The organism is Amycolatopsis halotolerans (genome assembly GCF_042647905.1).
In the GTDB taxonomy this organism is placed as follows: domain Bacteria; phylum Actinomycetota; class Actinomycetes; order Mycobacteriales; family Pseudonocardiaceae; genus Amycolatopsis; species Amycolatopsis halotolerans.
Map to the genome: position 1 here is coordinate 225,124 of NZ_JBHRWI010000020.1, position 113,942 is coordinate 339,065.

General features: G+C 68.5%; 105 protein-coding genes, 1 tRNA gene and 3 pseudogenes (2 of these 109 only partly in view). 65 read left to right on the top strand and 44 right to left on the bottom strand.

Annotated elements, in window-relative coordinates; all coding sequences use genetic code 11:
- From ACFORO_RS16085 to ACFORO_RS16115, 7 genes are all read left to right on the top strand, one after another.
- A protein-coding gene (locus ACFORO_RS16085) for a DUF2304 domain-containing protein (protein ID WP_377867942.1) crosses the window boundary here: on the top strand, positions 1-294 show its 3' portion. Its footprint begins 144 nt before the window's first position; only the last 294 of its 438 coding nucleotides appear in the window; its start codon lies beyond the left edge, outside the window; the stop codon is at positions 292-294.
- 44 nt (positions 295-338) lie between these two features.
- Positions 339-815, top strand: a complete 477-nt coding sequence (locus ACFORO_RS16090; RefSeq protein ID WP_377867941.1) for a uridine kinase family protein — start codon at positions 339-341, stop codon at positions 813-815.
- Positions 816-1,245: 430 nt separating this feature from the next.
- Complete coding sequence (locus tag ACFORO_RS16095) at positions 1,246-2,937, top strand: ABC transporter substrate-binding protein (RefSeq protein WP_377867940.1); 1,692 nt, start codon at positions 1,246-1,248, stop codon at positions 2,935-2,937.
- An 87-nt stretch (positions 2,938-3,024) separates the two neighbouring features.
- Positions 3,025-4,026, top strand: coding sequence for an ABC transporter permease (locus ACFORO_RS16100; RefSeq protein WP_354747550.1), 1,002 nt, complete (start codon positions 3,025-3,027; stop codon positions 4,024-4,026).
- A complete protein-coding gene (locus ACFORO_RS16105; RefSeq protein WP_354747548.1) occupies positions 4,023-4,958 on the top strand; it encodes an ABC transporter permease in 936 nt (311 codons plus the stop codon). The genes ACFORO_RS16100 and ACFORO_RS16105 overlap by 4 nt, the downstream gene beginning before the upstream one ends.
- A 4-nt stretch (positions 4,959-4,962) precedes the next feature.
- On the top strand, positions 4,963-5,958 hold the full coding sequence (locus ACFORO_RS16110; RefSeq protein ID WP_344265929.1) for an ABC transporter ATP-binding protein: 996 nt from the start codon (positions 4,963-4,965) through the stop codon (positions 5,956-5,958).
- Positions 5,955-7,067, top strand: coding sequence for an ABC transporter ATP-binding protein (locus tag ACFORO_RS16115; RefSeq protein ID WP_377867939.1), 1,113 nt, complete (start codon positions 5,955-5,957; stop codon positions 7,065-7,067). Before ACFORO_RS16110 ends, ACFORO_RS16115 begins: the two co-directional genes overlap by 4 nt.
- 60 nt (positions 7,068-7,127) lie before the next feature.
- Here ACFORO_RS16115 and ACFORO_RS16120 read toward each other — a convergent pair whose 3' ends face one another.
- The gene (locus ACFORO_RS16120; protein WP_377867938.1) at positions 7,128-7,550 is read right to left on the bottom strand and encodes a YybH family protein; all 423 of its coding nucleotides are present in this window, start codon (positions 7,548-7,550) and stop codon (positions 7,128-7,130) included.
- A gap of 102 nt (positions 7,551-7,652) precedes the next feature.
- Here ACFORO_RS16120 and ACFORO_RS16125 point away from each other — a divergent pair, with 102 nt between their 5' ends.
- From ACFORO_RS16125 to ACFORO_RS16140, 4 genes are all read left to right on the top strand, one after another.
- Entirely contained in the window at positions 7,653-8,027 is a 375-nt protein-coding gene (locus tag ACFORO_RS16125) for a YciI family protein (RefSeq protein ID WP_377867937.1), read from the top strand.
- Positions 8,024-9,217, top strand: coding sequence for an RNA polymerase sigma factor (locus ACFORO_RS16130; protein ID WP_377867936.1), 1,194 nt, complete (start codon positions 8,024-8,026; stop codon positions 9,215-9,217). The genes ACFORO_RS16125 and ACFORO_RS16130 overlap by 4 nt, the downstream gene beginning before the upstream one ends.
- A gap of 109 nt (positions 9,218-9,326) precedes the next feature.
- On the top strand, positions 9,327-9,983 hold the full coding sequence (locus ACFORO_RS16135; RefSeq protein ID WP_377867935.1) for a DedA family protein: 657 nt from the start codon (positions 9,327-9,329) through the stop codon (positions 9,981-9,983).
- A gap of 175 nt (positions 9,984-10,158) precedes the next feature.
- The gene (locus tag ACFORO_RS16140) at positions 10,159-10,788 is read left to right on the top strand and encodes a hypothetical protein (RefSeq protein ID WP_354747530.1); all 630 of its coding nucleotides are present in this window, start codon (positions 10,159-10,161) and stop codon (positions 10,786-10,788) included.
- A gap of 3 nt (positions 10,789-10,791) precedes the next feature.
- Here ACFORO_RS16140 and ACFORO_RS16145 read toward each other — a convergent pair whose 3' ends face one another.
- Entirely contained in the window at positions 10,792-11,691 is a 900-nt protein-coding gene (locus tag ACFORO_RS16145) for an EamA family transporter (protein ID WP_377867934.1), read from the bottom strand.
- Positions 11,692-11,778: 87 nt separating this feature from the next.
- On the opposite strand from ACFORO_RS16145, the gene ACFORO_RS16150 reads away from it, so the two are divergent.
- Positions 11,779-12,684 carry a LysR family transcriptional regulator gene (locus tag ACFORO_RS16150; RefSeq protein WP_377867933.1) on the top strand — a complete coding sequence of 302 codons (906 nt, stop codon included), beginning with the start codon at positions 11,779-11,781 and terminating at the stop codon, positions 12,682-12,684.
- Here ACFORO_RS16150 and ACFORO_RS16155 read toward each other — a convergent pair.
- Positions 12,681-13,235 (bottom strand): TetR/AcrR family transcriptional regulator, encoded by a 555-nt coding sequence (locus tag ACFORO_RS16155; protein ID WP_377867932.1) that lies wholly within the window; start codon positions 13,233-13,235, stop codon positions 12,681-12,683. The genes ACFORO_RS16150 and ACFORO_RS16155 overlap by 4 nt on opposite strands.
- Before the next feature lie 64 nt (positions 13,236-13,299).
- Between ACFORO_RS16155 and ACFORO_RS16160 the strand changes: the two genes are divergently transcribed.
- Positions 13,300-14,430, top strand: coding sequence for a serine hydrolase domain-containing protein (locus tag ACFORO_RS16160; RefSeq protein ID WP_377867931.1), 1,131 nt, complete (start codon positions 13,300-13,302; stop codon positions 14,428-14,430).
- On the opposite strand, the gene ACFORO_RS16165 is transcribed toward ACFORO_RS16160, so the two are convergent.
- A complete protein-coding gene (locus ACFORO_RS16165; protein WP_377867930.1) occupies positions 14,384-14,944 on the bottom strand; it encodes a DedA family protein in 561 nt (186 codons plus the stop codon). The genes ACFORO_RS16160 and ACFORO_RS16165 overlap by 47 nt on opposite strands.
- Before the next feature lie 155 nt (positions 14,945-15,099).
- Here ACFORO_RS16165 and ACFORO_RS16170 point away from each other — a divergent pair, with 155 nt between their 5' ends.
- Positions 15,100-16,017, top strand: a complete 918-nt coding sequence (locus ACFORO_RS16170) for an SDR family oxidoreductase (RefSeq protein WP_377868085.1) — start codon at positions 15,100-15,102, stop codon at positions 16,015-16,017.
- A 48-nt stretch (positions 16,018-16,065) separates the two neighbouring features.
- Here ACFORO_RS16170 and ACFORO_RS16175 read toward each other — a convergent pair whose 3' ends face one another.
- Together ACFORO_RS16175 and leuA are read right to left on the bottom strand one after the other, a co-directional pair.
- Positions 16,066-17,034 (bottom strand): helix-turn-helix transcriptional regulator, encoded by a 969-nt coding sequence (locus ACFORO_RS16175; protein ID WP_377867929.1) that lies wholly within the window; start codon positions 17,032-17,034, stop codon positions 16,066-16,068.
- Positions 17,035-17,162: 128 nt separating this feature from the next.
- Positions 17,163-18,947 (bottom strand): 2-isopropylmalate synthase, encoded by a 1,785-nt coding sequence (gene leuA / locus ACFORO_RS16180; protein ID WP_377867928.1) that lies wholly within the window; start codon positions 18,945-18,947, stop codon positions 17,163-17,165.
- 244 nt (positions 18,948-19,191) lie between these two features.
- Here leuA and ACFORO_RS16185 point away from each other — a divergent pair, with 244 nt between their 5' ends.
- On the top strand, positions 19,192-19,569 hold the full coding sequence (locus ACFORO_RS16185; protein WP_377867927.1) for a hypothetical protein: 378 nt from the start codon (positions 19,192-19,194) through the stop codon (positions 19,567-19,569).
- A gap of 350 nt (positions 19,570-19,919) precedes the next feature.
- Here the strand turns inward: ACFORO_RS16185 and ACFORO_RS16190 are convergent, their stop codons facing one another.
- Positions 19,920-20,585, bottom strand: a complete 666-nt coding sequence (locus ACFORO_RS16190; protein ID WP_377867926.1) for a hypothetical protein — start codon at positions 20,583-20,585, stop codon at positions 19,920-19,922.
- A gap of 107 nt (positions 20,586-20,692) precedes the next feature.
- Positions 20,693-21,283 carry a nitroreductase family protein gene (locus ACFORO_RS16195; protein WP_377867925.1) on the bottom strand — a complete coding sequence of 197 codons (591 nt, stop codon included), beginning with the start codon at positions 21,281-21,283 and terminating at the stop codon, positions 20,693-20,695.
- 236 nt (positions 21,284-21,519) lie between these two features.
- Between ACFORO_RS16195 and ACFORO_RS16200 the strand changes: the two genes are divergently transcribed.
- A complete protein-coding gene (locus ACFORO_RS16200; protein ID WP_344265876.1) occupies positions 21,520-22,785 on the top strand; it encodes an aspartate kinase in 1,266 nt (421 codons plus the stop codon).
- Positions 22,785-23,825 carry an aspartate-semialdehyde dehydrogenase gene (locus ACFORO_RS16205; protein WP_354747506.1) on the top strand — a complete coding sequence of 347 codons (1,041 nt, stop codon included), beginning with the start codon at positions 22,785-22,787 and terminating at the stop codon, positions 23,823-23,825. The genes ACFORO_RS16200 and ACFORO_RS16205 overlap by 1 nt, the downstream gene beginning before the upstream one ends.
- A 71-nt stretch (positions 23,826-23,896) precedes the next feature.
- Here the strand turns inward: ACFORO_RS16205 and ACFORO_RS16210 are convergent, their stop codons facing one another.
- Together ACFORO_RS16210 and ACFORO_RS16215 are read right to left on the bottom strand one after the other, a co-directional pair.
- Positions 23,897-24,997, bottom strand: a complete 1,101-nt coding sequence (locus ACFORO_RS16210; protein ID WP_377867924.1) for a DUF4034 domain-containing protein — start codon at positions 24,995-24,997, stop codon at positions 23,897-23,899.
- 11 nt (positions 24,998-25,008) lie between these two features.
- Positions 25,009-26,457, bottom strand: coding sequence for a M48 family metalloprotease (locus ACFORO_RS16215; protein WP_377867923.1), 1,449 nt, complete (start codon positions 26,455-26,457; stop codon positions 25,009-25,011).
- Positions 26,458-26,633: 176 nt separating this feature from the next.
- Between ACFORO_RS16215 and ACFORO_RS16220 the strand changes: the two are divergent.
- The 3 genes and pseudogenes from ACFORO_RS16220 to ACFORO_RS16230 all read left to right on the top strand — a co-directional run.
- Positions 26,634-27,434, top strand: a pseudogene (locus ACFORO_RS16220) (RtcB family protein); the annotation flags it as partial.
- An 816-nt stretch (positions 27,435-28,250) separates the two neighbouring features.
- Positions 28,251-28,850 carry an RtcB family protein gene (locus ACFORO_RS16225; RefSeq protein WP_377896589.1) on the top strand — a complete coding sequence of 200 codons (600 nt, stop codon included), beginning with the start codon at positions 28,251-28,253 and terminating at the stop codon, positions 28,848-28,850.
- A 58-nt stretch (positions 28,851-28,908) separates the two neighbouring features.
- Positions 28,909-29,286 (top strand): hypothetical protein, encoded by a 378-nt coding sequence (locus tag ACFORO_RS16230; protein ID WP_354747498.1) that lies wholly within the window; start codon positions 28,909-28,911, stop codon positions 29,284-29,286.
- Positions 29,287-29,547: 261 nt separating this feature from the next.
- Here ACFORO_RS16230 and ACFORO_RS16235 read toward each other — a convergent pair whose 3' ends face one another.
- Positions 29,548-30,696, bottom strand: a complete 1,149-nt coding sequence (locus ACFORO_RS16235) for an MFS transporter (RefSeq protein ID WP_377868083.1) — start codon at positions 30,694-30,696, stop codon at positions 29,548-29,550.
- 94 nt (positions 30,697-30,790) lie between these two features.
- On the opposite strand from ACFORO_RS16235, the gene ACFORO_RS16240 reads away from it, so the two are divergent.
- Both ACFORO_RS16240 and ACFORO_RS16245 read left to right on the top strand, forming a co-directional pair.
- A complete protein-coding gene (locus ACFORO_RS16240) occupies positions 30,791-31,135 on the top strand; it encodes a hypothetical protein (protein WP_377867922.1) in 345 nt (114 codons plus the stop codon).
- A gap of 232 nt (positions 31,136-31,367) precedes the next feature.
- Positions 31,368-31,913 carry a hypothetical protein gene (locus tag ACFORO_RS16245; protein ID WP_354747496.1) on the top strand — a complete coding sequence of 182 codons (546 nt, stop codon included), beginning with the start codon at positions 31,368-31,370 and terminating at the stop codon, positions 31,911-31,913.
- 112 nt (positions 31,914-32,025) lie between these two features.
- Here ACFORO_RS16245 and ACFORO_RS16250 read toward each other — a convergent pair whose 3' ends face one another.
- Positions 32,026-33,078 carry an alpha/beta hydrolase gene (locus ACFORO_RS16250; RefSeq protein ID WP_377867921.1) on the bottom strand — a complete coding sequence of 351 codons (1,053 nt, stop codon included), beginning with the start codon at positions 33,076-33,078 and terminating at the stop codon, positions 32,026-32,028.
- 185 nt (positions 33,079-33,263) lie between these two features.
- Between ACFORO_RS16250 and ACFORO_RS16255 the strand changes: the two genes are divergently transcribed.
- The 5 genes from ACFORO_RS16255 to ACFORO_RS16275 all read left to right on the top strand — a co-directional run bounded on the left by ACFORO_RS16255 (position 33,264) and on the right by ACFORO_RS16275 (position 37,035).
- Positions 33,264-33,836, top strand: coding sequence for an NADPH-dependent FMN reductase (locus tag ACFORO_RS16255; RefSeq protein WP_377867920.1), 573 nt, complete (start codon positions 33,264-33,266; stop codon positions 33,834-33,836).
- A gap of 133 nt (positions 33,837-33,969) precedes the next feature.
- Entirely contained in the window at positions 33,970-34,392 is a 423-nt protein-coding gene (locus ACFORO_RS16260; protein ID WP_354747490.1) for an organic hydroperoxide resistance protein, read from the top strand.
- 26 nt (positions 34,393-34,418) lie between these two features.
- Positions 34,419-34,895, top strand: coding sequence for a Dps family protein (locus ACFORO_RS16265; protein WP_354747488.1), 477 nt, complete (start codon positions 34,419-34,421; stop codon positions 34,893-34,895).
- A gap of 94 nt (positions 34,896-34,989) precedes the next feature.
- Positions 34,990-36,381 (top strand): glutamate decarboxylase, encoded by a 1,392-nt coding sequence (locus ACFORO_RS16270; RefSeq protein WP_377867919.1) that lies wholly within the window; start codon positions 34,990-34,992, stop codon positions 36,379-36,381.
- A 27-nt stretch (positions 36,382-36,408) separates the two neighbouring features.
- On the top strand, positions 36,409-37,035 hold the full coding sequence (locus ACFORO_RS16275; RefSeq protein WP_377867918.1) for a TIGR03085 family metal-binding protein: 627 nt from the start codon (positions 36,409-36,411) through the stop codon (positions 37,033-37,035).
- A gap of 20 nt (positions 37,036-37,055) precedes the next feature.
- Here ACFORO_RS16275 and ACFORO_RS16280 read toward each other — a convergent pair whose 3' ends face one another.
- Together ACFORO_RS16280 and ACFORO_RS16285 are read right to left on the bottom strand one after the other, a co-directional pair.
- Positions 37,056-38,186: a hypothetical protein gene (locus ACFORO_RS16280; RefSeq protein ID WP_377867917.1), complete on the bottom strand. Its 1,131-nt coding sequence runs from the start codon at positions 38,184-38,186 to the stop codon at positions 37,056-37,058.
- Positions 38,187-38,271: 85 nt separating this feature from the next.
- Complete coding sequence (locus tag ACFORO_RS16285) at positions 38,272-40,119, bottom strand: S9 family peptidase (protein WP_377867916.1); 1,848 nt, start codon at positions 40,117-40,119, stop codon at positions 38,272-38,274.
- A 39-nt stretch (positions 40,120-40,158) separates the two neighbouring features.
- On the opposite strand from ACFORO_RS16285, the gene ACFORO_RS16290 reads away from it, so the two are divergent.
- On the top strand, positions 40,159-40,902 hold the full coding sequence (locus tag ACFORO_RS16290; protein ID WP_377867915.1) for a methyltransferase domain-containing protein: 744 nt from the start codon (positions 40,159-40,161) through the stop codon (positions 40,900-40,902).
- Positions 40,903-41,442: 540 nt separating this feature from the next.
- On the opposite strand, the gene ACFORO_RS16295 is transcribed toward ACFORO_RS16290, so the two are convergent.
- The 3 genes from ACFORO_RS16295 to ACFORO_RS16305 form a co-directional block, all read right to left on the bottom strand.
- Positions 41,443-41,516 (bottom strand) — tRNA-Pro (locus ACFORO_RS16295).
- Positions 41,517-41,545: 29 nt separating this feature from the next.
- Positions 41,546-42,478: a metallophosphoesterase gene (locus ACFORO_RS16300; RefSeq protein ID WP_446681576.1), complete on the bottom strand. Its 933-nt coding sequence runs from the start codon at positions 42,476-42,478 to the stop codon at positions 41,546-41,548.
- Between the two features lie 309 nt (positions 42,479-42,787).
- The gene (locus tag ACFORO_RS16305; RefSeq protein WP_354747472.1) at positions 42,788-44,941 is read right to left on the bottom strand and encodes a transglycosylase domain-containing protein; all 2,154 of its coding nucleotides are present in this window, start codon (positions 44,939-44,941) and stop codon (positions 42,788-42,790) included.
- Positions 44,942-45,278: 337 nt separating this feature from the next.
- Here ACFORO_RS16305 and ACFORO_RS16310 point away from each other — a divergent pair, with 337 nt between their 5' ends.
- Entirely contained in the window at positions 45,279-45,572 is a 294-nt protein-coding gene (locus ACFORO_RS16310; protein WP_116205781.1) for a WhiB family transcriptional regulator, read from the top strand.
- A gap of 37 nt (positions 45,573-45,609) precedes the next feature.
- Here the strand turns inward: ACFORO_RS16310 and ACFORO_RS16315 are convergent, their stop codons facing one another.
- From ACFORO_RS16315 to ACFORO_RS16325, 3 genes are read right to left on the bottom strand one after another with little or no spacing between them, the layout of a single operon-like run.
- The gene (locus ACFORO_RS16315; protein WP_354747469.1) at positions 45,610-46,728 is read right to left on the bottom strand and encodes an ArsA family ATPase; all 1,119 of its coding nucleotides are present in this window, start codon (positions 46,726-46,728) and stop codon (positions 45,610-45,612) included.
- Entirely contained in the window at positions 46,728-47,732 is a 1,005-nt protein-coding gene (locus tag ACFORO_RS16320) for an ArsA-related P-loop ATPase (protein WP_116205783.1), read from the bottom strand. The genes ACFORO_RS16315 and ACFORO_RS16320 overlap by 1 nt, the downstream gene beginning before the upstream one ends.
- Before the next feature lie 22 nt (positions 47,733-47,754).
- Complete coding sequence (locus tag ACFORO_RS16325; protein ID WP_354747467.1) at positions 47,755-48,003, bottom strand: hypothetical protein; 249 nt, start codon at positions 48,001-48,003, stop codon at positions 47,755-47,757.
- A 141-nt stretch (positions 48,004-48,144) separates the two neighbouring features.
- Between ACFORO_RS16325 and ACFORO_RS16330 the strand changes: the two genes are divergently transcribed.
- The 7 genes from ACFORO_RS16330 (at position 48,145) to ACFORO_RS16360 (ending at position 52,773) form a co-directional block, all read left to right on the top strand.
- Positions 48,145-48,306 carry a DUF4177 domain-containing protein gene (locus ACFORO_RS16330; protein ID WP_020664158.1) on the top strand — a complete coding sequence of 54 codons (162 nt, stop codon included), beginning with the start codon at positions 48,145-48,147 and terminating at the stop codon, positions 48,304-48,306.
- A 10-nt stretch (positions 48,307-48,316) separates the two neighbouring features.
- A complete protein-coding gene (locus tag ACFORO_RS16335) occupies positions 48,317-48,772 on the top strand; it encodes a RidA family protein (RefSeq protein WP_116205785.1) in 456 nt (151 codons plus the stop codon).
- On the top strand, positions 48,772-49,401 hold the full coding sequence (locus tag ACFORO_RS16340) for a hypothetical protein (protein ID WP_037808399.1): 630 nt from the start codon (positions 48,772-48,774) through the stop codon (positions 49,399-49,401). Before ACFORO_RS16335 ends, ACFORO_RS16340 begins: the two co-directional genes overlap by 1 nt.
- A 38-nt stretch (positions 49,402-49,439) precedes the next feature.
- Positions 49,440-50,624 carry a hypothetical protein gene (locus ACFORO_RS16345; RefSeq protein ID WP_354747464.1) on the top strand — a complete coding sequence of 395 codons (1,185 nt, stop codon included), beginning with the start codon at positions 49,440-49,442 and terminating at the stop codon, positions 50,622-50,624.
- Positions 50,625-50,920: 296 nt separating this feature from the next.
- Positions 50,921-51,745 (top strand): NUDIX hydrolase, encoded by an 825-nt coding sequence (locus tag ACFORO_RS16350; protein WP_354747462.1) that lies wholly within the window; start codon positions 50,921-50,923, stop codon positions 51,743-51,745.
- Positions 51,746-52,522, top strand: coding sequence for an MBL fold metallo-hydrolase (locus ACFORO_RS16355; protein ID WP_377867914.1), 777 nt, complete (start codon positions 51,746-51,748; stop codon positions 52,520-52,522).
- Positions 52,519-52,773 (top strand): glutaredoxin domain-containing protein, encoded by a 255-nt coding sequence (locus tag ACFORO_RS16360; RefSeq protein WP_344265796.1) that lies wholly within the window; start codon positions 52,519-52,521, stop codon positions 52,771-52,773. Before ACFORO_RS16355 ends, ACFORO_RS16360 begins: the two co-directional genes overlap by 4 nt.
- 650 nt (positions 52,774-53,423) lie before the next feature.
- Here ACFORO_RS16360 and ACFORO_RS16365 read toward each other — a convergent pair.
- Both ACFORO_RS16365 and ACFORO_RS16370 read right to left on the bottom strand, forming a co-directional pair.
- Positions 53,424-54,401: a DNA polymerase III subunit beta gene (locus tag ACFORO_RS16365; protein ID WP_377867913.1), complete on the bottom strand. Its 978-nt coding sequence runs from the start codon at positions 54,399-54,401 to the stop codon at positions 53,424-53,426.
- Between the two features lie 212 nt (positions 54,402-54,613).
- Positions 54,614-55,873, bottom strand: coding sequence for an MFS transporter (locus ACFORO_RS16370; protein ID WP_377867912.1), 1,260 nt, complete (start codon positions 55,871-55,873; stop codon positions 54,614-54,616).
- 92 nt (positions 55,874-55,965) lie between these two features.
- Between ACFORO_RS16370 and ACFORO_RS16375 the strand changes: the two genes are divergently transcribed.
- Positions 55,966-57,123 carry a glycosyltransferase gene (locus ACFORO_RS16375; protein ID WP_377867911.1) on the top strand — a complete coding sequence of 386 codons (1,158 nt, stop codon included), beginning with the start codon at positions 55,966-55,968 and terminating at the stop codon, positions 57,121-57,123.
- Between the two features lie 411 nt (positions 57,124-57,534).
- On the opposite strand, the gene ACFORO_RS16380 is transcribed toward ACFORO_RS16375, so the two are convergent.
- A complete protein-coding gene (locus ACFORO_RS16380) occupies positions 57,535-58,209 on the bottom strand; it encodes a Crp/Fnr family transcriptional regulator (protein WP_009084463.1) in 675 nt (224 codons plus the stop codon).
- Between the two features lie 159 nt (positions 58,210-58,368).
- Positions 58,369-58,620: a hypothetical protein gene (locus ACFORO_RS16385; protein WP_037369289.1), complete on the bottom strand. Its 252-nt coding sequence runs from the start codon at positions 58,618-58,620 to the stop codon at positions 58,369-58,371.
- 237 nt (positions 58,621-58,857) lie between these two features.
- On the opposite strand from ACFORO_RS16385, the gene nth reads away from it, so the two are divergent.
- From nth to ACFORO_RS16405, 4 genes are read left to right on the top strand one after another with little or no spacing between them, the layout of a single operon-like run.
- Positions 58,858-59,541: an endonuclease III gene (gene nth / locus ACFORO_RS16390; RefSeq protein ID WP_354747572.1), complete on the top strand. Its 684-nt coding sequence runs from the start codon at positions 58,858-58,860 to the stop codon at positions 59,539-59,541.
- Positions 59,538-60,140, top strand: a complete 603-nt coding sequence (locus ACFORO_RS16395; protein WP_377867910.1) for a TlpA family protein disulfide reductase — start codon at positions 59,538-59,540, stop codon at positions 60,138-60,140. Before nth ends, ACFORO_RS16395 begins: the two co-directional genes overlap by 4 nt.
- Positions 60,137-60,850, top strand: coding sequence for an NUDIX hydrolase (locus tag ACFORO_RS16400; protein ID WP_354747450.1), 714 nt, complete (start codon positions 60,137-60,139; stop codon positions 60,848-60,850). The genes ACFORO_RS16395 and ACFORO_RS16400 overlap by 4 nt, the downstream gene beginning before the upstream one ends.
- A 7-nt stretch (positions 60,851-60,857) precedes the next feature.
- Entirely contained in the window at positions 60,858-62,042 is a 1,185-nt protein-coding gene (locus ACFORO_RS16405; protein ID WP_377867909.1) for a MarP family serine protease, read from the top strand.
- Between the two features lie 277 nt (positions 62,043-62,319).
- Here ACFORO_RS16405 and ACFORO_RS16410 read toward each other — a convergent pair whose 3' ends face one another.
- From ACFORO_RS16410 to nhaA, 3 genes are read right to left on the bottom strand one after another with little or no spacing between them, the layout of a single operon-like run.
- Positions 62,320-63,237, bottom strand: a complete 918-nt coding sequence (locus ACFORO_RS16410) for an alpha/beta fold hydrolase (RefSeq protein WP_377868082.1) — start codon at positions 63,235-63,237, stop codon at positions 62,320-62,322.
- 19 nt (positions 63,238-63,256) lie between these two features.
- Positions 63,257-63,754: a phage holin family protein gene (locus ACFORO_RS16415; protein WP_377867908.1), complete on the bottom strand. Its 498-nt coding sequence runs from the start codon at positions 63,752-63,754 to the stop codon at positions 63,257-63,259.
- A gap of 59 nt (positions 63,755-63,813) precedes the next feature.
- Positions 63,814-64,998 carry a Na+/H+ antiporter NhaA gene (gene nhaA / locus ACFORO_RS16420; RefSeq protein WP_377867907.1) on the bottom strand — a complete coding sequence of 395 codons (1,185 nt, stop codon included), beginning with the start codon at positions 64,996-64,998 and terminating at the stop codon, positions 63,814-63,816.
- Positions 64,999-65,286: 288 nt separating this feature from the next.
- On the opposite strand from nhaA, the gene ACFORO_RS16425 reads away from it, so the two are divergent.
- Positions 65,287-66,744 (top strand): peptide MFS transporter, encoded by a 1,458-nt coding sequence (locus ACFORO_RS16425; RefSeq protein ID WP_377867906.1) that lies wholly within the window; start codon positions 65,287-65,289, stop codon positions 66,742-66,744.
- Here ACFORO_RS16425 and ACFORO_RS16430 read toward each other — a convergent pair.
- From ACFORO_RS16430 to ACFORO_RS16445, 4 genes are all read right to left on the bottom strand, one after another.
- Entirely contained in the window at positions 66,741-67,463 is a 723-nt protein-coding gene (locus tag ACFORO_RS16430; RefSeq protein ID WP_354751246.1) for a VIT1/CCC1 transporter family protein, read from the bottom strand. The two genes, ACFORO_RS16425 and ACFORO_RS16430, sit on opposite strands and share 4 nt — an antisense overlap.
- A 245-nt stretch (positions 67,464-67,708) precedes the next feature.
- Positions 67,709-68,200 (bottom strand): DUF6319 family protein, encoded by a 492-nt coding sequence (locus tag ACFORO_RS16435; protein ID WP_354748249.1) that lies wholly within the window; start codon positions 68,198-68,200, stop codon positions 67,709-67,711.
- A gap of 137 nt (positions 68,201-68,337) precedes the next feature.
- A complete protein-coding gene (gene acs, locus ACFORO_RS16440; RefSeq protein WP_377867905.1) occupies positions 68,338-70,317 on the bottom strand; it encodes an acetate--CoA ligase in 1,980 nt (659 codons plus the stop codon).
- A 119-nt stretch (positions 70,318-70,436) separates the two neighbouring features.
- Entirely contained in the window at positions 70,437-71,015 is a 579-nt protein-coding gene (locus tag ACFORO_RS16445; protein ID WP_377867904.1) for a GNAT family N-acetyltransferase, read from the bottom strand.
- 114 nt (positions 71,016-71,129) lie between these two features.
- Between ACFORO_RS16445 and ACFORO_RS16450 the strand changes: the two genes are divergently transcribed.
- From ACFORO_RS16450 to ACFORO_RS16470, 5 genes are all read left to right on the top strand, one after another.
- Entirely contained in the window at positions 71,130-71,627 is a 498-nt protein-coding gene (locus ACFORO_RS16450) for a phosphoribosyltransferase (protein ID WP_009084412.1), read from the top strand.
- A complete protein-coding gene (locus tag ACFORO_RS16455) occupies positions 71,624-72,346 on the top strand; it encodes an oxidoreductase (RefSeq protein ID WP_377867903.1) in 723 nt (240 codons plus the stop codon). Before ACFORO_RS16450 ends, ACFORO_RS16455 begins: the two co-directional genes overlap by 4 nt.
- A gap of 89 nt (positions 72,347-72,435) precedes the next feature.
- Positions 72,436-73,185: a 3-hydroxybutyrate dehydrogenase gene (locus ACFORO_RS16460; RefSeq protein WP_377867902.1), complete on the top strand. Its 750-nt coding sequence runs from the start codon at positions 72,436-72,438 to the stop codon at positions 73,183-73,185.
- Positions 73,186-73,219: 34 nt separating this feature from the next.
- A complete protein-coding gene (locus tag ACFORO_RS16465; RefSeq protein WP_377867901.1) occupies positions 73,220-74,527 on the top strand; it encodes an MFS transporter in 1,308 nt (435 codons plus the stop codon).
- Complete coding sequence (locus ACFORO_RS16470) at positions 74,524-76,344, top strand: helix-turn-helix domain-containing protein (RefSeq protein ID WP_377867900.1); 1,821 nt, start codon at positions 74,524-74,526, stop codon at positions 76,342-76,344. Before ACFORO_RS16465 ends, ACFORO_RS16470 begins: the two co-directional genes overlap by 4 nt.
- Here ACFORO_RS16470 and ACFORO_RS16475 read toward each other — a convergent pair.
- Entirely contained in the window at positions 76,329-76,898 is a 570-nt protein-coding gene (locus ACFORO_RS16475; protein WP_377867899.1) for a TetR/AcrR family transcriptional regulator, read from the bottom strand. The genes ACFORO_RS16470 and ACFORO_RS16475 overlap by 16 nt on opposite strands.
- A gap of 88 nt (positions 76,899-76,986) precedes the next feature.
- On the opposite strand from ACFORO_RS16475, the gene ACFORO_RS16480 reads away from it, so the two are divergent.
- A complete protein-coding gene (locus ACFORO_RS16480; RefSeq protein WP_377867898.1) occupies positions 76,987-77,862 on the top strand; it encodes an aldo/keto reductase in 876 nt (291 codons plus the stop codon).
- 2 nt (positions 77,863-77,864) lie between these two features.
- On the opposite strand, the gene ACFORO_RS16485 is transcribed toward ACFORO_RS16480, so the two are convergent.
- Positions 77,865-78,743 (bottom strand): sigma-70 family RNA polymerase sigma factor, encoded by an 879-nt coding sequence (locus ACFORO_RS16485; protein ID WP_354748267.1) that lies wholly within the window; start codon positions 78,741-78,743, stop codon positions 77,865-77,867.
- Positions 78,744-78,814: 71 nt separating this feature from the next.
- On the opposite strand from ACFORO_RS16485, the gene ACFORO_RS16490 reads away from it, so the two are divergent.
- Positions 78,815-79,267 carry a carboxymuconolactone decarboxylase family protein gene (locus ACFORO_RS16490; protein WP_344265677.1) on the top strand — a complete coding sequence of 151 codons (453 nt, stop codon included), beginning with the start codon at positions 78,815-78,817 and terminating at the stop codon, positions 79,265-79,267.
- A 61-nt stretch (positions 79,268-79,328) separates the two neighbouring features.
- On the opposite strand, the gene ACFORO_RS16495 is transcribed toward ACFORO_RS16490, so the two are convergent.
- From ACFORO_RS16495 to ACFORO_RS16530, 8 genes are all read right to left on the bottom strand, one after another.
- On the bottom strand, positions 79,329-79,907 hold the full coding sequence (locus ACFORO_RS16495; RefSeq protein WP_377896577.1) for a hypothetical protein: 579 nt from the start codon (positions 79,905-79,907) through the stop codon (positions 79,329-79,331).
- A gap of 16 nt (positions 79,908-79,923) precedes the next feature.
- Entirely contained in the window at positions 79,924-81,000 is a 1,077-nt protein-coding gene (locus tag ACFORO_RS16500; RefSeq protein WP_377868081.1) for a HoxN/HupN/NixA family nickel/cobalt transporter, read from the bottom strand.
- A 91-nt stretch (positions 81,001-81,091) separates the two neighbouring features.
- Positions 81,092-82,021 carry an N-acetylmuramic acid 6-phosphate etherase gene (locus ACFORO_RS16505; protein WP_377868080.1) on the bottom strand — a complete coding sequence of 310 codons (930 nt, stop codon included), beginning with the start codon at positions 82,019-82,021 and terminating at the stop codon, positions 81,092-81,094.
- A gap of 16 nt (positions 82,022-82,037) precedes the next feature.
- The gene (locus tag ACFORO_RS16510; protein ID WP_101437116.1) at positions 82,038-82,949 is read right to left on the bottom strand and encodes a MurR/RpiR family transcriptional regulator; all 912 of its coding nucleotides are present in this window, start codon (positions 82,947-82,949) and stop codon (positions 82,038-82,040) included.
- A gap of 301 nt (positions 82,950-83,250) precedes the next feature.
- A complete protein-coding gene (locus ACFORO_RS16515; protein ID WP_377867896.1) occupies positions 83,251-85,005 on the bottom strand; it encodes a serine hydrolase in 1,755 nt (584 codons plus the stop codon).
- Between the two features lie 11 nt (positions 85,006-85,016).
- On the bottom strand, positions 85,017-86,288 hold the full coding sequence (locus tag ACFORO_RS16520) for an exo-beta-N-acetylmuramidase NamZ family protein (protein ID WP_377867895.1): 1,272 nt from the start codon (positions 86,286-86,288) through the stop codon (positions 85,017-85,019).
- Positions 86,285-88,084 carry a glycoside hydrolase family 3 protein gene (locus ACFORO_RS16525; RefSeq protein WP_377868079.1) on the bottom strand — a complete coding sequence of 600 codons (1,800 nt, stop codon included), beginning with the start codon at positions 88,082-88,084 and terminating at the stop codon, positions 86,285-86,287. Before ACFORO_RS16525 ends, ACFORO_RS16520 begins: the two co-directional genes overlap by 4 nt.
- Positions 88,085-88,748: 664 nt before the next feature.
- Positions 88,749-89,570, bottom strand: a complete 822-nt coding sequence (locus ACFORO_RS16530) for an HAD family hydrolase (protein WP_354748279.1) — start codon at positions 89,568-89,570, stop codon at positions 88,749-88,751.
- A gap of 690 nt (positions 89,571-90,260) precedes the next feature.
- Here ACFORO_RS16530 and ssd point away from each other — a divergent pair.
- The 11 genes and pseudogenes from ssd (at position 90,261) to ACFORO_RS16585 (ending at position 100,701) form a co-directional block, all read left to right on the top strand.
- Positions 90,261-91,319 carry a septum site-determining protein Ssd gene (ssd, locus tag ACFORO_RS16535; RefSeq protein ID WP_377867894.1) on the top strand — a complete coding sequence of 353 codons (1,059 nt, stop codon included), beginning with the start codon at positions 90,261-90,263 and terminating at the stop codon, positions 91,317-91,319.
- Entirely contained in the window at positions 91,320-92,270 is a 951-nt protein-coding gene (locus ACFORO_RS16540; protein WP_377867893.1) for a TadA family conjugal transfer-associated ATPase, read from the top strand.
- Positions 92,254-93,378: pseudogene (locus ACFORO_RS16545) on the top strand (tyrosine-type recombinase/integrase); the annotation flags it as partial. The gene ACFORO_RS16540 and the pseudogene ACFORO_RS16545, both read left to right, overlap by 17 nt.
- A gap of 149 nt (positions 93,379-93,527) precedes the next feature.
- Positions 93,528-96,050, top strand: coding sequence for a tyrosine-type recombinase/integrase (locus ACFORO_RS16550; RefSeq protein WP_377867892.1), 2,523 nt, complete (start codon positions 93,528-93,530; stop codon positions 96,048-96,050).
- Between the two features lie 9 nt (positions 96,051-96,059).
- Positions 96,060-96,344: pseudogene (locus ACFORO_RS16555) on the top strand (TadA family conjugal transfer-associated ATPase); the annotation flags it as partial.
- Positions 96,345-96,616: 272 nt separating this feature from the next.
- Positions 96,617-97,378 carry a type II secretion system F family protein gene (locus tag ACFORO_RS16560; protein WP_377896590.1) on the top strand — a complete coding sequence of 254 codons (762 nt, stop codon included), beginning with the start codon at positions 96,617-96,619 and terminating at the stop codon, positions 97,376-97,378.
- A gap of 281 nt (positions 97,379-97,659) precedes the next feature.
- Positions 97,660-98,070 carry a type II secretion system F family protein gene (locus ACFORO_RS16565; protein ID WP_377867890.1) on the top strand — a complete coding sequence of 137 codons (411 nt, stop codon included), beginning with the start codon at positions 97,660-97,662 and terminating at the stop codon, positions 98,068-98,070.
- A gap of 30 nt (positions 98,071-98,100) precedes the next feature.
- Entirely contained in the window at positions 98,101-98,265 is a 165-nt protein-coding gene (locus tag ACFORO_RS16570) for a DUF4244 domain-containing protein (RefSeq protein WP_344265646.1), read from the top strand.
- Entirely contained in the window at positions 98,265-98,603 is a 339-nt protein-coding gene (locus tag ACFORO_RS16575; protein ID WP_377867889.1) for a TadE family type IV pilus minor pilin, read from the top strand. Before ACFORO_RS16570 ends, ACFORO_RS16575 begins: the two co-directional genes overlap by 1 nt.
- The gene (locus ACFORO_RS16580; RefSeq protein ID WP_377867888.1) at positions 98,600-98,962 is read left to right on the top strand and encodes an Rv3654c family TadE-like protein; all 363 of its coding nucleotides are present in this window, start codon (positions 98,600-98,602) and stop codon (positions 98,960-98,962) included. Before ACFORO_RS16575 ends, ACFORO_RS16580 begins: the two co-directional genes overlap by 4 nt.
- Before the next feature lie 1,118 nt (positions 98,963-100,080).
- Entirely contained in the window at positions 100,081-100,701 is a 621-nt protein-coding gene (locus ACFORO_RS16585) for a bifunctional DNA primase/polymerase (RefSeq protein ID WP_354748293.1), read from the top strand.
- Positions 100,702-100,747: 46 nt separating this feature from the next.
- On the opposite strand, the gene ACFORO_RS16590 is transcribed toward ACFORO_RS16585, so the two are convergent.
- The gene (locus ACFORO_RS16590; RefSeq protein WP_377867887.1) at positions 100,748-103,762 is read right to left on the bottom strand and encodes a DEAD/DEAH box helicase; all 3,015 of its coding nucleotides are present in this window, start codon (positions 103,760-103,762) and stop codon (positions 100,748-100,750) included.
- A 276-nt stretch (positions 103,763-104,038) separates the two neighbouring features.
- Between ACFORO_RS16590 and ACFORO_RS16595 the strand changes: the two genes are divergently transcribed.
- A complete protein-coding gene (locus ACFORO_RS16595) occupies positions 104,039-106,300 on the top strand; it encodes a sodium-translocating pyrophosphatase (RefSeq protein ID WP_377896579.1) in 2,262 nt (753 codons plus the stop codon).
- A gap of 131 nt (positions 106,301-106,431) precedes the next feature.
- Positions 106,432-107,025, top strand: a complete 594-nt coding sequence (locus ACFORO_RS16600; RefSeq protein WP_377867885.1) for a hypothetical protein — start codon at positions 106,432-106,434, stop codon at positions 107,023-107,025.
- Here the strand turns inward: ACFORO_RS16600 and ACFORO_RS16605 are convergent.
- A complete protein-coding gene (locus ACFORO_RS16605) occupies positions 106,992-107,759 on the bottom strand; it encodes a nucleotidyltransferase domain-containing protein (protein ID WP_377867884.1) in 768 nt (255 codons plus the stop codon). The two genes, ACFORO_RS16600 and ACFORO_RS16605, sit on opposite strands and share 34 nt — an antisense overlap.
- A 123-nt stretch (positions 107,760-107,882) precedes the next feature.
- Between ACFORO_RS16605 and ACFORO_RS16610 the strand changes: the two genes are divergently transcribed.
- On the top strand, positions 107,883-109,160 hold the full coding sequence (locus tag ACFORO_RS16610) for a lipase family protein (protein ID WP_377867883.1): 1,278 nt from the start codon (positions 107,883-107,885) through the stop codon (positions 109,158-109,160).
- A 65-nt stretch (positions 109,161-109,225) separates the two neighbouring features.
- Positions 109,226-109,927 (top strand): hypothetical protein, encoded by a 702-nt coding sequence (locus tag ACFORO_RS16615; RefSeq protein WP_354748304.1) that lies wholly within the window; start codon positions 109,226-109,228, stop codon positions 109,925-109,927.
- 65 nt (positions 109,928-109,992) lie between these two features.
- Here ACFORO_RS16615 and ACFORO_RS16620 read toward each other — a convergent pair whose 3' ends face one another.
- Positions 109,993-110,808, bottom strand: a complete 816-nt coding sequence (locus ACFORO_RS16620; RefSeq protein WP_377867882.1) for a S1 family peptidase — start codon at positions 110,806-110,808, stop codon at positions 109,993-109,995.
- A gap of 306 nt (positions 110,809-111,114) precedes the next feature.
- Between ACFORO_RS16620 and topA the strand changes: the two genes are divergently transcribed.
- Positions 111,115-113,942: the 5' portion of a type I DNA topoisomerase gene (gene topA, locus ACFORO_RS16625; RefSeq protein WP_377867881.1), read on the top strand. Its footprint extends 52 nt past the window's final position; only the first 2,828 of its 2,880 coding nucleotides appear in the window; the start codon lies at positions 111,115-111,117; its stop codon lies beyond the right edge, outside the window.

Here is a 113,942-nt window from a genome sequence, read left to right on the forward strand (position 1 = left end):
GTCCCGCCGGTCGCGGAGTTCCTGGCGCATCTGACCGGGGTCGCCACCCCGTCGAACTTCGTGTTTTTCCTGGCCGGCGTGGTGCTTGCGCTGGTCGCGCTGCAGCTGTCGACCGAGGTCGGGCACCTGGAGGAAGAAGTGCGGACCGCGGTCGAGGAGACCGCGTTGCTGCGCTGCGAACTCGAAGACACCCAGCGCGACCTCGAAGCGCGCATCGCCGAGCTGGAGAAGCGCACGTCTGCACCCGACAATGTGGACGGCCTGCCCGAAGCGAGCCCGGCACGCGTTCGCTGATCTCCGCGCTGCTCGCCGCTCCGCCCCGGCTTGGCGGCGTCCGGGTGCTCGCCATCGACGGTCCGTCCGGGGCCGGGAAGTCCACTCTCGCCGCTGAGACGGTCGACGCTCTCGGGTCGCGGGCCGCGCTGGTCAGCACGGACGCCTTCGCCACTTGGGACGATCCCGTCGCGTGGTGGCTGCAGCTGGAAGACGGCGTGCTGACGCCGCTGGCAGCGGGTCGGCCCGGTGAGTATCGCCGGGTGGACTGGACCTCAGGTACTCCGCGGCCCGGTGAGCTGGTGCGCGTCGAGGTGCCCGAGGTGCTGGTGTTGGAAGGCGTCTCGAGTGGACGCCGGGCGCTACGGTCCCGGTTGTCGCGGCTGTGCTGGATCGAGGGCGGCACCGAGGCTGAACGGTTGTCCAGGGCAGTCGCCCGGGACGGCGAGGCAGCCCGCGGCGAACTGCGGCGCTGGCAGTTGTTCGAACGCGGCTGGTTCGCTGTGGACGGCACTCGGGAAGCGGCGGACCAGCTGGTCTGAACAACCGGAATGCCTGCTCGACATCGGTTTACGGCCAGCGGAAACGGCTATTGCGCGGAATGCGCGAGCGCTGGAAACTCGAGTGCATTCGGGCTGTTTCAGTGTCCTTCGCGGGCAACTCCGCTGGCCTGTCCGAAGGGTTCCGGAACATCCACGGCACCCGGAACGGACAACCCGCCCCGCTAGGCCATCCGGGTGAGCAAACCGCCACTCAACGTACCAAACCGGCGGTTTTCGCTACGCAGAGCGCACAATTGCCGACACGTTGCGGTCAATTTGGGGCTTACGTAGCGCGATCGTAACCTCACGTGCTTAAGCGGGGGCCGAGTTCCCGCTAGTGTCACCGAACACACCGATCGCACTGGTTCTTCCCGAACTGACCGCCGACGGTGAATTTCGAGACACCGAACATTCCCAAGGGGTGTGCCAGATGCAGCAATTGCGGCTGACCCGAACACGCCGGGCAGCTCTGATCGGACTCGCGGGCGCGCTCGCGGTCTCGCTGTCCGCGTGCGCGGAATCGAAGCGCGACGAGTCCGGAGGCGGTGGTTCCGGGGGCACCATGGTCTTCGGCAACACCGGCAACCCGAAGATGTTCGACCCGATCTTCAACGACGAGGGCGAGACGTTCCGGATCACCCGGCAGATGCTGGACACGCTGATCCAGAACAAGCCGGGCACCGCTGACCTGGCCCCGTCGCTCGCCACGAAGTGGACGCCGAGCAACGACGGCAAGACCTGGACGTTCGACCTCAAGCAGGGCGTGAAGTTCAGCGACGGCACCGCGTTCGACGCGAAGGCCGTCTGCTTCAACTTCGATCGCTGGTACAACATGAAGGGCGCCACCGCCCAGAGCCAGATGATCTACTACGGCGACGTCTTCGAGGGCTTCGCGAACAACGAGGGCACCACCAAGGGCCAGCCGGTCTACAAGAACTGCGAGGCGAAGGACGACCACACCGCGGTTCTGAACCTGACCCGCGCGAAGGGCGCCTTCCCGGCCGCGTTCACGCTGCCGTCGTTCGCGATCCAGAGCCCCACCGCGCTGCAGAAGTACAACGCGGACAAGGTCACCGGCTCCGGCACGTCGATCACGTATCCGGAGTACGGCTACAAGCACCCGACCGGCACCGGCCCGTTCAAGTTCGAGGGCTGGGACCAGGGCAACGGCCAGATCACCTTGGTGCGCAACGACACCAGCACGATGCCGCAGCCGGCGAAGCTGGACAAGCTCGTGTTCAAGGTGATCCCGGACGAGAACGCCCGCAAGCAGGCGCTCAAGGCCGGCGACATCAACGGGTACGACTTCCCGGCCCCCGCGGACTACGGGCTGCTGCGCAACGACGGCGAGCAGGTGCTGATCCGCCCGTCGTTCAACGTGCTCTACCTGGGCATCAACCAGTCCGGCCCCAACGGCGCGAAGCTGGCGAACCCCAAGGTCCGCCAGGCGCTGGCCTACGGCATCAACCGCGAGCAGTTCGTGCGCTCCAAGCTGGCCGAGGGTTCCGAGGTCGCGACCGAGTTCGTGCCGAAGGCGATCTCCGGCTACACCGACGACGTGACCAAGTACCCGTACGACAAGGAACGCGCCAAGCAGCTCCTGAAGGAAGCCGGCGCCGAGGGCCTGACCCTCAAGTTCTACTACCCGACCGAGGTCACCCGGCCCTACATGCCGAACCCGGCCGACACCTACACCGCGATCTCCGAGGACCTGAAGGCCATCGGCGTCAACGTGCAGCCGGTCGCCGAGTCGTGGAACGGCGGGTACAAGGACGACGTGCAGCAGAACCGCAAGCAGGACATCCACCTGCTCGGCTGGACCGGTGACTACAACGACGCGGGCAACTTCGTCGGCACCTTCTTCGGTCGCCCGAAGCCGGAGTTCGGTCTGTCCGACGAGAACAACCAGGGCATCTTCAAGGCGCTCGCCGACGCGGACGCCGCGCCCGCCGGCGACGCGCACACCAAGGCGTACCAGGACGCCAACAAGAAGATCATGGAATACCTGCCCGCCATCCCGATCGCCTACCCGACGCCGGCGATCGTGGTCGGCCCGAAGATCAAGGGCGTGGTGGCCAGCCCGCTCACCGACGAACGCTTCGACACCGTCACGATCGGCTGACGTGCTCCACTGAGCAGCCAGGCCAAGGGCAGGTGCTACCGCGCCTGCCCTTGGCCTCGTTCCCGGGCTGTACACAAAGGACTACTCGTGCTCCGTTTTCTCGTGCGTCGGCTGCTACAAGCGATCCCGACGCTCCTCATCCTGTCCATCCTGGTGTTCGCCTGGTTGCGCTCACTCCCCGGCGGGCCCGCGTCCGCTCTGCTCGGGGACAAGGCGACTCCGGAAAAACTGGCGAACCTGAACCACGTGCTCGGCCTCGATCAGCCGATTTTCGTGCAGTACTTCAAATTCCTCGGCCGTGCGCTTACCGGGGATTTCGGCAATTCGCTCGTGTCGACCCGGCCGGTGATGTCGGAGATCGGCACGTTCCTTCCCGCCACCATTGAACTGGGCATCACGGCGATGATCATCGCCGTGGTGGCCGGCGTTTCGTTCGGCTATCTCGCCGCCCGGTTCCGCGGCCAGGTCGTCGACAACGTCATCATCGTGCTGACCCTGGTCGGCGTCGCGGTGCCGATCTTCTTCCTCGGCTACATGATGCAGGACCTGCTTTCCACGCCGCTCGGGTTGCCGTCGCAAGGCAGGCAGGCTCCTGGCATCGACGCCACCGTCGTCACGCATTTCGCCATTCTCGACGGAATGATGACCGGCGAATGGGACGCGGTCTGGGACGCGATCAAGCACCTCATTCTTCCCGCTTTCGCGCTCGCCACGATTCCGCTCGCGGTGATCACCCGGATCACCCGCGCGTCGGTGCTCGACGTGTTCAACGAGGACTTCATCCGCACCGCGAACTCCAAGGGCCTCACGCAGCCCGTGGTCCGCCAGCGGCACGTGCTGCGCAACGCCCTGCTGCCGGTGATCACCACGATCGGCCTGCAGACCGGCGCCCTGCTCGGCGGCGCCGTGCTGACCGAGCGGGTGTTCAACTTCCGCGGCCTCGGATTCCTTCTGGCAGAAGGGATCGACAAGCGGGACTACCCGCGGCTGCAGGCGCTGCTGCTTCTCGGGGCACTGGTCTACGTGCTCGTGAACATGCTCGTGGATATTTCCTACGGGCTCATCGACCCGAGGGTGCGTGTGCGGTGAACACTCTGCTGAACAAGAAGAAAGAGCCGATCGACAAGCTCGCCGCCGCGTCGGCGGGCGGGCGCAGCCTCGGCGCCGAGGCGCTGCGCCGGATGCTGCGCAGCCCGGTGGCGATCGTCGGCGGCGTGATCACCCTGCTGTTCCTGCTGCTGGCGATCTTCGCGCCGCTGCTCGCGCCGAAGGACCCGCAGGTCCGGTATCTGCAGGACCAGGTCATCCTCGGCCGGGGCATCATCCCGGGCGCACAGCCCGGATTCCCGCTCGGCGTCGACGACTTCGGCCGCGACTTCCTGTCCCGGCTGCTGATCGGCGCACAGCAGACGCTGCTGGTCGGCGTGCTCGCCACGGTGATCGGCGTGCTGCTCGGCGCGCTCATCGGCGGGCTCGCGGGCGCGTTCGGCGGCTGGGTGGACACCGTCCTGATGCGGATCGTCGACGTGCTGCTGGCGTTTCCCTCGCTGCTGCTGGCGATTTCGATCGCGGCGCTGTTCGCGAAGCCGAGCCAGTGGACGGTGATCATCGCGGTGTCGATCATCGGCGTGCCGATTTTCGCCCGGCTGCTGCGCGGTTCGATGCTCGCCCAGCGCGAGGCGGACCACGTGCTGGCGGCGACGTCGCTCGGCGTGAAGCGGACGACGATCGTGTTCCGGCACATGCTGCCGAACTCGCTCGGCCCGGTGATCGTGCAGGCGACGCTGACCCTGGCGACCGCGATCCTGGAGGCCGCGGCGCTGTCGTTCCTCGGTCTCGGCGACCCGGACCCGACCCGCGCGGAGTGGGGATTGATGCTGGGCAACGCTTCCCAGCACTTCCTCGACATCCGGCCCGAGCTGGCCTATTACCCGGCGATCGCGATCATCATCGTGGCGCTCGGGTTCACGCTGCTCGGCGAGTCCCTCCGCGAAGCCCTCGACCCGAAGAACCGGCGGTGACCCCGTGGCACTTCTCGAAGTCCGCGACCTGAAGGTCGTGTTCCAGCGCCGCGGCGAAAGCCCGTTCACCGCGGTCGACGGCGTGAGTTTCGACGTCGAACCCGGCCAGACGGTCGGTCTGGTCGGCGAGTCCGGCTGCGGCAAGTCGGTGACCTCGCTCGCGATCATGCGGCTGCTCGCCAAGCGCGGCAACACCGTCAGCGGTTCGGTGCGGTTCGAGGGCACCGATCTGCTGACCCTGTCCGACCGCGAAATGCGCGACCGCCGCGGCCGCGATCTCGGCATGGTGTTCCAGGACCCGCTGTCCTCGCTGAACCCGGTCATCCCGATCGGGCTGCAGATCACCGAGGTGCTGGAGCGCCACCGCGACATGCCGCGCAAGAAGGCGCGGATCGAAGCGGCGGAACTGCTCGACAAGGTCGGCATTCCCGACCCGACGCGGCGGCTTTCCGAGTACCCGCACCAGCTTTCCGGCGGGATGCGCCAGCGCGCGCTGATCGCGATCGCGCTGGCGTGCCGTCCCCGGCTGCTCATCGCGGACGAGCCGACCACCGCGCTCGACGTGACGATCCAGGCGCAGATCCTCGCCCTGCTGCGGGAACTGGTGCAGGACACTGGAACCGCGCTGGTGATGATCACGCACGACCTCGGCGTCGTCGCCGGGCTCTGCGACGAGGTCAACGTGCTCTACGGCGGCCGGATCGTGGAGCGCCAGGAACGGCATTCGCTGTTCGCGCAGCCGAGGCATCCGTACACGCACGGCCTGCTGGCCTCGATCCCGCGGCTCGACGAGGGCCGCGGCGAGAAGCTGGTGCCGATCCGCGGTTCGGTCGCCGACAACATCCCGTGGGACGGCGGGTGCGCGTTCGCGCCGCGCTGCCCGAACGCGGTCGCGGCCTGCCTGGAAGATTCGCCGGAGCTGGTTCCCGACCGGAACGGCTTGCTGCGCTGCCACAACCCGGTGCAACCCGCCGTGGCGGCAGGAGGAGGAACCCGATGACGGTGGCGAACACCGACGAGGTGCTGCTCGAGGTCACCGGCCTCAAGGTGCACTTCCCGATCAAGCGCGGCGTCGTCGTGGACCGCACGGTGGGCCACGTGTTCGCGGTCGACGGGGTCGACCTGTCGATCCGCCGCGGCGAAACCTACGGCCTGGTCGGCGAATCCGGCTGCGGCAAGTCGACGCTGGGCCGCGCGATCCTGAGGCTCAGCGAGCCGACCGACGGCAAGGTCGTGTTCGACGGCACCGACGTCGCCCAGCTGAAGGGCGAGCAGTTGCGCAAGGCGCGGCGGCGGATGCAGATGGTGTTCCAGGACCCGATGTCGAGCCTGGACCCGCGCCAGTCGGTCGAGTCGATCCTCGTCGAGGGCATGCGCGCGCACGGGCTCGACAAGGACAAGGAGTCCACCGCGAAACGGCTGCGCGAGCTGCTGAGCGCGGTCGGCCTGCCGGAGACCGCGCTGCGGAAGTACCCGCACGAGTTCTCCGGCGGTCAGCGCCAGCGCATCGGCATCGCGCGGGCGCTGTCGGTGGAGCCGGACCTGATCGTCGCCGACGAACCGGTGTCCGCGCTGGACGTTTCGGTGCAGGCGCAGGTGGTGAACCTGCTGGAGGATCTGCAGGAAGAGCTCGGTCTCACCTACGTGGTGATCGCGCACGACCTCGCGGTGGTCCGGCACATCTCCGACCGGATCGGCGTGATGTACCTCGGCGCGCTGGTCGAGGAGACGACGTCGGAGGAGCTGTACCAGAACCCGCTGCATCCCTACACGCGCGCGCTGCTGTCGGCGATCCCGGTGCCGGACCCGGTGGTGGAGGACAGCCGCGAGCAGATCCTGCTCGCCGGCGACCTTCCCTCCCCGGCCAATCCGCCGTCGGGCTGCCGGTTCCACACGCGCTGCCCGTGGAAGCAGGAAAGCCTCTGCGACACCGATCGCCCGCAGTTGCGCGAGATCGGCGCCGGGCACCGGGTGGCGTGCCACTACGCGGAGGACATCCGCGACGGGCGGATCCAGCCGCACAAGGTCGAGGTGGAACTGGTCGACGCCGGGGCGCTGAACCCCGACCTCGGCCCGCCGGACGTCGGTTCGGCCGCCGAGATTCTCTGAACCGTCCGTGAAGGGCTCCTTGCGGGAATCTGATTCCCGCAAGGAGCCCTTCACGGCTTTTCAGGGCTGGAGATCGACGGCGGCGCGGAACGAACCGTCCATGTGGAACGGCGTCGAGCTGTGCTCGTGCGAGATCAGCCAGCTGTTTTCGCGACACTGCAAGGCAAACGTGCTGCGGAACCAGAGAGTGAACGATTCGCTTTGGCCTTGCGGGGTCGCGGTCAGCTTGGTCAGCGCCGTCACCACCGCCAGATCGCCGGACACGGTGATCTCCTCGTCGTGGTAGGTGCGGGAAATCGGACCGTCGAAGGTGCTGAACCACTGCGTGACGTACTCCGTGGAAGCGCCGGTCGTGCGCAGCGGCGGGGCGAGGTCGAACCGGACCGCCTTGTCCGCGTAGCAGGCGACGAGCCGCTGCGGGTCCTTCGCGTGCGTCGCGGCGGTGTGCTCGGCCAGCAGGTCGCGGATCTCGTTCTCGGACATTTTGTGTTCTCCTTTTCCCGGATGGTGCGTTCGTCCGGGACGTCGAAGCTGTCCGCGCGGCTTCGACATCAGGGGTAGAAAACTTTTTCGAGGAGGCTTCGGATGAAGTATCTGGTCCTGATCTACGGCAACCCGGCGTCGCGCGCGGCCTGGGCGGGGATGACCGACGAGCAGAAGGCCGAGGGCCTGCGCGCCTACCAGCGGTTCCACGAGGAACTGGAAGGCGAACGGATCGTCTCCGAGCGGCTGGCTGCGCCGGACCTGACGAAACAGGTCCACGTGCGCGCCGAAGGCGTGAGCACCACCGACGGCCCGTTCGCCGAGATCAAGGAACAGCTCGCCGGGTTCTATCTGCTGGAATGCGATTCGGAGGACCGCGCGCTGGAGATCGCCGCGCGGATCCCGGAGGCCCCGTTCGCGACGATCGAGGTGCGGCCGGTGATGGGGCTGACCGGCGACGTGGACTTCGAGCTGTGATCGACCGCCTCCTGCGGGACCTCATCCCGCAGGTGCTGACCGCTCTCGTGCGCCGCTACGGCGATTTCGGCAAATGCGAGGACGCCGTGCAGGAGGCGCTGCTCGCCGCCGCCGTGCAATGGCCGAAGGACGGTGTTCCGGACAATCCGAAGGCCTGGCTCATCACGACGGCCTCGCGACGGCGGATCGAGATGTGGCGCAACGAAGCCGCGCGGATCCGTCGTGAGGAGACGGTGGCCGCGCTGGAACCGCCGTCCTTCGAACTCGTGCCGCAGCAGGACGACACCCTCACCCTGCTGTTGCTGTGCTGCCATCCGGCGTTGACGCGACCGTCGCAGGTGGCTCTCACCTTGCGCGCCGTCGGCGGCCTGACCACCGCCGAGATCGCGCGGGCCTACCTCGTCCCGGAGCCGACGATCGGCCAGCGGATCAGCCGGGCGAAACACAAACTGCGCGGGGCGGAGTTCGCTCTGCCGCCGCAGGACGAGCTGCCGGAACGCGTGGGCGCGGTATTGCAGGTGCTGTACCTGGTGTTCACCGAAGGCCACACCGCCAGCTCCGGCAGCTCGGTGAACCGCGTCGAGCTGACCGCCGAAGCCATCCGGCTCACCCGGCAACTGCACGCACTGCTGCCTGCCGACGGCGAGGTCGCCGGACTGCTCGCCCTCATGCTGCTCACCGACGCCCGCCGCCCCGCCCGCACCGGCCGGGACGGAATTCCCGTGCCGCTGGCCGAACAAGACCGCTCGCGCTGGGACGCGTCCGCGATCGCCGAAGGCAGCGCACTCATCGAACACGCGCTGGCGACCACCCCGGTCGGCCCGTACCAACTGCAGGCCGCCATCGCCGCCGTGCACGACGAAGCCCCGACCGCCGACGCCACCGACTGGCCGCAGATCCTGGTGCTGTACGACCTTCTCCAGCAGATCGCCCCCGGCCCGATGGTCACCCTCAACCGCCTGGTCGCGCTCGCCCGCGTCGAAGGCCCGGCACTCGCGCTGAGTGAACTCGACGCCACCGACGCGGACCACTACCGAGCCGACGTCGTCCGCGCGCATCTCCTGGAGCTGTCCGGCGACCCGCAAGGCGCGCACGATTGCTACGTCCGCGCCGCCCAGCGCACCCTGAGCCTGCCGGAACGGGAGTACTTCGAATCGCGCGCTTTGCGTGTTATGTCGGAAAAACCCTGAAAAACCCCTGCCGGAAGACGGACCCCACCCCCGACTCCAGGTGGACGCGAGGATCCCCGCGAGCTGGGTACCCTGCGGAGACCAGGCACGAATCACAAGGGGGTTGGCAGTGAACATCGACCACGTGCTGGAGGCGATCCCTCCGCTCTCGGTCTACCTGTTGGTGGGCTTGGTGGTGATGGTCGAAAGCCTGGGCATCCCGCTGCCGGGGGAGATCGTGCTGGTGAGCGCGGCGCTGCTGGCGTCGTCGCACAGCGGGCTGAACCCGGTGTGGATCGGCGCGCTGGCCACCGCGGGCGCGATCATCGGCGACAGCATCGGATACCTGATCGGCCGCAAGGGCGGCAAACGGCTGTTCGCGTGGGCGGGCCGGAAGTTCCCCAAGCATTTCGGCCCCGATCACATCGCGAGCGCCGAACGGATGTTCCACAAACGCGGCATGTGGGCGGTGTTCTTCGGCCGGTTCGTCGCGGTGCTGCGCATCCTGGCCGGCCCGCTCGCGGGGTCGCTCAACATGCACTACCCGCGCTTCCTGATCGCGAACGCCCTCGGCGGCATCGTGTGGGCGGGCGGAACGACGGCGCTCATCTACTACCTGGGCGTGGTCGCCGACAAGTGGCTGAAGGGCTTCCAGTGGGCAGGCCTGGCAGCGGCCCTGGTAATCGGCGTGGTGGTGACGCTGGTGCTGAAGAAGCGCATGGCCCGCCACGCGGCGGAGTCGGCGTCGTCCTCGTCGTCGGAAGAGAAGAACGACGCGGTGGCCTGAGTTTTCGCCTCTGGATTCCCCGGTGAGTCTTCGGACTCGCCGGGGTTTTCCGTTTCCGGGCCCGGAAATAAGCGATGCCCCGGGCGGCATGCGAAAGCAGAGGCGACCCGGGGCGTACTAGGCCATACTAGCACATCCCCTCTCGCCCGAGAGGGAAGAAGAGGAGGGGCGGCTGATGCCGGAGGAGCCGGGGTGGATCCGGGACGGCTTGTCGACCCCGAGGTTCGCGCCGTATCTCGCGAAGACAGACGGCGATCTCGCCCGGGCTTGCGCGCTGTATTGGTGGAACATCGAGGTTTCCGCCGCCTTCTACCCCGCGCTGCACTGCTTGGAGTTGGCGCTTCGCAACGGCTTGCACCGCACATTGGCGACGGCGTTCGACCGGGAAGACTGGTGGCGGGTGGCCCCGCTGCGGTCCGACGGCGTGCGCAAACTGGCTGAGGCCCGGCGCAAGCTGACCGTCCGCGAACGGCGGCAGACGCCCGACGATCTCGTGGCCAACCTGTCCCTCGGATTCTGGGTGTCGACCCTCAGCAGCGCTTACGACCGGACGCTGTGGGTCCCGCACCTGCATCGCGCGTTCGCCTTCTACCGCGGCAAACGGCGCGATCTGCACACCGATTTGCGCACCGTTCTGCTGTTCCGCAACCGGATCATGCACCACGAGCCGATTCACCACCGGCATCTGTGGAAAGACCACGAGACGATTCTGCGTGTGCTCGGCTATCTGGTGCCGGAGCTGGCCGGTGAGCTCAAGGCGTACGACCGGGTGCCCGAGGTGCTGCGGCAACACCCCGCCCGATGACCGTTACACCGGCAGCAATTCCTCCGGCGTAACCGCGGGCTTCCGCCGCAGCGACCCGAGCAAAACCCCGCCGATCACCACCGCTGCGGCCACCAGCGTCAGCACTGTCGGCACCTCGCCGAGGATGAAGAACGACGCCGTCAGCCCCACCACCGGCACCAGCAGCGAGAACGGCGCGACCACGCCCGCCGGGTTGCGGCGCATCAGTGTGGTCCAGATGCCGGAGCCGATGACCGTCCCGAAGATGACCACGTACGCCAGCCCCGCGACGCCGATCAGGCCGGTCTTGGTGCCGAGCGTCGTCAGCGAGTGCCAAGCGGCTCCGGGGCCCTCGAAGATGCTCGACAGTGCCAGCATCGGCAGCGGCGGCACCACGGACATCCACAACGTCAGGTGCAGCGGGTTGTCCGGCTCCGCGCGGCGCATGCTCAGGTTGCCGATCGCCCAGCTCAGCGCGGCCAGCAAGGTCAGCACCACCGGAACCAGCGCGGCGTGGGCGGACTGCTGCCACGCGATCGCGGTCATCCCCGCCACCGCGAGCAGGATCCCGGCCAGCTGCCGCCCGGAGACGCGTTCCCGCAGCAGCACCGCGCCCAGCAGCACGGTGAACGGCGCCGACGCCTGCAGCACCAGCGACGCCAGCCCGGTCGGCATGCCCAGGTGCATCGCGACGAACAGGAACGCGAACTGACCGGTGCCGAACCCGAGCCCGTAGCCGAGGAGGTAGCGCAGCTTCACCCGCGGCCACGGCACGAGGAAAACCGTCGGGATCGCGATCAGCAGGAACCGCAGCGCGCCCGCGAACATCGGCGGGAACTGGCCGAGTGTGGCGTGGATCGCAATGAAGTTGAGGCCCCACAGGACGGCGACGAACACGGCGAGCAGACGGTCCCGGATGGCCATGCTTCTTACTCTGCCTAGGCAAACTTTGAAGCACTAGCGAGAATAACTGCACTGACTGTGTAGTGTTGCTTCACATACACTGCCCGGATGGACTTGGGCAGGCTCCGGACGCTGCGCGAATTCGCCGATCGGGGCAGCGTCACCGCCGCCGCTCAGGCGTTGCACTGCACGCCGTCGGCGATCTCGCAGCAGCTTCGCGCGTTGCAGACGGAGGTCGGCATCGCGCTCACCGAACCGGCTGGCCGCGGCCTTCGGCTCACCGACGCGGGCCGCGCGCTCGTCGCCCGCGCCGACGACGTCCTGGCCGCGATGGACCGCGCCGAGGCGGAGCTGGACACCTACCGCAAGGCCCCGCGCGGACGCGTGCGGATCGCGATCTTCCAGTCCGCGGGTCTCATGCTCCTGCCGGGATTGCTGCGCCGCGTCGATCAGCACGAAAACCTCGAGGTCGACGTCCGCGACGTCGACATGGTCCCACCGCAGGTGCCCGGCCTGGTCGCGGACTACGACGTCGTCGTCGCCCACCGAGACGAGCACGCGGCCGAGTTCGACACCGAACGCCTCGACGTGGTCCCGCTGCTGCGCGAACCTCTGGACGTCGCCCTCCCGGTCGGCCACCGCCTCGCCCGCAACCGCCGCGTCGGCCTCGCCGATCTCGCGGACGAACGCTGGATCTCGGTGGACCACGGCTTCCCGGTCGACGACGTCCTCCGCTCGCTGACCGTGCGCACCGGAGTGCGGCCGCAGATCGTCCAGCGCATCAACGATTTCCGCATCACCGAACGGCTGGTCGCGGCCGGGCACGGGATCGCGCTGATGCCTCGGTACACAATGGACACTCGGCGCGGCAGCGGACTGGTCGGCCGCCCGCTGGCGGGAATCCGCGTGGCGCGGCTGGTGGAAGTGGTGTGCCGCACCGGTGCCGCGAACCGGCCAGCGGTCGCGACCGTGATCGACGAGATGCGTGCCGAAGTGGCCGCACTCACGACCTAGCTGGGTTCCCGGGCGGGCAGACCGCGCAGCAACGTGTCGAGGAAAAGCTCGAACCGGGGAGCGTCGGGCCCGAGGTCGAGCGGGTTTTCCCGGACCGCGAGCCAGCTGACCGTGCAGGTGATGAAGATGTACCAGCTCTGCTCGGCCAGTTCCGGCGGTACACCGGCGTTCGTGAACGCGGCGACCACCTCGGTGCGCAGCCGGCCGAACGAATCCGCGTTGTGCCGATGCGGCCGGGACAGCCGGGTCGCGTAACCGGGTACCGCGAGAAACTGGTCGTGCATCGCCCACGCGACCTTCGCGAGCCACGGCCGCCAAGACCGGCGCGGCGGCCCCTCCTCGGGAAGCACCCGATCCAGCACCACCTCGCTGACCAGGTCGAACAGTGCGTCCCGATGGGCGACCCAGCGATAGAGCGCGCCATGCGTCACGCCGAGCCGCGCGGCCAGTTCGCGCATGGTCAACGTGTCGAGGTTCCCGGCGGACAACGCCGCGTCGACGATCCGCTCGCGATCGAGCTGTGCGGGACGGCCGGGCCGCGGTCGAGTCATAGCCGGGGACTCTACCGAGAAGAATTAGTGACCATTGGTTACAAACGGGTGTAGCGTGGCGGGCATGGCAAACATCAAGGGCACCGTGCGGCCCGGCTTCGAGCAGGTGCGGGACGAGTTCGCGGCAGTGGCCGACGGATCCGCGCAACTGGCGGCGTACCACCGCGGCGAGCAAGTGGTCGATCTCTGGACCGGCGAGGACATCGACGGAGATTCCCTGATCGGCGCGTACTCCGCGTCGAAAGGGGCAGCGCACCTGACCGTCGCGCTGCTGGTCCAGGACGGCGTGCTGGATCTGGACCAGCGAGTGAGCCATTACTGGCCGGAGTTCGCCGTCGAAGGCAAGCAAGACGTCACCCTGCGGGACCTGCTGGCGCACCGAGCCGGGCTGGTCGGCTCGGACGAAGGTTTCAGCCGCGCAGAACTCGCAGACGACCGCATCGTGGCCGAACGCTTGGCCCGCCAGCGCCCGTTCTGGCGGCCCGGCACCGCATTCGGTTACCACGCGCTGGTAATCGGTGCACTCAGCGGCGAAGTCGTCCTCCGCGCGACCGGCCGCACCCTCCAGGAGAACTTCGCCGACCGGATCAGCAAGCCGTACACAGTGGACTTTCACCTCGGCTTGCCCGCCGAACTGGAGCCGCGATTCGTTGCCACGCAACCGATGGTGCTGACTCCCGAACGACAGCTCCCGTTGCCCGCCGCGAACAGCCTCCAGGGCATCGCGTTCAACCGGCAGCACCCAGCCGGCCCGGAGGTGTGGGAACTGCCGAACCTGCCGGAAGTCCGACGGCTCGGCTCGGCGTCGTTCGGCGGGGTCGCCTCGGCCCGCGGCCTGGCCCGGATGTACGCGGCGGCGATCAGCCCGCTCGACGGCGAATCGCCAATGTTGAAGCCGGAAATCGCCGCCGAGTTCGCGCAGATCCATTCCATCGGCCGCGACGTGGTGCTGGGCGAGCAGAAGGCGTTCGGCATCGGATTCCACGCCACCGGCGAGCGCTACCCGGAGCTGGGCCAGGGCAGTTTCGGCCACAGCGGCGCGGGCGGCCAGCAGGCGTTCGCCGACCCTCGAAACGGCATCGCGTACGGCTACACCCGCCGCCGCATCCCGTTCCCCGCCGCGGCCGCTCCGGAGAACGAATCGCTGATCAGGGCGCTGTACTCGGCGCTGCGTGCCGTCGAATCCCGACCGTGATCGCCGAGCCCAGCAGCACCGCGATGGTCAGCGACAACGCCAGGCTCACTCCCGGCTCGGCAACCAGTTGGCCACCGGCGTAGCCGAGGAACGCGACATACGACGTCCACAGCAGCACTCCCACGGCGGACGCGGTCAGAAACTCGGCGAACCGCCACCGCAACGAGCCGGCCAGCAGCGCGCCGACCGTCCCGCCGGAAGGCAGCCACCGCGCGACCACCAGGACCGGCCGCGGATGCCGCTGCAGGCGTCCGTCGAGCCAGGTCAGCCCGGCGGCCAGCTTGCGCCGACGGCCCAGCCGGGTCAGCACCCGCGCCCCGCCGAACCGTCCGAGCGCGTATAACGCCTGGTCAGACAGCAGGCAGCCGACGCTCGCGACCGCGATCACGACAGCCAGCGAGGTCCCGTGCTGCGCGGCGGCCACGCCCATGCCGAGCAGCGTCACCTCGGTGGGCAACAGCGGCACCAGCGAGACGACGAACAGCACCACCAGTCCAGCCGTCGTAGCGTCCATGTGTCTATTAACCGCCTTGCCAGTCCAGATGAGTCCCAATCACCGGCACTTCACAGCAAGGCACAGCCGGGACACAGATTCCCCGGAAACCCGGACAGAGGATGTCAGGGTTCGCGCGCACGCTGGTGGTCAGCCGAGAGAAGGGGACGAACGGAATGAGCGGGGAACTGGCGGGCAAGGTCGCGCTCGTGGCGGGCGGTACGCGCGGGGCGAGCCGGGCGATCGCGGTCGAGCTGGGCCGGGCCGGGGCGTACGTGTACGTCACCGGTCGCACGACGCGTGCCGGACGGTCCGAAGTGGACCGTCCGGAGACCATTGAGGACACTCTGGACCAGATCGAAGCCGTCGGCGGCAAGGGAAGCGCGCTGCGGGTCGATCATCTGGTGAGCGACGAGGTCGCCGCGCTCGCCCAGCGGATCGACGCCGAGCACGGCGGTCTCGACATCCTGGTCGACGGCATCTGGGGCGGCGACCGCTACCTGGAGTGGGGCAAACCGGTCTGGGAGCATTCGCTGGACGCCAGCCTGCGGATGATGCGGCTGTCCCTCGACGCCCACCTGATCACCAGCCACCATCTGTTTCCGCTGGTCATCCGGCGTCCGGGCGGGCTGGTGATCGAGCTGACCGACGGCACCGCCGAGTACAACCGGAAGTACCGCGAGGGCACGTCGCTGCCGTACTACCTGGCGAAGGCGGCGATCAACGTCCTGGCCGTCGGCGAGGCGGCCGAACTGAAGGCGCACGACTGCACGGCGATCGCGTTCACGCCGGGTTGGCTGCGTTCGGAGGCGATGCTGGAGATCTTCGAGGTCACCGAGGAAAACTGGCGCGACGCGACAGCCCGGGAGCCGCACTTCGTGATCTCGGAGTCGCCGACCTTCTCCGGCCGCACGGTCGTCGCGCTCGCCGCCGACGCGGACCGGCACCGCTGGACCGGCCAGACCGTTTCCAGCGGACAGCTGGCGAAGGTCTACGAGATCGACGACGTGGACGGCAGCCGTCCGGACGCGTGGCGGTACATCGACGAGGTCCAGGAACCCGGAAAGCCCGCCGACGCCACCGGCTACCGCTGATGTCCGTGAGGGGAACCCTGAGGGACTCTGATTCCCTCAGGGTTCCCTTCACAGACGGTTGCGGTTGGCGAGCGCTTGACCGAACTCCGCGACCGCGGCGCGGATCTCCGGCGGGCTCAGCACCTCGACGCCGGGGCCGAGGGAAACCAGCTGTCCGACGGCGACTTCCTTGCCCTCCATGGCGAACTCGGCCTCGGCCCACCCGTCGTCGTCCTTCGGGCCGAGCGACACCAGCACCTCGTTCACGTGCTCCGGCCCGAAAACCCGGCGCAACGCACCCGCCGCGGACCGGTCGAGCCGAGCCGTCACCTTCAACGGCAGCGGCATCTTTTCAAACTCTGCCGACGACGCACGCCACCAATCAGCGAGCGAGAATTCTTCTGGCCGCGCAAAGGTTTCTCCAGTCTCGGCGACCGCTTCCAACCGGGAGACGCGATACGTCCGCAGATCTTCTTCGATCCGCGCCACCAGATACCAAACCCCGGCTTTCAACACGAGCCCCAGCGGATCGAGCGTCCGCCGGGTGACCTTGTCGCGCCGCCGGTACCGCACGTCGAGCCGCCGTTGCGTCCACACCGCCTTGGCGACCGCAGGAAGTGCGGCGGCGTCGTCCGGCGAGCTGAACCAGGCAGAGGCGTCGAGATGAAATCGCCCGGCGACCGTCCGGGCCTGTTCTTGCAGCTGAGCGGGCATGCTCGCGGACACCTTGGCGTGCGCGGCGGCCACCGCGGTGCCGAGCCCGAGCCCGGCCAGCGCGTCCGGCACGTCGAGGGCCAGCAGCGCGACGGCCTCCCGCGAGGTGAGGCCGTCGAGCCTCGAACGCCAGCCGTCCACGAGCCGGATGCCGCCACGGCGCCCTGGTTCACTCCAGAGCGGCACGCCGGCTTCGCGCAACGCGGCGAGATCGCGCCGCATCGTCCGTTCGGTCACGCCGAGTTCGTCGGCCAGCTCCCCGACGGTGCCCGCGCGTTTGCGGTGCAGCGTGAACAGCAACGCGACCAGCCGCTCAGCCCGCACACCTACCTCCCGCCCGGCCCCGACCGCCTAACCGCCCCAATGTGGCATTGGGTGCATGCGATGCACCGAACGCCACATTGGGTGCGTGTGACGCACCCAATGCCACATTGGGGCGCATCAGGCTCGGGTCAGCGGTTGGCCCGGTTGACCGCGCTCACCACGGCCCGCAGCGAAGCGGTGACGATCGACGGGTCGACGCCGATGCCCCAGAACACGCGGTCGGAGATCGCGCATTCGATGTAGGACGCGGCGCGCGAGTCGTCGCCAGGGCTCAGCGTGTGCTCGCTGTAGTCCAGGAGCCGCAAGTCGTAGCCCACAGTGGACAGTGCGTCGAAGAACGCGGCGATCGGCCCGTTGCCGCGGCCGGTGATCTCGTGCTCGTCGCCCTCGACCTTCACCGTGGCCTCGAGGTCGTACTCGCCGCCGCCGTTGTCGGTGACCCGCTGCTTGATCAGCTCCAGCGGGGTCTTCGCCTCCAGGTACTCGGCCGAGAACGCGCGCCACATGGTGGCCGGGTCGACCTCGCCGCCCTCGGTGTCGGTGTAGGCCTGGATGACCTTCGAGAACTCCATCTGCAGCCGGCGCGGCAGGTCGAGCTGGTGCTCGGCCTTCATGATGTAGGCGACGCCGCCCTTGCCGGACTGCGAGTTCACCCGGATCACGGCCTCGTAGGTGCGGCCGACGTCCTTCGGGTCGATCGGCAGGTACGGGACCTCCCACGGGTGCTCGTCGACCGGGACGCCGTTGGAGTCCGCGGCGTCCTTCATCGCGTCGAGACCCTTGTTGATCGCGTCCTGGTGGCTGCCGGAGAAGGCGGTGAACACCAGGTCCCCGCCCCACGGCGAACGTTCCGGGACGGGCAGCTGGTTGCAGTACTCGACGGTCCGCTTGATCTCGTCCATGTCGGAGAAGTCGATCTGCGGGTCGATGCCCTGGCTGTAGAGGTTCATGCCCAGCGCGACCAGGTCGACGTTGCCGGTGCGCTCGCCGTTGCCGAACAGGCAGCCCTCGATCCGGTCCGCGCCCGCCTGGTAGCCCAGTTCGGCGGCGGCGATGCCGGTGCCGCGGTCGTTGTGCGGGTGCAGCGACAGGACCACCGAATCGCGGTGCTCCAGGTTGCGGCTCATCCACTCGATCGAGTCGGCGTAGACGTTCGGCGTCGCCATCTCGACGGTCGCGGGCAGGTTCAGGATCACCGGCTTCTGCGGCGTGGGCTGCCAGATTTCGGTGACCGCGTTGCACACCTCGAGCGCGTACGACAGCTCGGTGCCGGTGTAGGACTCGGGCGAGTACTGGAAGCGGAAGTCGGTGTCCGGCTGCTTCGCCGCCAGCTCGACGACCATTTCCGCGGCCTGCGTCGCGATCTTCTTGATGCCCTCGCGCTCCTCGCGGAACACCACGCGGCGCTGCAGGATCGAGGTGGAGTTGTAAATGTGGACGATCGCCCGCGGCGCGCCTTCAAGCGACTTGAAGGTGCGCTCGATCAGCTCGGGGCGGCACTGGGTCAGCACCTGGATGTGCACGTCGTCCGGGATCGCGCCCTCTTCGATGATCTCGCGCACGAAGTCGAAGTCGGTCTGCGACGCGGCCGGGAAGCCGACCTCGATCTCCTTGTAGCCCATGCGGACCAGCAGGTCGAAGAACTTGCGCTTGCGCGCGGGCGACATCGGGTCGATCAGCGCCTGGTTGCCGTCGCGCAGGTCGACCGCACACCACAGCGGCGCGCGCTCGATGCGCTTGTCCGGCCAGGTGCGGTCGGGTACGTCGATGTTCTCGACTACGTCGTACCAGGGGCGGTAACGGTGCACCGGCATGGACGTGCCGCGCTGCGGGTTCCACGAGGGCTGTCCGGCGGGCGCGGGACGAGAGGGCGTGCGCAGACGGGAGTTAGTGGTGCGGGGGTCGGTGCTCATCGCGGGAAAATCTCCTGACGGGTTCGGTGCGGACGACCGGCACCACAAAGCCCCGCGACGAGGAGCCGGTCAGATCAGGCCCCGTCGCGGCAGCGAAGCAGGAGTTCACGCGCCACGGGGTCACTGTAACCACCGGACGCGCCGAAAGGAAAGCCGCCCGCCGCGATCGAACTGTTACGTCGGGTGGCTGATACCTGTTACTAGCGGGTAGCGGCTCGCGAGGCGACGTGCCAGACTGCCCGGCATGGGCGAGCACGCGGAACAAGCGCAGGAAACCGAGGCGAAGGCGCGACCCCAGCGCACCCCGGTGGACTGGCGGCGCACTCGTGAGCGCGCGGTGTCGTTCATCGCGTCGCTCGTGCGCTGGGTCGGGCTGCTGTTCGCTGCGGTCTTGGTGCTGCACGTGATTTTCGTCATCGGCGAGGCCAACCAGGGCAACGGCATCGTCTCGTTCGTCCGCGGCTGGGCCGACGGGTTGTCGCTCGGCTTCAAGGACCTGTTCACGCCTGGCGACGCGAAGCTGCGGGTGCTGGTGAACTACGGCATCGCGGCGGTGTTCTGGCTGGTCGTGTCGGGGATTCTGGCGAAGATCATCCGCCGTGTCGGGGGCGCTGGCGCCTGACCGGCCGCCGCCCGCGACATTTCAAGGTTCTTGAACTGCGGGTGAGCGAATTCAAGGAAACAGCTGCTTCCTTGAATTCGCCCGTTGACCAGCCGCTTGGCTGCCGAGCCGCCCCCGCCTCGGCATCAGGTCCCATGCCCGGGGCTTAAGCCGCGTGACCTCGGCCCGCCGACCGTCCACAAAGGGTGCCAACAGCACCGGAATTCCCGATTTGTCGCCATGCGACTGTGTCTTGAAGTACGTGAGGGGAACCCTGAGGGAATCAGATTCCCTCAGGGTTCCCCTCACGTACCAGTGCCCGGTTTCCGCTCCCGGGTCCGGGGGCCTACGGCGACGTACGCTCAGCGGCTTCAGGACTGCCAGGTCACCGCGTCCTTGCCGTAGTCAGTGTTCGGAGCCAAGTCCCGATACGTGCTAGCCCCGTAGCTAGCCCCCTTGACCTCCGCACCGGCCGGGGCCAGCGCCAGCACGCAGCTGGTGTACGAAGCGCCCTTCGTCGTGAACGCCTTGCCGGAGTTCCCGCTGTCGCACTTCTCGAACTTGCCGATCACCGTCACGTGCGGGCCGCTGGTGCCGTCCGCGAGGAGGCCGTTCATCAGGCCCAGCGAGCTGTACGCGAAGTCCGAGCCGGTCTCGTTCGTGACCTTGACCTGGATGTAGTACGGCGTCATGCCCTTCGCCCGGTCGCCGAGCTTCAGCGGGGCGAGGTCAGCCTCGACGCCCTTGTCGATGCCGGTCACTGTCACGCCGATCGCGCCGGTGTTCTTCTGCGACTTGAACGGCACCACGGCCTTCTCGCCGATCTTCAGCTTCGTGCCCTGCTTCGTGTACTCAGCCGAGGCGGAGTCGCTAGCGGGCGCGGCGGCGGAGGAAGACGGGGCCGCAGCCGAGGACGAAGCGGGCGGCGTGGCGATCGGCGGGGTGGGAGCCTTGTCATCCGAGCTGGAACATCCGGACAGCGCGAACGCCATCGCCGTTGCGGAAATCGCCATTACAACCGGCAGCCCAGTACGCATCTCGTCACTCCTTGAGGGATGTCCCACCGATTCAGTGGCCTGACCGGTTTGGTGCCTATCTGACCTCGAAGCGGTGACGCCGGTTCCCCCGATTGCTCACGAAACGGTCACAGTGCCGGAGACCCCCATCGGTCCCCGAAGGCGAACTCCTCGAGCGGCAGCCGTCGCCGCGGCGCGAGTTCCCGTTCGATGCGGCGGGGGTCCTCCAGTACCGAAGGGTCGGCGGCGGACCCGACGGCGATCGCCACCCGGGCCACCGCGTCGGAAGGCAGGCCGAACTCCTCGCGGACCGCGTCCGGAGAGAACCCGGCCATCTGGTGTGCGATCAGCCCGAGTTCGACCGCCTGCAGGACGAGGTTCTCGGTCGCCAAGCCCAGTCCGTAGTCGGTGTAGGGCACCTCGCCCTTCTCGTTCGTGGTGACCATCACGCCGATCAACAGCGCGCTCGCCCGGAACGCCCACGCCTGGTTCCCGGAGTTCAGCGTCGCGAGGAGGCGCGGGAAGACCGGATCGCCCCGGCGGCCGACGAGGTAGCGCGCCGGCTGGGTGTTGCCGAAAGACGGCGCCCACCTGGCGGCTTCGAGCAATGCGGTCAGCTGGGCGTCGGTGATTTCGGCGGTCTCGTCGTAGGCCCGCGGGCTCCAGCGCTCGGCGATGGCCGGCGCGACGGGGACGCTCGTCTCGGCTTGTTTGCGCATGCGCCGAACCGTAGTACGACCGGGAGTGCTCTCCGTCACTCCGGAGGAAGGGCTTCGAGCTTTCCCCTGGCGTCAAGGAAAATTTACTTCCAAATGCTCCGAAGAGGCGGTGGCGGACCACTCGATGGGGTGGCGGGCGCCGTTCTCGCCGGTAGGCTCTTCTCCAAATGAAGGGCCGTGGGCGCTCCTCGGTGCCCTCCAAGGAGTACGCCCCGGCCCGTCAAGGAGGTTCGGGCGTGGCCCTCGTGGTCCAGAAGTACGGCGGATCGTCGCTGGAAAGTGCCGACCGGATCAAGCGCGTGGCAGAACGGATCGTCGCGACCAAGAAGGCGGGCAACGACGTGGTCGTCGTGTGCTCGGCGATGGGCGACACCACTGATGAGCTGCTCGATCTGGCGCAGCAAGTGAACCCGGCGCCGCCGGAGCGGGAAATGGACATGCTGCTCACCGCCGGTGAGCGCATTTCGAATTCGCTGGTCGCGATGGCGATTTCCGCCCAAGGCGCGCAGGCCTGGTCGTTCACCGGTTCCCAAGCGGGCGTGGTCACCACGTCGGTGCACGGCAACGCGCGCATCATCGATGTCACTCCGAGCCGCGTCACCGAGGCGCTCGAGCAGGGTTACGTCGCGCTGGTGGCCGGTTTCCAAGGCGTGGCACAGGACACCAAGGACATCACGACGCTCGGCCGCGGCGGTTCCGACACCACCGCGGTGGCGCTCGCCGCCGCGCTGAACGCGGACGTCTGCGAGATCTATTCCGATGTGGACGGTGTGTATTCGGCCGACCCGCGCATCGTGCCGGACGCCAAAAAGCTCGACACCATCCCGTACGAGGAGATGCTGGAGCTCGCGGCGAGCGGATCGAAGATCCTGCACCTGCGTTCGGTCGAGTACGCGCGCCGCTACGGCGTGCCGATCCGAGTCCGTTCTTCTTACAGCGACAAGCCGGGCACCACGGTGGCCGGATCGATCGAGGAGATCCCCGTGGAACAAGCGCTGATCACCGGTGTGGCACACGACCGCTCGGAAGCGAAGATCACCGTGACCGGCGTGCCGGACCACGCCGGGGCCGCGGGCAAGATCTTCCGCGTCGTCGCCGACGCCGAGATCGACATCGACATGGTGCTGCAGAACGTGTCCAGCACGTCGTCCGGTCGCACCGACATCACCTTCACGCTGTCGAAGGCCAACGGGGCCAAGGCGGTCAAGGAACTCGAGAAGATCAAGGCGGGGATCGGCTTCGAGTCGGTCCTGTACGACGACCACGTCGGCAAGGTGTCGCTCGTCGGCGCCGGGATGCGCTCGCACCCGGGCGTCACGGCGACGTTCTGCGAGGCGCTGGCCAACGCGGGCGTGAACATCGAAATCATCAACACCTCGGAGATCCGCATTTCGGTGCTGATCCGCGACGCGCAGCTGGACGAGGCCGTGCGCGCGATCCACGAGGCGTTCGAACTGGGCGGCGACGAGGAAGCCGTCGTCTACGCGGGGAGTGGTCGCTGATGGCACCGGGTCTTCGCGTCGGCGTGGTCGGGGCGACCGGCCAGGTCGGCGCCGTGATGCGCAAGCTGCTCGACGAGCGGAACTTCCCGGTCGAGCAGATCCGGTACTTCGCCTCGGCCCGCTCAGCGGGACGCACCTTGCCGTGGCGCGGCGAGGAAATCACCGTCGAGGACACCGCGACCGCTGATCTGTCCGGTTTGGACATCGCGCTGTTCTCCGCGGGCGGCGCGACCTCGCGCGAGCAGGCGCCGCGGTTCGCCGAGGCGGGCGCGATCGTGGTCGACAACTCGTCGGCCTACCGCCGCGACCCGGACGTGCCGCTGGTCGTCAGCGAGGTCAACCCGGAAGCCATCAAGGACGCGCGCAAGGGGATCATCGCGAACCCCAACTGCACCACGATGGCCGCGATGCCGGTCCTCAAGCCGCTGCACGACGAAGCCGGCCTGGTCCGGATCATCGCGAGCACCTACCAGGCAGTCTCCGGAAGCGGCCTGGCCGGCGTCGACGAGCTGGCCGCGCAGGTGAACGCCGTCGCCTCGCGCGCGGCCTCGCTCACCCACGACGGTTCGGCGGTCGAATTCCCGGCCCCGGCCAAGTACGTCGCGCCGATCGCGTTCAACGTCCTGCCGATGGCTGGGTCCATTGTGGACGACGGCACGTTCGAGACGGACGAGGAACAGAAGCTGCGCAACGAAAGCCGGAAGATCCTGGGCATCCCGGAGCTGCTGGTTTCGGGAACGTGCGTGCGGGTCCCGGTGTTCACCGGACACTCGCTGTCGGTGAACGTCGAATTCGAACGGCCGCTGTCGGTCGAGCGAGCGACGGAACTGCTGTCGACCGCGCCCGGCGTGCAGCTGGCGGACGTGCCGACGCCGCTGCAGGCCGCCGGTATTGACCCGAGCTTGGTCGGCCGCATTCGTACGGACCCGGGTGTGCCGGACGGCCGCGGGCTGGCGCTGTTCGTTTCCGCCGACAACCTCCGCAAGGGGGCGGCGCTGAATACTGTGCAGATCGCTGAGCTGGTGGCGCAGAACCGCTGAGCTTCCCAGTAAAACTGCCCGGTCCCTGGTTCAGGGGCCGGGCAGTTTCATTCTCCGTGGTGCCGGTCTCGCTACTTGGCCAGCCGGCAGGCCCGGCTCCGGTAGGTCCGGAATTCGTGGCTCGCTCCGTAACCGCTGTAGGACCACACTCGTCCGGACGCGCTCCGGCCGAGGTGGCGGAATTGCTCCACCGCTTCGGGACCGCGCCGGAGTTCGACGAGCGCGCGGGCGGCGTAGGCGCGGCTGTTCGGGGTGTCCGGCGCGTCCCGGCCCTCGCCGTCGAGCCACGGCAGCAACCGGTCGAGCGCGGCTTCGACGCGCTTGTCCCGCCACGCGTCCTTGGCCCCGGAGAACGACGCTTCGAACGCCGCGGCAAGCGGCAGCCATGCCAGCTTCGGATGCTTCGCCGCGCCCTCCTCGGCGAATGTCCACATCAGATCGTTGGTGCCGAACCACTTGGCGCACCAGTACTGCAGGGCGCGCGCGTGCGCGTGGACGTGCAATGGATCGCGTGCCAGCACACCGTCCCACACCGTGCGGAATTCCTCGTGACCGTACTGCCGGCCCATCGCGATCATGCACCGTATCGCCCACGGCGTCGGATCGTCGGGAGCGAGTTCGGCGGCGGCCTGGCTCGCTTCGTCGGCCTCCTCGAGCACGCGCCGGAATCCCGCGAATTGCTCCCCGCTGACGTACTTCGCCTGCCGTGCGCTGCGGATCTGCCACGCCACGTTCGTGAGCGCGTCGGCGTGCACCGCGGCGGCGCCCGCGTCGTCGGGACGGGCCGCTCGCCAAGCCTTGAGCGCGGTGTCGTCATCGGCCGCGACCTCGCCAAGGAGACTCACGATCGAACTGCGCCGGTCCCAGTCCTGCCCGATTCCGGCGAGCAGGTCAGCGCCCTGCTGCCAGTTCCCCGCGGCGTGTGCGACTTTGGCGTCCCGGACCGGCTTCGCCAGCAGCGGCTTTGTGGTGATCTTGGCATCAGGGGGCAGGCCGAACCGTTCGACGTCCACCGGCTTGATCGGCGGCACGAGATAGCGGGCCAGGTCGCTGCTGCCGAGCGTGCGCATGTAGTCGGAAGTGGTCAGACCGCGCTTCTTGGCGTCCTTCGCGATCCCCTTCATCATCCGGCGATACTTCGGAACGGTGTACAGCTTGATAAAGCCGAGCAAGGGTGTTCCTCTCAGGAATGAACCGGGGCCAGCAACGCGCGGAGCGGAGCGGTGTCCCCGTCGATCGCCGCGCTGACGGCGGGATCCAGTTCGGTGGCATACGGTTCGGCCAGTACCAGCTTCGCCGGTCCGGACCAGGACAGTTCCCAGTGCGCCGCATCGGCTTTGGCGAGCTGTGCGTGCACCACAATGGACAGTCGGCTGTGGACTTGCGGCCGGTAGAGATCGCGCTTCGCCCGTGCTCCGGCCGTCGCCGGGGCGTGGGGATCGGCGATGTCCTCAAGGCGTCCGGCGTCGAGCAGGTCGAGCAGTTCGTCGAGGCTGCGGCTGCGGCGAATCCGCAGCGCTTCGACCTGATTCGAGTTGCGCATCCCAACGTCGACCAGGCTGGCCCAGTCGAGCTTCTTCTTCGAGGACGCTCCCGCCGTGAAGCCGGTCGCCAGCACCGCTTCGAGCAGCGCCGTTCCGTTGCGGAGAAGATCCGTCGCCGGCAATTCGCCGCCGGGCGGCACGGGGACGTCCGGCGCGGCTTCCAGCAGCGCGATCCGTTCGGAAGTCGGCGGGTGGCTGTCGTACTGCGACGTCGGCTCGGAGGGCGGATTCTCCCGCACGGAAGCCAATTTCTTCGCGCGTTTCTCGTCTGCGAGCAGCAATTGGTAGCCCTCGGCCATCCGTTGCGGCAGGTAGCCGGCGGACCAGGCGATGGTCGCGTACTTGCTCAGGAAGAGCCGCCAAGCCGTGTCGAGCACCTCGACCTCGCGCAACGCGGTCGCCGCGGCCGTGGAGCCCGCTACCCGCGCGGACGCGGCGTCGGCGGCGAGTTCCTGCTGCCGGTTCACGCTCATCGAGACCCGGAAGTACAGGGCGGCGTACGCGCTGAAGACCGGCCGCAGCATCCGGGCCGACCAGGTCGAGTCGAGTCCATTCAGGACTCGCCCGATCGTCTGCCGTCCGCGGTAAGTCGCGCCGGCGAACCGGGTGTGGCGATTGCTGTAGTGGCCGAGCTCGTGCCCGAGAATCGCGCGGAGCTGACTGACCCGCATCCCGGCGAAAAGCTGCGCGCCGATGAACATCCGGCGCCGCCGCACGCGCAGCCCCAACCAGTGCGTCTGCTCGTACACCGACGCGTTGACCTGGGGAATCAGATAAATCTCGTCCGGCGGCCGGGTACCGATTTCCTGGGCGAGTTCGCGGACGGCCGCCCACAGTTCTGGCTGCTCCCCGGGCGTGACGGGCAGGCCGGGCACGTCGTCGTCGCGGGTCCGCTCGAACGTCAGGAGGGCGGTGAACAGCACGTACAGCACCGGAGCGACAAGGAAGCCGAGCCGTCCCGCGGTGAGCGGACTGTGCTGGTACGCGGCGATCTCCAGCCAGATCATCGCCCCGGCGACGGCGAGCACCAGCACCGGAAAACCGGCCAGCAGCAAGACGGCGAGCAACGCCCGCGACGAGTTCTTCATCGAAAAACGGAATCCTCCCCAAGACCGGCACCCTGGGCGAACCGGTCGTCCGAGCCCGTTATCGAAGCGGGGGCTGATTTCGTTTCACCCGTGCTCCGATGACAGAAAACCCGTTGTCGCGAGCGGCGCGGTGCCGGATGCTGAGCGGGCAAACTTCGTTCTGGGAAAGGAAAGTCATGTACACGGCAGTGGACGGCGAGCGGGTTCCGATCCGGATGTGGGCAGACCCCGCGTCGGTCGAAGACCAGGCGATGCGTCAGCTGCGCAACGTCGCCAACCTTCCGTGGGTGCACGGCGTCGCGGTGATGCCCGACGTCCACTACGGCAAGGGCGCGACGGTGGGCAGTGTCATCGCCATGCGCGACGCCGTCTCTCCTGCCGCGGTCGGCGTCGACATCGGCTGCGGGATGAGCGCGGTGCGGACGTCGCTCACCGCGAGCGACCTGCCCGACGACCTCGGCAAGCTGCGCAAGCGGATCGAGTCGGCGGTGCCGGTCGGGTTCGGGCTGCACAAGACGCCGGTCAACACCGCGAAGGTGCACGGCGTCGGCGGCTGGGACACGTTCTGGAAGTCGTTCGGCGATCTGCACGAGGGCGTCCAGGACCTGCACGACCGAGCGGCGCGGCAGATCGGCAGCCTCGGCGGAGGCAACCACTTCATCGAGGTCTGCCTCGAACAGGGCGGAGCCGACGAGGGCCGCGTGTGGCTGATGCTGCATTCGGGCTCGCGCAACATCGGCAAGGAACTCGCTGAGCGGCACATGGCGATCGCGCGGAAGCTGCCGCACAACCGGGATCTGCCGGATCCCGACCTCTCGGTGTTCGTCGCGGACACGCCGGAAATGCGGGCGTACCGGCGCGATCTGTTCTGGGCGCAGGACTACGCGGCGCGGAACCGGGCGACGATGATCGCGTTGGTGAAGCTCGCGGTCGCGGAGGTCATCCCGGGAACCAGTTTCGACGACGCGATTTCGTGCTTCGCCGCCGAAACCTTGGTGATGACAGAGGCGGGCAGCCGCCCGATCTCGGAACTGTCGGGCGGTGTGCACAAGGTGCTTACTGAAGGTGGCAAGTGGGTCAAGGCACCAGTGAAGTCTTTCGGCCCGCAGCCGATCTGGGAGGTGGTGATCGGTCGCTTCGGAGAGGAGCGGACGATTCGCACGACCAGAGAGCACCGTTGGTTGCTGCGGCCAAAGGCGGCGCACAACCGGACTGAAGCGACAACGGCAGGGCTTCGAATCGGAGACCGTCTCGCTTACGTGTTCCCGGCACGCACCCCAGGTCTGCGGCCGTCTCGCGAAGGTGTGGCACGCGGATTCGTCTTCGGCGACGGGTCAATTTCCGGCCGCGGGATGGCACATGCCGACTTTTACGGGAAGAAGGACGAAGCTCTGCTGCCATTCTTCGACCAAGCGGATCGCGCGCGGACGTACTACTACGCGTACAACAAGGCTGAGGCGAAGAAGACGCATGTGGCCGCGGGCGAGGTCGGAACACTTCGGTCTGCGGGAGTCGTGGTTGGGGAAATGAAGCGACTAGGTGGTCTACCTTGTGAGTGGAAGCGCGAATATCCGCGCATCGAGGGTTCGGTGGCGGACCTCTACGGGTGGCTCGCCGGTTACTTCGCGGCCGACGGGGAGGTAGGCAAGACAGGTCGGCCCGCAATGTGGTCTGCGAACAGGCAACACCTCGAGTTCTTCAAGGAGGCGTGTGACTCGCTGGGTATCTGGACGCTTCCGATTCGGCGAAAAGTTCGCACTGGGTTCGGCACGGTCGACACCCCGGTGTTTGTGATGGGTCTGTCGAGAGCTGACCTCACGCCCGAGTTCTTCATCCACGACGAGCACCGGGCCCGTTGGGAAGCCAACCGCGATGCTGTCGAGCGGCGTGGCTGGACCGTCCGCGCAGTGCACGCCACTGATGAGATCGAGGAGGTGTTCTGCGCCGTCGTCGAGGACACTCATTCATTCGCTCTCGATGGGAACATTCTCACCGGCAACTGTCACCACAACTATGTCGCCGAGGAAACCTACGACGGTGTCGACCTGCTCGTCACCCGCAAGGGCGCGATCCGGGCCGGCTCCGGCGATCTCGGGATAATCCCGGGCAGCATGGGAACCGGTTCGTACATCGTGCGCGGACTCGGCAACACCGCGTCGTTCGAGTCCGCGTCCCACGGCGCCGGGCGGCGGATGTCGCGGACGAAGGCCCGCAAGACGTTCACCGCCGCCGACCTCGCCGAGCAGACCGCGGGCGTGGAATGCCGGAAGGACACCGGGGTCGTCGACGAGATCCCGTCCGCGTACAAGGACATCGAGACGGTGATCAAGGCACAGACCGACCTGGTCGAGGTGGTCGCGCACCTCAAGCAGGTCGTGTGCGTGAAGGGATGAGGGATTCCCGCGGGCGAACCGCACTGGTCCGCTCGCGGGAACCGCTACCCTGAAGTGCATGAAGTACTGGGGGGTGGCTGTCGCTGCGGTGGCGGCCGGAACGTTGCTGGCCGGATGCGACCAGGTCGATTCGGCGGTCAATCAGACGAATTCCGCGGTGGACAAGGTCTCCACGTGCACCGAAGCGCTGGGGCTGGCGGACCTGAACCCGTTGGTGGACGGCGAAAAGCTCAAGGCCCGCGCGCAGGACAAGGAACGGCGGCTGCGCGAGCTGGCGGCCAACGTCAAGGAGGAGGACGTCAAGAACGCCCTCCTCGGCATGGCCGACTCGTACGTCCAGGTGCAGAAGGAACACCTCGAGGACGCCGGGGTGATCGCCCGCTGGACCAAGCGGAACCTGGAGAAGCTCGACGGGCTGCGCAAAGCCTGCACCTGACCGGGCCCCGCGGCCTTGGCCCGCCCCGACCCGGCCACCTGCTTCGACCTGCCACGCTCCGATCTGACGGCCCGCGAGCGTGACCCCAATGCCACATTGGGTGCGTGGGATGCACCGAATGCCGCATTGGGTGCGTGGGATGCACCGAATGCCGCATTGGGTGCGTGGGATGCACCGAATGCCGCATTGGGTGCGTGGGATGCACCGAATGCCGCATTGGGTGCGTGGGACGCAACCAATGTGGCATTGGGGCAGCTCAAGTCAGCGGCGAGCCCGAACCGCGGCCGCCAGCGAAGGCGTCCGCACCGAGCTCCGGCGCAGCGACCACACCAACCCCAGCGCCGCCAGCGCCAGCCCGCCGAGCCCGGCCGCCGCGAAACCCCACGCCGGGCTCGAGTGGTCGATCGCGAACCCAACCACCGGGCTCCCTGCGGCCAGCCCGAGCCGCGTCGACGCGTCCTGCAGGCCCATCGCCTCGCCGCGAACGGCGGGCGGCGCGAGTTCGCTGACCGCCTCCGTGGTGGCCGCGAGCGTCGGGGCGCAGACCAGGTTCGTCGGGATCAGCACGAGCATCAGCAGCCACCACGGCTGCGTCGCGAGCCCGACCGGGATCACCAGCAGCGCGAGCAGCAGCATCAGCAGTCCCTGCGGCAGCGACTTCCGCACCGCGCCGTGCACGATGCCGCCGATCATCGACGCCGCGCACATCACCGCGATGACCAGGCCGGTCCAGCCGACGTCGCCGTGCGAGCGCAGCGCGGCCAGCGTCGCGACCTCTGTGCCGACCAGGCAGAACAGTGTTCCGGCGGCGATCAGCAGCGTCGCCAGCAGCCGTCCGGTCAGCCAGGACCGCAGCGGCGGCCGCACGGTGCCGGTCGGGGCGAGTTCGTCCTCGTTCCGGATCGGCGGGTTGAGCAGGAAGATCAGCAGCGCGGTGACGCCGAAGATGGTGCCGATACCACTCAGCGTCAGCGTCGCCGACAGCCCCGAGATCGCCGCGATCCCGGCCGCCGGGCCGATCATGAACGACGCCTCGACCAGGATCGTGTCCAGCGAGTACGCCGCGCGCCGCTGTTCGGCGGGCACGAGCGCGGCCAGGATCTGCCGTGCCAGCGAACCCGCGGGCACCGACAGCACGCCGGCCGGCAGCGCGCACACCACCAGCGCCCCGTAAGAAAGATGCGGTGCCGCGAACCAGAACGCGGTGGACGACAGCCCGCACACCGCGACCACCGGGCGCAGGCCGTACCGGTCGATGGTGCGTCCGATCAACGGCGCGCCGAGCGCCATGCCCAGCGTGACGGCCGCGCCGACGATGCCCGCCGCGCCGTAGCCGCGGCCGAGACCGCTGACGACGTACAGCGTCAGCGTCACGCCGGTCATCGTCATGGGCACGCGTGCGAAGAACATCAGCGCCATCGACGGGCGGAGTCCGGGGACGCTCAGGACGCGGCGGTACTGCTGAAAAGGCACGTACCCCATGAGAGCAAGAGTTGGTACGAGCGTGCAACTTCTTTTCGTCACACCCTCCGCGCTGCCGTCGCGCACCCGGTCGGGTGTCGCGCAGGCGTTCGGCGGGGCCGGAAAATGCGGTGGCGACCTGGGTGATAACTTCATCGGCGACGCGAAAAAGCATTCTCGCCGCCCATTTGCGAATAATTTTTCATATTTCCGCGCCGACCTTGGATTTCTCCGGTCGAAGCGGCAGCGGCTCCCGGAAAAAGGGGAGCGGACCCGAATGCGGGCGGCGGTGCGTGCGTGGGGGACCCACCACGGTCGGACGAGCGAAATCGCGCCTCCCGACGGGGTGATGAAGGTAATCGATCACGAACTACGCCTGTGTGAGTGAGCAGTGCCGCCATTCGGGCAATCCGGCTACTATGAGTCAGATTCAGGTCCGCGGTCCGTGATCGTCGGGGGACGCGCAAGCCGTCCACGTTAATCAATTGCGGGCCGGTTCCCCGTTCTTGGATTCGGCACGTAAGGGTTAGAAAAACTCCCTATCCGGTGATCGGCTGGTGTTGGGCCGACACGGCGGGTATCGATTTACCCGGCAGGTCCAAAGGCCAGGGAGGTAAAGAATGAAAGGCAAGATCGGGCGGATCATCGCCGTGGTCGCCGCGGGCAGTCTGCTGGCCGTCGGCACTTCGGGGATGGCCTCCGCGAGCCCGGCGGGCGGCAAGGGCTCCTCGGCCACTCAGGCCGTCGCCGCGCAGGTACTGCAGATGCGCGACGACCTGACCAAGGTGGCGTACGCGGGCGACGTCGCGAAGACGAGGGCGGACCTGGGCAAGCTCAGCCCGGTGCTCGCCGACATCGCGGCGGGCAAGCGCTACCAGGTCCAATCCGAAACCCAGCAGCTCTCGTCGGCGGCGAAGGTCCGCGCGGACGAGTCCAACCGGCTCCTCGCCGACCCGACGGCCACGCCGCGGCAGATCCCGCCGTTGCCGATCCCGCCGCTGCCGGACCTTCCCGGACCGCTGAAGGCGGTGAGCGACCTGGTCAAGGGCCTGCTCGCCGCGGTCACCAGCCTGCTGGGCGGTCTGCTCGGCGGGGTGCCGGTGCCGCCGCTGCCGGTACCGACGCCGCCGCTGCCCGCACCGCCGGTGCCAGTACCGGGCACCTGAGCAGCCTGAACAGGAGGGGAAAGGCCCGGAGCCTGGTGCGGTTCGCCGCGCCAGGCTCCGTTCCATGTCCGGGCTCGTCAGTGGCGATGCCGGTGCTAACCGGCATCGCCACTCACGAGCGCTTCGCGAGTCCCACCCGCAGCGCACCGGCCATCTCGGCGATCGCCTCCCGGAACCGCGTCCCGACTCCGGCGAAGTTGAGAAATCCGTGGATCAGGTCAGCCTGCCGGCTGAGCGCCACCGGAACCCCTGCGGCGCGCAGTTTTTCCGCGTAGGCCTCGCCTTCGTCGCGCAGCGGGTCGAAGCCCGCGGTCACGATGTAGGCGGGCGGGAGTCCACTGTGGTCAGACGCGAGCAGCGGCGACATTCGCGGGTCGGCCTTGTCGACGCCCTCGGGCGTGTAATGCCCTTCGAACCACACCATCGCCTCGTCGGTGAGGAAGAGGTCTTCGCCGAACAGTTCGCGAGAGCGGCGTCGCGTGGTGAAGTCGACGGCCGGGTAGATCAACAGCTGGAACGCGGGCGCCGGGCCGCCGCGCCGGGTCGCCTCGAGCGCGACGACGGCGGACAGATTGCCGCCCGCGCTGTCGCCGCCCACAGCGATCCGATCTGGGTCCGCGCCGAGGTCGGCCGCCTTGGCGTGCGCGTAGTCGAACGCGGCGAGCGCGTCCTCGACCGGTCCGGGGAACGGGCTCTCGGGCGCGAGCCGGTATTCCACCGACAGCACTCGAACCCCGGCGTGCTTCGCGAGGTAGCGCGCGGCGTTGTCGTGGGTGGCCCGGCTGCCGATGACCCAGCCGCCGCCGTGGAAGAACACCAGCAGCGGCGACGGTTCGGGCAGTCCGGCCGGGGTGTAGAGGGTGGCGTCCAGCGACGCGTCGCCGGACGGGATGGCGACGTCGCGGGTCGCGACGGGATTGACCCGCTTGCCGTTCACCAGGTGCTGGCTCGCTTCCAGCAGTGCGCGCGACCGCTCGACCGACCCGTTGACCAGCGAAGCACCGGAAAGCTTCTGCAGCCGCAGCAGCAACTGGGCGTCGAGGGCGAGTTCCTGGCCGTCCAGCCGCAGCGGCGCTCCGGCGATCAGCCTGCGCACCGGACGGGGCAGCCAGAACAACAACTGCGCGGCGGCAGTCTGCGCGCGGATCTGCAGCGGAATGGCCATCGTTCCTCCTCGAACGCCGGATGAACCGAGGTTACTTGCCAGTAGGTACGTTGGTCCAGTCGGTGTGTGACCCAAGCCTCCGTCTCAGATCCTGGTCCTCTACTTAGGTGGAGGGGTTAGCCTCGAAACGAGCCAGCGTGGCGCAGCCACTCCGTTGAGGGTGGTGGTGGGGAGGAAGGTCGGAAGTGACTTCAGCGAATACGGTCCGGGTCCTCGGCATTGGCGGCTCCCTGCGGGAGGGCTCGCAATCCGAGCGCGCGTTGCGCATCGCGCTCGCCGCCGCCGAGGAACGCGGCGTCGTGACCGAGCTGATCCCGGGGCCCGAGCTGGTCCTGCCGTTCTACGACACCGCCACGCTGGAGCGGGACGAACGCGCGAGGAAGCTCATCGAGGGCATCCGCCGGGCCGACGGGCTCATCGTCGTCTCGCCCGGCTATCACGGCGGGCTGTCCGGGCTGGTCAAAAACGCCCTGGACTACGTCGAAGACCTCCGTGAAGACGCTCGCCCCTACCTCGACGGCCGCGCGGTGGGTCTCGCCGCCGTCGCGTACGGCTGGCAGGCCGCGGTCACCACGCTCGAACAGCTCCGCACGATCACGCACGCGCTGCGCGGCTGGTCCACTCCGTTGGGTGGTTCGATCAACTCCGCCGAGACGAAGTTCGACGAGGGCGGCGGGGCTTCCGACGAGAAGAGCGTCCGCACGTTGCGGCTCATCGGAGAGCAGGTCGCGGAGCACGCGCTGCTTCGCGCACGCTGACGTTTCGCCTCCTGCGATCCCGGTTATTCCTGGGGTGATGACTGCCATGCCGGGGCACTGTTCCGCGGATGCGGAGTGTTGGACTCATTGAGACGCTGACTCCGGAGGCGTCCCCGATGAGGAGGTAACACGCATGGCCGAGCCGATCTACACCGCCGTCGCGACCGCGCGAGGAGAAGGCCGCAACGGCGACGTGACGTCCTCGGACGGCGTGATTGACGAGTCGCTGGCGATCCCCAAGGAGATGGGCGGTCCCGGCGGCGACAAAACCAACCCGGAGCAGCTGTTCGCCGCGGGGTACTCCGCGTGTTTCCTGAGCGCGCTGCAGGCCGTGGCCCGGCAGGCGAAGGTCGCGCTGCCGGCGGCGACGGTGACCGGTTCGGTCAGCGTGTTCAAGAAGGACGTCGGGTTCCAGCTCGGCGTGCGGCTCGACGTCTCGCTGCCCGGCCTGGCCAAGGCCGACGCCGACCAGCTGGTCGAGCAGGCACACCAGGTCTGCCCGTACTCCAACGCGACCCGCGGCAACATCGAGGTGGAGTTGACCACCACCGTCTGAACCAAGACCGAGGAGGGACACCCGAGATGACCACTTCCCCCATCAAGAGCCCGCTTTCCGACGCGGACAAGGAGATCACCGGCAACGCGCTGCAGGCGACGCTGACCGATCTGATCGACCTCTCGCTCATCGCGAAGCAGGCGCACTGGAACGTGGTGGGCCAGAACTTCCGCAGCGCGCACCTGCAGCTCGACGAGCTGGTGTCGACCGCGCGGCAGTACGTTGACGAGGTGGCCGAGCGCGCCGCCGCGATCGGGGTTTCGCCCAACGGCAAGGCGAAAACCGTCGTGGCGACGTCCGGGGCTCCGGAGTACCCGGACAACTGGCAGTCCGTCGACTCGACCATCTCCGCGATTGTCGACACGCTCGCGACGCTGATCGAACGGCTCCGCAAGCGCATCGACGAGACCGACAAGAGCGACCTCGTGACGCAGGATCTGCTCATCGAGATCACCCGCGCGCTGGAAGAGGCGCACTGGATGTGGCAGGCGCAGCAAGCCTGACCCGCTCCGCCGGAGAAAAGCCGTCCGCCTCGTCGCGGACGGCTTTTCCCGCATCCGGTGGTCGTTGCCGGCGCCCCGCAGTAGGTTCGCTGGCATGGTGCTGCATCAGGGGAAACAAGATCGGGCAGACCGGAAGACGGGCACGAATCCGTTGTACGCCGGGAGCAATCCGGCGCTCGCCGCGGACTTCACGATGCCGCGCGACCGGCTGCGGGACGATTCGCTGCCGCCGGACACCGCGCTGCAGCTGGTGCGCGACGAGCTGATGCTCGACGGCAACGCGCGGCTCAACCTCGCCACGTTCGTTACGACGTGGATGGAGCCGCAGGCGCGCGAGCTGATGGCCGAATGCGTCGACAAGAACATGATCGACAAGGACGAGTACCCGCAGACCGCCGAACTCGAGCGGCGCTGCGTCAACATCCTCGCCGATCTGTGGCACGCGCCCGATCCCACCGACATCATGGGCTGTTCGACCACCGGGTCGTCCGAGGCCTGCATGCTCGCCGGGATGGCGCTGAAGCGGCGCTGGTCGAAGCTGGGCCGGACCGGGAAGCCGAACCTGGTGATGGGCGTCAACGTCCAGGTGTGCTGGGAAAAGTTCTGTGAATACTGGGAAGTCGAGCCGCGCCTGGTGCCGATGGAGGGCGACCGGTACCACCTGTCCGCCGAAGAAGCGGTGAAACTCTGCGACGAGAACACCATCGGCATCGTCGCGATCCTCGGCTCGACTTTCGACGGCAGCTACGAGCCGGTCGCCGAGGTCGCGGCCGCACTCGACGCGCTGCAGGAACGGACCGGCTGGGACATCCCGGTGCACGTCGACGGCGCGTCCGGCGCGATGATCGCCCCGTTCCTGGACGAAGACCTGGAGTGGGATTTCCGGCTGCCGCGCGTCGCGTCGATCAACACCTCCGGGCACAAATACGGCCTCGTTTACCCCGGCGTCGGCTGGGTGGTGTGGCGCGACAAGGCCGCGCTGCCCGAGGAATTGGTGTTCAACGTCAACTACCTGGGCGGCGACATGCCGACCTTCGCGCTCAACTTCTCCCGCCCTGGCTCGGAAGTCGCCGCGCAGTACTACACCTTCGTCCGGCTGGGCCGCGAAGGTTTCCGTGCGGTACAACAAGCTTCGCGCGACGTGGCGATGTATCTGGCCGACGAGATCTCCAAGCTGGAACCCTTCGAACTCCTCACCCGAGGCGACCAACTGCCGGTGTTCGCCTTCACCACTCGCTCGGACATCACCGCGTTCGACGTCTTCGACGTTTCCCGCCGCCTCCGCGAACGCGGCTGGCTCGTGCCCGCGTACACGTTCCCGGACAACCGCACCGATCTGGCGGTGCTGCGCGTCGTCGTCCGCAACGGCTTCACCCACGACCTGGCCGACCTGCTGCTCGCCGACCTGAAGCGCGTGCTGCCGGAACTGAACAGCCAGCCGTCGCCGCAGCACGACCCAGCCACGTCGACGGGATTCCACCACTAGCGACTACCAGCGAGTAACCTGGCTGGCATGGGCCTTGCCAAGGATGAACGCCAAGCGCTGAGCGACCTCTTCGAGCAGCTCGGCCCGGACGCCCCGACGCTGTGCGAGGGCTGGCAGACGCGGGACCTGGCCGCGCATCTGGTCGTGCGAGAGCATCGGCCGGACGCGATGCCCGGAATCGTCGTGCCCGCGCTCGCCGGCCACACGCAGAAGGTGCAGGACGGCGTCGCGGCGCGCCCGTGGGACGACCTGGTCGGCCAGGTGCGCCGAGGCCCGTCCCGCTTCTGGCCGACGTCCATCGGTCCGGTGGACGAGGCGACGAACAGTGCGGAATTCCTGGTGCACCACGAGGATGTCCGCCGGGCACAACCGGATTGGGCCCCGCGCCCGGCCGATCCCTCGCGGGACAGCGCGGCCTGGCGGCTGGCGACGCGGACGGCGAAGCTGAACCTGCGCAAGTCGCCGGTCGGGGTGGTGCTGCGGACTCCGGATGGTCAGTCGGCGTCGGTGAAGTCGGGGACTCCGGTGGTGACCGTGGTGGGCGAGCCGGTGGAACTCCTGCTGTTCGTCTTCGGACGGGACGCGGTGCAGGTGTCTTACGAGGGTGACGATGCTGCGGTAGCGCAGTTGAAGGGCGCTAAGCGCGGGCTGTGAGACGGGCTGGTTGCGGCTGATTACTGGCCAAGTCGTTCGCTGATGTCGCGCCATTGAGGAGACTGTGCTCTGTCCTGAGAAGTTGCAAGGAGCACACGCCCGAACAAGCCGATGCGAACGGAGTCGTCATGATCTTGCAGGCTGCTTGCAGCCTCTCGAAGGCCAGGAGTGGGTTCGTTGCGAAGCACGCCAACAAACATCTGATTAGTCGATGGGGCGATCAGATTGGCAGGCACCCAGTCTCCGCGGACTTCTATGTCATCAAGGCGTTGGCGGTCGGAATTTGGCGCAGTTTCGTAGAGTGAGTCAGCTCCGGGACGATCATCGGAATCGTAACTAGTAACGTCGACGCCGCTGTCCAGGCTGTCGGAGCCCGGTGCCGGTGATGCTGCTACTCGGCCTCCTTCCTCGGGAGAAGGCGGTTTTGGTCCCCGGTTCGGACCGCCCGGTGGTGGCGGCTTTGGTTCCTGGTCCGGTCGGGGCGACGGTGTATTCGTATCCAAAATGAACAGGTCAACTGCGATGTGCGGACCCCTGGTGAACGTCCAAGCCATCGTTACCTGGTGGTTCTTGTTGCGGCTTGACCAGTTGAATAGTTGGTTGAGCCGCTTCCGCTGATCATCATGCGTTCTGCCTCGTCCCGGTTGTACTTTCGCCCTTCCTCGAGCTTCGCCTGCGATGTCATCGCGTGGTGGGTGCTTGAACGCGAATAAAAGATCTGGACGTACTCCCTTGCGGGAAAAGTGTTGGGTCAACTTCGTCGCTGGGAGCACGTCGAAGTGGGCAAGGTCTTGGTATCCGCCGTTCCAGCCGCAGCGAGCGTGCATCGCCGCGGTAAGCATCCCGACGCCCATCGTCTCGGTGAAGAAACTCCCGATCTGCCGGGCGGACGCTTGAAGATCCGAGGTGCGGGCGACGAGCATCCCGTTTGTCGAGTCGAGGTAGCTGAGTACCAGGCGCAACTCGTGCTGCAGCACGTGGTAAGCCATACTGGGGCGCAGTTGGGCGGCGAGCGTGTTGACTCGCAGCAGTTGTGGCAGTTGTACCGGCATCCGGCACGCATTGGTCTGGACGGCGTTGTCGAGCACGAGAGAACCGTCGGTGCTGTACTTGCTGGTGCACCGGAATTCGCGAAGCATGACCTTGGGCACCTGCGGACCCTATCGGCTCAGCTGGGCAGCCGTAGCGGTTTCCGAAAGACCGGGCCGTCCAGGAACCCCTGGACGGCCCGCTCCATCAGCGCATTCCCAACGCCCGCAAGGCGAAGTACACCTCAATCGACGTCTGCTTGATCGTCTCGGCGATCACCAGCGACCCGTGTCCGGCGTCGTAGCGGTAGAACTCGTGAGGCGCGTCGCGCTTGGCGAGGCGGTCCAGGTAGTTCTCGATCTGCCGAATCGGGCAGCGCGGGTCGTTGTCCCCGGCCAAGATCAGCACCGGGGCGGCGACCGCGTCCACATACGTCAGCGGCGAGCATTCGCGGTACACCGCAGGCACGTCGTCCGGGGTGCCGCCGAACAGGGCGCGGTCGAACGAGCGCAGCTGTTCCATCTCGTCCTCGTAAGCGGCCACGTAGTCGGCCACCGGCACGCCCGCGACTCCGGCTGCCCACCGCGTCGGCTGGGTGCCCATTGCCAGCAGGGTCAAGTATCCGCCCCACGAAGCGCCGTTCACGACGCACTTGTCCTTATCGGACAGTCCACTTTCGACAGCCCAGTCGTGCACCGCCGCGACGTCTTCCAGTTCCGTCAGGCCCGGGCGGCCTTCGATGGCGTCGCGCCACGCCGAGCCGTAACCGGTGGAGCCGCGGTAGTTGACCTCGACCACGGCGAATCCGGCGTCCAGCCAGGTCGCGCGGTAGGCGGAGAAGCGATCCTCGTCGGCCGCGTGCGGGCCGCCGTGCAGGGAGAACACCGTCGGCAGCGGGCCGTCGGGAGCATCCGCCGGACGGGACACCAGTGCGTGGATCCGGCCGCCGACGCCCTCGACGAACGCGTCGGTGACCGGCGACGAACCCGGTGCGCGGTCGCCGGGAGGCGTCAGCAGGACGGAGTCGGTGCCGTCGGCCGCGCGGGCACGGACCGCGGCGGGCTCCGCGGCGCTGGACCACGAGTACTCGATCGTTCCGTCCGGGCGCACGCCCGCGCCGCCGATCCGTCCGGCCGGAGTGTCCACAGCGGACAGTTCACCGCTGTCGAGGTCGTAGCGGTACAACGAACTGCGCGCCTCGTGGAAGTGCACGACCAGCAACGCGCGCGCGTCCGGATACCAATCCGCGACGACCTCGCCGGGCAAATCGATCAGCAGCTCGGTTTCGGTATCCGCCTGCACATCCCACACCAGCAGTTCTTCACGGCCGCGGCGTTCGTGCAGGACCAGCACCCGCTGGTCGCCCGGAAGCGGCGAGAACTCCAGCGCCTGCAAGCCTTTTCCTTCGCCGTCCCACTTCTCCGCGACGGTGGTGAATCCGTCGGTGGACAGCACCCGCAACGCCGGATGCCGCGAATCCCCGTGCTCGGAATGGGAAATCGCGAGCAGGCTTTCGTCGCGCGACATCGACGCGATCCCGGCGTCATCCGAGTGCTGGTAGAACCGCTCGGTCACGCCGTCGATTTTCGCGAACAATTCGCTGCCGTCGTCGGTCGAAACGCCGGCCGCGATCACTCGCCGGCCGATCTCCAGACCGGCCGGATATCCGTCGTGAATATCGGGCAATGCTTTGACGGCCGCGGAACTGTCGCCGTCGAACGGCTGGCTGCGCCACGATCCGAACTCGTCGCCGTCGGTGTCGTCGAACCACCAGATGGCCGTGCCGTCGGGCGCGGGCGTCGCGTGCAGGGTGCCGTTGGGTCGATTGGTGACGCGCCGGTGACTGTCGGTGGCCCGGTCCCACGCGTAAACCTCCCATACGCCACTGGCGTTGGAGACGTACACGTTGGCATCGGGTGCGTCGCGGGCCCATTCGGGCACCGAGATGCGCGGCGCGTGGAACCGCGCCAGCCAGCGCTTTTCGGCTTCGGCGTCGTCGAACAGGCGGTCCGGGACCACCGCGGGCGGATTTTGGTTGCCTGACTGCGTGCTCACCCCTCGATCCTGCCACCTTCCACCCGTACTCTGTGCGGGGTGCTGGAGGGTTACGCGCCGGGCTATGCCCAAGACGCGCTGTCGATGATGAACACGCGCACAGCGAGTGACCGCGCCGCGTTCGCCCGGCCGCTCTGCACGCCAGGCTCAAGAGTCCTGGACCTGGGCTGCGGCCAAGGCTCGATCCTCAGTTCCGTGGCCCCGGACGTGCGGGTGATCTGCGTCGACGTCCGTCCCTCGGCACCCGCTTCGCCGTCCACAACGGACTACGTGGCCGGAGCGGTCTACGCACTTCCCTTTGCCGCTTCATCGATCGACGTGGTGTTCGCTCATTCGCTCTTCGAGCATCTGTCCGACCCGCACGCGGCTCTGGCCGAGATCCGCCGAATCCTGCGCCCTGGCGGGAGGCTGGCGTTGGCCGCGCCGGACTGGAGCCGGGCGAAAATCCGGCCCAGAACGGCAAACGTGGACGCCGCACTGCGCGGCTATTACCTCGTACGCCGCCGCGCGGGCGGCGACCCCTTCGCGGGTCGCGCTATCGCCGCCCACGTCGCCAACGCCGGATTCACCGACATCGTCGAGCGCGCTCGCTTCCGTGAAGAGCTGTCTTACCGATCCCTGGCCGCCTACATGGAATCCCGGCTGGCCGTCGCCCTGTCGGAATCCGGCGCGAACGATCGTGACCAGGTGACCTCCGCGGCTCGTTCCGCCTGGTCCTGGGCAAGAACCGCCGCCGTCGGCGACTTCCAGCAGTGCTGGCAAGAGCTGACCGCTACCTGCTAGCGCGCGGGCGGGATTACCGGGAATGGCCGGAAAAAACACCCGCTGCCGCGAGGATGGCGGGTATCGCGCCGAGCGCGACGCAGACCATCCCGGCGGGCCAGAGCGTCCGGCTGTACGACCGCCGCGGCTTAACGCGAGAACGAAGAGAAGCCCGCAAACAACGGCGATTCCCAGCGCGATCAAGACCAGTCCGAGAACCAGGATTACCGTTCTCGCCGTCCGGATGTCCCGGCCGCAGGAAATCACGGCGGCAGAATAGCCGCCGCGGTCCCGGAAAGGTAATTGCTTTCCGATTTCGTGGCGAGTGCAGAACCGCCTGGATCAACATCGCGGCTGCCTGTCCCCTGCACATCGCGAACTCGATCGGCGTTCCAGGAAATTCTGCGGCAGATGGGCACGCCTGCCGCAGTGCCTCTTCGGCCGATCTGTGGCGGGAGGGCGAACCGGATCCCGATGTAGCGATCGGCACGGGGAGCAGTCGAACCGGGGAAACGTGAAGGCCGGGTAGTCGCGATCTCGTGACTACCCGGCCTTCATACGTCGGGGTGGCGGGATTTGAACCCACGACCTCCTCGACCCGAACGAGGCACGCTACCAAGCTGCGCCACACCCCGAGGTACTGCTTAGCGGGTCGGGAGTAAGTCTAGCGGACGGGTTTCGCGGCTTTACGCGGGGCCGGTTTGCGGGGGTCGGAAGCTCCGGACCCACGCGGGACCAGCGTCAACAGGCTCGCTTCCGGCGGGCAGGCGAAGCGGGCGGGGGCGTAGGGGGAGGTGCCGAGTCCGGCGGAGACGTGGAGCCACATGCGGGCTCCCCAGCGGGAGGCACCCCGGGCGCGGCTGCGGTCGAGTTCGCAGTTGGTGATGATCGCGCCGTAGCCGGGGATGCGGAGTTGTCCGCCGTGGGTGTGGCCGGCGAGGACGAGGTCGTAGCCGTCGGTGGCGAACGTGTCGAGGACGCGCGGTTCCGGGCTGTGGGTGACGCCGAGGCGGACGGCGGCGGTGGTGTCGGCGGGTCCGGCGATGTCGGAGTAGCGGTCGCGGTGGAGGTGCGGGTCGTCGACTCCGGCGGCGAAGACGGCACGGCCGCCGACGTCGACTGTGCGGCGGACGTGCGTGAGGTCGACCCAGCCATGTTCGACGAAGGCGGCGCGGAGGTCGCGCCAGGGCAGCTGGGTGCCGTGGATGCGCTTCTTTTTGCCGCGCGGCATGAGGTAGCGCGCGGGGTTTTTGGGCTTGGGCGCGTAGTAGTCGTTGCTGCCGAAGACGAACACCCCGGGCCGGTCCAGCAGCGGGCCGAGCGCGCGGAGCACGGACGGGACCGCGGTGCGGTGGGAGAGGTTGTCGCCGGTGTTGACGACGAGGTCGGGTTCGAGCTCGCCGAGGGCGGCGACCCAGCGCTGCTTGGCTTGCTGACCGGGAAGCATGTGCAGGTCGGAGACGTGCAGGATGGTGAACGGCGGCGTGCCGGGCGCGAGTACGGGCAGTTCCGCGGTCCGCAGGGTGAAGCGGCGGCGTTCGATGCCGACGGCGTAACCGAGGGTGGCGGCCCCGAGGGCGATGGTCCCTGCGGCCAACCGCTTCGCGGTGCCCCCGGGCGGACTGGCGTTACCGAGCGTGCTCACAAGGTCGAGGATACGTGTTCGATCAGGTCGTCCGCTGTGGCCGGTGCCGGTTGGCGTAGGGCGAGAGTCTCAGCGGCGTTCTCTCGACATCGGACGCTGGGCGTCGTGGGATCGAAGTGGATTGGACCAGCCCGGCAGGGATGCGGAGTCGGGCGGTGGCGATCGCGGTTCTCTTTGCTGGCGGCGCTCAACGGATGACGCTGAGCCCGGACAAGCGAAACGGGGCGGGAGATCGCGTCTCCCGCCCCGTTTTCACCGGATTCAGTTGGTGTACGCCGGATCCTCCGGCGGCAACGGAACGACCGGCTGGTCCTTCATGATGTTCGTCATCGCGCCGAACCACGTCTGCGCGGGCGTCTTGCCGCCGAACATGTTGCCGGTGCCGCAGGTGGACACGTCGCCAGGTCCGCCGTAACAAAGACCGCCGCTGCCGCCTTCCGGACGGAACACCATGGCCGCACCGGCCATCTGCGGGGTCCCGGCCACGAAGGTCGCCGAGCCGTTGTTCTGGGTCGTGCCCGTCTTGCCGACCAGCGGACGGTTCCAGCCCACTGCTTGAGCGGCCTTGGCGGACGTGCCGCCGGGCTCCTGGTCGTCCCTGCTCATGCCGACCGCCATGGTGTTCGCGAGGCCTTCCGGCACGACCTGCTCGCAGGCCGCTTCCTTGATCGGCACCGGTTTGCCGTCGCGGTCGGTCACCGACGCCAGCGGGGTCGGCGGGCACCATTTGCCGCCGCTCAGGATGGTCGCCGCGACGTTCGCCATTTCCAGGCCGCTCGTCGGGCTGAAGCCCAGCGTGAACGCACCCGTGCCCGGGTAATTGCCCTTGGGGCCGTAGGCCTGCGCCTGGGACTGGTTCTTGCCCGCGTCGGTCGACTTCGGGTCGACCTTTCCGCCGCCGGGGTTGCTCGCCATCGTCTCGCGCATGCCCAGCTTCGTCGCCATGTCGATGGCGGGCCCGGTGCTGCCGAGCTTGTCCTCCAACGCCACGAACGCGGTGTTCGGCGAGGTCGCCAGTGCCTGCTGCAACGAACCCGACTCGGGGTAGCCATTACCGGCGTTGCCCACGCAGTACCAGCGGGTGTTCGGCGCGCCGGTCGCCGGACAGTGCGGCTGGCTGCCGGTGAAGACGTGCGAGACGTAGCTGCTGCCGATCGGGATGTTGCTGTAGATCCCGGCGATGTGCTGGTTCAGCACCGCCGCGGTGGTGAAGATCTTGTAGCTCGACCCCGCGCCGCCGGTGTTGAACACGCCGGACGGGAGCGCATACGTCGTCTGCCCTTGATCCGCGTCGATGCCGTAGTCCCGGTTCGCCGCGAGCGCCACCACTTCGTGCCGGTCCTTGCCCGGCCGGATCAGCGAAAGCGTGTTCGCGACGTTCTTCTGGGTTTTGCTCACCTGTTGCTCGGCCGAGACCTTCGCCTCGTGGTTGGCCTTCTCGTCCAGCGTGGTCTTGATCGTGTACCCGCCGGTGTACAGCTGGTCCTCCGACATCCCGGCCTTGAGCAGGTAGTCCTGGACGTACTGGCAGAAGAAGCCGTTCTCGGTCCCGGCCCCGGTGCAGTTCGACGCGGGCTTCTGCGGGGTGTCCGGCACCACGCCGAGCGGTTCCGTCTTGAACTTGTCCGCGTCCGCCTTCGCCAGCTTCTGGTTGCTGACCATCCGGTCGAGGACCAGGTTGCGCCGTTTGGTCGCCTTGTCCGGGTGGTTCCACGGGTCGAAGACGATCGGGTTGTTCACGATGCCCGCGAGCAGCGCGGCCTGCGGCACGGTCAGGTTCTCCGGCGTGGTGTTGAAGTAGGCGTGCGCGGCCGCTCCGACCCCGTAGATCTGCCGGGAGAACTCGACGATGTTGAGGTAGCCGGCGAGGATCTGGTCCTTCGAGAGCTTCGTCTCGAGGTTGATCGCGATCCGGGCTTCCTTGAGCTTGCGCGAGAGCGACTGCTCCTGCGCCTTGGCCTGGCCGTTCTTGTCGCCCCGGTAGACGACGTTGATCAGGTAGTTCTTCACGTACTGCTGCGTGATCGTCGAGGCGCCCTGCGTGTCCCCGCCCGCGGTGTTGGAGACGGCGGCGCGCAGCGTCCGGCCCCAGTTCACCCCGTGGTGCTCGTAGAACGCCTTGTCCTCGGCTGAGAGCAGCGCCCACTTCAGCGCCGGGTTGATCTGGTCCGGCCGGACCGGGATCCGGTACTGCTTGTACAGCGTCGCGATCGGCTTGCCGCCGGAGTCGGTGATGGTCGTCACCAGCGGCGGCGGGATGTCGGCGAGGTCGGAAGACGTCTTGTCGACCGTCTCGCTCGCCTGGTTGGACACGACCCCCGCGGCGCCAACCACCGGGAACATGATCCCGGCGACCAGCACCCCTGCCAGCAGGCACAGGCCGATGAGCTTGAAAAGACCATCCGTTTTGCGCACGAAAGCCAGGGTACTGAAGGTCCGTGTCGCCTCCGTGACCTCACACCCGCGCGCCCCCGCGAGCGATCAATAACGGGACCCCGTGTCGTGACCTCAGGTAACGGAATGCATGCTAGGTCTCGACGGAGGGAACCGAGGGACCCTACAGTCCGTCAACGTCTCACGTAGATGCCGACAGACGGAGCAGCCCGGGTGGGAGCCTGGCTGGTCCGGACAGCGGCAGCGGCACCGGGGAGGTGCCGTCACCGACGTGCGGCGCAGTGGGAAACGCTCGCGGGGGTGGGAGCGGGAGCTTCGCCTTCGCTGGTGCCATACACCAGATGAGGGAGCTGGGGGTATGCAAACCAATCAGGTTGGCTGGCGGGTCGATGCCTCGTGCCGGGACGCTGATCCCGACGGGTTGTTCGTGCGGGGCGCCGAACAGAACAGGGCGAAAGCCGTGTGCATGGGGTGCCCGGTCCGCACCGAATGCCTCTCCGAGGCACTCGACGGCCGGATCAATTTCGGGGTCTGGGGCGGGATGACGGAACGGGAGCGGCGCGCCCTGCTGCGCCGTCGCCCGGACGTGACCAGCTGGACTGACCTGCTCGAAGCGGCCAAGCGGGACGCGCTGGCCGCCGCGGCGGGCTGAAACCTGCTCGTGAGCGGCTGTGCTGAGGCGCAGCCGCTCACGACGTCAGTTTTGCTCCGATGTCGCGCAGACCCTCGAGGTCGTGCACGTCACCGGCGAGCGCGGGCACCCGGGTCAGCGGCACTTCCGGATGCGCGCGGGTGAAGCGCGCCAGCAGGCGGTTTTCGCGTTCGGCCAGCGCGACGCGGTCCGCGTGCAGCCGCAGCACGGCCTCGGCGAGCGGCGCGTTCTGCACCGACTCCGCCGCGGTCAGCGCTTCGGTCGCGGACAGCGGCGCGAGCACCGGGTGTGTGCGGTTGGCGACCAGACCGGCCAGCGGCATCGACTCTCCGGCCAGCCGCTCCACGAAGTAGGACGCCTCGCGCAGTGCGTCCGGCTCCGGCGCGGCCACCACGAGGAACGACGTGCCCGACGAGCGCAGCAGCTCGGCGGTCTTGCGCGCGCGTTCGCGGAATCCGCCGAACATGCTGTCGAAGGCCTGCATGAACGCCGACGCGTCGGCGAGCAGTTGGCCGCCGATGATCGTCGACACGGCCTTGGCGAACATCGAGAACCCGGCGCTGACCACCTTGCGCAGACCCCAGCCGCCCGCTTTCGCCGGGCCGGTGAGCAGCCGGATCATCCGGCCGTCGAGCGCGGTGGACAGCCGGGTCGGCGCGTCGAGGAAGTCGAGCGCGGACCGGCTCGGCGGCGTGTCGACGATGATCAGATCCCATTCGTCGGTCGCCGCGAGCTGGCCCAGTTTCTCCATCGCCATGTACTCCTGCGTGCCGGAGAACGACGTGGAAATGGTCTGGTAGAAGGGGTTCTGCAGCAGCTGCTCGGCCCGCTCCGGTCCGGCGTGCACGCGCACCATGTCGTCGAACGTGCGACGCATGTCGAGCATCATCGCCCACAGTTCGCCCTTGGGCTCGAAGCCCTCGACCTGCACCTGCTTCGGGTGATTGCCCAGTTCGCGCAGCCCGAGCGCCTGCGCGAGCCTGCGCGCCGGGTCGATCGTCAGCACCACGGTCTGCCTGCCGCGTTCGGCGGCCCGCAGCGCGAGGGCCGCGGCGGTGGTGGTCTTGCCGACTCCGCCGGAACCGCAGCACACGATCACGCGGCTGGCCGGGTCGTCGAGGAGGGCGTCCACGTCGAGCATCGTGTCGGCGGGCATCAGCGCACCCCCTGTTCCTGCAGTGTTTCGGCGAGTTCGTAGAGCGCGGCGACGTCGACGCCGTCGGTGAGATCCGGCAGCTCCAGCGTCGGCAGATCGGCCTCGGCGAGCTGTTCGCGGGCCCGTTGCTCGGCGGCGACGCGGACGGCGTGCTCCACGGTTTCCTCCACGAGCGCGTCGAGCGTCGCCTCCGGCAGGTTCAGCCCGGCCGAGGCGAGGCCGGAGCGGACCCGGTCGGCGTCCACCCGGCCGTCGGCGGCCGCGGTCACCGAGCGCGCGGGCAGCCGCGGCGGGCGGACCCGGTTCACCAGCACCGCGCCCGGCCGCAGGTCGGCACCGTCGAGCTCAGCGACCGCCTCGACGGTCTCGCGCACCGGCATCTCCTCCAGCAGCGTGGTGAGGTGCACGGCGGTCTCGCCGGAATGCAGCAGCCGGACGACGCCGTCGGCCTGGCCGCGGATCGGGCCGGTCTTGGCGAGGTCGGTGAGCGCCTTGGTGACGTCGAGGAACTTCACCACGCGCCCGGTCGGCGGCGCGTCGACGACGACCGCGTCGTAGGTGTGGCGGCCGTCGGATTCCGTGCGCCCGACGCATTCCTTGATCTTCCCGGTGAGCAGGACGTCGCGAAGGCCCGGCGCGAGCGTGGTGGCGAACTCGATCGCCCCCATCCGGCGCAGCGTCCGCCCGGCGAACCCGAGGTTGTAGAACATCTCGAAGTATTCGAGCAGCGCCGCTTCGACGTCGATGTGCAGCGCGCGCAGTTCGCCGCCGCCGGGGACCGACGCGATCCGCTGTTCCGCGTACGGCAGCGGTTCGGTGTCGAAAAGCTGGGCGATGCCCTGGCGGCCCTCGACCTCGATCAAGAGCACCCGGCGCCCGCGCGAGGCGAGTGCGAGACCCAGCGCCGCGGCGAGCGTGGTCTTGCCGGTTCCGCCCTTGCCGGTGACGAAATGCAGCCGGGCCCTGGCGAGCTCGTCGGTCCAGCCGGCGGAGGGTGTGGTCACATCCTCAACACTAAACCGGTGCTCAGCTGGCCAGCATCATGACGCTGACCGCAGCCGCGACCGCCGCGACGACGATCCAGGTCACCAGGGCGGGCAGCACGGTCAGCGTGAGCACTGCCACCACGATCAGCCCGGTGAGGGTGACCGCGCCCGCGATCGCGACCTGGCCCGAATCGTTGACCCGGTCCCGGGTCTTGGCCATCACGGCCAGCACGAGCGGCAGTCCGGCAACGGCGAGCAGCACGGTCGCGACGATCCGCCAGGTCTCCACATGCCCACGCTAGCGAGCGACGATCGGATGTGAAGTGACCCACACTCACCCGGCCTAGCCAGGCGTTGCCCTGGACGGGTGACGGGCTTTCGGCGGCGGCGGTCCGGAGGGGCCTTGCCCGCTTGGTTACGCTCCCGAGTCATGAGTGCGACCAAATGGGAGTACGCCACCGTCCCGCTGCTGATCCACGCTACGAAGCAGATTCTCGACCAGTGGGGCGAGGACGGCTGGGAGCTGGTGACCGTGCTGCCCAACCCGAGCGGCGAACAGCACGTCGCGTACCTGAAGCGGCCGAAGAGCTGAGGGGGCGGCGTTGACCTGGAGCGACCGGCTCGCCGAACTCGGAATCGAACTGCCCGGAGTCGCCGCACCGCTGGCCGCGTACGTGCCGGCCGTGCGCACCGGCTCGCACGTCTACACCTCCGGCCAGCTGCCTTTCGTCGACGGCGCGCTCGCCGCGACCGGGAAGGTCGGCGGCGAGGTCAGCCCGGAGGAAGCCAAGGGCCACGCCCGCACGGCGACGCTGAACGCGCTCGCCGCGGTGCACGCCCTCGTCGGCATTGACTCTGTTGTCCGGATTGTCAAGGTGGTCGGTTTCGTCGCCTCCGCGGAGGGCTTCACCGGCCAGCCCGCGGTCGTGAACGGGGCGTCCGAGCTGCTCGGCGAGATCTTCGGCGACGCCGGGGTACACGCGCGGTCGGCCGTCGGCGTCGCGGAGCTTCCGATCGCTTCGCCGGTGGAAGTCGAACTGATCGTGGAGGTGGAGTGATGGACCCCGACATCGAACAGTCCCTGCACGAACTGCTGCTGCGGCTCGCGGGCCGCACGCCGGACCAGCTGTTGTGGCGATTCCGCGACTGGCTCGGCGAAGGCGCGATGGGGACGCTCGCGCGGACCCTGCCGAGGTCTTTGCTCAAGCACAGGATCGATTTGGACCAGGCGGAGTACCGCCTGCTCGTGGCCGGTCTGATCCCGCACGGCGCCGACTGGCACCAGGTGAGTTCCACCCTGGGGGTAGACGACGTCACCGAGACCAGGTACACATTCACGCAGAGTGCGCCCGAATGGGTGAACTCCGTCGACTCTGTGTCCGTCTTGCTCCACGCGACGTTGCGTGGACGCGCGGATGTGGGGGAAGTACGGCAGAGCTGGCGGCGCCTCGGCGCTTCCGGCGAGGGCGGGGCGAAGCGTGTCCTGCTGGTGACGGCGACCGCGGGACAGCCCCGGCTCACCGGTGAACTGCAGCGGGTGCTGCGGGTCATGGGGGACGAGGAACCCAGCGTCGAGGTCATCCCGCCGCGCTTCGACCTTCCCGGGTACCACCGGGCCGCGCTCGCCGAGTCCGAGCTGGTCTGCGTAGGCGCCGCGGGCGCCGGTCATCGACTTGTCGCCGCTTAACGCTCGTTGCCGCCAGGCGAGCTGGGAGGAGCAGAGCCATGGTGGAGGTTCACGACGGCCCGATGGACGGGTTCTCGGTGCCCCTGCGCCTGCATAACTTGTTGCTGGCCCTGGCGGGCCGCATCGACGACAGCGCCCTTACCGAAGCGCGGGAACTGATCGCCCGTGCCCACATCGACGAGGCGGTGGAACTCACCACCGGCACGTTGATCGCGGGCCGGATCGGGGTGAGCGAGGCCGAACAGCGCGAGCTGGCGCTGGTCCTCGAGATGAGCCGATCGGACGCGACGCTCGCGAACGACCTGCTGGTCACCGACCACGAGCCGATGCACACGCACCGGTTCACGGGCGACAACCAGCCCGAGTTCGGTCTCGCCGAGGCGCTCGACCGCACCCTGCAGGTGCTGCCCGACGTGCGTTCCGTGCACGCGGTGTGGCGCAACACCCCGGCGGGCAGCGTGCCGGGCGCGCTGCCGCAGCGGGTCGTGCTGGTCGAGCTGGGTCCGGAGGGCAATCCGCCTGCGGTCGCTTTCCGCGTCGACACCGCGTTGCGCCGGGCGGGCATCCGCTCGGTCGTCGAGGTGAGCGGCCCGGGGATCCCGCAGTCGGATTACCACCAGGCCGCGGGAGCTGTCGCGAGCCCGGTGTGGGTCACCGGCAGCACTCATTCGGCCCCGGACTACCGGCCGGAACCGACGCCGCAGCGCAGCGCCCCGGCGCCCGCTCCGGCCCCGGTGCCCGAACCGGTCGCCGAAGCCCCGAGCCGCCACGGTCACCGTCAGCCCGAGCCGGAACCGGTAGCCGCCGCCGAACCGGTGGTTCCGGTCGCGCCAGTGGTGCCGATCGTGCAGGCCGTGCCCGCCCAACCGGTCGCCATGCCGGAGCCGGCGGCTGAGCCCGCAGCTTCGGAGCGTCCGCGGACGGCCGGGTCGGAGACGCGCGCCGAGCGCACGTCGGACCTGACGCCGTCCGAGGTGGCGCAGCTGCGGCGCGCGCTGGCCGAGGATCCGGAGAAGGGCCGCGAGATCGCCGCGGGCAAGCCGAGCATGCACGAGGTGGTCGAGCTGCCCGCGCTGGATCTGGACGATCCGAGCCTGTCCGAACGCGACCGTGCCCTGTTGCGCGAGCTGCACGAGGAACTGGCCGAACGCGAACGTGCCGAGGCCGCCCGGTTGCGGCTCAACGGCGCGTCCCGTTCCGGTGGGGACCAGCACTGGTCCTGACTGTTTGTTTCGGTGAAGGGCCCCTCGCGATTCCAGCGAGGGGCCCTTCACTGGTTTTCGGTCCGTGAGGGTCTCTGGGTACGTGAAGGGCTCCTTGAGGGAGTCAGATTCCCTCAAGGAGCCCTTCACAGCTTTCGGGCGACCGGACGCGAGACGGCGGCTTTGGGCTGGCTCGCGTCGCGGTCCGTGAGGGCCACCCCGAGGGACTCTGATTCCGTGAAGGTTCCCCTCACGGACCGTCGCGAGGTGACACAAGTAATCCGCGCCGCGTACGGATTGCGAGGTATGTTGCCCGGGTGGAACGGCCGCGTGAATTCGTTTTCGACATCCCCGCCCGTCCCGGCATCGCGATCCGGGACAACGCGGATGGCCCGCCGGCGACCCCGAAGGACGCCGCCACGGTGATCCTGCTGCGGGACACCTCGCCCGGCGTGGAGGTCTTCCTCCAGCACCGCGTGATGGGCATGGCGTTCGCCGGCGGGATGACTGTGTTCCCCGGCGGCGGGGTGGACCCGCGCGACGCCGACGCGTCCGTGGCATGGGCTGGTCCGCCGCCGTCGTGGTGGGCCGAGCAGTTCACCTGCGACGAAAGCCTTGCCCGCGCGCTCGTGTGCGCCGCGGTGCGGGAGACGTTCGAGGAGTCCGGCGTGCTGCTGGCCGGGACCGAGGACTCGGTGGTCGCCGACGTCGCGCCGTATCACGAAGCGCGGAAAGCCTTGGAGTCACGGGAAATCTCGCTCGCCGGGTTCCTCGCCGACGCCGGGCTCACCTTGCGTGCGGACCTGCTGCACCCGTACGCGCACTGGGTCACGCCGCCGCAGGAGCAGCGTCGATACGACACCCGCTTTTTCGTCGCGAAGCTCCCCGAAGGCCAGCGCGCGGACGGCGCGACCTCCGAAGCCGCCGCCGCCGGTTGGCAACCGCCCGCCGAGGCAGTCGCGGACGCCCGCGAAGGCCGTCGCACGCTGATGCCGCCGACCTGGCTGACCCTCGTCGAACTCACCGAGTTTTCCGAGGCCGACGCGGTGCTCGCCGAGCCGCGCGAGATCGTGAAGACCGTGCCGACCCTTGTCCGGGACGGCGAGAACATCCGCGTTGTCCTCGATACTTCGGAGTCCTGAGTGACCGCTCCTGCTTATGGCGTGCTGCGCCGTGTTTCCGCGACCGCGTCGGTGCTGTTGGAGAACAACCCGTCGACGATGACGTTAGAGGGAACCAACACCTGGGTCCTGCGCGGTGGTGACGCCGCTGGTGCCGTGGTCGTCGACCCCGGCTACCACGACCTGGACCACCTGGAAAAACTTGCGGGCGTCGGCCCCGTCGAGCTGATCCTGTTGACGCACCACCACCCGGATCACGCCGAAGGCGCACCCTGGTTCGCCTCGAAAACGGGCGCGCCCGTCCGAGCCTTCGACCCTTCCCTCTGCATCGACGCACCCCCCTTCGCCGACGGTGATGTCATTGCCGCAGGCGGCCTGGACTTCACTGTCCTGCACACCCCCGGCCACACCGACGATTCGGTATCGCTGCTGGTAGCGGGCCAGATCCTGACCGGAGACACCATCCTCGGCCGGGGCACGACGGTCCTGCACGACCTTGGCGACTACCTGCGCTCGCTGCGCACCCTGATCGCCCTGCCCGCCGGCACGCCGGGCCTGCCCGGACACGGCCCGGAGCTGCCGGACCTGCCCGCGACCGCACGGGAGTATTTGGCGCACCGGGAACAGCGCCTGGATCAGGTGCGTTCCGCCTTGCGACAGCTCGGCGAAGACGCGACCCCGCGGCAAGTGGTCGAGATCGTCTACGCCGACGTCGACCGCGCGCTGTGGGCTCCGGCCGAGGCGAGCGTGCGCGCACAACTGGACTACCTACGGGCTTCTTCGGAGGACGGACAATGAGCAACGTCGAGGTCGAGTTCTACTGGCGCCCAGGCTGCGGCTTCTGCTCGGCTTTGCGCCGCCCACTGCTGGAGAGCGGCCTGCCGGTGCGGGAAATCAACATCTGGGAAGAGCCGGGCGCGGCGGAGCGAGTGCGCGCAGTGGCGAACGGGAACGAGACCGTGCCCACGGTGATCGTCGGGTCGACCGCGCTGGTGAACCCGACCTTCGACGAGGTCAAGGCCGCAGTGGCCGCGGAGACGGCTGCCTGAGAGCGGTTCCGGACGCGCTGCGGTTCGTGGCGCTGGGCGCTTGCCTCGGACGCGCCGGGGAGGCTCGGATGAGCTCCCGGCTTGCTCGGATGTGCTGCGGCCAGCACCGGCCTGGCTCAGCGACAGGCGACCTGACTCAGGCCAGCTCGGCTCGGCCCAGCCCAGCCCAGCCCGGCATGGCGTGGGTGGGCTTCGCGCTGGTCGCCCAACCCGGCTCGGCTCGGCCCAACCCGGCTCGGCTCGGCCCAACCCGGCTCGGCTCGGCCCAACCCGGCTCGGCCCAACCCGGCTCGGCCCAACCCGGCATGGCGTGGGTGAGCTGCACGCTGCTCGCCCGACCCGGCTCGCCTCGCCCGACCCGGCTCGCCTCGCGCAATCCGGCTCGCCTCGCCCGACCCGGCTCGCCTCGCCCGACCCGGCTCGCCTCGCGCAATCCGGCTCGCCTCGCGCAATCCGGCTCGCCTCGCCTCGCCCGACCCGGCTCGCGCAATCCAGGTTGGTTTCCTCTCGCTCCGGCAGCGGCGCCCCGGAGCGGGGTCCGAGACCGTGCGGTCGGACCGCGACGATTCCGGAGCGCATCCCTCCTGGTGCGAATCGGCCGTCCGCGCGAACCTGGCCTCGGCGAGCGCCGGAGTCGGCGAGCACTGGAGTCAGTGAGCGCCGGTCACCGAGGCAGCATCGGCATCAGGTAGTACTTCAATCCCACCTCCCGTCCGTCCTCGTCGGCCGGAGTCAGGACGCACGCTCGCAGCCCTGGCTGGATCGCCAGTCGCACTCGTCCTCCGGTGAACGGGGGCTAGTGCGTCCAGGAGGTACCGGGCCTGGAAGGACGGCGAGGTCCGGCCGCCGCAAACGTTTGCCTTCAGGTGTTCCTCTGCCTCGCCGGTGTCTTGCCTAGCGCTGGCCAGGCGGAGGTGTGCGTCGCCGACTTCCAGGGTCAGGACGCGGCGGTCTTCGGAGTAGACGCCGACTCGGCGGATGGCGGCGGCTAGCTCGTCGGCGCCTACCTCGACTTCTGTGTCGACCGCATCGGACGGGATTGCGTCTGCGGACAGGAAGCCTGCGTCCAGGACTGCCGTCGTCACGATGCCGCCGGGCCAGCTCAGGGCGAAGTGGCCGGTGTCGGCGTGCAGTCCCATCGCACCGGCGCTGTGGCGGGCGGCTTCGGTCAGCAAGGTGGCTGGGACCAACACGTCGATGGGTTCTCGGACCTCCTGCAGCGGCAGACGGGCTACGGCCATTCGGTAGCGGTCTGAGGCTGTCAGGCAGAGTTCGTCGCCGATGGATTGCACTCGTACGCCGGTGAAGACCGGGAGCGGGTCGTCTTTCGCGGCGGTGCCTGCGACGGTGCGTAAAGCAGCGCCTAGGGCAATACCGTCTACTTTGGACAGTAAGGGTGGCGGCGCTGGATCGTGCAGTAGGTCGCGGTCCAGGAGAGGCAAGGCGAAGCGGGCATTGTCCGTTCGGATCGCGAGGCGGGTTCCTTCGACGGCGAGCCGGACCTGGTCGACGTCCAGCATGCGGACCGTTTCGGCGAAAGGCGCGGCTGGCACTACGACTTCGCCGTCGAGATGCGTCGTCGCCGGGCAGGACAGCTGGACGGCCAGGTCGCGGTCGTTGCCGGACACGACGAGACCGTCAGCGTTCGCCCGCAAGCGCAGGCGGGCTTGCCTCGAGAGGAGTCGGCTAGCGGCGGTCACGACGGCCGCTAGCGGCCGTACGAAAGAAGTGAGATCCATGCCACGCAACGTAACGGCGACCACCGACAAAAACGTGAGTCAAGGCTGTTGAGCTGCGGAAACACGTCGATATGCGCGGGCACGGACGGTGGGTGAAACGCCTAGCCCGCAGCCCCAACGAGTGCAGTGTCGGCAACCGCGGGCGAAGCAGCCCGCACGGTCCCGCGCAGCAGCCACACCACCCCGGCCAACGCGACCCCAGCCACCCCGGCGGCCAAGAAAGCCGCAGCCGTCCCGGAATGCTCGACCAGATAGCCACTCACCGACTGCCCGGCCGCGAGACCCAGCGTGACCGCCGTGAGGACCCACCCGAACGCTTCGGCCGCAGTGCCGCGCGGAGCGACGACCTCGATCGCCGCGGAGTGGGTCGTCGACTGGGGCGTGATCATCGCGCCGGCCAGGAGCATCAGCAGCGCCAGTGCCCACAGGCTCGACGGAAGGGCAAGCAGCGCGACGAAAGCGCCGAATCCGCCCAGCAAAATCGGCAGGCGCAGGCCGAGGCGGCGCGGCCACGGGTGCAGGCTGTAGGCCACGCCGAACGCCACGGAGCTCAGCGACCACGCCGACAGCAGCAAACCGCTCAGCGAGGGGTGGCCGGATTCCGTTGCGGCGGCGGGAACAGCGACCTCCACGAACCCGATCACCATGCCGAAACCGAGCGCTGCCAACGCAAGCGTCCGCATGCCGGGGCTGGCCAGTGCGCCGAGCAGCGGCGTCTTGGCCTTCGGGGCCGGACCCCACGCGCGCACGGTCGGGTTCAGTGCGAACAGCACCGCGCCGGTGACCATCGTGATCGAGCCGACGACCATGCCGGTGCCCGCCCACGGCGCGGTGATCAGCAGGCCCGCGATGCCGGGGCCGAGAATGAAGAAGACCTCCATGCTGATCGCCTCGTACGACAGCGCGGCGTTGCGGGCCGGCCCTTCAGGCAGGATTTTCGTCCACAGCGCCCGCGACGCGGAGCCGACCATCGGTTCCGAAAGCCCGGTCGCGGCGGCCAGCGGGATCAGCGCGAACGTCGGCAGGTGCGCCTCGATCGCGATCGCGAGCGACGCCATCGACAGCGCGAACACGGCGGCGACGATCAGCAGCGGACGGCTCGGCCCGAACCGGTCGATCAGCCTGCCCTGGACGACCGCGCCCACCGAGACCCCGGCGAGCGAACTCGCCGATACCAGCCCGGCCGCGGCGAACGAACCGGTTTCACGCTGCACGTACAGCAGTGCGGAAATGCCGATCATCGCGATCGGGAGCCGGGCCAGGATCGACGCGACCACCGGGCCGCGCGAGCCAGGGGCGGTCAGCGCGGCACGGTAGTCGGCGAGCGTGGTGCGGCCTTCGGAATGGGCAGACTGGGACACGCGTACTAGTATGGCGAAATTGGTACGGAGGTACCAGTTATTTTCTGGTCGTCTTGGTCACGCCCGATCGGGTCAGTCGCTACGCTCGCGCGATGCGGCTGATGTTCTCCTCCGGGGCTGGATACAGCCATATCGCGCCGATGCTGCCGCTCGCCCAGGCGGCACGGAAAGCCGGGGACGAGGTCGCGTTCGTGACCGGTCCGGAAGCCATGCGGTACCTGGAAAACACTGGGCTGCAGGCCGTCTCCGTAGGACGGCCGAGCGATCCTGCCGCCGCGGCCGCGATGTGGCAGCGGGCCCGCGAGGAGATGGCCGGGATGACCGCGGCCGAACGGCTCTCCCACCTGGTCGCCGAGTACATGGTCGGCCTCGGCGCGGCCGCACGGCTCGACGACATGGTCGAGTTCGTCCGCGACTGGCGGCCCGATTTCATCATCGCGAACCTCGCCGAACGCGCGGCTGTGATGGCCGCGTGCCTGGTCGGCGTCCCGTACGCGATGCACGCGATCGGCCCGCCGAAGTCCGCCGCGACGATGGAGCGAGCCTGGGAAGTCGCCAACGGCCTGGTCCGCCAGCGAGGCCTCGACGGGTTGCCGCCGCGCGACACCGTGCCGTACCTGGACTTCTGGCCCGAGGGGCTGAGCCCGGCCGACGTCCCGTGGGAGTACCCGACGCGCTGGCCGCTCCTGCCCGCCGACGTGGTCCCGACGCCTGGTCCGCGCCCGGCGGTGCTCGACAGGCTGCCGTACGACCGAACCGTCTACGTCACCCTCGGCACCACCCACAACGCACGGCCCGGCGTGCTGGAAGGGATGGTGGCCGCGCTTCGCGACGAGCCGGTGAACGTCGTGGCGACAATCGGCCGCGACGGCGACGTCGGCCGGTTCGGGGAGCAACCCGACCACGTGCGGATCGAGCAATTCGTGCCGCAGACCCAACTGCTGCCCGCGGTCGACGCGGTGGTCTGCCACGGCGGTTCGGCGACCGTTCTCGGCGCGCTCGCGCACGGCGTGCCGCTGGTGGTTTCGCCGCTGGCGGCTGATCATTTCGAAGTCGCCGCGCAGGTGCGGGCGGCTGAGGCGGGGATCGTGGCCGACTCCGGCGACGGGATTCTCGACGCGGTCCAGACGGTGCTCGGCGAGCAAAAGTACCGGGTGTCCGCCGAGTCCCTCGCCGCTCAGATCGCCGGGCAACCCGCTCCGGCGGCGATGGTTGCTCGATTGCGCGAACTAGAGGTCTCGATCCGGTAACAGCAGCTGGATTCTTCGTGAACTAGTGCAACGAAGACGCGGTCTTGGCGTCCTTGAGGGTGAATGGCCTTGAATTCGTGAGTTTTGGCCGTGATGGTTGAACGACAGCCCATTGCGGGCTGGACAGCACTGCAGCACCCAGCTCCCTCCGGCATATGGGTCGGGGCCTGGTCCGGAGGGCGGGGAGCGCGGGTCGTCGGGGGATGATCCGTGCGCAGGCGAGGAGCCGGTGCGCCACGTCGGGGGTGGCGCCCGGCTTCTTGTCATTTTCCTGGCCGCACGCGCGGAAACCGGCGGCGACACGGGCCCGCGGCGGAATGCCGCTCTTGTGGGGGATAGATGCACGAAGGCCACCCCCGGTAGGAGGTGGCCTTCGAAAAACCCGTGCGGATTAACCCACTCGGGGGAAGATCAGCGGGCGCGGCGAGCGAGCCGCTCCGGGTCCAGGATCAGGACGCTCTTGCCCTCGAGCCGCAGCCAGCCGCGGTGGGCGAAGTCGGCCAGCGCCTTGTTGACGGTCTCGCGGGACGCGCCGACGTACTGGGCGATCTCTTCCTGCGTCAGGTCGTGCGTGACCCGCAGCAGGCCGGCCTCCTGGCTGCCGAAGCGCTGCGCCAGCTGCAGCAGCGCACGGGCCACGCGGCCGGGGACGTCGGTGAAGATCAGTTCCGCGACCATGTTGTTCGTGCGGCGCAGGCGGCGCGCGACCACGCGCAGCAGCTGCTCGGCGATCTCCGGGCGGGTGGCGATCCACTGCCGCAGCGCCGGGCGGTCCATGGTGACCGCGCGGACCTCGGTGACCGTCGTGGCGCCGGACGTGCGCGGGCCGGGGTCGAAGATGGACAGTTCGCCGAACATGTCGGACGGACCGGCGATCCACAGCAGGTTCTCGCGGCCGTCCGGGGACTTGCGGCCGATCTTCACCTTGCCGGACTGGATGATGTACAGCCGGTCGCCCGGCTCGCCCTCGTTGAAGATGACATGGCCGCGGGGGAACTCCACGGATTCCAAGGTCTGGGCCAGCGCCTCCGCCGCTGCCGGCTCCACACCCTGGAAAATGCCCGCACGGGCCAGGGTTTCGTCCACCTCGGGTGCCTCCTCGTCGAGAAACGATCACTTCCTTCGCATGCCGAAGGCAGTGTCGCCGATCACTTTCGCGTCAGTCTAGGGCGTGTCGGGCAGATCGCTCGTCGGCTCGCCGCGCCCGGCGCGGCTGCCTGGAACGATCACGTCCGACTGAGCAGCCTAACTCCGCACCTTGCGCGCGCGTAGCCTGGCTGCCCGTCCGCCGAGCCGGCGAAGCCGGAACAGCTCGAGCGCGCGGCCGATCCCGTGCCCGTACAGGGCCCTGACCTCGTTGGGCTGAGCCTGCTCCAGGAACTCCTCGACCTCGTTCTCCTGGACCGCGACGTGCTTGAGCCTGCTCTCGACCCGCTCCATGAACAACGCGAAGAACATGATCACCAGCGGGACCAAGATCACGAACCACACGGTCATGCCACAGCTCCGCTGTTGTCGGTGACGCACTCGGTCATGGATCTCCAGATCCTCGCTCAGGGCGGACGCGCGGCCCGCAGAGGTGGTGCTCTGGCGGTTCGGCCGTCCACCGGCGGATGCTCCCGACCGGCTCGTCCGACTCGCCCGTAGGCTATCGGGGTGCCCCCTGTTGTCCCGAACGGGCCCCGCGCGGACCGCGAAGAAAGCCGGCTCGCCCTCGTGAGACGCGCCCGGCGGATGAAACGTTGCCTCGACGAGGTTTATCCGGACGCGAAGGCGGAGCTGGACTTCACGAATCCGCTGGAACTGCTGGTCGCGGTGGTGTTGTCGGCGCAGACCACGGACGTGCGGGTGAACCTGGTCACGCCCGCGTTGTTCGCGAAGTACCGCACCGCCGCCGATTACGCCGGAGCCGAGCGTTCCGAACTCGAGGAATACCTGCGCACGACCGGGTTTTTCCGGGCGAAAGCGAATTCGCTGCTGGGTCTCGGCGCGGCGCTCGTGGAGCGCTACGACGGCGAGGTGCCGAAGAAACTGGACGACCTCGTCACGCTGCCCGGCGTCGGCCGCAAGACCGCGAATGTCGTGCTCGGCAACGCTTTCGACGTGCCTGGAATCACAGTGGACACTCACTTCGGCCGCCTCGTGCGGCGCTGGGGCTGGACCGCTGAAGAGGACCCGGTCAAGGTCGAACACGCGGTCGGCGAGCTGATCCCGCGGAAAGAGTGGACGATGCTGTCCCACCGCGTGATTTTCCACGGCCGCCGCGTGTGCCACGCGCGGAAACCGGCCTGCGGCGCGTGTCCGCTGCGCAAGGACTGCCCGTCGTTCGGCGCCGGGCCCACTGAGTTCGAAGTGGCCGCGAAGCTGGTCAAAGGCCCGGAAAAGGACCACATCCTCGAGCTGGCGGCGCGCGGGTGACCGCAGTCACCAAATGGGCGCTCGGGGTCGCGGTGCTGGCGGTGGCCGCGCTGGTCGCGGTGCTGACGCTTCGCGGCGGCGACGCGACCTCCGCGCCACCCGCGTCCGGCGACCTCACGGCCGCGCGAGGGTCGGCGAAGCTCGAGGCTTGCCCGCCCGCCGCGGCGAAGGAGGTCGGCCAGCTGTCCGGGATCGAGGCGGACTGCCTCGGAGACGGTTCCCGGGTGGACGTCGGCAAGGTTCTCGGCGGCGGTCCGGTGCTGGTCAACGTCTGGGCGTCGTGGTGCCAGCCGTGCCGCACGGAATTGCCGGTGCTGCAGCGGTACGCCGCCGAGCCGGGTGCGGTGCGCGTCGTTGGCGTGCAGGTCGCGAGCCCGGCCGCGGACGGGCTGGGCTTGTTCACGCGACTCGGTGTGCATCTTCCGTCGCTCTATGACGGCGACGGCCAGACCGGTCCCATCCGCACCGCGCTCAAGGCGCCCTCGTCGTTGCCCGCGTCGTACCTGGTCACCGCGGACGGCCAGGTCCGGTTCATCGCGAACCCGCGGTTGTTCGACAACACTGACCAGGTGCGCGCTGCTGTGAAGGACTACTCATGACCGGACCGCTCGTCGAACCCGAAGCCGTGCCGGAGTGGCTGCGGCCGCTGGTGAAGGTGTCCGCCGAGGTCGACAGCCGCACGTTCACCCGGTTCAGCCCGCCGGAAGACCTGCTCACCCGCGCCGCCGCGGTGCTGATCCTGTTCGGCGAACGGCCTGGCGGAGACGGTCCGGACGTCCTGCTGCAGCGCCGCGCGGACACGCTCGGCTCGCACGCCGGGCAGGTTTCGTTCCCCGGCGGCGGCGCGGAGAACGGCGACGACGGCCCGGTCGGCACGGCGCTGCGCGAGGCCGAGGAGGAGACCGGCGTCGACCCGTCGGGGATCCTGCCGGTCGCGGTGCTGCCGGAGCTGTTCGTGCCGGTGTCGAAGTTCGCGGTCACGCCGGTGCTGGCGCACTGGCACACGCCGTCGCCGGTGCGGGCGGTCGATCCGGCCGAGACAGCGGCGGTCGCGCGGGTTTCGCTGGCCGACCTCGCGGACCCGGCGAATCGGTTCACCGTGCGTCGCGGCGACGCGTCGTGGCGGGGGCCGGCGTTCACGGTTGACGGCCTGTTCGTGTGGGGTTTCACCGCTGGTCTGCTGTCCGTGCTGCTGTCGCTCGGCGGCTGGGAACGGGCGTGGGACACCGGCGATGTGCGCGAGCTTGACGTAGCGTGGGCCGAACATCAGGGCCGGTCGGCGGTCCGGGACGGCACTGGCGAGGAGTGACGGCGCGGTGAACTGGGTCGATGTCGTCGTCCTGCTGCTCGCGGTCATGGCGGCGGTTTCCGGCGCGTTCCAGGGCGTGATCGTCGCGTTGCCCGCGCTCGTGGGCGTCGCACTGGGCGCGGTGGCCGGGGTGAAGCTGGCGCCGTTCGTGATCAGCCTCTTCACCAGCCCGGTCGCGAAGGTGGCTTTCGCGTTCGCGGTGGTCGTGTTCCTGATCGTGCTCGGCGAGACGCTCGGTGTGTGGGCTGGGCGGAAGCTGCGGCAGAAGATCAACCCGGACAAGCTCTCCGGCATCGACAAGACGCTCGGCGCGATCTTGCAGGCGGCCGCGGTGTTCGTGGTTGCTTGGCTGGTGGCGAATCCGCTGACTACCGTGTCGGCGATTCCTGGGCTGGCTAAGTCGATCAACTCCTCGGTGGTGCTGGGCGAGGTCAATGACCTGATGCCTGCTGAGGCGCAGGGGCTTCCCAGCGATTTGCGGAAGTTGCTGGATGCTTCCGGGTTTCCGTCTGCGTTGTCGCCGTTCGAGAAGGCTCCTTCCGCGGATACGCCGCCGCCGGACACTTCGCTCAATGTGTCCGCGGTGGCTAAGCGGGTGCATCCGAGTGTGGTGAAGATTCGGGGGAATGCGCCGTCTTGTTCTCGGGCGCTTGAGGGCAGCGGGTTTGTGGTTGCGCCGCAGCGGGTTATGACTAACGCGCATGTGGTGGCGGGGACTGACGAGGTCGGGATTGAGTCGACTTCGGGGGATTACCGGGCTCGGGTTGTTTATTTCAATCCTGAGGTTGATGTCGCCGTGTTGGCGGTGCCTGGGTTGAAGGCTCCGGTGTTGCCGTTCGCTCCACAGACTGCGAAGGCTGGGGACAATGCGGTGGTGCTGGGGTATCCGTTGGATGGGCCTTATACGGCTACTCCGGCTCGGGTTCGGGGGCGGATTAATTTGCGCGGGCCGGATATTTACGACGCTAATACTGTGCAGCGGGATGTGTTCACTGTTCGCGGGACTGTGCGGAGCGGGAACTCTGGAGGGCCGATGATTACTCCTGACGGGGATGTCATCGGGGTGGTTTTTGGGGCTGCGGTTGAGGATCCGGATACTGGGTTTACGTTGACTGCGGATCAGGTGCGTAGTGAGGTTGATGCTGCTCCGTCGCAGACTGCTCGGGTGGGGACTGGGGCTTGTGCTAATTGACGGGCTCGTCGCCTGGCGGCGACATTGCCGCTCGTTGGTTGCGTGGGGCACCCCGAAGGTTGATTGTGCTGACGGTTCGGGGGTGCTTGTCAAGGCGGGAAAGATGCCTTGACAAGCACCCCCGAACCGCAGAGAGGCTTCGTATCGGGGTTGGGGGAGGGGCTGGGTGCCTCGATCGTTGGGTGCATCGGCGGCGGTTGGTTGGTGGGGTCGTGAGGGGAACCCTGAGGGACTCTGAGTCCCTGAAGGTGGCCCTCACGGACGTCTGACTGGTGGGTCAGCGGATGAAGTCCACTACGGATTTCGTTACCCGGGTTGGGTCTTCCAGGTGGGGGAAGTGGCCGATGTCCGGCCAGATTTTGGGTTCGCTGTGCGGGCCTGCCCAGTGGACTGACGCCAGGGCGGTTTCCGGGAGGATGCAGGTGTCGTCCGCGCCGTGTAGTTGCAGTACTGGGGCGGCGATGCGGCCGTCTACGGCGTCGGTGAAGCGTCTGCCTTCGCCGCGGAATTGGGCGCGGAAGGCCCAGCGGTAGTACTCCAGGGCGGAGTGGGCGACGCCTGGGACCAGCATGGCTTGGCGGAACGCGGGCATCGTCTCGGTGAAGTCCGAAGAGGACCGCCAAGTCTCGCCGGACCATTTGGCGAAGAGTTCTTCTACGGCTGCCGCGTTGTCGCGGACCAGCCATTTTTCCGGGGCCATCGGTACCTGGAAGCGGAAGAGGTGGCCGACTGCGCGGATTTGGCTGCTGGTGCGCTTAACCGCCGACTTGAACGCGAGGGGATGCGCGGCGCCGATGGCGGTCACCGAGGACACGAGACGCGGGTGCAGTGCGGCGACTGTCCAGGCGAGCATGCCGCCCCAGGCGTGGCCGACCAGGTGTGCCCGGCGGGCGCCTAGGGCCTTGATCAGGCCGCCGACGTCGCCGGCCAGGGTCCAGGCGTCGTAGCCGCGTGGGGGTTTATCCGAGTCGCCGTAGCCGCGCAGATCTACCGCTACGGCGCGGAAACCGGCGTCGGCCAGTGCCGGCAGTTGGTGGCGCCAGGTCCACCAGAAGCCGGCGAAGCCGTGCAGGAGCAGCACTAATGGGCCCTCGCCGCATTCGGCTACGTGCAGGCGGATGCCGTTGGCCGAGACGTCGCGATGCGTCCACGGGCCGTCGACCCGCACGCTCGACGGGTCCGGCGTCAGCTCCACCACCGCGCGAGGGCTGGCGTCAGCCCTGCGTCGAAGGCAGGTCGTCGTCTTCGGCGGGCTTGCGCTTGAACGCCTCAGCCGTCTCCTTGACGGTGCTGATGGTGCGCTCCGGCGCGCGCAGCTTCTTCACCTTGCGCCAGCCGAGGAACGCGGTCGCGCCCACGGTGACCAGCATCAGGCCGAACACCGTCGCGAACGCGGGCCAGCGGATGCCCCACCAGTCCGACAGGCCCTCGGCGATCAGCAGGAACAGGAAGAAGGTGCTGTACAGAAAGACGGTGAGGGCGATCAGGAAGAAGACCGTCCCCTTGAGCGCCTTCTTCGCTTCCTGCGCCAGTTCGGCTTTCGCCAGCTCGATTTCCGCGCGGACCAGCGTCGACAGGTGCTGGGTTGCGTCGCCGACGAGCTTGCCGATGGACTGCTCGTTCGCCGCGGCTTCCTCGTCGCTGGACAGGGGCAGGTACGGCACGGCCCCCACGCCGTCGGGGCTGGTGCGCTCGTGTTTGGGGCTGCTCACTGGGTCATCGTGCCACGTGGCCGTACCAGAGGCGCGACGGACCGGCGGGAGTGTCGGGATCAAGCCGCCTTCGCGTGTACTCGGCTGCGCCGCAAAAGCAGTACGGCGGCCGTCAGCGAGGCGATCGCCGAGGCGATCAAGACCGCCGCCTTGGCCACTTCGGCCGTTTCCGCGGGCAGGGCGAGTTCGGCGATCAGCAGGCTGACGGTGAACCCGACGCCGCCGAGCACCGACAGCGCCGCCACGTCTCGCCAGCTCATTCCGCTGGGCTTCTCCGCCACGCGCAGCTTCACTGCCAGCAGGCTTGCCCCGAAGATGCCGACGAACTTGCCGACGACCAGTCCGATGAGGACAGCCAGCGGCAATGCGGTGGTGAAGACCGTCGACAGCGCCTCGCCGTTCACCGAGATTCCCGCGGCGAACAAGGCGAACACCGGCACCGCGACCGCCGCCGACCAGGGCTGCAGGCGGTGTTCGAGCCGGACCGCGGGTGCTTCCTCCTCGCCCTCGTCCTCGCGGACGCGGGTGAGCAGCCCGAGCGCGACGCCGGCGATCGTCGCGTGGATGCCCGCCGAGTGCACCGCGACCCAGGTGATCAGCGCGAGCGGGACGTACAGCCACGGCGAGCGGACGCGTTTGTGCTGCAGGAAGGCGTAAAGCCCGAGCGCGACCACCGCGACCACCGCCGCGAGCAGGTTGAAACTGCTGGTGAAGAGGATCGCGATGACGAGAATCGCGCCCAGGTCGTCCACCACGGCAAGGGAAAGCAGGAACACCCGCGCGCTGCTGGGCAGGTTGGAGGCGGTCAGCGCGAGCACGCCGAGCGCGAACGCGATGTCCGTGGCCACCGGGATCGCCCACGCGCGGTCGACGCCCGGCGTGCCCCAGGCGACCGAGAGCGCGAGCACCGCGGGCACGACCATCCCGCCGACCGCGGCGATCACCGGCAACACGGCTTGCCGCCACCGGGACAGCTCGCCGACCACCAGTTCTCGTTTGAGCTCAAGCCCGGCGACGAAGAAGAACAGCGCGAGCAGGCCGTCCTTCGCCCAGTCTCCGACGGAGAGATTGAGGTGCAGGAACTCCGGGCCGATCCGGAAGTCGCGCAGCGCCTCGTAAGCCGGTGCGAGCGGGGAGTTGGCCCAGACCAGCGCGACCGCGGTGGCTCCGAGCAGGATGAGTCCGCCAGTGGTTTCCGTGCGGAGGAAACGGGCGAATTCGGCGACGGCGCGGGCTGGGGTCACGAAAAACTCCTTGTGGGGACGACGGCTCTCCCGCCGACCAGACTTCCCGGCACACCGATGTCCAGTTTACCGTCCGCAGTCGCCGATTACCGGCCGTTGTGACGAACGGCAACCCGCGCCCTGCCCGATGACGCTCGCATCCGGCGGCGCTGGGCGCAAACGCAGGTCAGCCGGTCGCGTCGGCCAAGTTGTCTAGTCCATACTGACGCCGGTTTTTCGTTCACCTGTTCGCCTTCTAGCATGCGAGGAGAGAACGACAATGATGTTGAAAACAGGGACGAGGCAGTAGTGAGCACCCCGATCGACGCCCAGGCCGATACCAGATTTTTCGGGCACCCGCGGGGGTTGGCGAACCTCTTCGGCGTGGAGATGTGGGAGCGCTTCTCCTTCTACGGGATGCAGGGCATCCTCGCCATCTACCTCTATTACCAGGTCGACAAGGGCGGCCTGGGGATCGACCGGAGCGCCGCGCTCGGCATCGTCGGCGCGTACGGCGGCACGGTCTACCTCGCCACGGTCGTCGGCGCGTGGATCGCCGACCGGCTGCTCGGCTCCGAACGCACGCTGTTCTACAGCGCCATCGTGGTGATGATCGGGCACATCGCACTGGCCGTGCTGCCCGGACTGACCGGCGTCGGCGTGGGTCTCGCGTGCGTGGCGCTCGGGTCCGGCGGGCTCAAAGGCAACGCGACTTCCGTGGTCGGCACGCTGTACGCCGAGGGCGACCAACGGCGCGACGCCGGGTTCACGATCTTCTACATGGGCATCAACCTCGGCGGGTTCATCGGCCCGCTGCTGACCGGGCTCGCCCAGCAGAACGGCGGATTCCACCTCGGCTTCGGCCTCGCCGCGATCGGCATGGCGCTCGGCCTGATCCAGTACACGATCGGGCGGAAGAACCTCGGCGCGAAGGCGTCCGAGGTGCCGAATCCGCTGCCCTCGACGCAGCGCACGCTCGTGATCGGCGTCGCTGTGGTGATCATCGCCGCGATCGCCGCGCTGATCATGTCCGGCGTGGTCACTCCGGACAATCTCGCCGACGTCGTGGTCTACGTGGTCGTCGCGATCTCGGTGGTGTACTTCGTCGCGATCCTGACCAGCAAGAAGATCACCTCGGAGGAGCGCAGCCGGGTGCTGTCGTTCATCCCGATGTACATCGCGAGCGCCGCGTTCTTCTCGCTGTACCAGCAGCAGGCGACGGTTGTCTCGGTCTACAGCGACCAGCGGCTCGACCGCGACCTGTTCGGCTGGACGATGCCGGTGTCGTGGGTGAACTCGATCAACCCGGTCTTCATCATCGTGTTCGCCCCGGTGGTCGCGGCGATCTGGACGAAGCTCGGGCCGAAGCAGCCGTCGACGCCGATGAAGTTCGTGCTCGGCACGGTCCTGATGGGCGCGGCGTTCCTGCTGTTCCTGCCGATGGCGCACACCGGCGCGAACGGCAGCCCGCTGATCGCGCTGGCCGGCATCCTGCTGGTGTTCACCATCGCCGAGCTGATGCTGTCGCCGGTCGGGCTTTCGCTGGCGACGAAGCTCGCGCCGAAGGTGTTCCGCACGCAGATGGTGGCGCTGAACTTCCTGTCGGTGTCACTGGGCACGGCGATGTCGGGCAAGCTCGCGCAGTCCTACGACCCGAAGGACGAGGTGCCGTACTTCAGCATCATCGGCGGCACGGCGATCGTGGTCGGCGTGGTGCTGCTCGCGCTGATTCCGTTCATCCGCAAGCTGATGAAGGGTGTGCACTAGCCAACTGTGGTGCCGAAAAGCACCCCGATGAAGTAAGTGACGAGCATGGTGAGGGCGCCGACGCCGACGTTGCGCGCGATCGCGCGCCCCACCTGCGCGTTGCCGAGCCTCGCGCTCACGAAACCGGTGAGCGTGAGGCCGACGACCACCGCCAGCGCGCACGCCCAGACGCGGACGCTGACCGACGTCCAGGCGATCGCCAGCAACGGCAGCAGCGCGCCGACGGAGAACGCCAGCAGCGACGCCCACGCCGCCTGCCAGGGGCTGGTCAGGTTGTCCGGGTCGATGCCGAGTTCGGCTTCCGCGTGCGCCTGCAGCGGGTCCTTGTCGGTCAGCTCCCGCGCGACCTGCTTCGCCAGCTCCGGCGAGAGGCCCTTGTCCTCGTAGATCTGCGCGAGTTCGCGTTCCTCGGCCTCCGGCATCGTTTTCAGTTCGTGCTTCTCGAGCCGCAGCAGCGCGCGTTCGGTGTCGCGCTGGGTGCTCACGCTCACGTATTCCCCGCCCGCCATGGAAAACGCGCCCGCGACGAGCCCGGCAATTCCGGCGGTGAGGATCGTGGTGCTGTCGGCGGTGGCTCCGGCGACTCCCACGACGATGCCCGCGACGGACACGATCCCGTCGTTCGCGCCGAGAACCCCGGCGCGCAGCCAGTTCAGCTTGCCGCCGAGGTCCTCGTGCGGTTCGTGCGCGTGCACCGCGTCGCCCATCGTTTCGGTCACCGCTTCAGTGAATCACGGAAATTGTTTCCGCGCGACATTTTCCCTGCTGCTGGAATGCGGTTAAGAAAGGCAATCCTCAATGAATTGTGCCTTGCCTGACCAGCTCCGGCGAAGGTCCGTGAGGGGAACCCTGAGGGAATCAGATTCCCTCAGGGTTCCCCTCACGGACCTTCGTGGGCTTGAAACGACGAACGCCCGGGTCCGGCGCCACAGTGGACGCCGGACCCGGGCGAACCGGGTCTAGCTCAGTTGTCGAGTTCGGCCAGCGCCGCCTTCGCGGCTTCGAGCTCGGCCTCCAGCTGCGCGACCTTCGCGGCCTGCGCCTCGCGGGCGGCGTTGATGACCTCGTCGATCGGACCGGACAGCTCTTCGTGCAGCTCCTTGGCCGCACGCGAAACCGCCGCGGCCGGGACCGCCAGGCCCTTCGCGACCCACTTGGCGCCGTTCTTCAGCTCGGCCTGCCACTCGCCGTCCGCCGTGCCGGTGACGGTCAGCGTCAGCTCCACGGTGCGGGTCTTCTTCGCCGTCGACGCCGCGGCCTTCGGGCGGCCGCGCTTCGGCTTCGGCGAGTCGACGGCCGCGGTCTCCTCAGTGGACTCCGGCTTCGCGGCGTCCGCCGGGGCGGCAGCGGGCTCGGCGACTTCCGGGGCCTCCGGGGTGCCGGCGGCCTGCGGCGATGACGCCGCTGCCGTCTCGGCCGCAGTGTCCTCGTCGTGCGTCAAGGCTTCCACGGACATTCGTGTCGTCTCCTTGCCCGGATCTGGGTTGGGTACGCGGGCATCTTAGAACATGCGTTCGATGCCCGCACTTTCAGGGGATCAATGCAGGAAGGGACCCTCCCAGCCGGGAGGGTCCCTTCCTGACGGTGAAGAACTTACTCCTCCTTGCCGGAGTTCAGTCCGGAGGAGATGAGGTCCATGACCGACGAGTCGGCGAGCGTGGTGACGTCGCCGATCTGGCGGTTCTCCGCGACGTCGCGCAGCAGCCGGCGCATGATCTTGCCGGAGCGGGTCTTCGGCAGCTCGGCCACGACCATGATCTGCCGCGGCTTCGCGATCGGCCCGATCTCCTTCGCGACGTGGTTGCGCAGCTCCTGCACCGCGTCGTCCCCGCCGTCCACCGCGTTGCCGCGCAGGATCACGAACGCGACGATGCCCTGCCCGGTGGTCGGGTCGGTCGCTCCGACGACCGCGGCCTCGGCGACCGTCGGGTGCGACACGAGCGCGGACTCGACCTCGGTGGTGGAGATCCGGTGCCCGGACACGTTCATCACGTCGTCCACGCGGCCGAGCAGCCAGATGTCGCCGTCCTGGTCGTACTTCGCGCCGTCGCCCGCGAAGTAGTAGCCCTGCTCGGAGAAACGGGACCAGTAGGTGTCGCGGAAGCGCTCTTCGTCGCCCCACACGCCGCGCAGCATCGACGGCCACGGCTTGTCCAGCACCAGGTATCCGCCGCCGCCGTGCGGGACCTCGGTGCCGGTGTCGTCCACGACCTTCGCCGAGATGCCCGGCAGCGCGCGCTGCGCCGAGCCCGGCTTGGCGGAGGTGACGCCGGGCAGCGGCGAGATCATGATCGCGCCGGTTTCGGTCTGCCACCACGTGTCCACGATCGGCGTCTTGTCCGCGCCGATCTTCTCGCGGTACCAGATCCAGGCCTCGGGGTTGATCGGCTCGCCCACGCTGCCCAGCACCCGCAGCGAAGACAGGTCGTACTTCGCCGGGATGTCGTCGCCCCACTTCATGAAGGTGCGGATCAGCGTCGGCGCGGTGTAGTAGATCGAGACCTTGTACTTCTGGATGATTTCCCAGTGCCGGCCCTCGTGCGGCGTGTTCGGCGTGCCCTCGTAGACGACCTGGGTCACGCGGTTCGCCAGCGGCCCGTACACGATGTAGGAGTGCCCGGTGATCCAGCCGATGTCGGCGGTGCACCAATAGACGTCTTCGCCCGGCTTGTGGTCGAACACGACGTTGTGCGTGTACGCGGTCTGGGTCAGGTAGCCGCCGGAGGTGTGCAGAATGCCCTTCGGCTTGCCCGTGGTGCCCGACGTGTACAGGATGAACAGCGGGTGCTCGGCATCGAACGCTTCCGGCTTGTGCTCAGCGGACTGCCCGTCGACCAGTTCGTGCCACCACAGGTCGCGGCCCTCGGTCCACGGCGTCTCGCCTTCGAGGTCGCTGCCGGTGCGCTTGACGACGATGACCTTCTGCACGGTTTCCGCGCCCTGCAAGGCTTCGTCGACGTTCGCCTTCATCGGCGCGGCCTTGCCCCGGCGGTACTGACCGTCCGAAGTGATCACGATCTTCGCCGCCGCGTCGTCCACCCGCGCGCGCAGCGCCGTCGGCGAGAAGCCGCCGAACACCACGCTGTGCAGGGCGCCGATCCGCGCGCACGCCAGCATCGCGAAAATCGCCTCGGGCAGCATCTGCAGCTGGATCGCCACGACGTCCCCGGCCACGACGCCCAGCGACGCCAGCGCGTTCGCGGCCTTCGAGACCTCGTCCTTCAGCTGCGCGTAGGTGATGTCGCGCGTGTCGCCCGGCTCGCCGACCCAGTGGATCGCGACCTGGTCCCCGTGGCCGGACTCGACGTGCCGGTCAACGCAGTTGTACGCGACGTTCAGTTTCCCGCCCACGAACCACTTCGCGAAGGGCGCATTGGTCCAGTCCAATACCTGGGACCACTTCGTGTCCCACGACAGCCGCTCCGCCTGTCCGGCCCAGAACTGCTCCCGGTCAGCGTCCGCCGTCGCATACAACTCGGCCTTCGCGTTGGCCTGACCAGCGAACTCTTCGCTGGGAGGAAACGTGCGGCTCTCCGTGAGCAGGTTGTCCAACGCTGGGGACTGCTCGGTCATGGTGCAAAGCCTCCTGTAGTGCGAACCCGCGGCTCAGGGAACGCTAGCGACGTTAGTCCGCCTACGACAAGGTTGCAGCCACGTTGCGCGCACAGCTCCAAGCGAAGTGCGGCGACGGCTCAGCCGAGGCGGGCGAGCAGCCGGGCACGGGCGCCCGGCCACTCGGCGTCCGTCATCGAGTAGAGCACCGTGTCGCGGGTCGTGCCGTCCGGACGGATCCGGTGCGCCCGCAGCACCCCTTCGCGCAGCGCGCCAAGCCGTTCGATGGCGCGTTGCGAACGGAGGTTGCGGTTGTCGGTTTCCCACGCGACGCGCTGGGCTCCCCAATCCTCGAAGGCGTTGTGCAGCAGGAGGAATTTGGACTCGGTGTTGAGCGCGGTGCGCTGGAAATCCGCGCCGATCCAGGTGTGCCCGATCGAGAGGATCCGGTGTTTCGCTACTACCTGGTAATAAGAAGTGGTGCCCGCGACGCGGCCGGACGCGACGTCGATCTGCGCCCACGGACGGCGGTCCGGGTCGGCGAGCGCGTTCTTCACCATCGTCTCGGCTTCGCCGAGGTCGGCGGGCTGGCGGACGCTCAGCCAGGCCCAGATGCCCGGGTCGGCTCCGGCCTCGAGCAGGCCGGGGGCGTGCTCGGGCGTGAGGGGTTCGAGCCGCACGTGGCGGCCGGACAGGACGGGGTGCTCGCTCCAGGTCACGCGATCACGCTACGTCGGCAAGTGGCAGTGCCGAAGTACCATTTACCGGTCATTTCAGCAGTCCACTATTCGGCCGCTTATGCTCCCTGGACCACCCGGAGAAAGAGAGCGCGCATGGCCGAGGAGCGAGAAAACCTCACCTGGGAGTTGTTCGGTTCGGCGAGCCGGGAGCTGGCGCGGGAAGTGGCCGCGGACGGTTTCGTCCCCGACCTCATCCTCTCCATCGCGCGCGGCGGGCTGTTCGTCGCCGGCGCGCTCGGGTACGCGCTCGACGTGAAGAACCTGCATGTGATGAACGTCGAGTTCTACACCGGCGTCGACCAGCGGCTGGACCTGCCGGTCATGCTGCCGCCGGTGCCCAACGTGGTGGATCTCACACACAAGAAGGTGCTGGTCGCCGACGACGTCGCGGACACCGGGGCGACGCTCAAGCTGGTCCGCGACTTCTGCGCCGACCACGTCGCGGACGTGCGGTGCGCGGTGGTTTACGAGAAGCCCGCTTCGACGGTGAAGTGCGAGTACGTGTGGAAGCGGACTGACCGGTGGATCAACTTCCCCTGGTCGGTGCTGCCTCCGGTGGTCGAGCGGGCCGGGCAGGTGCTGGACGCATGAGCGACCCGCTGAAGCCGCTGCTTGAGCTGGACGGCGTCGCCGCAGCGGCGAAGGCAGCGCAGGACGCGATCTTCGCCGTGCACCGGCTGCCCGCGAACCTGCGTGGCGGAGCGGAGACCGCGGCTGAGGCTTCGGTCCGTGCCGCACGGGCTTCGGCGGGGATCGAGGGGGCTAATCCCGAACTGCCGGAAGACGGTTCGGTGACTGACCCGCTGCTCGCCGGATCGTTGCGGGTGGCGGAAAAACTGGAGTCGTTGCTGCCGACCTGGCGGCGGGCTCCGTTGCAGACGCTGGCCCGGCTGCATTTGCTGGCCGCGTCCGATGTGGTGTCCGATCCGGATCAGCTCGGCCGTCCGCAGCGGGGCGGCGAGCGGCTGGAGTTGCTGGCTCAGCTCGTCACCGGGGCGACTTCCGTGCCCGGGCCGGTGCTGACTGCGGTCGTGCACGGCGAACTTCTCGCGTTGGCCCCGTTCGGTTCCGCGGACGGAGTGGTCGCCCGGGCGGCGGCGCGGCTGTCGATGGTCGCGACCGGCCTTGACCCGAAGGCGTTGACGGTGCCGGAGGTCGCGTACTTCCGGCGCGTTCCGCGGTATGTCGAACTCGCGCAGGGGTTCGCCGGCGGGACGTCGGACGGCGTGCGCGAGTGGCTGCTTTTCTGCTGCGAGGCCTTCGAAACCGGGGCGAACGAGGCGCGGAGCATCTCCTCGGCCGCTGGCTGACCGGTGTGGCCTGACCACATCGCCGAACGGCGTTCTGTGGTGGATTGAGCCATGGTCGCCCTGGTCGGAGCGACTTACTGTTTCCGGCCATGACCAGTGACAGTTCCCTCGCCGGGCGCACCGTGCTGGTGACCGGCGGCGGCAGCGGCATCGGGCTGGCGTGCGTGCGGGCGTTCGGCGCGGCCGGGGCGAAGGTGCACGTGGTGGACGTCGCCGGGGCGGAGGCGGCGGCTGCCGAGGTCGGTGGGCAGGCGCACGCGGTGGACCTGACCGATCCGGCGGCGCTGGCGACCCTGCCCGCGGACGTCGATGTGCTCGTCAACAACGCGGGCGTGCAGCACGTCGCGCCGCTGCCGGAATTTCCGCCGGAGCGGTTCGCCTTCATTCAGTCGTTGATGGTGACCGCGCCGTTCTTGCTGATCCGCCAGTGCCTGCCCGCGATGTACGCGCGTGGCTGGGGACGGATCGTGAACATGTCCAGCGTGCACGGCGTGCGCGCGAGTCCGTACAAAGCCGCTTACGTCACGGCGAAACACGCGCTCGAGGGACTGTCCAAAGTGGCCGCTCTCGAAGGTGCGGAACACGGCGTGACCAGCAATTGCGTGAATCCGGGTTACGTCCGCACTCCGCTCGTCACCGGGCAGATCGAAGCGCAGGCGGCCGAACACGGGGTGCCGCCGGAAGAAGTGCTCGAAGAGGTTCTGCTGCGCCGGGCCGCGATCAAGCGGTTGATCGAACCCTCCGACGTCGCCGATCTCGTGGTGTGGCTGTGCGGCGAGTCCGCCGGGCACCTCACCGGCGCGTCGCTTCCCGTTGACGGCGGCTGGACCGCTGGCTGAAATCCCCTTTCCCCACAACGGAGTGGAGTCCATTATGGACAAAAAGCTGCTGCGCGTCGTCGGAGCCGGGCTGATCGGAACCACCATCGAGTGGTACGACTTCTTCCTCTACACCTCGGCCGCCGCGCTGGTCTTCAACAAGCTGTTCTTCCCGACCGCCGACCCGCTCACCGGCACCTTGCTGGCGTTGCTCACCTACGCGGTCGGGTTCCTCGCGCGGCCGGTCGGCGGGCTCGTGTTCGGGCACTTCGGCGACCGGATCGGACGCAAGAAACTGCTGGTCGTGAGCCTGCTGATGATGGGCGGCTCGACGTTCGCGATGGGCCTGCTGCCCACGTACAGCGCGGTCGGCGTGCTCGCGCCGGTGCTGTTGACGCTGCTGCGGCTGATCCAGGGCTTCGCCCTCGGCGGCGAGTGGGGCGGCGCGGTGCTGCTGGTTTCCGAGCACGGCGACGATCGGCGACGCGGGTTCTGGGCGTCCTGGCCGCAGACCGGCGTTCCGGCGGGGAACCTGCTGGCCACCGCCGTGCTCGCGATCCTGGCGTCGGCGCAGTCGGACGCGACGTTCCAGGCTTGGGGCTGGCGGGTTCCGTTCCTGCTGTCCGGGGTGCTGGTCGTGCTCGGCCTGTGGATCCGCTTGGCGGTCACGGAATCGCCGGTGTTCATCGCGGCGAAGGCGGCCGCGGACGAGCGTGAACAGGCACCGATTGTCGACGTGTTCCGCGGGCATTTCCGTGCGCTGGCAGTGACGTTTGGTGCGCGTATCGCGGAAAACGTGTCGTACTACGTGATCACCGCGTTCATTCTCGTGTACGTGACTACCGGGCTCGGCCTGCCTAAGGCGACCGGCCTGACCGCGGTGCTCGTCGCGTCGGCGGTGCATTTCGTGACGATTCCCTTGTGGGGACTGCTGTCCGACAAGATCGGCCGGAAGCCGGTGTACCTGTTCGGCGTGATCGGGATGGCGGCCTGGTCGTTCGGCTTCTTCTGGCTGCTCGACCTGCGCACGACCTGGTCGGTGATCGGCGCGGCCGTGGTCGGGCTCGTCGTGCACGGTGCGATGTACGGGCCGCAGGCGGCGTTCTTCGCGGAACAATTCCCGACGCGGGTGCGCTACACCGGGCTTTCCGTCGGCGGTCAGCTGTCGTCCATCGCGGCCGGGGCGGTCGCGCCGTTGATCGCGGTGGCGCTGTTCGAGGCGTACCACTCCACGGTGCCGGTTTCGGTCTACGTGGTCGCGATGTGCGTGTTGTCGCTGGTCGCACTGCTCGCCGCCCGCGAGACGCGCGGCGCGTCGCTGCACGAGACGGCGGCCGAACGGCAGGCTTCAATGACAGCATGACGGGCGTGGACCCCACTGCCGAGGCGTATCGCCGGCTGCTCGAACTGCTCGCCGCCGGAGCGAGCAGCGAGCAGCTGGCGCACGTCGCTGCCCGGGGGTTGTCCGCGGAGCAGTCCGCCGCGATCGGTTCGGCGACCGAGCTAGCGTTGCGGATCCGCGAGACGCTCAGCGAGCACCGGCGGCGGGAAGCCGAGCTGACCGCGTTGTTCGACACCGCGAGCGACCTCGCCCGGCTGCGTGATCCGGACGCGGTGCTGCGGTCGATCGTCCGGCGTGCGCGGACGCTGCTGGGCGTCGACGTCTCGTACCTCAGCCTCAACGACGAGGCGAACGGCGAGACGTACATCCGCGTCACGGACGGGTCAGTTTCCGCGCTGTTCCAACAGATTGTGCTGGGAATGGGCGAGGGCCTCGGAGGTCTCGTCGCACAGACCGCGCGTCCATACGCGACCGCGGACTACTTCGAGGACGAGCGGTTCCGGCACACGAACCCGATCGACGCGGGCGTCCGCGAGGAGGGTTTGAAGGCGATCCTCGGTGTGCCGTTGGCGATCGGCGGCAAGGTGCTGGGCGTGCTGTACGCGTCCGACCGGTCGTCGCGGACGTTCTCGACGGCGGAGGTCGCGCTGTTGTCCTCGTTGGCCGCGCACGCCGCGATCGCGTTGGACACCGCGCATTTGCTGGACGAAACGCGCTCGGCGGCCGCCGAGCTGAACGCGGCCAACGCGACGATGCGGCGGGCCGACGACGCGCACGACCGGTTGATGGACCTCGTGCTCGGCGGCGCGGATTTGCCCGCGGTGGCGGCGGAAGTGGCCGGAGTGTTGCGCGGCTCGATCGCCGTGCACGACGAGGAAGGCGCGCTGCTGGCCGGTGCCTCGGTCGCTTTCGACGCCGCCGCGGTGGCTTCGTCGCACGCCAATGGCCGCGCGGTGTCTACAAAGGACTTCTGGGTGTGCGCCGTACGCGCGGGCCGGGAATTGCTCGGAAGCCTGACGCTTTCCGGACGACCTGAGCTAGCCGGAGACGACCGCCGACTCTTTGAGCGCGCGGCTGTCGTTACGGCGTTGTTGTTGCTGCTACGTCGTTCCGTGGCGCAAGCCGAGGACCAGGTTCGCGGCGAGCTGCTGACCGACCTGCTCACCGCGCCAACTCGCAACCCAGGCTCTTTGGTGGCTCGCGCACGCCGGTTGGGTGTCGATTTGTCGTCGCCGCACACGGTTTTGGTTGCGCACGCTTCTGGCATTTCTCGCCGCGGGCTCGCTGCAGCCTGTGCTCGATACGGCGATTTGGTCGGCGTCCACGCGGAACAAGTCGTCGCGCTAGCACCGGATCACCCTGCGGCAGCACGGATCGCGACTGAGCTGAAGTCTGTTGTGGGCTGTCCGGTGACTGTCGGCGCGGCTGGTCCGGCGAGCGGGCCGGAAGCGTTGGCGCAGGCGTACACTGAAGCTGTTCGATGCGTTAATACACTGCTGGCTCTCGGCCGCGGAGGCGACGGTGCGGCGATGGCCGACCTCGGGTTCCTCGGCGTCCTGCTCGGCCGCCATTACGATCTGTCCGGCTACGTCCGGGCGACACTCGGCCCGGTCCTCGACTACGACGCCCGCCGCGGCACCGACCTCGTCGGCACGCTGCGCGCGTACTACGCGGCAGGCGGGAATTTGGCGCGGGCAAAGGAAACCTTGCACGTCCACGTCAATACGGTCGCGCAGCGGATGGAACGCCTGGCCGCACTGCTGGGCGAGGACTGGCGCGAACCTGAGCGTTCGTTGGAGATTCAGCTAGCGCTACGGGTGCATCAGCTCGGCGGTTGACGGACTCCGGCGAGGATGAGGTCGAGCATCCGGTCCAGTTGTTCCGGTCCGCCCGGCAGGGCCCGCATGCTGCACGCGCCGACCACGGTCACAACGACGTCCTGCGCACGGACATCCGCCCGAAGCGTCCCATCCTCAACGCCCGCGTCCATGATCATCTGCACAGCCTCGGTCAACTCCGCGCGGACCTGCGTCATGTCGACAGTGCCCGCCTCGATGATCGCGCGCAGCGTGTCCGCCATGTCGTGCTTCGTGCTCGCGTACTCGGCGAAGCGGTCCATCCAGCGACGCAGTGCGCGAAGCGGCTTCTCGCTCTCAAGCAGCTTCGGCGCACTCGCGACGACCTGCGCCAGCTCATCCCGGTACAGCGCCTCGACAAGCGCTTCACGGGTAGGGAAGTGGCGGTAGAGCGTGCCAATGCCGACACCCGCTTCGCGTGCGACGCGCTCCAGCGTCACGGGCTCATCGCCTTCACCGAACGCTTTGCGGGCAGCAGTCAGCAGGCGCAGACGGTTGCGTTCAGCGTCCGCGCGCGGTTTCTTCGGGCTCGACAAAGCGGAGGGTCCTCCGTTTCTGCTACCGTGGTGATACGGAGGCGCCTCCGCATCAACTTCCACTATGCCACGGCAGGAGTCTTTCCCCATGACGGCAACCACCTCTCCAGGCGGCACCGCGAAGCTCGCCGGCCGCGAGGTCGCACGGATCGGCTACGGCGTGATGCAGCTCGGCCGCCCCGGCACCGACCGTGCTGACCAGTTAAAACTGCTCCGCGAGGCAGTGAGCGCGGGCGTGAACCATCTGGACACCGCCCAGTTCTACAGCGACGGCCGCTGCAACGACCTGATCCGCGAAGCGTTCTCGCCCTATCCGGACGACCTCGTCGTGGTGACCAAGGTCGGTGCCGAAGAATCCCCGCAAGGGCTCCGGCTCGCGCAACAGCCGGAGCAGCTGCGGGCGCAGGTCGAGGCCAACCTGGCGTCGCTCGGCGTCGAACAGCTCGACGTGGTCAACCTGCGCCGCGCGGACGCCGGACCCGGCCTGATCGCGGAAGGCGACCAGCTCGTCGACATCGACGACCAGCTGGCCGAACTGATTTCCCTGCGCGACGCGGGAAAGATCGGCTCGCTAGGGCTCAGCAATGTGTCCGCGGACCAGCTCCGGCACGCGCTCGAAGTCGGGATCGGCTGCGTGCAGAACTCCTACAACGTGCTCGCCCGCGCCACCGAACCGGTGCTGGAACTGTGCCGGGAACACGGGATCGCCTGGGTGCCGTACTTCCCGCTGGGTTCCGCGTTCGAGCTGGGCCAGGACGTGACCGGAAACCCGGTCGTCACCGGGATCGCGGCCGAACTCGGTGCTACCCCGGCGCAGGTCGCATTGGCCTGGCTGCTGCAGCGCTACGCGGGCACGTTGCTGATCGCGGGCACGGCGACTCCGGCGCATCTCGCCGAAAACCTCGCCGCCGGCCAGGTGCGGCTGCCCGCCGAAGCGGTAGCTGCCCTGGACCGGCTCGGCTGACCTCAGAAGTTCAACGCCGCGATCCGCTCGGCGTCGGCGAGGATGTTGATCTCCGTGATCAACCCGTCGGCCACGGTGAACGACAGCACCGAAACCGGCTTCCCGTCGCGCAGGGCGACGATGCCGGGGCCGCCGTTGACGGTCGCGTACTGCGACACCAAACCGACCGGACGGAACTGCGACGCGCTGCCCGCGACCTCGGCCGCGCCGCGCACGACCTTCGAGCCGAGCCCGCCGGTGTCGACGCGCAGCAGGGCGTCCGGGTGCAGGAGCGCGACCAGCCCTTCGAAGTTGCCGCCGCGAGCGGCCGTGAGCCAGGCGTCCGCGATCTTGCGCTGCTGGACGCGATCCGCCGGACCGGCCGGCGTCACGCCCTGCACGCGGCGGCGCGCCCGGCTCGCCAGCTGCCGTACCGCGGCGGTGTTCTTGTCGAGCATCGTGGCGATCTCGTCGAAGGGCACGGCGAACATGTCGTGCAGGACGAAGGCGAGCCGTTCCGCCGGGTCGAGCGCCTCCAGCACCACCAGCAGCGCGAGCCCCACCGAGTCCGCGAGGACCTCCTGCTCCGCCGGGTCGACGCCGTCCCCGGTCTCCACGACCGGGTCCGGCACCCGGATGTCCAGCGGGTCCTCGCGGCGGGTCGCGCGCGAGCGCAGCATGTTCAGGCACTGCCGCGACACGATCGTCGTCAGCCAGCTGCCGGTGTTGCGGATGTCCTCTCCGGACGCCCGCGTGACCCGCAGCCAGGTCTCCTGGATCGCGTCGTCCGCCTCGGCGAACGAACCGAGCATCCGGTACGCCACCGCCCGCAACCTGGGCCGATGCTCCTCGAACTGAGCCGCCCAGAAATTCTCGTCCTGTTTTTCGTCCCGCACTGTCACATCTTCTCCTCGGGCCGGGTCTTACCACCAAGACCCGCCGAACGCGGCGGACGTGACAGGAGGAGATCACCATGCAGGCTCGGATGACCCACCCGATCCAGGTGCAGCCGGACGCGATGAAGGCGCTGATGGCGCTCAGCAAGGCCACCAACGACAGCACGGTGCCCGCGACCACGCACCACCTGATCCACCTGCGGGTGAGCCAGATCAACGGCTGCAGCATGTGCGTCGACATGCACGCGCGGGAGATGAAGCAGGCGGGCGAGAAGGACGAGCGGATCTGGGGCGTCGGCGCGTGGCGCGAATCGACCTACTTCACCGACGCCGAGCGCGCCGCGCTGGACCTGGCCGAACACGTGACCCGGCTGGCCGACCGGACGGACCCGGTCCCGGACGAGGTCTGGGACGCCGCCGCGGACATCTACGACGAGAAAGAGCTTTCGTCGCTGCTGCTGTCCATCGCCGGGATCAATGTGTGGAACCGGCTCAACGCCGCGATCCGCCAGCCGGTGGGCTCGTTCTGAACCGCACTGGGGGTGTTGCCGGAAGCGGCGGCAAGGGGATCTGCCGCCGCTTCCGGCAGCTTCACACGCTCGCGGGCAGCTCGTCCCGGATCGCCGCGACGGCGGCTCGCGGATCGTCGGCCCAAAGGTCGAGCTGAGTGATTTCGACGGTCCCCTTGCGGCCGAGATCGACCAGCCGCGGTTCGCGCAGGACGACCGAGAGATTGGTCGACTGGCTGATTCCCACTGCCAGCACCCCTTCTTCGGGCACGCTGACGCCGCCCCTCGCCTTCAGCGACCGGCTCGCCTGCCGGACGGAATCGATGCTGGCCAACGGAATCCGGTGGTCGAAGAAGGACAGGTACCGCACTCGCAGCCCTTCCCGGCTGACGGAGTGCGGGTATTTGTAGAGGGTCGCGACGATCGCCAAGAACGTGAGCGCGCCCAGGACTTCCAGCACCAGCAACGCGATCCGCACCGGTACGGACTTCACCACGACCTCGACCATGACGATGTCCACCGGGTTCACCGCCAGCATCACCCAGAACATCGGGCGGACAGTGCGGCTGTAGTGGATCGCGACGCCGTCGGACGGCACGTCGGTCTGGCGGCGGAGCGCGAGCGCCAACGCCCTCGCCAGTACCCGCACTTGTCTCTTCACGGTGCCCCCTGCGGTGTCAGTCGGCGGTTCCCAGCCGCGCGGCCCACTTCTCCTCTATTCTCCCGAATTTCCAGATCGCGAACGCGGCCGACCAGGTGACGATGAAGAGCCCGACGATCGCGAAGCCCACGTAGTCCAGGTCCACCGAGGCGATCGCGGCGAGCGGGCCGGACGTGATGCCAAGCTTCTCGGCGAGCAGCGTCACCAGTTCGATGGTCCCGATGCCGAGCGCGACCGCCACGGAAAGCGCGGTGACCGTGAGGTTGTAATAAATCTTTCGGATCGGCCGGGAAAACGCCCAGCCGTATGCGTAGTTCATGAGGACGCCGTCGGCGGCGTCGAACAGGCTCATCCCGGCCGCGAACAGGATCGGCAGCACGAGAATCGCGTACCAGGGCAAGGCGAACGCGGCCGCGCCCGCGGCGAGGACCAGCAATCCGATTTCCGTCGCGGTGTCGAAACCGAGTCCGAAAAGGACTCCCACCGGGTAGATGTGCCAAGGCTTCCGCACCGCTTTGGTGGCCCCGCGCAACAGCCGGTTCATCAGGCCGCGGTTGTCGAGATGGCGTTCCAGCTCGGCCTCGTCCAGTTCGCCGCGGCGCATCCGCGCGAACACCCGCGCGATCCCGACGAGCACGACCAGGTTCATGATCGCGATCAGGTACAGGAAGATCCCGGACACCGACGTGCCGATCAGGCCGGTCGTCTCGTGCAGCGCGGAACCGCCGTCCGCAAGCTGCCCGGCGATCGCGCGGACGCCCATGGACAGCAGCAGGCACAGCGCGAAGACGATCGTCGAATGCCCGAGGGAGAACCAGAACCCGACCGACAGCGGACGCTGCCCGTCGGACATCAGCTTGCGCGTGGTGTTGTCGATGGCGGCGATGTGGTCGGCGTCGAACGCGTGCCGCATGCCGAGCGTGAACGCGGTGACGCCGAGGCCGATGCCGAACGTTCCGCCCGCGCCGAGCGCGTAGTGCCGCGGCGCGACGACCAGCACCAGCAACCCCCAGCCGACGAGGTTGAGCAGCAGGATCACGGCCGCCATGCCGCCGATCGACCATCGGTCGCCGCGAGTGAGCCGCTGCGTCATCGCCGTCCTCTCGCTGGCCGGAAAGCCGTGAAGGGCTCCTTGCGGGAATTAGATTCCCTCAAGGAGCCCTTCACGGACAATCCGGTAAAGCTCAGCCGGCGCGCAGGTGCAGCTGGTCGAGCGCCTTGCGCACGTGCCCGCCTGCCGCGGTCAGCGCCTCGGCGGAATGGGCGACGTCGCTGCCGGACAGCAGGTGGACGAGCGCCACCTTGAGGTCGCCGTTGGCTTCGGTGAGCGCGTCCGAGCAGTCGGCCATCGTCATGCCGGTGGCTTCCTGCAGGATCCGGATGTTGCGGCCGCGCAGCTTCGCGTTCGTCGCGCGCATGCTCACCATCAGGTTCGAGTACGTCTTGCCCAGCTTGATCATCGTCGCGCTGGAGAACGCGGTGAGGATCAGCTTCTGCGCGGTGCCCGCCTTCATCCGGGTCGAGCCCGCGATGGCCTCGGGACCGGTGGCGACGGCGATCAGCACGTCCACGCCCGCCGGTTGCGCGGCGCGCGGGTTGGCCGAGACGAGCCCGGTGCGCGCGCCGATCCGGCTGGCCTCGGCGAGCGCGCCGAGCACGTACGGCGTGCGCCCGGAGGCGGCGAGACCGAGCACGAAGTCGCCCGGCCGCACCGAGAGGGCGATTTCCGCCGCGCCGGCGTCCGCGTCGTCCTCGGCGTTCTCGACGGCCTGCCGCAGCGCCTTCTCACCGCCCGCGTGGTGGGCGACGAACAGGTCGCCGGGCACGTTGAACGTCGGCACCAGTTCCGCCGCGTCCAGCGTCGCCAGGCGGCCCGAGGTGCCCGCGCCGACGTAATGCACGCGCCCCCCGCCGCGCAGCGCCTCGACGGCGTAGTCGACCGCACGGGCCAGCTGCGGCAGCACCGCGGCCACCGCGTCCGGCACCCGGCGGTCCTCGGCGTTGATCGCGCCGAGGATCCCCATGGTGGACATCAGATCGATGTCCACCGTGCGCGGGTTTCGTTGTTCGGTGGGCGAATCGACGTGCACCGTCTGGCAGGGGACGGACATCAGATCCTCGCTTCTTGGTTCATTTGCCGGTTTCCCGCGGACGACGACGACCGTCGGGTCTGACCCCGAGCCGGTGCGAGCCGACCGCGTCCCTCGTGGCGTCCAACGCGCTGACCGACGCCTCCATGTGGCGCTGTGCGACGCCGATGAAGAGGCAGTCGATCACGGTCAGCTGGGCGATCCGGCTAGCGGTAGCTCCGGACCGGAAGGTGGTTTCGCGGGCCGCCGTGGTGAGCACGTGGTCGGCGACCTCCGTGATCGGCGAGCGCGGGAAGTTCGTGACCGCGACGGTCACCGCGCCGTGCTCGCGCGCGACCCGCAGCGCCTCGACGGTGTCCGTGGTCGCGCCGGTGTGCGAGACGCCGATCGCGACGTCGCCCGGCTTCAGCACGGCGGCCGAGGTCAGCATGATGTGCGTGTCCGACCAGGAGAAGCTCACGCGGCCGATCCGGTGCAGCTTCTGCTGCAGGTCAGCGGCGACGAAAGCGCTTGCGCCCACGCCGTACACATCGACCCGGCCGGCTTCGGCGACGAGGTCGATCACGCTCTGCAGCGAGGCGACGTCGAGCTGGTCGGCGGTCTCTTCGACAGCGCGCGCGTCGGCGAAGCTCACCTTGCCGATGACGGACGCCAGATCGTCGCCAGGGCCGATCTCGCCGCCGAGGTTGCGCGACGTGCGCGCCTCGGTGCGGGCGGTGTCCGCGGCCAGCGCGATGCGCAGTTGCGGGTAGCCGCCGACGCCGACGGCCTTGCAGAAGCGCGTAACGGTGGTCTCGGAGGTGTTCGCGGCCAGCGCGACCTCGGTGATGCTGCGGCGCGCGACAGCGGCCGGGTCCTCGAGGACAACCTTCGCGACGCGCTGCTCGGCGCGGGCGAGTCCGGGCAGCAGGGAGCGGATGCGAACCAACGGGCTCGCATCCGCGTCGCGCACCGCGGTCTGACCTGCGAAGTGCTCAGAGGGTGCGCTGCTGACTACGGAATCGGTATCATCCGCCGTCGGAAAGTTACTAACCGTTGGCATTTGCGACAAGGCTACCCACATCCTTCGGCAGAACCACAACCCGTCCGTGTCTGCGGACTTCGGTTTGCGATTAATCGTTGTCAAGAAAGTCGCCAACCGAGTCCACGGCGTTAACGACCTCAAGCTAACGACTTGGCAACTAAGTGTGTCTAGCGAAGGAGTCTTGTTCCACTGAGTGGGGACACGAAGGTGGCAATGTGCGGCGGGGTGCCTACCGAACGCTCAATTTCCATCCCGAAGAGGCCAGCTCCGAGGGGTTTCGCTCACCATCGAGAACGACCTGGCCGCGTTGGGTGACTTTCACACTATCGAGGGAAACTCCTCGTCCCGTGTAATTCGGATCGGTGCTGTAACGCCATCGGAGCGAGGTGGCGGCGTTCGCGGGCACCTCCGCGGACACCCGCCACCAGGAGCGGTGCCCGTGTCCGCCGAGCGCGGTGGTCTCGTCTTCGGGTGCGCCCGGGCCACAGGCCTGCAACGGAACAGGTTGCCAATTAACCCCGTCGGTGCTCGATTCGAGCTGTAACGGGTCGCTCGGGCCCTCTGTGTCGACGAAAGCGGCGAAGGACACGCGCAGTGGCGCACCCGCTGGAAGCGGTTGTGTGCTGAGCGTAGCGACGCCGTTGTTTCCCAAGCTCGCGTACCAAGCGTCGGGGCCTTCGACCGGCCGTACGGCCATCGCCTTGGCGAGCGAGGTCGCCCAGACCTGGCGGGCGGTATTGATGGAACCCCAGGTGCGCGTGGGGTGCACGCGGTTGGTGAGCAGCAACGCGAACGACCGCGATTCCGGGTCGATGACCAGCGTGGTGCCGGGGAAGCCGGTGTGGCCCGCGCTGACCGGCGACGCCAGCGCGCCCATGTACCAAGGCTGGTCCAGCTCGAAGCCGAGCCCGTGCTCGTCGCCGGGGAAGCGCTGGTTGTAGTTCGTGAGCATCTTCGTGACGGTGTCCGGCCGAAGGATTCGGTGCCCGCGGTAGCTGCCGCCGTTGAGGATGGTCTGGGAGAGCACGGCCATGTCGCTCGCCGTGGAGAACACGCCGGCGTGTCCGGCGACGCCGCCGAGCGACCAGGCGTTCTCGTCGTGCACCTGTCCGCGCACGAGGCCGCGCGGCGGGGTCGTTTCGTATTCGGTTGCGGCGACCCGGTTCAGCTTCGACGCGGGCGGGTTGTAGCCGGTGTCGACCATGCCGAGCGGCGCGGTGATCCGGTCGTGCACGACTTGGTCCAGCGGCTTGCCGGACAGCTTCTCGATCAGGAAGCCGAGGGTCAGCATGTTGAGGTCGGAGTACAGGTAGGTGCTGCCCGGCGCGTTCTTGAGCGGGCTGTCGAGCACTGCCTTGCGCCGCGACGGGATGTCCGGATAGCCGGCCCAGAGCGACGGCGACGGGTCGGCGTCGAAGCCGGAGGTGTGTGTGAGCAGTTGCAGCACGGTGACGTCCTGCTTGCCGTTGACGCCGAACTCCGGCAGATAACGCACGACCGGGGCGTTGACGTCCAGCTTGCCCTGCTCGGTCAGCTGCAGCGCGGCGATCGAGGTGAACAGCTTCGAGATCGACGCCATGTCGAAAATGGTGTCGTCGCGCATCGGAACCTGCTGCTCCGGCGGCAGTTCGGTGCCCTTGGCGTCGGCGTACCGGAGCGCGCCGCCGACGGCGTAGCGGTCCACGACCACGCCGTCGTGCGCGAGCAGGCCGACCGCGCCGGAGAAGTGCGGATGCCCGCTGGCGTCCGGTTGCGTCCAGCTCTTCAGGAACTGTTCGGCGTCGCGGATCGGCTGCGGGTCGAGGTTGACCTCGCCCGGACTGCCGTCGCGCAGCTTCGTGCTCGCCGGGGCGAACCCGTGCTGCGGCCGGTCGAAGCGCCCGGCGAAGCCGCCGTGTCGGTTGTCGATCGTCGCTGCTCCCGCGGTCGTCGTGGCCGCGACCAGTACGGCCAACGTCGCGACGAGCACTTTCCTAGCACGCATGGCCGCTCTCCTCAGCGATAGATCAGGTGGGGGCGGCGTCTGCGGGCGAAGTCGGCGAGTTCGGCGCGCCACGCGCCGGTGATCTCGTCGACCCCGGCGCCGGCGTCGACCATGGCGCGCAGCCGCGCGGATCCGGACAGCTTGTCGATCATGTGGTCCGGCCGCCAGCCGAATTTGTCGGGCGCGACGCGCTTGGCGGTCACGAACATCGAGACGGTGGTGCTGATCGCGTCGAAGGCCCGCGGATCGGTGACGGTGACCTGTACGCCGCCGCAAGGCTGGTTCACGAACTTGCCGAAGGTGGGCACGAAGTAGATCTCGCGGAACGCTGCGCCCGGCAGGCGGAGCTTCTCGAGTTCCTCACGCCAATGCCAGTCGAGGCCAGGCGCGCCGATGATTTCGAACGGCCTTGTCGTACCGCGTCCTTCGGAGAACACGGTGCCTTCGAACATGCCTGTGCCCGGGTACACGAGTGCTGTGTCGGGCGTCGGCATGTTCGGGCTTGGCATGATCCAACGGAGACCGCTGTCGGCGAAGAAGGTGTCGCGTCGCCAGCCGCGTACCTGGACGACTTCGAGCTTCGCCAGCTTCATGCCTTCGCCGGGCAGGAACTCGGCGGCGAAGAACCTCGCCAGTTCTCCAACCGTCATGCCGTGTTGCTGCGCGATCGGCTTCAGCCCGACGCCGGACGAGAACTTCGGGTCGAGGACTGGGCCGGACAGTCGTCCGCCAATGGGATTTGGCCGGTCTAGGACTACGAAGGCCGCGTTGACCTTCGCTGCGGCAACCATGGCTGTGTACAAGGACCAGATGTAGGTGTAGAAGCGCGCGCCGACGTCAGCGATGTCGAAGACGACAGTGTCGAGTCCGGCTTTCTGGAACAGCGAAGCGAGCTTCGTCGCGTCAGCGCCGTACGCGTCGTACACCGGGATGCCGGTGCGCGGATCGGTGTAGTCGCCTTCGGAGCCACCGGCTTGCGCGCTGCCGCGAAAGCCGTGCTCTGGCCCGAAGGCCGCGACGGGACGTACGCCCGCCGCGACCATCGAGTCGACAATGTGGTCCCCGTTGGCGAGCACGCCCGTCGGGTTGGACAGCACGCCGAGCTTGCGTCCGGCGAGCGGACGCCAGCCCTGCGCGGCGAGCTGTTCGGCACCGGTGAGGACCCGGTGTTCCAGTTCGGTTTGCGCTGCTTCGGGTGTTGCTTGTGCCGCCGCGGAGCCGCTCGCCAGTACTGGGACGGCGAGCGCCGGAACGGCCAGGAAATTCCTGCGGTTGAGAGTCACCAGGTCAGTCCGTGTCCGAAGGGGTACTTGACGGTGTGCACGTCCGCCCCGGCCGGGACGTCGACCGGCAGCTTCCCGCTGGGCTTCGTCTCGCCGAGCACGACCTTGGCCAGCGCTTCGAGCGACGGCGTGATGTAGCCGTAGGTGGCGAGCCAGGTCGGCACCGGGTTCGCGTACCCGGCGTCGTACGGGATCTGCGCGGCGACCGCGACCACCGGCTTGCCGGTGTCCATCAACGCCTGAAGAAGCTTGCCCTGCAAGGGGAATCCGCCGAGGTTGTTGGTCAACACCACGACGACGTCGTTCTGCTTCGCGGCTGCGGCGGCCTCGGCGATCTGCGCGTCGGTCGGCGTCTGCCCAGTGGCCAGCGCGGTTGCCTTCGTGCCGTGCGCATTGAAGCGGGCGGCAAGCGTTTGCGTCGTGGTCGCGCCCCAACCGGTGACCAGTGCGGTCGACGGCTTCTGCTTGAGCGGCAGCACTCCGGCGTCGTTGGCGATCGCGGTGACCGACCGGTCGGCGATGCCCTGCGCGGTCGCCAGGTGTTCCGGCGTACCGACCTTCTTCATGACCTGCGAAGGGTTGTTGAACGGCGCGTACAGGATTCCGCGCTTCAGCTTGAGCTTCAGCACCCGCAGCACGCTCTGGTCGATCCGCTGCATCGGCAGGTCGCCGGACTTCACCGCGGCGAGCACGGCGTTGATCGCGACGTCCAGATGCACCGGCATGAGCAGCTGATCCACGCCCGCTTTCAGAGCGAGGACGGGGATTTCGGCGTCGCTGTGCATCTCCCGCACGCCCTGCATCTCGAGCGAGTCGGTGATCACGACGCCGTTGTAGCCGAGCTCGCCGCGCAGCTTGCCGGTGATGATCGGTTTCGACAGCGTCGCCGGCTCGCCGGACGGGTCGAGGCTCGGGAACTGGATGTGCGCGCTCATGATCGAGTCGATGCCCGCGGCGATCGCGGCCTTGAACGGCGGCACGTCGATCGCCCGCCATTCCGCCTCGGTGCGAGTGATCTTCGGCAACCCGGTGTGACTGTCGGTCGCCGCGTCGCCGTGGCCGGGGAAGTGCTTCGCGGTGGACGAGACGGTCTGGCTCGCCGGTCCGGATTCCTGGTAGCCCTTGACCTCCGCGGTCACGAAACTGCTGGCCAGGTCCGGTCGTCCGGAGAACGACCGGACGCCGATCACCGGGTTGGCCGGGTTGGAGTTGACGTCCGCGTCCGGCGCGTAGTCCTGGTTGATGCCGACCGCGCGCAGCTCGTGGCCGAGAATCGTGGCGGCCTTGGTCGCGCTGCCGGTGTCGCGTCCGGCGGCGATGGCCATCGAATTGGGGAACTCGGTGGCCGGCGCGCCCATCCGCGTGACCGTGCCGCCCTCCTGGTCGGTCCCGATCTGCAGCGGAATGTGCGCTCCGCTGGAGATCGCGGCGCGCTGCAGGCCGTTGGACAGCTTCGCGACCTGCGTGGGGCTCTCGAAGTTGTCGCGGCTGGTGTTGTGGAAGTAGATGACGCCGCCGAGGTGGTACTTCTGCACGGCCTGTGCGGCGGTGTCGACGCCGAAGTCGCTCTGGTTCTTGGGGTTGACCTCGTCCGCGGACTTGCCGTTCACCCACGTGACGAACAGCTGCCCCACTTTTTCTTCGAGGCTCATGCCGCGCAGCGCCTGTGCCGCGGCGGCGTCGAGCTGCGCCGCCTGCTGCTGGGGTGTCTGCTGCTGTTTCGGTGCCGCGAACGCCGAGGAACTCAACCCCCCGACGGCGAGCACCCCCGCAAGGGGAACGGCGAACACCTGCATCCTCCGCGTGCGCGCGAGTCGGTTCGTCACGAATTGCCTCCCAGTGTCGCGTGCCGCCGCGGGTGCGGACGCGAGTCGTGAAGCGTCCACCGGGCAGCACCGGTATCGGGAAGCTACTCACCGCGATACGGGGTTGTCCATCGGCCGAGCGCAGGAACGGCAGGGTTCACCTGGGAGGACGGCGCCTGGTGTGGGCACGGCCGCGCGCGGATTTCTTCGAGCCTGGCTCGGTCCGCTGCGCTCGCTTCGGACATCACTGCGCCTGCCTGGACATAAACACTGGCGGCGCCCGTCAGCCGAGGCCAACGGGCGCCGCCAGTCAGCGCGAACATCTCGGGCGACCAAGCGTGCAACTCTGGTCGTACCTTCATGGACTCGGCGTCCGGCGTCCCGGTACGCAGTCCCTAGACGACGAGCCTCCCGCGGCGTGCTGCGCGTGGGTACCCGGAGTCCGCGCACGGAGGTTAACCGGGGTGACCGAGGCTTCTCTTCTACCTCTGTCCTGGCCGAATCAACGTCCGCACCTACTTTCTACGCCGTGAGCGCGGTCACTTCAAGTGCGCGTACGGGTGCACCGGTACAGAGGCTCGATCCGGTGACAGCACCACCCTCAGCAACGGACCTAGCTGCGGAAACCGGAGTTTTGGTACCGCCACGCGGGTACTCAGCCGTCCGCGCCGCGAGACCGGCGGCGACGGCTCAGGCTGTACCAGGTCGCGCCCGCCGCGACCGCGCCCACGCCGAGCGCGACCATCCCCGCGGACTTGGCCGGGATGCGCGTGCGCAGCGACATCGGCCGCTCGAACGCGAGGACCGGCCACTCGTGCTCGTCCGCGGTGCGGCGCAGCAGCTTGTCCGGGTTCACCGCGTGCGGGTGGCCCACCACCTCCAGCAGGGGGATGTCGGTGCTGGAATCGGTGTAGGCGAAGCAGTCGGCGAGGTCGTAGCCGTAGGTGGCGGCTTGCTGCTTCGCGGCGACGGCTTTGTTCTCGCCGTAGCAATAGAAATCGACCTCGCCGGAGTAGCGGCCGCCGACGATCTCCATGCGGGTGGCGACGCATCGGGTCGCGCCGAGCATCTCCGCGACGGGGGCGGCGACCTCCTCGCCGGTCGCGGAAAGCACGATCACGTCGTGCCCGTCGGCGAGGTGCCGCGCGATGAGGTCGGTCGCCTCTACGTAGACGAGCGGATCGACTACGTCGTGCAATGTTTCGCGCACGATGGCGGAAACCTGCGCGACATCCCAGCCCGCGCACAGCGCGGAAACCTCGGCGCGCATCCGCTCGGTCTTGTCCGCGTCCGCGCCGGCGAGCGAGAAAACCAGTTGCGCGTAAGCACTTCGCAGCGCTGCGCGACGGTTGATCAGTCCTTCGCGCAGCAACGGCTTGCTGAACGCGAGCGCGCTGGACGACGCGATGATCGTCTTGTCGAGATCGAAGAAGGCGGCTACGCGCCGGGGTGCTTCTTCGCTGCGGGGTTCGGCCACGTGATCAGGATAGGCGTACCGCGCCGCGTTGTTGGCAGCACACCGGTCGTGGCGGCGGCCGGAAAATCGATGACATCGGCTCGCTTGCGGCCTCGGGTGCCGTTATCGAATCGTATGTGTCACTCACACAGCCAACTCATAGCTAACGGAGTTACAGTGAGCAGACCCGGTCGTGAACCGGGCTGGTTCAGTCCGACCCCCCGGGGCTGAACCCCTGGCGGCCCTCGTCCCTCCCCCCTGGCGAGGGCCGCCTTCTATTCTCCCCGTTTTCGCATCGGCGAACAATTTTCAGGTCTGCCCCGAAATTGTTGCGTGGCCTGTGTTTCCGGCCCTGACCTGGGCGGTCTCGGTCGTTCGCCGTGCGCGTTGCGAGCAAGATCAATTAACCGCGCGCTTACCTTTTCTGCGTTTCCTCCTGCTGTTGTGCCAGTTACTCGTCTCAGTACGGCAAATTTCTTCTTTTCACTTGATTTTCCGGAGGTTCTCCGCAGCAATCGTTTTCTCGTCCGAATGTGCGGGCCCGCGCATTGTCCAGAGCGGACGGACACTCCGGCGGTTCTGGATCGATTTCGCCCCTCCGGTTGTCCACAACCCCCCGGTTATCCACAGGACGGAAAAACAGGCATTGCCGCCCGCTCCGGCGACGAGCGACGGTGGAGGTCCGGCCCGCGAAACCCAGGGGAGGGGCACATGGCCACCGCACAACCGCTCGTCGTCTCCGGCGAGGGAACCGTCTTCGAAGAGATTCGCCGCGTCGCCGCCGTAGTCGGCTGCGAGTTCGACCACGCACCAGACCTGGCCACCGCACGCGGACGATGGGCGCGCGCCCCGCTCGTAGTGCTGGACGAGGACATCGCCGCTGACAGCCCGCCAATGCCACCGCGCGACAGCGTCGTCCTCGTCTGCAAAGGCACGCCCGGATTGGAAACCTGGCGCCGCGCGGCCGCACTCGGTGCCCGCCGAGTCTTCAGCCTGCCCGACGACGAAGCGGGCTTGACGGGCGCGTTCGCCGATGTCACCGACGCCCCAGCCGAATCCCCAGGCCCAGTAGTAGCTTTCGTAGGCGGCCGAGGCGGTTCCGGCACCTCCGTACTGGCCGCCGCAGTCGCCGTCGAAGCCGCCCGCACCGGCCCCGCGCTATTAGTCGACTGCGATCCACTAGGCGGCGGATTGGACCTCCCGCTAGGCCTGGAACACACGAAAGGCCTGCGATGGCCGGAAGTTCGCTTGTCCGGCCGAGTCTCCGTCCCGTCCCTGATCGCTTCACTCCCCAGTCGCGGCAAGCTCCCCGTCCTGTCCTGCGGCCGCTCCGGCGATGGCCCGACCCCAAGAGCCCTGTCGGCAGTGGTCACCGCGGGAAGCCGCGCCGGCCGCACCGTCGTCTGCGATCTACCCCGCCATTTCGACGACGGCACAGTCACTGTCGCTTCCGTCGCCGACCTGATCGTGCTGGTCGTCCCCGTCGAATTCCGCGCCTGCATGGCAGCGAAACAGGTCCTGAACCACCTCCGCCCGCACACCGAACGTTTCGCGATAGTCGCAAGTGGACACCCCATCGACGGTGTCTCAGCCGCGCAGACCGCAGGCATGCTAGGACCGCCCGTGCTTGCCTCCGTGCCCCCAGAACGCCGCGTAGCCACCACCTTGGAATCCGGCGAATTCGACTTGCCTCCCAAAGGCGCACTGGCCACCGCCGCCCGCGCGGTACTGGCCGACCTGCGTCCCCTTTCTCTCGCGCAGGCCGCGTAAATGACGACCGACCTAGTAGAACGCGTCCGCCACCGCCTGGCAGGCGAAAGCCGAGGCACCGACCCCATCGCCCTGGCCGAAGCCGTCCGCGCAGAAGCTGGCGGCGCCCTCAGCCACGACGCCGTACTGGCCGCCGTCCGCCAAGCCCGCGACGAGTTCGTAGGTGCAGGCCCGTTGGCCCCTTTGCTGGAAGACGACACCATCACCGACGTCCTGGTAACCGCCCCCGACGAGGTATGGACCGACGGCCCCCTTGGCCTCTCCCAAACGACAATCCGCTTCCCCGATGAGGACGCCGTCCGCCGCCTGGCGCAACGCCTAGCCCTAGCCGCAGGCCGCCGCCTAGACGACGCCCAGCCCTACGTAGACGGCTGGCTCCCCGCCCGCCAAGGCCGAATCCGCGTCCACGCCGTACTGCCGCCCATCGCCGCCAACGGCACCTGCCTGTCGCTGCGCGTCCTACGCCCGGTGACTCACGACCTCGCCGCACTCCAAGCACACGGCTGCATCGACGCAACCGCCCTGAGCATCCTCCAAGCAATCCTCAAGCACCGCCTAGCCTTCCTCGTCACCGGTGGCACCGGCGCCGGAAAAACGACCCTTCTGAGCGCCCTGCTGGGCGCGGTAGCCCCGACCGAACGCATCGTCTGCGTAGAAGACGCCGGCGAACTACGCCCGACCCATCCCCAGTTCGTCAGCCTCGTCGCCCGTCCCGCCAACGTAGAAGGCGCAGGCGCGGTGGAACTCCCAGAGCTGGTCCGCCAGGCCCTGCGAATGCGCCCAGACCGCCTGGTCGTCGGAGAAGTCCGAGGCGCAGAAGTGTGCTCCCTGCTGAACGCCATGAACACCGGCCACGACGGCGGCGCCTGCCCGTTGACTGAACTAATTCGGGTGTTTTTGCAGGTCAGGCGGGTTGCTGCTAGCTTCCCCTGCCATGCGTTCTCAGGGTGATCATCGAGATCTCGCCGCACTTGTGCTGCCCGGGGTCGGTCGGCTGGTCGCGACCGGTGACGCGTGGACGCCGTACCGCCTGCTCGACGCTGACGGCACCGAGGTGGCACCGGCAGCCGAGTACTTCGCGGAGTTGCAGGCAGCCGCCGCGTCGAAAACGACGCTCTACTCCTACGGGAACGATCTGTTGCGGTGGTGGCGTTTCCTCGCCGCGGTCGATGTCGCGTGGAACCAGGCGACGCACGCAGAGGCACGAGATTTCATGCGGTGGATGCAAATCGCGGACAAACCCGTCCGGCCCCACTGGCGCCACAAGCAAGCCCCCGAAGCACAAGACACGACGCCCCGGCCGCCCGCAGGCGGCGTCAACCCCGTAACCGGGAAACCCTTGCCGGGCAGGAAATACGCGGCGTCGACCCGAGCCCACGCGGAATCGGTCCTGCGGGAGTTCTACGACTTCCACCTGGACGCGGGGACCGGGCCGATCATCAACCCGTTCCCGCTGGACCGGTCCCGCCGAACGAGCAGGGCCAACGCCCACCACAACCCGCTCGATCCGTTCAAGAAAGAGCGGACAGGCCGCTACCGGCCGAAGACGGCCAAACGGATCCCGAAGCGGATCCCCGACAGCCTGTTCAACGACCTGTTCGCGAGCTTGAACCACAACCGAGACCGCGCGCTGCTCTCGTTCTGGGTCTCCTCCGCCGCCCGCTCCGAGGAACTCCTCACCGTCGCGCAACAGCACGCCGACCCGGGCGAACAGCTGATCGGGGTCACCCGCAAAGGCAGCGGGGCGTTCCAGTGGCTGCCCGCCTCGCCGGACGCATTCGTGTGGTTGCGGCTCTACCAGGAAGAACTCTGGCGCAAGGGTGCTCCTCGCGGCCCCGCCGAGCCATTGTGGTGCACGCTGCGGCGCCCCTGGCGTCAGCTCGCCTACCCGGCCGCCCGAGCCATGCTCGTTCGCGCCCAAACCCTGCTGGGCTCGAACTATTCCCTCCACGACCTCCGGCACACCGCTGCCTACCGCATGGCCCAGGACCCCGACATGCCGATCACCGACGTCCAGCAGATCCTCGGCCACGCCAGCCTGAGCACCACACAGATCTACACCGCCCCCACCGCCGACGACGTCATCGCGAGCGCCCTGGCCCACCACAAGCGCCAGGCCGAGGGCAAAGCCCGACCGGAGCCCGCAACAGCGTCACCGGGTTCCGGCTACAACCCCGACTCGCTGAAGACCATCCTCGGAGGACGAGCATGACCGCCAGCACCCGCACGGCCGGTCAGCACACCCAGGACGCGCACGCCCCCTACAACTCGTCCAGCTTCGCCGGCGAAGCAGCCCGCAAGCTGATGCTCCAGTTCCCCGCCCGCAGCACCCCGGGCAGCTGGCCCGCGACAGCGGCCGGCCGCGACGAGATCCTCGCCCGCGTCGACCACGCCGAGTTCAGAGCCAGGGAAAGCAGCGCACAGTCCCACCGCCGCTACGGCGCCCGCCGGATTCTGTCGTGGCTGGAGACATTCCCCGGAACCACCTGGCAGCAACGATGGCAGGCCAGCCCCGCCTCCGACCTCGGGCCGCGATGGCTCGACCCCCTCCAAACATGGCTGATCGGGCGAGGCGAAAACCCGAACCCCGCAGGACTCAGGGCCGGATTGCTGAGCCTGCTCGTGGCGGACGCGATCCGGCCTGAACTGGACTTTCTCCTGGCGACCAACCGTTCCCGGCACCGGGCAGCCGCCTTCGCCGCCCACCGCGACCCCGCAGGGTTCGCGCGGCTCGAAGAACTGGGGACAGAGGCCGTCGAGACATCCAGCCGATTCGTCCTCAGGGCAATCGTTCAGGTCGCAACAATCGTGATAGCCAAAGGCGGCGCGATCGCCGACATCACCGTCGGCGACTGCCTTGAGCTCCGTACCGCGGAAGCGAAGCTCCCGAAGGGCGGAAGCTACGGCGGAGCCCTGTTCTACTCCCTTCTCCGGGACATGGGGACCTTCCCGCCGGACGCTCCGGCCACGCTCAGGTACTTCAACGTCCACTCCGGTCAGCTGACCGTCGAGCAGCTCGTCGACCGCTACGGGATCGAGAGCAAGCCGATCAGGGACCTCATCGTCGACTACCTCGCCGAACGCCAATCGGCCCTCGACTACACCAGCCTCGAAGTCCTGTCCCGAACACTGGCCAACCACTTCTGGAAAAACCTCGAACAACACAACCCGGGGATCGACTCGATCCACCTGCCCAAAGACGTCGCCGCCGCCTGGAAACAACGCCTGCGCACCAAAGTCACACGCGAACGCATGCCCGACGGCACAACCGCAGAAGTGGCCAGCCCACGCTCCGGCTACCTCGGACTCGTGGGCTCAGTCCGCGCGTTCTACCTCGACATCGCCCAATGGGCACTGGACAACCCCGCCCGCTGGGGACCATGGGCCGCCCCCAGCCCGGTCAGCAGCACGGAAATCAGCTACAAAAAACACGCCTCCCGCGTCAAAGCGAAGATGGACCAGCGCACCCGGGAACGACTGCCCGTCCTGCCCGTCCTGGTCCGCACCGCCGAACAGCGGCTGCGAGACGCCCGGACACGCCTGGACGCCGTCCGCGCCGCCCCGCCCGGAGCCGCCTTCACAGCCCTCGGCGAACCATTCACCAAAGTCACCAACCTCGTCGACCCCGACCCGAGCAAAACCACCAGCGCCTACGACCACAACGGCCGACTGCGCTTCCTCGGGAAAGAAGAACACCGGGCGTTCCTCGGCTGGGCCGCGGTCGAATTCCTGCGCCACACCGGCGTCCGGATCGAGGAAATGCTCGAGACCAGCCACCACAGCATCACCCAATACACGCTGCCCGACACCGGCGAACTCATACCGCTGCTGCAGGTCGCTCCGTCCAAAACCGACCAGGAACGGCTCCTGGTCATCAGCCCCGAACTGGCCGACGTCATCAGCGCCATCATCAGCCGCATCCGACGCGGCGACGGAGCAGTCCCGCTGACACCCTTCTACGACATGCAGGAAAGGGTCTGGATGGACCCCATGCCCCTGCTCTTCCAATGGCACACCGCAGGCCAGCAACGCGCAGTCTCCGTCGCCCTCATCCGCCGATCCATCAACGAGATCCTTGAGGCCACAGGACTCACCGACGTCAGCGGCCAGCCTCTGCACTACCAGCTGCACGACTTCAGAAGAATCTTCACCACCGAAGCCATCGCGAACGGAATGCCACCACACATCGCTCAACTTCTGTTGGGACACAAAGACATCAACACCACCATGGGCTACAAAGCCGTCTACGCCCAAGAAGCCATCAACGGCCACCGCGCATTCATCGCCCGCCGCCGAGCCCTGCGCCCAACCGAGGAATACCGAGTCCCCACCGACGCCGAATGGGCCGAGTTCCTCGGCCACTTCGAGCGACGCAAAGTCGCCCTCGGCGAATGCGGACGAGCATACGGCACCAGCTGCCAGCACGAACACAGCTGCGTTCGCTGCCCAGTCCTGCGCGTCTCCCCAGACCAGAAACGCCGACTCGAAGAGATCCGCGACAACCTCACCGCCCGGATCGCCGAAGCCGAACAGGAAGGCTGGCTCGGCGAAGCCGAGAACCTCAACGTCAGCCTCGCCGCCGCCGAAGACAAACTTGCCCAACTCGACCAACGCACACGCCGAGCCACAACCATCAACCTCGGCACCCCAACCTTCGCCGAAGTAACCGGCAGAACCGCCAGCCAGCCCGCCGCGACGTTGGTATCCGCAGGCCAGACAGGGCATTCTTAGTTCAGAGAATGCACCCTGCACGCGAACTCCCCCGCAGAAGCCCCCGCCCGCCTCGAAGCGCTGGCCGCCCTAGGCGGTCTCCCGCGCGACGCCCTGCACAGCCAACTAGCCGCAGCAGTCCGAGTAATCCTCCACATGCGCCGAACACCCGCGGGTCGCCGCCTGACGGAAGTCGCAGTACTCCAGCGCTACCACGGAGAAGTAAAAACCCACGCCGTCTGGCGCGACGGCCACTGGACGAGCCGCCGCTCCCTCTTCACCGCCTTGACGACCCCGGAGCCAACTCGTGACTAACTTCCCGCGCGCCCGCCCGCCGCCTACGCGTCTGCGCTCAGTTCTGTGCCTGCCTCGGCACGAACTTCCGCAATTCCTCGACCGGGCGCGGCCGGTGCTCCGGTTTCGAATCTGCCTTCGCCTGCCTCGCCGAGCCCCTCGCCAGTCGGCCTTTGCCCCAACTGACTTCGCGCCAGCTCGGGAACATGCGCACCTCCGTCCGCCTCCAACTTCGTCTCGTGGCGAAGCTCCCTGCAATAGCCGCGTCCCACCCGCCACCGCCCAGCATCGAGGTGCCCCCGTTGATCTCCGCATGGCCGTTCCTCTGCGCAGGCACCGGAATCCTGTGCTGGCCAACCACCCCTAACCGCCTCCTCCCGGCACCCCGCATCCCCCTTCGCCTCCCCATCCCGCCCCGCCAGTCCCTCTGGCTGGCCCCAGCCGCCATCGCCCTGCCGCTGGGCGGAATCGGCGCCGCGATAGCCACCGCCCTGCTCACCCTCGCAGTCCGCCAGGAATGGCGCAGCAGAAAGGAAACCGCAGAAACCCTGACCCGCGCCGAACGCACCTCAACCGTCCTCCGCACGATGGTCTCGGAACTCCGCGCAGGTGCCCACCCAGTAACCGCCGCCGAAGCAGCCGCCGACGCCGTCCCCGAACTAGCCGCAGAACTGCACAACCTCTCTACCGCCGCCCGCCTGGACGGAACCCTCGAATCGCCCGCGCTCCCCGCGCTCGCTCAATCCTGGAACCTCGCCCGCCACCACGGCCTGCCCATCGCCGACGCTCTAGACGCCACCCGCCGAGACGTCGACGCCGAAGTCGCCTTCGCCCGTCGCCTCCACGCAAAGATGGCCGGACCGCGGATGAGTGCGATAGTCCTGACCGTGTTGCCCGTCGGCTGCCTGGCCATGGGCCAGCTAGTCGGCGCCAACCCGCTAGCCGTCCTCACCGAAACCCTTATCGGACAAGCATTCCTGGTCACTGGAGCAGCACTGCTATGGGCAGGCGCCGCCTGGTCCAGAGCCCTGACCAACCGCAAGGCGACCCCATGACCGCCCTGCCCCTCGCCCTAGTCGCCGCCGCGCTACTGCTCTGGCCAAACACCGCCCCGCCCCGACACCTGGCTAACCGCGACCGCCCCCACCGCACCCCACGACCAGAGCTCTGGCACCCCGCCGCCGCAATCGTCATCGGTCTGTCCACAACCGTCGTCACCGGAATCCCAGTAGGACTAGCCGCCGGAGCAGGCACCTGGTGGCTCCTACGCCGATCCCGCCACCCCAAGAAACCAGACGACACCTCGGAACGACTCCGCTCAGCATCCGTCCTAGACATGCTCGCCGCCTGCCTGCGCGCCGGAATGCCAGTCCCCACCGCCCTGGAAGCCGTAGCACCCGGCGCACCGCCGGACACCGAAAACGCCCTGCACGCAACAGCAAACCTGCTGGCCCTGGGCGCGGACCCAATCCCCTCGTGGGCACCGACCCGAGCCAGACCAGACTTCGCCGAACTGGCTGTCGCAGCCACCCGTACCGCGCGGTCCGGGGCAGCACTCGCCTCGACCGCGGCCGACCTGGCCCACCGCATCCGCGACGGACTGGGCGTCGAAGCCGAAGAACGCACCGAACGAGCCGGAGTCGCCCTGGCCCTGCCGGTCGGTTTGTGCTTCCTGCCAGCGTTCTTCGCCCTCGGCGTGCTGCCGGTCGTACTCGGCCTCGCCGGACGAATCGGCGGCCTGCTGTGAACCCATCCACGACAGAAAGGAAATCCGACCATGTGGTTCCTGCCGGGAGACGAGGGCACCACCACCGCCGAATACGCCATCGGCACGGTAGCCGCGGCAGCGTTCGCCGTGGCGCTCTACGTGCTCCTCAGCGGAGACTCGGTCTCCGCGGCGTTGGCCGGACTGGTGCAAAAAGCCCTGACGGTGGCCACCTGATGGCCAGCCGTCGCCGGGACGGCGGATTCGTCACGGTAGAAGCCGCTCTGTCCTTGGGCGCGCTGACCGCCGTGCTGGCGCTGCTCCTCGCAGGTACCAGCGCGATCGCCGGGCACCTCCGATGCCTGGACGCCGCCCGCGAAGCCGCCCGCCTCACCGCGTCCGGACAACCAGGAGCCGCCGACGCAGTGGTCCAAACCATTGCCCCGCACGGCGCACACCTCACCATCCACCGCACCGGCGACGGCCTCACTGCCGAAGTAACCACTGACGCATTGGCGGCCCTCCACCTGAGCGCAACCGCCTACGCCATCGTCGAACCAGGCCAAGCCCCATGACCCAAGAAGAACCGCCCGACGCCGGCGTCGCCACAATCTGGACCGCCCTAGCCGCAGCCACCCTGATCACCCTGACAATCCTGGTGTGGTGGCTAGCTGCGGCCATCACCGCCCGCCACCGCACCGAAGCCGCCGCCGACCTAGGCGCGCTGGCCGCAGCCGCCCACGCCGCCGCCGGACCGACCACCGCCTGCGCCCGAGCCCAGGAAGTCGCCGACCACGAACGCGCCGTGATGACAAGCTGCCGCTGGCACAACCGCGACGCTTACATCGAAGTCCGCGCCGCCGCCGCCCCGATCCTCGGCCTGCCAGCCCCAACCGCGAAAGCCCGCGCTGGCCCAGCAGACGAACCTCCCTGACCGGGCAACCACTCTAGGCCCGCCCGACAAGGCACCCGCTGGCCTAGCGGACCTGCTCGCGTAACCGCGGGCAAACGCTCGGGCAGGCCTCTGCTGGTCCGGCGGGCCTGCCTCCTTTGACGGGGCAACCGTCTCGAGTCCGCACGGCTGGACACCTGCTGGTCCGGCAGGCCTGCCTCCGTTGACGGGGCAACCATCTCGAGTCCGCACGGCAGGACATCCGCTGGTCCGGCGGGTCTGCCTTGGTAGCCCAGCAAGCGCTTCGGGCCTGCTCGGAGTAGCCGGTGGTCGCTTGGCCTAGGTGGGCCGCCGTCCTCGGCTGGCTGTTCCGAGGTCCTCGGTGACGAGTCGGCAGGCTCACGCGAGCGCGCCGGATTGGCGGCGGAATACGCGGCCAATCCGGCACCTGGCCTGCTAATGCCGTGGCTGGCCGCACCGCGGACCTTGAACCCAGCCTCGTGCGCAGCTGGGCAGCGATTCCCACCCGAGCTCGCCCGATTTGCCGACACCATCCCGGTACGCGGCTTGCCGCAGCGACCAACCACCAGCCCGCCAATCAGCCGCGCGAACCACCCCCGCACCGGCCTCGTCCACCCCAGCCGAAAGGAGTTGCAACCTGCCACCCGCCCCGCGCACTCCTCCCAACCCGCCGCGGCTCACCGCCGCCAGCGGTGTTCCGGTCACCCGCCGGAACCGCTCATCGGCGGCGCGTCCGGACTGGTGACCAGTCCTCGGATCACCCCGTCCGTCCGGACTTTTCCGGCACCGGCGACGAGTGGCGAACGCCACGAGCAGCGGTCGCTGGCGGACGCCGAACGGTTAAATTCCCAGGTCAGCGTACTGCTCGACCCGATGCGTCAGCACGTGTGCGGAAAGGCGAGAAAGTGTCGAATCCCGTGGTGGGCCCGTTCTCGCGGGACCGGCGGCGGGGTCAGCGGCCGGTGATCGGCGCGTTGTTATCGGCCGGACAGTGGGCTACTGGGCGTTCATCGCTCGGTAACGGCCGGTTGTCGCGTGGAGTCTTCCCCGCAATGTGCAACTTGCCGTTTAGTGAGACATGCGCCACCACGGCCCCGACCCGGACGGCGCGAAAACCGGACCTCGAAGGCAGGAAAGCAATGTTGGACGCGAATTGGCCGGACAGCTGGCGGAACGCCTTCCGCATCGAACTGCGTGCGGAGGCGATCGGCCTCGCCTGGCGCGGCTGGCCGGTGCTTCCGGGGGCGACCCCGGAAGAGATCACCGCGGAGGGGGACGACCTGACCTGGCGCCGGCCGGTGCCGGTGCGCGACGAGTGGCGTGAGCTGGTCGGCTCGCACGCCCACGAGGTCGCCAGCTGGTTCAGCGACCGCACGCACAGCCTGCTCGTGGCGACCGGCACCGTGCTCGACGCGGTCGAGGTCGACCAGGAACTGGGCAAGCGCGCCGCGCGGCTGCTGCGGTCGATCGGGCACCCGGCCCCGATCGTCGCGATGCCGAACGGCCGGTGGCTGTTCCTCACCTCGCCCGCCGAGCACCTGCCGACCGAACTCGCGGACGAGATTTCCGTGCAGTGGCACGGCAAGGACAGCTACATCCCGCTGCCGCCGTCGCCGTTCCAGCACGGTGTCGTGCACTGGCGCGTGAAGCCGGAGGTGTGCGGCTGGCAGCTGCCGCCCGCCGCCGAGGTGCAGGACGTGCTGGTCCGTGCCCTCGCCGACGAGCACGCCCCGATGCTGGTCGAGAGCACCGCCGCCTGATCCGGTTCCACCCCGGCAGGCAGCACGCGACAACCGAAGACAGTCTTCACGTTCCACCGTGGCCGCACTGTTCCCCGTGCTGACGCAACGCCCCGAGCACGGCTCCCAGTACGGCCACCGCCCCCGCCTTGTCCAGCGGATCGTTGCCGTTCCCGCACTTCGGCGACTGGACGCAGGACGGGCAGCCCGTCGGGCACTCGCAGGAGACGATCGCCTCCCGCGTAGCGGCCAGCCACGGGACAATCGCGGCATAACCGCGGTCGGCAAACCCCGCACCCCCGGGATGCCCATCGTGCACGAACACCGTCGCCTCCCCGGTGTCCTCGTGCCACGCGGTAGACACCCCGCCGATGTCCCAGCGGTCGCACGTAGCGAACAGCGGTAGCAGGCCGATCGCCGCGTGCTCGGCGGCATGCAGGGCACCGGGGACGCGCGCCGGAAGCAAACCGGCGCCCCCCGGTGCTCTGCCAGCACCCCCGGTCCCCACCGGTCCCACCGCAACACCGATCTCGACCCCGGCACCGGGCCCCCGCCCAGCCGCCGGGTCGCCCGAAACTTCGCCGGTTACCCCGACAACCGACGAGGCGCTCCCGGTCCCCGCCGGTTCTCCAGCCGCCCGGCTGCCCGCTGCCCCCGCAGCGGGCTCGCCGAATTCCGCGGCGGTTGGCTCCGCGCTCTCGGTCCCCACTGGTTCGCCAACCGCACCGCTGGTCGATGGTGCCGCCGTGGTCCCGCCGAATTCCGCAGTGGTTGGCTCCGCGCTTCCGGTCCCCACCGGCTCATCAGTCGCCCGACTGGCCGCTGTCCCCGCAGCGGCTCCGTCGATTCCCGCGATGGTCGGCGACACGCGTCCGGTTGGTTCGCCAACCGCACCGCTGGCCGCCGCCCCCGCGACGGTCCCGCCGGTCTCCGCGGAGTCAGGCGAACTCCCGGTCCCCGCTGGCTCTCCCGCTCCCTCGCCGCTCGTTGGCCCCGCGCCGATTCGGCCGGGATTCCCGGTGGCCGGTGACGTGTACTCGGTTCCCGTCGACTCGCCGCCCGCCCCATCGGTCGCCGACCCGGCAGCGACTCCGCCGAGATCCCCAGCGGTCCGCGAGCCTGTTACCGAACCTTGGCCACGCCCAGCCGGAGACTCCAGCAGTTCGCCCGAAACCGTGTACCAAACAGCCCTCGTATGAAGGCTCTGTTCCGGCAGGTCGAGCGGCGTATGGTCCAGCACCTCACCCGACGGCCGCCTCCGCAGATACCCCACCACCTGCGACGTCACCGCTACCTCGCCAAGGCACACCGTCACCCCGCCGTGGCGGCATTGTTCTTCCGTCGACAGCACCGAAATGTCCACGATCTCGCGCGGCGAGGTCGTCCAGTCCGGATCCTCCGCGTGCACGAGCGCGAGGCCCGTCTCCAAATCCAGCTCATCGACGACATACGACGAACCCTGATGCAAATACACCGCGCCGGGGTGCACCGAGTAACAGGCCGAGCCGGGGTCGACGGTGCCCAGCATTCGACCCGAGTCCGCTTCCACTACCGCGATCTGGTCGCCGCCTGAGCCGCGGATGCCGACGTCCGCGTGCGGGCGGTCGCGTGAAGTCCAGTACCAACCGCTGGAACGACGGCGCAGCAGCTTCTCCGCCGCCAGATCCGCCAGCACCGCCCGGGCCGCGGCGCCGCCGAAGGTTTCCAGTTCTGGTTCGGTGAGCGGCAGTTCCGCGACGGCGCACGCGAGCTGCGGGCCCAGCACGTAAGGGTTCGTCGGGTCCAGCACCGCCGTTTCCACTGGGCGTTCCAGCAACGCGGCCGGATGGTGCACGAGGTAGGTGTCGAGCGGATCGTCTCGCGCGACGAACACCACCAGCGCCTCATCGCCCGAACGGCCAGCGCGGCCGGATTGCTGCCAGAAAGACGCGAGGGTGCCGGGATAGCCCGCCAAAACCACGGCGTCCAGGCCGGCGATGTCGACGCCCAGCTCCAGGGCATTCGTGGTCGCGACACCTAGCAGGCGGCCCGAGAGCAGGGCTTGCTCCAGGGCCCGACGCTCTTCAGGGAGATAGCCGGATCGATAAGCGGCAACGGTATCCGCCAGCCGAGGGTCCACTTCGGACAGAAGGCGGCGAGCGCCGAGCGCGGTCAGTTCGGCACCGCGACGGGAGCGGACGAAGGCCAGCGATCGCGCGCCTTCGACGACCAGTTCAGTGAGAATCCGTGCGGTCTCGACCCCGGCCGGACGCCGGACGGGCGCGCCGTTCTCGCCGGTCAGCTCGTCGAGCAGCGGCGGCTCCCACAGCGCGACCGTGCGTGCCCCGCGCGGAGACGCGTCGTCGGTGACCGCGGAGCACTCCACCCCGGTGAGGCGCGTGGCGAAAGAGGCAGGCGAGGCGGTGGTCGCCGACGCCAGCACGAACACCGGTGAAGCGCCGTAGTGCTCCGCCACCCGGCGCAGGCGGCGCAGCAGCAGCGCGACGTGCGAGCCGAAGACGCCGCGATAGCTGTGGCATTCGTCGACCACGACGTACCGCAACCGGCGGAAGAACTGCGTCCATCGGGAGTGCGCCGAAAGGATGCCGCGGTGCAGCATGTCGGGGTTGCTGAAAACCCAGTTCGCGTGCGCGCGGACCCAGTCGCGCTCTGTCATCGGGGTGTCGCCGTCGTACGCCGCCGCGCGCACTCCGCGGACGTCCAAAGAGGACACCGCACGCAGCTGATCAGCGCCGAGCGCCTTCGTCGGCGAGAGGTACAGCGCGGTCGCCCGCGGGTCCGCGGTCAGCGCGCTGAGCACCGGCAGCTGATACGCCAGCGACTTCCCGGACGCGGTGCCGGTGGACACCACGACGTGCGTGCCCGAATGCGCCAGCGAAGCCGCCTCCGCCTGGTGCCGCCACGGTTTTTCGACTCCGGCCGCGCCGAACGCGGCCACCACCGACGGCTCCGCCCACTCCGGCCACGGCTCGTGCCGGGCCGCGCGTTCCGGCAGCCGGGACACGTGCGTCACCGGATTCTCGTGCGCCGGGATCCCCGCTGTGACCCGGTCCAGCAGCCTCCGTCCTCGCTCTCCCACCACGTGCCGAAGCTTCGCACAGGGCACCGACAAAACCTGGCCGAGATCGATCCAGTGACCAATCACACAAGGTTACCGAACGTGCTGTCGCCGGGACGCATTGCGGACGCGCAGATCACTACCAATACACTCCCTCGATCCACACCCACTGTGGCGAGCGTCATGTGAGACGTGCATTGCTTGCACGGCTAGCGTGTCCTTCGGCACAGATCCCCGCCAGTGCAGGCGCGCCGGGTACGACGGGCCCGCGCTGGCCAGACGGCGTTCCCAGGAGGACGAATGTCCCGGCAGTTCCTCGCGGAGGGCGGCATCACGCTCACCGGGGGTGGCTACACCATCGTCGGTGTGGTCGCCGTGGTCGCCCTTGTCGCACTGGCTATCGGTTACGTCCTGCTCAAGGAGGTGCTGGCCGCGGGCCAGGGCACCGCCAAGATGCAGGACATCGCGAAGGCAGTGCAGGAAGGTGCGGCCGCATACCTGAAGCGGCAGCGCAACACCCTCGCCATTTTCGGCGTGATCGTGTTCCTGCTCCTGTTCGCGCTCCCCGCGGACGACTGGAGCGAACGGATCGGCCGGTCGATCTTCTTCCTCGTCGGGGCGGTGTTCTCGTTCACCATCGGCTACCTCGGCATGTGGCTGGCCACGCAGGCGAACCTGCGCGTGGCCGCCGCGTCGCGCGAGGAGGGCGGTCGCGAGAAGGCGATGCGCGTGGCGTTCCGCACCGGCGGCGTGGTCGGCATGATCACCGTCGGGCTCGGCCTTTTCGGCGCGGCGATCGTGGTGCTCGTCTACACCGGCCAGGCACCGAAGGTGTTGGAGGGCTTCGGTTTCGGCGCGGCACTGATCGCGATGTTCATGCGTGTCGGCGGCGGCATCTTCACGAAGGCCGCCGACGTCGGCGCCGACCTGGTCGGCAAGGTCGAGCAGGGTATCCCCGAGGACGACCCGCGCAACGCCGCGACGATCGCCGACAACGTCGGCGACAACGTGGGCGACTGTGCGGGCATGGCTGCGGACCTCTTCGAGTCCTACGCGGTGATGCTCGTCGCCGCGCTGATTCTCGGCAGCTCAGCGTTCGGCGCGCACGGCCTGATCTTCCCGCTGATCGTGCCCGCCATCGGCGTGATCACCGCGGTGATCGGCGTCTACATCACGAAGGCGCGCGCGGGCGAGGGCGGCCTGGTCACGATCAACCGCTCGTTCTACATCTCCGCGGTCATTTCCGCGGTGCTGTCGGCGGTCGCCGCGTTCATCTACCTGCCGAGCAGCTTCGCCGACTTCGGCGAGGGCTTCGCGCACAACACCGGCAACCCGGCGGTGATCGCGACGGTCGCGGTGATCATCGGCATCGTGCTCGCCGCGCTGATCCTGCGCATCACCGGTTACTACACCGGCACCGAGCACAAGCCGGTGAAGGACGTCGGCAAGACGTCGGAAACCGGTGCGGCGACGGTGATCCTGTCCGGCATCTCGGTCGGTTTCGAGTCCGCCGTGTACACCGCGCTGGTGATCGCCGCCGCGGTGTTCGGCGCGTTCCTGCTCGGCGGCGGCGTCGCGCTGTTCGCGGTGGCGCTGGCCGGCACCGGCCTGCTGACCACCGTCGGCGTCATCGTCGCGATGGACACCTTCGGCCCGGTCTCGGACAACGCGCAGGGCATCGCCGAGATGTCCGGCGACGTGGACGAGAAGGCCGCGCAGATCCTCACCGAGCTGGACGCGGTCGGCAACACCACCAAGGCCATCACCAAGGGCATCGCGATCGCCACCGCGGTGCTCGCGGCGACCGCGCTGTTCGGGTCCTATTCGGACGCGATCTCGAAGGCCGTCGGCAGCACGGGTTCGTTCGTCGCGAACATCGTCAGCCCGGAGACCCTGGTCGGCGTGATCGTCGGCGCGGCTGTGGTGTTCCTCTTCTCCGGTCTCGCGGTCAGCGCGGTCTCGCGCGCCGCCGGCGCGGTGGTGTACGAGGTGCGCCGCCAGTTCCGCGACATCCCCGGGATCATGGAGGGCACCACGCGGCCCGAGTACGGCCGGGTCGTCGACATCGTCACCCGTGATTCGCTGCGGGAGCTGGCGACGCCGGGTCTGCTGGCCGTTTTCGCGCCGATCGCGGTCGGTTTCGGTCTCGGCACCGGTGCGCTCGCCGGGTATCTGGCGGGCGCGATCGCGACCGGCACGCTGATGGCGATCTTCCTCGCCAACTCCGGCGGCGCGTGGGACAACGCCAAGAAGCTCGTCGAGGACGGCAACCACGGCGGCAAGGGTTCCGACGCGCACGAGGCGACGATCATCGGCGACACCGTCGGCGACCCGTTCAAGGACACCGCCGGTCCCGCGATCAACCCGCTGATCAAGGTCATGAACCTGGTCTCGGTGCTGATCGCGCCCGCGGTGGTCACGCTGACGCTCGGCGGCGGCGCGGACACCACGTGGCGGATCGTGATCGCGGTGGTCGCGGTCGCGGTGATCGTCGCGGCGATCGTCGTGTCCAAGCGGCGCGGCAGTGTCATGGCGGAGGCTCCCGCGGAGGCGAAAGCCTGACGCGTTGCTCCATTCGGGCCCGGTACGCCTTGTGCGTGCCGGGCCCGTTCGCGTCCACGAGACGGGGCGAGTTGCGGACTACTGGCGGGTCGGTACCGTGCGGAGGACACGGATTTCGAGGGACAGGAGTGGTGCGAGTGCGGCCGCGGTGGACCGGTTTGGCCGCGCTGGCAACGGGAATCGGCATCGGGTTGACGGGCTGCGGGCAACCGCCGCCGCCTGCCGAGCAGGTCTCCTCCGGCGGGCACGCGGAGTCGGCGAGCCAAGGCGATCCGGCCGCGAAATGGGCCGACGGATACTGCGGCGCGGTCACGCATCTGGTTCGCGCCTTGGCGAATCTGCCCTCGATCGACCCGAGTTCGTCGGCGCAGGCGACCCGCACGTCCAGCGACCTCCTGGCGTCGGTCGCCACCGGCATCGACCAGACCATCTCCGGACTGCACCGGGTCGGTCCCGCGCCGCTGCCCGGCGGCGAACCGGCGCGCACGGCTTTGCTCGGCCAGTTCACCTCGGTGCGGCAACAGGCCGACGAGGTGCGCGGCAAACTCGACGCCGCCGCCGATCCCAACGCGGTGAAAGCCGCGCTGGACGACGCGAAATCGGCTATCGACCAGATTTCCCGGCTCGACGTCCTCAAGGGCTTGGACGCGACGCCAGCCCTGTCCGCGGCGGGCAAGCGTGCGGCAGGCTGTCAGCAGTTGGTGGTGCCGCCCGCGCCGCGCTGATCAGGACCGAGCGCCCGCCGAAGGGCGACGGCCCGTTCCGCATCGTGGTGTTCGACGGCGGCCAGGTAGTGCTTAAGCAGGACCTGCCGAGACCGTTCGAGCTCACTCAAGCCGACCGACGTCGCCCGGCCGTCTCGCAGCGTCGCCAGCACTGATTCGGGCAGCTTGTCGACTTCGCGTCCGTGCCAAGGATTCAAGCCGTGTCGCAGGCACTCCAGCGCGATGATCTGGGTGCGAAGGTCGTCGAGCATCAGGACGGCCTGCCACGTCCGCCCGCGGGCGATGGCCGAGCGGGCATGCAATACGTACAGCCACGCCATGCCGATCACTTGCCCGCTGCCCGGTTTCGGGGCGCTGGTCGGTTCGTTGGCCTGGCCGAAAACGAGCTGGAAGCCGTCCTCGGTGGCGCGGAAGAGATCGTGCGGCCAGAACGACACATCGACCTGGAGCGAAGAGTCGAGAAGGAAGACGCGGTAGCGAACTCCCTCGCGCGAGGTCACGTCGAGGGTGTCGGCGACTCCGAACTTCTCGTCGAGCGATCGAGTCCAGCGCGCGACTACTGCGGCTTCATTCGCGTCCTCCGCGAGTTGGAGGACGAGATCGATGTCCGACCATCGGTCCTCGGTTCCGCGTGCGGTCGAACCGACCAGGGCGGCGCCCGCGATGTCGACGTCTTGGCGGGCGGCGGCGATCAGCTCGTCGCGGATCTGGACGCGTGCGGAGACGGTGAACAAGCTCCCTCCCAGGGGTATTGCTATACCGGTATTAATATACCAGTCCTGGTGTTTCAGTCTGCGGTCTGACACATTGTTCCGAAACTGACATGCTGTTCCGCGCGGCGCAGGAAGGAACTTGCAATGACGCAGGCATCCCCTCGGCAGCACCGATCGCGCCGCCGTTTCGGCGCGGCCGCAGCCGTGCTGATCGCGGTCGCTGCGCTGATCAGCGCACCCGGCCCGGCCGCGGCGTCGACGGACTTCTACACCCCGCCGGGGTCGCTGCCCGCGGGGAAACCCGGCGACCTGATCCGTACTGAGCCCTCGCCGCTGGGCGTGCCGCTGCCTGCGCGGGCAACCAGGCTCATGTACCGCAGCACCGACGTGCACGGCGCGGCGATCGCGGTCACCGGCACCATGCTCGCGCCGACCACGCCCTGGCGCGGTCCGGGACTGCGTCCGCTGGTCTCCCTCGCGATCGGCACGCACGGACAGGGCGACCAGTGCGCGCCGTCGAAACTGCTCAACACTCCCGTGCACTACCGCCCGCCGTTCGACCTCATGGCGGGCTACGAAGTCGTCGCCATGACTAGCCTGCTCAGCCGCGGCTACGCGGTCGTCGTGACTGACTACCAAGGCCTCGGCACCCCCGGCGCCCACACCTATCTCAACCCTGTCGCCGAAGGACACGCCGTCATCGACGCCGCCCGCGCCGCCCAACGGCTGCCGGGCACGCCGACCCCGAGCGGCCCGGTCGCGTTCTGGGGTTACTCCCAGGGCGGCGGCGCGACGGGCGGGGCGGCCGAAGCGGCGCGCGCCTACGCTCCCGAACTCGACCTCCGCGGGTCCTATGTGGGCGCGGCTCCAACCGATCTCGCCGCGCTCTCCGACAAGCTTTCCGGCACCGTGCTGTCCGGCGTTCTCGGCTACTACCTCAACGGACTCATCGCCGCCTATCCAGACACCGCGCCGATCATCCGGGCCGGGCTGAACGACGCTGGGAAAGCCATGCTGCAGAAGGTTTCCGGGCAATGCGTCGTGGAAACCGCGCTCGACTACGGCTTCCACCGCTCCGGCGACTTCACCGCCCACGGCGAGTCGATCACCGCGATGCTCAACGCGAATCCCGAAACTCGCGCCATCCTCGCGTCCCATCGGCTCGGTGCCATCTCGCCGTCCGCGCCCGTGCTCATGTCCACTGGCGACAACGACGACATCGTTCCCGCCCAAGCCGTCCGCGCCACCGCCGCGGATTGGTGCCGTCGCGGCGCGACCGTGCAAGTCGACGACATCCGGCTGCCCTCGGTCCTTCCCGGCACCGCGCTCGGCCACATCGCCAACTACGCCGCTGCCACGCCCACCGCGCTCGACTGGCTCGCCGGGCGCTTCGCCGGAAGCCCCGCTCCCAGCACCTGCTGACCGATCGGGGAAAACCGCGGCGCGACCCTCGCGTTCAATCGAACTTGTGTTCTATCATCGGCGGCGTGGATCGGACGATCTCGCTGTTTTCGGCGGAGGCGACCGGCCCGGGCCTGCCAGACCTGGCCGGGCTGTTGTGCTGCCAAGGACAGATCACCGGGTTCGGCCGCACGGCGGCGCGGCTGTCGGTGCTGGTCGAGGAGTCGTGGCGGGCTCGGGTACTGGCGCGGGAATGCCGCGGCCGGGGCGCGGACGCGCAGGCCGCGGTGGCCGAATGCGGCAGTCCGCAGGTGCGCACGTCGTTCCGGGTCGATCTGCTCGGGTTCGCCGAAGACTGGCTGCGGCCGGGGCACACCGGTCCGGCGGAGGACGATTCGGGCAAGGCGGTGCCCGGCGGATTCCGGTTGAGCGGCGCGATGCTGCGGATGTGGGCGCTGGCGGCCGGCCGTCCCGAACCCGGCGGCTATCTGCTGGGAGTCGATCCGCTGGCCCCGGGGACGCACGAGGAACTGCTGACCGCGCTCGCGGCGCTGGGCGTCCAGGCGCGGCTGCTCGGGCCGAAGGCGGAGCAGCCCGCGGTGCGGGTCAGCGGGCGGCGCAAGCTGGCCGGTCTGCTCGAGCTGATCGGCGAACCGCCCGCCGGGGCGGAGTCGGTCTGGCCGGAGCTGCCGCCTGCCGGGGAACGCCGCGAACGGACGCCGGGCGAGCCGCGTCGCGGGGCTCCGGCGGAGAGTCCCGCACAGTATTTACTGGAGGCTGTCGGGTAGCCGCGCAAAGAAAAAGGTCCCCCACCGCCCAGCGAGGCGACGAGGGACCTTCCGGTGGGGAAGTCTTACGGTTTCGGCAGGGTGCAGCCCTGCTGGTTGAGGTCGATCTCGTTGGCCGGGGTCAGGCAGGCCGGGATGCCGTAGGTTTCCTGGCCGTACTTGTAGTTCGGCCGCACGGTCGTGTTGCCGGCTTCGTCGACCTCGCACGGGTTGTTCAGCGTGCAGCTCTCGCCGTTGTCGTTGGACGTGTTGTTCACGCCGATGACCTTGCCGGTGTTGCGGTCGACGACCGGCGAACCCGACGTGCCGCCGATGGTCGCGCAGCCCGGCACGTAGCGGATCGAGTCCTTCCAGACCCAGTTGTTCTCGTGCAGTTCGTGCACGAACCCGTCGATCGAGCAGGAGTAGATCTGCTTCCAGTACCCGGACACCACGTCGATCGGCGTGCCCGCCTGCGGATGGCTGTTGACCAGTTCGAGCGGCGGCACGTTGTACTTCTGCTGGATGTCGGCGTAGGTCTCGGACAGCTGGTACAGCGAGATGTCGGTGTCGGTCATCGTCGCGTAGACGACCTTGGTCGCGGTCACGGTGCCCACCGAACTCTGCCCGTCCGGCGACAGCAGGTCGAACGAGCGGTTCGAGGCCTGCCCGACGATCACCTGGCCCGGATCGGGCATGCCGTCTTCGAGACAGTGCCCGTTCGACAGCACCATCGCGGGCGCGTCCATCGGCGTGGCGGCCGGTTTCACGACCGAACCAGAGCAGTTGGACAGCGCCACGGCACCGGTGAACGTGGTGGTCGCCGCGCTTGCTTCGGGGGCGGTGACCAGCGCGAATGTCGCCGCGACGGCGATCGCGGTGCCAACCAGTCGGCGGATCATGGTGGGTTCCTTTCGGCTGGGGGGAGGAATAAGTGAACCGTCGCCATCCTTGGACCCGCCACCGTCTAACGGAGGGTATCGGTGGTCTGACCGGTTACCCTGCACGGCACGTGTCCGACATCACGTGCTAGGTGTGGAGGAGAAACATCGCCGAGGTCAGCGGCGATCCGACGGGCAGGGGCCCAGCGGCTCGTCAGGGCACCTCGGCGCTGCGCGGACACCGGGGACGTGCACACTGACAGGTCGAGACGCGGGCGCAGTACCCCTCTGGTGCAGGGGTGAGAGCGCCGCTGCGGCGGCGCGGAGATGAGTGGAGAGCAGGGCAGCGTGGCAGGAACACGGACCAAGAAGAGCGGTACCGGGGGCAACGGTGCCGATCGACGGCGGCTGGTGATCGTCGAGTCGCCAACCAAGGCCCGCAAGATCGCCCCCTATCTCGGCGGCAATTACGTCGTCGAGTCCTCCGTCGGGCACATCCGGGACCTGCCCCGCGGCGCCGCCGACGTCCCCGCGCAGTACAAGGGCGAGTCGTGGGCGCGGCTCGGGGTCGACATCGACAACGACTTCAAGCCGCTGTACATCGTCACCCCGGACAAGAAGTCCAAGGTCACCGAGCTGAAGGGGCTGCTGAAGGACGTCGACGAGCTCTACCTCGCGACGGACCCCGACCGCGAGGGCGAGGCCATCGCGTGGCACCTGCTGGAGACCTTGAAGCCCAAGGTCCCGGTGCGCCGGATGGTCTTCCACGAGGTCACCGAGCAGGCCATCCAGGCGGCGGCCGCGGCCACCCGCGAGCTGGACGCCGACCTCGTCGACGCGCAGGAAACCCGGCGCATCCTCGACCGGCTTTACGGCTACGAGGTCTCGCCGGTGCTGTGGAAGAAGGTCATGCCGAAGCTCTCGGCGGGCCGCGTGCAGTCCGTGGCGACGCGGATCGTCGTGGAGCGCGAGCGCGAGCGGATGCGCTTCACCTCGGCGTCGTACTGGGACATCTCGGCGACCATGGACGCCGGTGCGGACGCTTCGCCGCGTACGTTCCCCTCGCGCCTCGTCGCGGTCGACGGCTCGCGCCTCGCGACGGGTCGCGACTTCGACTCCAACGGCCAGCTCAAGGGCAACGCAGCGGACATCCGCGTGCTCGGCGAGTCCGACGCGCGGGCGCTGGCCCAGGCGTTGAACGAGCGTGACTTCAAGGTCGCGAGCGTCGAAGAGAAGCCGTACACGCGCAAGCCGTACGCGCCGTTCATGACGTCGACGCTGCAGCAGGAGGCGGGTCGCAAGCTGCGCTTCACCTCTGAGCGCACGATGCGCGTCGCGCAGAAGCTGTACGAGAACGGTTACATCACCTATATGCGTACCGACTCCACGACGCTGTCGGAGTCGGCGATCACGGCCGCGCGAAGCCAGGCAACGCAGCTGTACGGCAAGGAGTACGTCTCGTCGTCGCCGCGCCAGTACACGCGCAAGGTGAAGAACGCGCAGGAAGCGCACGAGGCGATCCGCCCGTCGGGCGAGGTCTTCCGTACGCCGGGCCAGGTCGCGAAAGAGCTGGACACCGACGAGTTCCGGCTCTACGAGATGATCTGGCAGCGCACCATCGCGTCGCAGATGGCGGACGCGAAGGGCACCACGATGTCGGTGCGCATCGTCGGCACCGCGGCGACCGGCGAGGAGTGCACCTTCGCTTCTTCGGGTCGCACGATCACCTTCGCGGGCTTCCTGAAGGCGTACGTCGAGGCAGTCGACAGCGAGGCCGGCGGCGAGGCGGACGACAAGCAGAGCCGGCTTCCGGTGCTGGTCAAGGACCAGGGCCTGACCGCGCCCGAGCTGTCCGCGGACGGCCACTCCACGTCGCCGCCCGCGCGCTACTCCGAGCCGAGCCTGGTCAGCAAGCTGGAAGAGCTGGGCATCGGCCGCCCGTCGACGTACGCGTCGATCATCAAGACCATCCAGGACCGCGGCTACGTCTGGAAGAAGGGCTCCGCGCTCGTTCCGTCGTGGGTCGCGTTCGCGGTGATCGGCCTGCTGGAGCGGCACTTCGAACGGCTGGTGGACTACAACTTCACCGCCGGGCTCGAGGACGAGCTGGACCGCATCGCCAGCGGCGACGAGCACCGCGTCGAATGGCTGTCGAAGTTCTACTTCGGCGGCGACTTCGGCGTCGAGGGTTCGGTCGGCCGCCTCGGCGGGCTGAAGAAGCTGGTCGACGGCAGCGTCGAGGGCATCGACGCGCGCGAGATCAACTCGATCCCGATGTTCAGCGACGCCGAGGGCCACCAGGTCGTGGTGCGCGTCGGCCGGTACGGGCCGTATCTGGAGCGCGAGGTCAACGGCGAGTCGCAGCGCGCGAACCTGCCCGAAGACCTGCCGCCGGACGAGCTGACCGCGGAGATCGCGGAGAAGCTCTTCGCGACGCCGCAGGAAGGCCGCGTGCTGGGCACCGACCCGGTCAGCGGACACGAGATCGTGGCGAAGGAAGGCCGCTTCGGCCCGTACGTCACCGAGCTGCTGCCTGAGCCGGAGCTGCCCGAGGACGCCACCGCGGCGCAGAAGAAGGCCGCGAAGGCGAAGCTGCCGAAGCCGCGTACGGGCTCGCTGTTCAAGTCGATGTCGGTCGAGACGATCACGCTCGACGACGCGCTGAAGCTGCTGTCGCTGCCGCGCGTTGTCGGCAAGGACCCGGAGTCTGGTGACGAGATCACCGCGCAGAACGGGCGCTACGGGCCGTACCTGAAGAAGGGCACGGACTCGCGGTCGATCCAGACCGAGGACCAGCTGTTCTCGATCACGCTGGAAGAAGCACTGAAGATCTATTCGGAGCCGAAGCAGCGCGGCCGGTCGGCGACGGCGAAGCCACCGCTGAAGGAACTTGGCGACGACCCGGTGTCGGGCAAGCCGATGGTGGTCAAGGACGGCCGCTTCGGCCCGTACGTGACCGACGGCGAGTACAACGCGACGCTGCGGAAGTCCGACAGCATCGAGGAACTCACCGCGGAGCGCGGGGCCGAACTGCTGGCGGAGAAGCGCGCGAAGGGTCCGGCTCCGAAGAAGCGGACCACGACGCGCAAGGCGCCAGCGAAGTCCACTGCGGCCAAGTCGACCACGACCAAGTCCGCGGCGGCGAAGTCGACCAC

Coding starts and splice junctions, on each gene's coding strand:
- ACFORO_RS16095 (WP_377867940.1), top strand. CDS start 1,246: ATGCAGCAATTGCGGCTGACCCGAACACGCCGGGCAGCTCTGATCGGA.
- ACFORO_RS16115 (WP_377867939.1), top strand. CDS start 5,955: ATGACGGTGGCGAACACCGACGAGGTGCTGCTCGAGGTCACCGGCCTC.
- ACFORO_RS16120 (WP_377867938.1), bottom strand. CDS start 7,550: ATGTCCGAGAACGAGATCCGCGACCTGCTGGCCGAGCACACCGCCGCG.
- ACFORO_RS16125 (WP_377867937.1), top strand. CDS start 7,653: ATGAAGTATCTGGTCCTGATCTACGGCAACCCGGCGTCGCGCGCGGCC.
- ACFORO_RS16140 (WP_354747530.1), top strand. CDS start 10,159: ATGCCGGAGGAGCCGGGGTGGATCCGGGACGGCTTGTCGACCCCGAGG.
- ACFORO_RS16145 (WP_377867934.1), bottom strand. CDS start 11,691: ATGGCCATCCGGGACCGTCTGCTCGCCGTGTTCGTCGCCGTCCTGTGG.
- ACFORO_RS16150 (WP_377867933.1), top strand. CDS start 11,779: ATGGACTTGGGCAGGCTCCGGACGCTGCGCGAATTCGCCGATCGGGGC.
- ACFORO_RS16155 (WP_377867932.1), bottom strand. CDS start 13,235: ATGACTCGACCGCGGCCCGGCCGTCCCGCACAGCTCGATCGCGAGCGG.
- ACFORO_RS16160 (WP_377867931.1), top strand. CDS start 13,300: ATGGCAAACATCAAGGGCACCGTGCGGCCCGGCTTCGAGCAGGTGCGG.
- ACFORO_RS16165 (WP_377867930.1), bottom strand. CDS start 14,944: ATGGACGCTACGACGGCTGGACTGGTGGTGCTGTTCGTCGTCTCGCTG.
- ACFORO_RS16170 (WP_377868085.1), top strand. CDS start 15,100: ATGAGCGGGGAACTGGCGGGCAAGGTCGCGCTCGTGGCGGGCGGTACG.
- leuA (WP_377867928.1), bottom strand. CDS start 18,947: ATGAGCACCGACCCCCGCACCACTAACTCCCGTCTGCGCACGCCCTCT.
- ACFORO_RS16185 (WP_377867927.1), top strand. CDS start 19,192: ATGGGCGAGCACGCGGAACAAGCGCAGGAAACCGAGGCGAAGGCGCGA.
- ACFORO_RS16190 (WP_377867926.1), bottom strand. CDS start 20,585: ATGCGTACTGGGCTGCCGGTTGTAATGGCGATTTCCGCAACGGCGATG.
- ACFORO_RS16195 (WP_377867925.1), bottom strand. CDS start 21,283: ATGCGCAAACAAGCCGAGACGAGCGTCCCCGTCGCGCCGGCCATCGCC.
- ACFORO_RS16205 (WP_354747506.1), top strand. CDS start 22,785: ATGGCACCGGGTCTTCGCGTCGGCGTGGTCGGGGCGACCGGCCAGGTC.
- ACFORO_RS16215 (WP_377867923.1), bottom strand. CDS start 26,457: ATGAAGAACTCGTCGCGGGCGTTGCTCGCCGTCTTGCTGCTGGCCGGT.
- ACFORO_RS16225 (WP_377896589.1), top strand. CDS start 28,251: ATGGGTCTGTCGAGAGCTGACCTCACGCCCGAGTTCTTCATCCACGAC.
- ACFORO_RS16230 (WP_354747498.1), top strand. CDS start 28,909: ATGAAGTACTGGGGGGTGGCTGTCGCTGCGGTGGCGGCCGGAACGTTG.
- ACFORO_RS16235 (WP_377868083.1), bottom strand. CDS start 30,696: ATGTTCTTCGCACGCGTGCCCATGACGATGACCGGCGTGACGCTGACG.
- ACFORO_RS16245 (WP_354747496.1), top strand. CDS start 31,368: ATGAAAGGCAAGATCGGGCGGATCATCGCCGTGGTCGCCGCGGGCAGT.
- ACFORO_RS16250 (WP_377867921.1), bottom strand. CDS start 33,078: ATGGCCATTCCGCTGCAGATCCGCGCGCAGACTGCCGCCGCGCAGTTG.
- ACFORO_RS16260 (WP_354747490.1), top strand. CDS start 33,970: ATGGCCGAGCCGATCTACACCGCCGTCGCGACCGCGCGAGGAGAAGGC.
- ACFORO_RS16265 (WP_354747488.1), top strand. CDS start 34,419: ATGACCACTTCCCCCATCAAGAGCCCGCTTTCCGACGCGGACAAGGAG.
- ACFORO_RS16270 (WP_377867919.1), top strand. CDS start 34,990: ATGGTGCTGCATCAGGGGAAACAAGATCGGGCAGACCGGAAGACGGGC.
- ACFORO_RS16275 (WP_377867918.1), top strand. CDS start 36,409: ATGGGCCTTGCCAAGGATGAACGCCAAGCGCTGAGCGACCTCTTCGAG.
- ACFORO_RS16310 (WP_116205781.1), top strand. CDS start 45,279: ATGCAAACCAATCAGGTTGGCTGGCGGGTCGATGCCTCGTGCCGGGAC.
- ACFORO_RS16315 (WP_354747469.1), bottom strand. CDS start 46,728: ATGCCCGCCGACACGATGCTCGACGTGGACGCCCTCCTCGACGACCCG.
- ACFORO_RS16330 (WP_020664158.1), top strand. CDS start 48,145: ATGAGTGCGACCAAATGGGAGTACGCCACCGTCCCGCTGCTGATCCAC.
- ACFORO_RS16340 (WP_037808399.1), top strand. CDS start 48,772: ATGGACCCCGACATCGAACAGTCCCTGCACGAACTGCTGCTGCGGCTC.
- ACFORO_RS16345 (WP_354747464.1), top strand. CDS start 49,440: ATGGTGGAGGTTCACGACGGCCCGATGGACGGGTTCTCGGTGCCCCTG.
- ACFORO_RS16360 (WP_344265796.1), top strand. CDS start 52,519: ATGAGCAACGTCGAGGTCGAGTTCTACTGGCGCCCAGGCTGCGGCTTC.
- ACFORO_RS16375 (WP_377867911.1), top strand. CDS start 55,966: ATGCGGCTGATGTTCTCCTCCGGGGCTGGATACAGCCATATCGCGCCG.
- ACFORO_RS16385 (WP_037369289.1), bottom strand. CDS start 58,620: ATGACCGTGTGGTTCGTGATCTTGGTCCCGCTGGTGATCATGTTCTTC.
- nth (WP_354747572.1), top strand. CDS start 58,858: ATGAAACGTTGCCTCGACGAGGTTTATCCGGACGCGAAGGCGGAGCTG.
- ACFORO_RS16400 (WP_354747450.1), top strand. CDS start 60,137: ATGACCGGACCGCTCGTCGAACCCGAAGCCGTGCCGGAGTGGCTGCGG.
- ACFORO_RS16435 (WP_354748249.1), bottom strand. CDS start 68,200: ATGTCCGTGGAAGCCTTGACGCACGACGAGGACACTGCGGCCGAGACG.
- acs (WP_377867905.1), bottom strand. CDS start 70,317: ATGACCGAGCAGTCCCCAGCGTTGGACAACCTGCTCACGGAGAGCCGC.
- ACFORO_RS16450 (WP_009084412.1), top strand. CDS start 71,130: ATGGCCGAGGAGCGAGAAAACCTCACCTGGGAGTTGTTCGGTTCGGCG.
- ACFORO_RS16455 (WP_377867903.1), top strand. CDS start 71,624: ATGAGCGACCCGCTGAAGCCGCTGCTTGAGCTGGACGGCGTCGCCGCA.
- ACFORO_RS16460 (WP_377867902.1), top strand. CDS start 72,436: ATGACCAGTGACAGTTCCCTCGCCGGGCGCACCGTGCTGGTGACCGGC.
- ACFORO_RS16465 (WP_377867901.1), top strand. CDS start 73,220: ATGGACAAAAAGCTGCTGCGCGTCGTCGGAGCCGGGCTGATCGGAACC.
- ACFORO_RS16470 (WP_377867900.1), top strand. CDS start 74,524: ATGACGGGCGTGGACCCCACTGCCGAGGCGTATCGCCGGCTGCTCGAA.
- ACFORO_RS16480 (WP_377867898.1), top strand. CDS start 76,987: ATGACGGCAACCACCTCTCCAGGCGGCACCGCGAAGCTCGCCGGCCGC.
- ACFORO_RS16490 (WP_344265677.1), top strand. CDS start 78,815: ATGCAGGCTCGGATGACCCACCCGATCCAGGTGCAGCCGGACGCGATG.
- ACFORO_RS16500 (WP_377868081.1), bottom strand. CDS start 81,000: ATGACGCAGCGGCTCACTCGCGGCGACCGATGGTCGATCGGCGGCATG.
- ACFORO_RS16515 (WP_377867896.1), bottom strand. CDS start 85,005: ATGCGTGCTAGGAAAGTGCTCGTCGCGACGTTGGCCGTACTGGTCGCG.
- ACFORO_RS16525 (WP_377868079.1), bottom strand. CDS start 88,084: ATGCAGGTGTTCGCCGTTCCCCTTGCGGGGGTGCTCGCCGTCGGGGGG.
- ssd (WP_377867894.1), top strand. CDS start 90,261: ATGGCCACCGCACAACCGCTCGTCGTCTCCGGCGAGGGAACCGTCTTC.
- ACFORO_RS16540 (WP_377867893.1), top strand. CDS start 91,320: ATGACGACCGACCTAGTAGAACGCGTCCGCCACCGCCTGGCAGGCGAA.
- ACFORO_RS16550 (WP_377867892.1), top strand. CDS start 93,528: ATGACCGCCAGCACCCGCACGGCCGGTCAGCACACCCAGGACGCGCAC.
- ACFORO_RS16565 (WP_377867890.1), top strand. CDS start 97,660: ATGCTCGCCGCCTGCCTGCGCGCCGGAATGCCAGTCCCCACCGCCCTG.
- ACFORO_RS16570 (WP_344265646.1), top strand. CDS start 98,101: ATGTGGTTCCTGCCGGGAGACGAGGGCACCACCACCGCCGAATACGCC.
- ACFORO_RS16575 (WP_377867889.1), top strand. CDS start 98,265: ATGGCCAGCCGTCGCCGGGACGGCGGATTCGTCACGGTAGAAGCCGCT.
- ACFORO_RS16580 (WP_377867888.1), top strand. CDS start 98,600: ATGACCCAAGAAGAACCGCCCGACGCCGGCGTCGCCACAATCTGGACC.
- ACFORO_RS16585 (WP_354748293.1), top strand. CDS start 100,081: ATGTTGGACGCGAATTGGCCGGACAGCTGGCGGAACGCCTTCCGCATC.
- ACFORO_RS16595 (WP_377896579.1), top strand. CDS start 104,039: ATGTCCCGGCAGTTCCTCGCGGAGGGCGGCATCACGCTCACCGGGGGT.
- ACFORO_RS16610 (WP_377867883.1), top strand. CDS start 107,883: ATGACGCAGGCATCCCCTCGGCAGCACCGATCGCGCCGCCGTTTCGGC.
- ACFORO_RS16620 (WP_377867882.1), bottom strand. CDS start 110,808: ATGATCCGCCGACTGGTTGGCACCGCGATCGCCGTCGCGGCGACATTC.